90 protein-coding genes, 3 tRNA genes and 1 pseudogene are annotated in these 100,325 nt (G+C 73.6%); 37 read left to right on the top strand and 57 right to left on the bottom strand.

Annotated features, from left to right (window positions below):
• The 4 genes from ACGFX4_RS28585 to ACGFX4_RS28600 all read right to left on the bottom strand — a co-directional run.
• Positions 1-8,375, bottom strand: an 8,375-nt coding sequence (locus tag ACGFX4_RS28585) for an amino acid adenylation domain-containing protein (RefSeq protein ID WP_393080174.1), incomplete at its 3' end; no start/stop codon positions are given.
• Positions 8,372-13,369 (bottom strand): amino acid adenylation domain-containing protein, encoded by a 4,998-nt coding sequence (locus ACGFX4_RS28590; RefSeq protein ID WP_393080177.1) that lies wholly within the window; start codon positions 13,367-13,369, stop codon positions 8,372-8,374. The genes ACGFX4_RS28590 and ACGFX4_RS28585, both read right to left, overlap by 4 nt.
• A 97-nt stretch (positions 13,370-13,466) precedes the next feature.
• Entirely contained in the window at positions 13,467-13,682 is a 216-nt protein-coding gene (locus ACGFX4_RS28595; protein WP_393080180.1) for an MbtH family protein, read from the bottom strand.
• Positions 13,683-13,786: 104 nt separating this feature from the next.
• Complete coding sequence (locus ACGFX4_RS28600; RefSeq protein ID WP_393080183.1) at positions 13,787-14,548, bottom strand: 4'-phosphopantetheinyl transferase family protein; 762 nt, start codon at positions 14,546-14,548, stop codon at positions 13,787-13,789.
• Between the two features lie 263 nt (positions 14,549-14,811).
• Between ACGFX4_RS28600 and ACGFX4_RS28605 the strand changes: the two genes are divergently transcribed.
• The 5 genes from ACGFX4_RS28605 (at position 14,812) to ACGFX4_RS28625 (ending at position 19,033) form a co-directional block, all read left to right on the top strand.
• Positions 14,812-15,597: an ABC transporter ATP-binding protein gene (locus tag ACGFX4_RS28605; protein ID WP_393080186.1), complete on the top strand. Its 786-nt coding sequence runs from the start codon at positions 14,812-14,814 to the stop codon at positions 15,595-15,597.
• On the top strand, positions 15,591-18,032 hold the full coding sequence (locus ACGFX4_RS28610) for an FtsX-like permease family protein (RefSeq protein WP_393080189.1): 2,442 nt from the start codon (positions 15,591-15,593) through the stop codon (positions 18,030-18,032). The genes ACGFX4_RS28605 and ACGFX4_RS28610 overlap by 7 nt, the downstream gene beginning before the upstream one ends.
• A gap of 117 nt (positions 18,033-18,149) precedes the next feature.
• Positions 18,150-18,223: transfer RNA gene (locus ACGFX4_RS28615), tRNA-Lys, on the top strand.
• Between the two features lie 64 nt (positions 18,224-18,287).
• Entirely contained in the window at positions 18,288-18,860 is a 573-nt protein-coding gene (locus ACGFX4_RS28620) for a hypothetical protein (RefSeq protein WP_393080192.1), read from the top strand.
• 99 nt (positions 18,861-18,959) lie between these two features.
• Positions 18,960-19,033, top strand: a tRNA-Lys gene (locus tag ACGFX4_RS28625).
• Positions 19,034-19,082: 49 nt separating this feature from the next.
• Here ACGFX4_RS28625 and ACGFX4_RS28630 read toward each other — a convergent pair.
• Positions 19,083-19,907 carry a hypothetical protein gene (locus ACGFX4_RS28630; RefSeq protein ID WP_393080195.1) on the bottom strand — a complete coding sequence of 275 codons (825 nt, stop codon included), beginning with the start codon at positions 19,905-19,907 and terminating at the stop codon, positions 19,083-19,085.
• A gap of 103 nt (positions 19,908-20,010) precedes the next feature.
• Between ACGFX4_RS28630 and ACGFX4_RS28635 the strand changes: the two genes are divergently transcribed.
• Both ACGFX4_RS28635 and ACGFX4_RS28640 read left to right on the top strand, forming a co-directional pair.
• Positions 20,011-22,269 carry a transglycosylase domain-containing protein gene (locus ACGFX4_RS28635; protein WP_393080198.1) on the top strand — a complete coding sequence of 753 codons (2,259 nt, stop codon included), beginning with the start codon at positions 20,011-20,013 and terminating at the stop codon, positions 22,267-22,269.
• 40 nt (positions 22,270-22,309) lie between these two features.
• A complete protein-coding gene (locus ACGFX4_RS28640) occupies positions 22,310-23,263 on the top strand; it encodes a DMT family transporter (protein WP_393080200.1) in 954 nt (317 codons plus the stop codon).
• A 31-nt stretch (positions 23,264-23,294) separates the two neighbouring features.
• On the opposite strand, the gene lepB is transcribed toward ACGFX4_RS28640, so the two are convergent.
• The gene (gene lepB / locus ACGFX4_RS28645) at positions 23,295-23,897 is read right to left on the bottom strand and encodes a signal peptidase I (RefSeq protein WP_393080202.1); all 603 of its coding nucleotides are present in this window, start codon (positions 23,895-23,897) and stop codon (positions 23,295-23,297) included.
• Positions 23,898-23,980: 83 nt separating this feature from the next.
• On the bottom strand, positions 23,981-24,346 hold the full coding sequence (locus ACGFX4_RS28650; RefSeq protein WP_393080204.1) for a chorismate mutase: 366 nt from the start codon (positions 24,344-24,346) through the stop codon (positions 23,981-23,983).
• A gap of 201 nt (positions 24,347-24,547) precedes the next feature.
• On the opposite strand from ACGFX4_RS28650, the gene ACGFX4_RS28655 reads away from it, so the two are divergent.
• Both ACGFX4_RS28655 and ACGFX4_RS28660 read left to right on the top strand, forming a co-directional pair.
• Positions 24,548-24,973, top strand: coding sequence for an OsmC family protein (locus ACGFX4_RS28655; protein ID WP_393080207.1), 426 nt, complete (start codon positions 24,548-24,550; stop codon positions 24,971-24,973).
• Positions 24,974-25,303: 330 nt separating this feature from the next.
• Positions 25,304-27,154 carry a putative bifunctional diguanylate cyclase/phosphodiesterase gene (locus ACGFX4_RS28660; RefSeq protein ID WP_393080209.1) on the top strand — a complete coding sequence of 617 codons (1,851 nt, stop codon included), beginning with the start codon at positions 25,304-25,306 and terminating at the stop codon, positions 27,152-27,154.
• Between the two features lie 33 nt (positions 27,155-27,187).
• Here the strand turns inward: ACGFX4_RS28660 and ACGFX4_RS28665 are convergent, their stop codons facing one another.
• Positions 27,188-28,249, bottom strand: a complete 1,062-nt coding sequence (locus tag ACGFX4_RS28665; protein WP_393080211.1) for an LLM class flavin-dependent oxidoreductase — start codon at positions 28,247-28,249, stop codon at positions 27,188-27,190.
• A gap of 420 nt (positions 28,250-28,669) precedes the next feature.
• Here ACGFX4_RS28665 and ACGFX4_RS28670 point away from each other — a divergent pair, with 420 nt between their 5' ends.
• From ACGFX4_RS28670 to ACGFX4_RS28680, 3 genes are all read left to right on the top strand, one after another.
• Entirely contained in the window at positions 28,670-29,266 is a 597-nt protein-coding gene (locus ACGFX4_RS28670; RefSeq protein ID WP_393080213.1) for a DedA family protein, read from the top strand.
• Between the two features lie 168 nt (positions 29,267-29,434).
• Positions 29,435-30,694, top strand: coding sequence for a hypothetical protein (locus ACGFX4_RS28675; RefSeq protein WP_393080215.1), 1,260 nt, complete (start codon positions 29,435-29,437; stop codon positions 30,692-30,694).
• A 13-nt stretch (positions 30,695-30,707) separates the two neighbouring features.
• Positions 30,708-31,871, top strand: a complete 1,164-nt coding sequence (locus ACGFX4_RS28680; RefSeq protein WP_393080218.1) for a glycosyltransferase — start codon at positions 30,708-30,710, stop codon at positions 31,869-31,871.
• Here the strand turns inward: ACGFX4_RS28680 and ACGFX4_RS28685 are convergent.
• The 6 genes from ACGFX4_RS28685 to ACGFX4_RS28710 are packed head-to-tail and all read right to left on the bottom strand — an operon-like array spanning position 31,853 to position 37,364.
• Positions 31,853-32,713, bottom strand: a complete 861-nt coding sequence (locus ACGFX4_RS28685; protein WP_393080220.1) for an alpha/beta fold hydrolase — start codon at positions 32,711-32,713, stop codon at positions 31,853-31,855. The genes ACGFX4_RS28680 and ACGFX4_RS28685 overlap by 19 nt on opposite strands.
• Positions 32,710-33,783 (bottom strand): branched-chain amino acid ABC transporter permease, encoded by a 1,074-nt coding sequence (locus ACGFX4_RS28690; RefSeq protein ID WP_393080222.1) that lies wholly within the window; start codon positions 33,781-33,783, stop codon positions 32,710-32,712. Before ACGFX4_RS28690 ends, ACGFX4_RS28685 begins: the two co-directional genes overlap by 4 nt.
• Complete coding sequence (locus ACGFX4_RS28695; protein ID WP_393080224.1) at positions 33,780-34,646, bottom strand: branched-chain amino acid ABC transporter permease; 867 nt, start codon at positions 34,644-34,646, stop codon at positions 33,780-33,782. Before ACGFX4_RS28695 ends, ACGFX4_RS28690 begins: the two co-directional genes overlap by 4 nt.
• Entirely contained in the window at positions 34,646-35,368 is a 723-nt protein-coding gene (locus ACGFX4_RS28700; RefSeq protein WP_393080226.1) for an ABC transporter ATP-binding protein, read from the bottom strand. The genes ACGFX4_RS28695 and ACGFX4_RS28700 overlap by 1 nt, the downstream gene beginning before the upstream one ends.
• Complete coding sequence (locus ACGFX4_RS28705; protein WP_393080228.1) at positions 35,365-36,123, bottom strand: ABC transporter ATP-binding protein; 759 nt, start codon at positions 36,121-36,123, stop codon at positions 35,365-35,367. The genes ACGFX4_RS28700 and ACGFX4_RS28705 overlap by 4 nt, the downstream gene beginning before the upstream one ends.
• A 5-nt stretch (positions 36,124-36,128) precedes the next feature.
• The gene (locus ACGFX4_RS28710) at positions 36,129-37,364 is read right to left on the bottom strand and encodes a substrate-binding domain-containing protein (protein ID WP_393080230.1); all 1,236 of its coding nucleotides are present in this window, start codon (positions 37,362-37,364) and stop codon (positions 36,129-36,131) included.
• Positions 37,365-37,626: 262 nt separating this feature from the next.
• On the opposite strand from ACGFX4_RS28710, the gene ACGFX4_RS28715 reads away from it, so the two are divergent.
• The 3 genes from ACGFX4_RS28715 to ACGFX4_RS28725 are packed head-to-tail and all read left to right on the top strand — an operon-like array spanning position 37,627 to position 39,712.
• Entirely contained in the window at positions 37,627-38,391 is a 765-nt protein-coding gene (locus ACGFX4_RS28715) for a CoA transferase subunit A (protein ID WP_393080233.1), read from the top strand.
• Complete coding sequence (locus tag ACGFX4_RS28720) at positions 38,391-39,032, top strand: 3-oxoacid CoA-transferase subunit B (protein WP_393080235.1); 642 nt, start codon at positions 38,391-38,393, stop codon at positions 39,030-39,032. Before ACGFX4_RS28715 ends, ACGFX4_RS28720 begins: the two co-directional genes overlap by 1 nt.
• 26 nt (positions 39,033-39,058) lie before the next feature.
• Positions 39,059-39,712: a hypothetical protein gene (locus tag ACGFX4_RS28725; RefSeq protein WP_393080238.1), complete on the top strand. Its 654-nt coding sequence runs from the start codon at positions 39,059-39,061 to the stop codon at positions 39,710-39,712.
• A gap of 10 nt (positions 39,713-39,722) precedes the next feature.
• On the opposite strand, the gene ung is transcribed toward ACGFX4_RS28725, so the two are convergent.
• The 3 genes from ung to ACGFX4_RS28740 all read right to left on the bottom strand — a co-directional run bounded on the left by ung (position 39,723) and on the right by ACGFX4_RS28740 (position 42,455).
• Positions 39,723-40,433, bottom strand: coding sequence for a uracil-DNA glycosylase (ung, locus tag ACGFX4_RS28730; RefSeq protein WP_393080241.1), 711 nt, complete (start codon positions 40,431-40,433; stop codon positions 39,723-39,725).
• Between the two features lie 71 nt (positions 40,434-40,504).
• Complete coding sequence (locus tag ACGFX4_RS28735; protein ID WP_393080245.1) at positions 40,505-41,602, bottom strand: low temperature requirement protein A; 1,098 nt, start codon at positions 41,600-41,602, stop codon at positions 40,505-40,507.
• 73 nt (positions 41,603-41,675) lie between these two features.
• Complete coding sequence (locus tag ACGFX4_RS28740; protein WP_345697260.1) at positions 41,676-42,455, bottom strand: HAD-IIA family hydrolase; 780 nt, start codon at positions 42,453-42,455, stop codon at positions 41,676-41,678.
• 233 nt (positions 42,456-42,688) lie between these two features.
• Here ACGFX4_RS28740 and ACGFX4_RS28745 point away from each other — a divergent pair, with 233 nt between their 5' ends.
• The 5 genes from ACGFX4_RS28745 to ACGFX4_RS28765 all read left to right on the top strand — a co-directional run bounded on the left by ACGFX4_RS28745 (position 42,689) and on the right by ACGFX4_RS28765 (position 46,684).
• Complete coding sequence (locus tag ACGFX4_RS28745; RefSeq protein ID WP_393080249.1) at positions 42,689-43,633, top strand: lytic polysaccharide monooxygenase; 945 nt, start codon at positions 42,689-42,691, stop codon at positions 43,631-43,633.
• Between the two features lie 88 nt (positions 43,634-43,721).
• The gene (locus ACGFX4_RS28750) at positions 43,722-44,789 is read left to right on the top strand and encodes a Gfo/Idh/MocA family oxidoreductase (RefSeq protein ID WP_393080252.1); all 1,068 of its coding nucleotides are present in this window, start codon (positions 43,722-43,724) and stop codon (positions 44,787-44,789) included.
• A gap of 77 nt (positions 44,790-44,866) precedes the next feature.
• Positions 44,867-45,160, top strand: a complete 294-nt coding sequence (locus tag ACGFX4_RS28755; protein ID WP_393080254.1) for a DUF6412 domain-containing protein — start codon at positions 44,867-44,869, stop codon at positions 45,158-45,160.
• 81 nt (positions 45,161-45,241) lie between these two features.
• Positions 45,242-45,931 (top strand): YidC/Oxa1 family membrane protein insertase, encoded by a 690-nt coding sequence (locus tag ACGFX4_RS28760; RefSeq protein WP_393080256.1) that lies wholly within the window; start codon positions 45,242-45,244, stop codon positions 45,929-45,931.
• A gap of 81 nt (positions 45,932-46,012) precedes the next feature.
• Complete coding sequence (locus tag ACGFX4_RS28765) at positions 46,013-46,684, top strand: DUF5701 family protein (protein WP_393080258.1); 672 nt, start codon at positions 46,013-46,015, stop codon at positions 46,682-46,684.
• Positions 46,685-46,755: 71 nt separating this feature from the next.
• Here the strand turns inward: ACGFX4_RS28765 and ACGFX4_RS28770 are convergent, their stop codons facing one another.
• The 9 genes from ACGFX4_RS28770 to ACGFX4_RS28810 form a co-directional block, all read right to left on the bottom strand.
• Positions 46,756-47,442, bottom strand: a complete 687-nt coding sequence (locus ACGFX4_RS28770) for an aspartate/glutamate racemase family protein (RefSeq protein WP_393080261.1) — start codon at positions 47,440-47,442, stop codon at positions 46,756-46,758.
• A 51-nt stretch (positions 47,443-47,493) separates the two neighbouring features.
• Positions 47,494-48,381: a hypothetical protein gene (locus ACGFX4_RS28775; protein WP_393080264.1), complete on the bottom strand. Its 888-nt coding sequence runs from the start codon at positions 48,379-48,381 to the stop codon at positions 47,494-47,496.
• A gap of 84 nt (positions 48,382-48,465) precedes the next feature.
• A complete protein-coding gene (locus tag ACGFX4_RS28780; protein ID WP_393080267.1) occupies positions 48,466-49,503 on the bottom strand; it encodes an adenosine deaminase in 1,038 nt (345 codons plus the stop codon).
• Positions 49,504-49,552: 49 nt separating this feature from the next.
• Positions 49,553-50,842, bottom strand: a complete 1,290-nt coding sequence (locus tag ACGFX4_RS28785; protein ID WP_393080270.1) for a DUF445 domain-containing protein — start codon at positions 50,840-50,842, stop codon at positions 49,553-49,555.
• 118 nt (positions 50,843-50,960) lie between these two features.
• On the bottom strand, positions 50,961-52,256 hold the full coding sequence (locus tag ACGFX4_RS28790) for a nucleotide sugar dehydrogenase (protein WP_393080380.1): 1,296 nt from the start codon (positions 52,254-52,256) through the stop codon (positions 50,961-50,963).
• Positions 52,257-52,271: 15 nt separating this feature from the next.
• Positions 52,272-53,438, bottom strand: coding sequence for a glycosyltransferase family 2 protein (locus ACGFX4_RS28795; RefSeq protein WP_393080273.1), 1,167 nt, complete (start codon positions 53,436-53,438; stop codon positions 52,272-52,274).
• 104 nt (positions 53,439-53,542) lie between these two features.
• On the bottom strand, positions 53,543-54,502 hold the full coding sequence (locus ACGFX4_RS28800) for an ATP-binding cassette domain-containing protein (RefSeq protein WP_393080276.1): 960 nt from the start codon (positions 54,500-54,502) through the stop codon (positions 53,543-53,545).
• A gap of 26 nt (positions 54,503-54,528) precedes the next feature.
• Positions 54,529-55,356, bottom strand: coding sequence for an ABC transporter permease (locus ACGFX4_RS28805; RefSeq protein WP_393080279.1), 828 nt, complete (start codon positions 55,354-55,356; stop codon positions 54,529-54,531).
• Entirely contained in the window at positions 55,349-56,191 is an 843-nt protein-coding gene (locus ACGFX4_RS28810; RefSeq protein ID WP_393080282.1) for an ABC transporter permease, read from the bottom strand. Before ACGFX4_RS28810 ends, ACGFX4_RS28805 begins: the two co-directional genes overlap by 8 nt.
• A gap of 211 nt (positions 56,192-56,402) precedes the next feature.
• Here ACGFX4_RS28810 and ACGFX4_RS28815 point away from each other — a divergent pair, with 211 nt between their 5' ends.
• Positions 56,403-58,658: a transglycosylase domain-containing protein gene (locus ACGFX4_RS28815; RefSeq protein WP_393080284.1), complete on the top strand. Its 2,256-nt coding sequence runs from the start codon at positions 56,403-56,405 to the stop codon at positions 58,656-58,658.
• A 48-nt stretch (positions 58,659-58,706) separates the two neighbouring features.
• On the opposite strand, the gene ACGFX4_RS28820 is transcribed toward ACGFX4_RS28815, so the two are convergent.
• Both ACGFX4_RS28820 and ACGFX4_RS28825 read right to left on the bottom strand, forming a co-directional pair.
• Positions 58,707-59,009: a co-chaperone GroES gene (locus tag ACGFX4_RS28820; RefSeq protein ID WP_345701843.1), complete on the bottom strand. Its 303-nt coding sequence runs from the start codon at positions 59,007-59,009 to the stop codon at positions 58,707-58,709.
• A 313-nt stretch (positions 59,010-59,322) separates the two neighbouring features.
• A complete protein-coding gene (locus ACGFX4_RS28825) occupies positions 59,323-59,658 on the bottom strand; it encodes a DUF3618 domain-containing protein (RefSeq protein ID WP_393080287.1) in 336 nt (111 codons plus the stop codon).
• Positions 59,659-59,796: 138 nt separating this feature from the next.
• Here ACGFX4_RS28825 and bcp point away from each other — a divergent pair, with 138 nt between their 5' ends.
• Positions 59,797-60,270: a thioredoxin-dependent thiol peroxidase gene (gene bcp / locus ACGFX4_RS28830; RefSeq protein ID WP_345697275.1), complete on the top strand. Its 474-nt coding sequence runs from the start codon at positions 59,797-59,799 to the stop codon at positions 60,268-60,270.
• Between the two features lie 53 nt (positions 60,271-60,323).
• On the opposite strand, the gene ACGFX4_RS28835 is transcribed toward bcp, so the two are convergent.
• A complete protein-coding gene (locus ACGFX4_RS28835; RefSeq protein ID WP_393080290.1) occupies positions 60,324-60,953 on the bottom strand; it encodes a DUF4291 domain-containing protein in 630 nt (209 codons plus the stop codon).
• Between the two features lie 240 nt (positions 60,954-61,193).
• Here ACGFX4_RS28835 and ACGFX4_RS28840 point away from each other — a divergent pair, with 240 nt between their 5' ends.
• The gene (locus ACGFX4_RS28840) at positions 61,194-61,859 is read left to right on the top strand and encodes a hypothetical protein (RefSeq protein WP_393080293.1); all 666 of its coding nucleotides are present in this window, start codon (positions 61,194-61,196) and stop codon (positions 61,857-61,859) included.
• Positions 61,860-61,932: 73 nt separating this feature from the next.
• On the opposite strand, the gene ACGFX4_RS28845 is transcribed toward ACGFX4_RS28840, so the two are convergent.
• Positions 61,933-64,338, bottom strand: coding sequence for a chitinase C-terminal domain-containing protein (locus ACGFX4_RS28845; RefSeq protein ID WP_393080383.1), 2,406 nt, complete (start codon positions 64,336-64,338; stop codon positions 61,933-61,935).
• A gap of 612 nt (positions 64,339-64,950) precedes the next feature.
• Between ACGFX4_RS28845 and ACGFX4_RS28850 the strand changes: the two genes are divergently transcribed.
• Positions 64,951-65,025: transfer RNA gene (locus ACGFX4_RS28850), tRNA-Leu, on the top strand.
• Between the two features lie 54 nt (positions 65,026-65,079).
• Here ACGFX4_RS28850 and rdgB read toward each other — a convergent pair.
• The 4 genes from rdgB to ACGFX4_RS28870 form a co-directional block, all read right to left on the bottom strand.
• The gene (gene rdgB, locus ACGFX4_RS28855) at positions 65,080-65,688 is read right to left on the bottom strand and encodes an RdgB/HAM1 family non-canonical purine NTP pyrophosphatase (RefSeq protein WP_393080295.1); all 609 of its coding nucleotides are present in this window, start codon (positions 65,686-65,688) and stop codon (positions 65,080-65,082) included.
• 28 nt (positions 65,689-65,716) lie between these two features.
• Positions 65,717-66,112, bottom strand: a complete 396-nt coding sequence (locus ACGFX4_RS28860) for a hypothetical protein (RefSeq protein ID WP_345697280.1) — start codon at positions 66,110-66,112, stop codon at positions 65,717-65,719.
• Positions 66,113-66,279: 167 nt separating this feature from the next.
• Complete coding sequence (gene rph / locus ACGFX4_RS28865; RefSeq protein ID WP_345697281.1) at positions 66,280-67,005, bottom strand: ribonuclease PH; 726 nt, start codon at positions 67,003-67,005, stop codon at positions 66,280-66,282.
• Between the two features lie 114 nt (positions 67,006-67,119).
• The gene (locus ACGFX4_RS28870) at positions 67,120-67,353 is read right to left on the bottom strand and encodes a glucose PTS transporter subunit EIIB (protein ID WP_014135942.1); all 234 of its coding nucleotides are present in this window, start codon (positions 67,351-67,353) and stop codon (positions 67,120-67,122) included.
• 269 nt (positions 67,354-67,622) lie between these two features.
• Between ACGFX4_RS28870 and ACGFX4_RS28875 the strand changes: the two genes are divergently transcribed.
• The 3 genes and pseudogenes from ACGFX4_RS28875 (at position 67,623) to ACGFX4_RS28885 (ending at position 71,706) form a co-directional block, all read left to right on the top strand.
• Entirely contained in the window at positions 67,623-68,912 is a 1,290-nt protein-coding gene (locus tag ACGFX4_RS28875) for a PTS transporter subunit EIIC (protein ID WP_345701845.1), read from the top strand.
• Between the two features lie 241 nt (positions 68,913-69,153).
• Positions 69,154-70,146 (top strand): annotated as a pseudogene (locus ACGFX4_RS28880) (PTS transporter subunit EIIC).
• A 285-nt stretch (positions 70,147-70,431) separates the two neighbouring features.
• The gene (locus ACGFX4_RS28885) at positions 70,432-71,706 is read left to right on the top strand and encodes a PTS transporter subunit EIIC (RefSeq protein WP_393080300.1); all 1,275 of its coding nucleotides are present in this window, start codon (positions 70,432-70,434) and stop codon (positions 71,704-71,706) included.
• A gap of 72 nt (positions 71,707-71,778) precedes the next feature.
• On the opposite strand, the gene ACGFX4_RS28890 is transcribed toward ACGFX4_RS28885, so the two are convergent.
• Positions 71,779-72,711, bottom strand: coding sequence for a LuxR C-terminal-related transcriptional regulator (locus tag ACGFX4_RS28890; RefSeq protein WP_393080303.1), 933 nt, complete (start codon positions 72,709-72,711; stop codon positions 71,779-71,781).
• 139 nt (positions 72,712-72,850) lie between these two features.
• Between ACGFX4_RS28890 and ACGFX4_RS28895 the strand changes: the two genes are divergently transcribed.
• Positions 72,851-73,765 (top strand): branched-chain amino acid transaminase, encoded by a 915-nt coding sequence (locus ACGFX4_RS28895; RefSeq protein ID WP_393080306.1) that lies wholly within the window; start codon positions 72,851-72,853, stop codon positions 73,763-73,765.
• On the opposite strand, the gene ACGFX4_RS28900 is transcribed toward ACGFX4_RS28895, so the two are convergent.
• From ACGFX4_RS28900 to clpS, 9 genes are all read right to left on the bottom strand, one after another.
• Positions 73,753-74,505 (bottom strand): MBL fold metallo-hydrolase, encoded by a 753-nt coding sequence (locus tag ACGFX4_RS28900; protein ID WP_393080309.1) that lies wholly within the window; start codon positions 74,503-74,505, stop codon positions 73,753-73,755. The two genes, ACGFX4_RS28895 and ACGFX4_RS28900, sit on opposite strands and share 13 nt — an antisense overlap.
• Positions 74,506-74,668: 163 nt before the next feature.
• Complete coding sequence (locus ACGFX4_RS28905) at positions 74,669-74,857, bottom strand: MarR family transcriptional regulator (protein ID WP_393080312.1); 189 nt, start codon at positions 74,855-74,857, stop codon at positions 74,669-74,671.
• 196 nt (positions 74,858-75,053) lie between these two features.
• Positions 75,054-76,022 (bottom strand): PLP-dependent cysteine synthase family protein, encoded by a 969-nt coding sequence (locus ACGFX4_RS28910; protein ID WP_393080315.1) that lies wholly within the window; start codon positions 76,020-76,022, stop codon positions 75,054-75,056.
• The gene (locus tag ACGFX4_RS28915; protein WP_345697288.1) at positions 76,022-76,300 is read right to left on the bottom strand and encodes a MoaD/ThiS family protein; all 279 of its coding nucleotides are present in this window, start codon (positions 76,298-76,300) and stop codon (positions 76,022-76,024) included. Before ACGFX4_RS28915 ends, ACGFX4_RS28910 begins: the two co-directional genes overlap by 1 nt.
• A 97-nt stretch (positions 76,301-76,397) precedes the next feature.
• Positions 76,398-76,514, bottom strand: coding sequence for a putative leader peptide (locus ACGFX4_RS28920; RefSeq protein ID WP_345697289.1), 117 nt, complete (start codon positions 76,512-76,514; stop codon positions 76,398-76,400).
• Positions 76,515-76,653: 139 nt separating this feature from the next.
• Complete coding sequence (locus tag ACGFX4_RS28925) at positions 76,654-77,085, bottom strand: Mov34/MPN/PAD-1 family protein (protein ID WP_393080318.1); 432 nt, start codon at positions 77,083-77,085, stop codon at positions 76,654-76,656.
• A 33-nt stretch (positions 77,086-77,118) separates the two neighbouring features.
• Positions 77,119-78,561 carry an amino acid permease gene (locus ACGFX4_RS28930; RefSeq protein ID WP_393080321.1) on the bottom strand — a complete coding sequence of 481 codons (1,443 nt, stop codon included), beginning with the start codon at positions 78,559-78,561 and terminating at the stop codon, positions 77,119-77,121.
• An 83-nt stretch (positions 78,562-78,644) separates the two neighbouring features.
• The gene (locus ACGFX4_RS28935) at positions 78,645-79,220 is read right to left on the bottom strand and encodes a DUF2017 domain-containing protein (protein ID WP_393080323.1); all 576 of its coding nucleotides are present in this window, start codon (positions 79,218-79,220) and stop codon (positions 78,645-78,647) included.
• 31 nt (positions 79,221-79,251) lie between these two features.
• Positions 79,252-79,545 (bottom strand): ATP-dependent Clp protease adapter ClpS, encoded by a 294-nt coding sequence (gene clpS / locus ACGFX4_RS28940; RefSeq protein ID WP_393080325.1) that lies wholly within the window; start codon positions 79,543-79,545, stop codon positions 79,252-79,254.
• A 130-nt stretch (positions 79,546-79,675) separates the two neighbouring features.
• Between clpS and ACGFX4_RS28945 the strand changes: the two genes are divergently transcribed.
• Positions 79,676-80,989 carry a nicotinate phosphoribosyltransferase gene (locus ACGFX4_RS28945; protein ID WP_393080328.1) on the top strand — a complete coding sequence of 438 codons (1,314 nt, stop codon included), beginning with the start codon at positions 79,676-79,678 and terminating at the stop codon, positions 80,987-80,989.
• Positions 80,990-81,093: 104 nt separating this feature from the next.
• Complete coding sequence (locus ACGFX4_RS28950; RefSeq protein ID WP_393080331.1) at positions 81,094-81,684, top strand: isochorismatase family protein; 591 nt, start codon at positions 81,094-81,096, stop codon at positions 81,682-81,684.
• A 16-nt stretch (positions 81,685-81,700) separates the two neighbouring features.
• Here the strand turns inward: ACGFX4_RS28950 and ACGFX4_RS28955 are convergent, their stop codons facing one another.
• The gene (locus tag ACGFX4_RS28955) at positions 81,701-82,729 is read right to left on the bottom strand and encodes a hypothetical protein (protein ID WP_393080334.1); all 1,029 of its coding nucleotides are present in this window, start codon (positions 82,727-82,729) and stop codon (positions 81,701-81,703) included.
• A 317-nt stretch (positions 82,730-83,046) separates the two neighbouring features.
• Here ACGFX4_RS28955 and ACGFX4_RS28960 point away from each other — a divergent pair, with 317 nt between their 5' ends.
• Together ACGFX4_RS28960 and ACGFX4_RS28965 are read left to right on the top strand one after the other, a co-directional pair.
• Entirely contained in the window at positions 83,047-83,628 is a 582-nt protein-coding gene (locus ACGFX4_RS28960; RefSeq protein ID WP_393080336.1) for a hypothetical protein, read from the top strand.
• Positions 83,629-83,763: 135 nt separating this feature from the next.
• Positions 83,764-84,204 (top strand): hypothetical protein, encoded by a 441-nt coding sequence (locus ACGFX4_RS28965; protein ID WP_393080339.1) that lies wholly within the window; start codon positions 83,764-83,766, stop codon positions 84,202-84,204.
• A 44-nt stretch (positions 84,205-84,248) separates the two neighbouring features.
• Here ACGFX4_RS28965 and ACGFX4_RS28970 read toward each other — a convergent pair whose 3' ends face one another.
• Positions 84,249-84,932, bottom strand: a complete 684-nt coding sequence (locus tag ACGFX4_RS28970; RefSeq protein ID WP_393080341.1) for a hypothetical protein — start codon at positions 84,930-84,932, stop codon at positions 84,249-84,251.
• A gap of 173 nt (positions 84,933-85,105) precedes the next feature.
• On the opposite strand from ACGFX4_RS28970, the gene ACGFX4_RS28975 reads away from it, so the two are divergent.
• Positions 85,106-86,185, top strand: a complete 1,080-nt coding sequence (locus ACGFX4_RS28975; RefSeq protein WP_393080344.1) for a DUF2332 domain-containing protein — start codon at positions 85,106-85,108, stop codon at positions 86,183-86,185.
• 29 nt (positions 86,186-86,214) lie between these two features.
• On the opposite strand, the gene ACGFX4_RS28980 is transcribed toward ACGFX4_RS28975, so the two are convergent.
• Positions 86,215-86,745, bottom strand: coding sequence for a DinB family protein (locus ACGFX4_RS28980; protein WP_393080347.1), 531 nt, complete (start codon positions 86,743-86,745; stop codon positions 86,215-86,217).
• A 194-nt stretch (positions 86,746-86,939) separates the two neighbouring features.
• Here ACGFX4_RS28980 and ACGFX4_RS28985 point away from each other — a divergent pair, with 194 nt between their 5' ends.
• Complete coding sequence (locus ACGFX4_RS28985; protein ID WP_393080349.1) at positions 86,940-87,893, top strand: lytic transglycosylase domain-containing protein; 954 nt, start codon at positions 86,940-86,942, stop codon at positions 87,891-87,893.
• A 7-nt stretch (positions 87,894-87,900) separates the two neighbouring features.
• On the opposite strand, the gene ACGFX4_RS28990 is transcribed toward ACGFX4_RS28985, so the two are convergent.
• Positions 87,901-88,413, bottom strand: coding sequence for an HIT family protein (locus ACGFX4_RS28990; RefSeq protein ID WP_393080352.1), 513 nt, complete (start codon positions 88,411-88,413; stop codon positions 87,901-87,903).
• A 64-nt stretch (positions 88,414-88,477) separates the two neighbouring features.
• Between ACGFX4_RS28990 and ACGFX4_RS28995 the strand changes: the two genes are divergently transcribed.
• A complete protein-coding gene (locus ACGFX4_RS28995) occupies positions 88,478-89,044 on the top strand; it encodes a GNAT family N-acetyltransferase (RefSeq protein WP_393080353.1) in 567 nt (188 codons plus the stop codon).
• A gap of 51 nt (positions 89,045-89,095) precedes the next feature.
• On the opposite strand, the gene ACGFX4_RS29000 is transcribed toward ACGFX4_RS28995, so the two are convergent.
• The 5 genes from ACGFX4_RS29000 to nfi form a co-directional block, all read right to left on the bottom strand.
• Entirely contained in the window at positions 89,096-89,341 is a 246-nt protein-coding gene (locus tag ACGFX4_RS29000) for a hypothetical protein (RefSeq protein WP_393080356.1), read from the bottom strand.
• A gap of 95 nt (positions 89,342-89,436) precedes the next feature.
• On the bottom strand, positions 89,437-90,801 hold the full coding sequence (gene mycP / locus ACGFX4_RS29005; protein ID WP_393080358.1) for a type VII secretion-associated serine protease mycosin: 1,365 nt from the start codon (positions 90,799-90,801) through the stop codon (positions 89,437-89,439).
• Between the two features lie 116 nt (positions 90,802-90,917).
• Entirely contained in the window at positions 90,918-92,306 is a 1,389-nt protein-coding gene (locus ACGFX4_RS29010; RefSeq protein WP_393080360.1) for a hypothetical protein, read from the bottom strand.
• Positions 92,307-92,358: 52 nt separating this feature from the next.
• The gene (locus ACGFX4_RS29015; protein WP_393080362.1) at positions 92,359-92,823 is read right to left on the bottom strand and encodes a hypothetical protein; all 465 of its coding nucleotides are present in this window, start codon (positions 92,821-92,823) and stop codon (positions 92,359-92,361) included.
• Positions 92,824-92,982: 159 nt separating this feature from the next.
• The gene (gene nfi, locus ACGFX4_RS29020; RefSeq protein ID WP_393080364.1) at positions 92,983-93,717 is read right to left on the bottom strand and encodes a deoxyribonuclease V; all 735 of its coding nucleotides are present in this window, start codon (positions 93,715-93,717) and stop codon (positions 92,983-92,985) included.
• Positions 93,718-93,951: 234 nt separating this feature from the next.
• Between nfi and ACGFX4_RS29025 the strand changes: the two genes are divergently transcribed.
• Positions 93,952-94,212 (top strand): hypothetical protein, encoded by a 261-nt coding sequence (locus ACGFX4_RS29025; protein WP_393080366.1) that lies wholly within the window; start codon positions 93,952-93,954, stop codon positions 94,210-94,212.
• A 62-nt stretch (positions 94,213-94,274) separates the two neighbouring features.
• Here the strand turns inward: ACGFX4_RS29025 and ACGFX4_RS29030 are convergent, their stop codons facing one another.
• The 3 genes from ACGFX4_RS29030 to ACGFX4_RS29040 form a co-directional block, all read right to left on the bottom strand.
• Positions 94,275-94,967 carry an RDD family protein gene (locus ACGFX4_RS29030; RefSeq protein ID WP_393080369.1) on the bottom strand — a complete coding sequence of 231 codons (693 nt, stop codon included), beginning with the start codon at positions 94,965-94,967 and terminating at the stop codon, positions 94,275-94,277.
• Between the two features lie 69 nt (positions 94,968-95,036).
• Positions 95,037-95,996, bottom strand: coding sequence for a D-2-hydroxyacid dehydrogenase family protein (locus ACGFX4_RS29035; RefSeq protein ID WP_393080371.1), 960 nt, complete (start codon positions 95,994-95,996; stop codon positions 95,037-95,039).
• Between the two features lie 27 nt (positions 95,997-96,023).
• Positions 96,024-98,024 carry an RDD family protein gene (locus ACGFX4_RS29040; protein WP_393080374.1) on the bottom strand — a complete coding sequence of 667 codons (2,001 nt, stop codon included), beginning with the start codon at positions 98,022-98,024 and terminating at the stop codon, positions 96,024-96,026.
• 251 nt (positions 98,025-98,275) lie between these two features.
• Between ACGFX4_RS29040 and ACGFX4_RS29045 the strand changes: the two genes are divergently transcribed.
• Positions 98,276-98,692, top strand: coding sequence for an SsgA family sporulation/cell division regulator (locus tag ACGFX4_RS29045; protein ID WP_393080376.1), 417 nt, complete (start codon positions 98,276-98,278; stop codon positions 98,690-98,692).
• Positions 98,693-98,708: 16 nt separating this feature from the next.
• On the opposite strand, the gene ACGFX4_RS29050 is transcribed toward ACGFX4_RS29045, so the two are convergent.
• Positions 98,709-100,103: a glycosyltransferase 87 family protein gene (locus tag ACGFX4_RS29050; RefSeq protein ID WP_393080378.1), complete on the bottom strand. Its 1,395-nt coding sequence runs from the start codon at positions 100,101-100,103 to the stop codon at positions 98,709-98,711.
• Positions 100,104-100,325: the final 222 nt, after the last annotated feature.

Raw genomic sequence — 100,325 nt, forward strand, 5'->3', positions numbered from 1 at the left:
ACCAGGTCGAACGCCACCGACGAGAACACCGCCGAACCGCCCGGCGCGACGCACAACTCCTCCGCCGCCCACCCCAGGTGGTTCACCAGACCCGCGTGCGTCACCTCCACACCCTTCGGCCGACCCGTCGACCCCGAGGTGTAGATCACATAGGCGAGAGCGTCCGGGTCGACGGGCGCCGGAGCGGCGGCCGGCGGCGTGTCCAGAGCAGCAGCGTCCGCCGCCGCAGATACGACAGGACCATCGAAGAGGCCTCCCAGCTTGCCGTCGTAGGGGTGCTCGGTGAGCAGGGCCGCCGCCGAGGCGTCCGCCAGGGTAGTGGCCAGACGCTTGACCGGGTAGGTCGGGTCGAGCGGCAGGTACGCCGCGCCCGCGCGCCAGACGCCGAGGAAGCCGGCCAGCAGGTCCACGCCCCGGTCGAGCACCACGCCGACCACGGAGCCCGTACCGACGCCGACCGCGCGCAGCCGCTCGGCGACCACGTCGGCCCGGCCGATCAGCTGGGCGTACGTCACCTCGACACCGCCGGCGACCACGGCCACCGCGTCCGGGGTGGCCGCCGCCTGCGCGGCGATCCGCTCCGGCGTGGTCAGGCCGCCGAAGTCGGCCTCGCGGCCCGGCGCCTGCTCCCACAGCCACTGGGCCTCGCCCTCGGGCAGGTAGGTCGCCCGGGCGTCGCCGTCCACGTCGGCGGCGATCGCCGCGAGCACGGCCCGGTACATGCCGGCCAGCCGGTCGGCGTGCTCCTGGGTCATGGTGTGGGTGCTGGTGCGGATGGTGAGGATGTCGTCGAGCGTGGTGACGCCCAGGCCGAACTCGGTGGAGCTGGTGTTGAGTCCGGTGGTGCCGGAGGCGATGTCCTCGGCCTCCAGGTCGCCGAAGTCGAGGTACGAGAAGAAGGCGTCGACCAGGCGGTTGCCGCCGGCCAGGTCGGCCTGGATGGCGGGCATCGGGAAGTGCCGGTGCGCCCACATCGCGGCCTCGGCCTCGTACACCTCGCGGACCAGCTCGCGCCAGGTCGGGGCGCCGGGACGGAAGGCGAACGGGACGGTGTTCAGCAGCATGCCGAGCAGCCGGTCCGCGCCCGGGGCCTCCGGGCGGGTGTGGCAGACCACGCCGGTGTGGAACGGGGTCTCGTGGGTGAGCTGGCCGAGCACCTTGAGGTGCGCGGTCAGCAGCACGCTCTTCATCGAGACGCCGGCCGCCGCGGCGGCGGCCTTCAGGCCGGGCGTCAGGTCGGCGAAGCGCAGGCCCGAGCGGACCCGGCCGGCCGGGGCGGCGAGGTCGCCGCGCCAGACGGTCGGCAGCTCCAGCCGGGCGTTGCCGTCCACCACCGTCTGCCAGTAGTCGCGGGTGCCGGCCGAGCCGAGGGCGGCCAGCTCGGCGCCGATCGAGTCGGCGAACCGGGCGCCGCCCGCCTCGCCGCCGGTGACCGGCAGGCCGTCGCGCAGCTCGCGGTAGACCGCGATCAGCTCGCGCAGGAACAGGTGGTAGCTCCAACCGTCCAGCGTGGCGTGGCTCTTGGTGAAGGTGCAGCGCCAGGCGTCGGCGCCGTGGACGTGCACGAAGATCCTCAGCATCGGCCGCGGGGCGTGGACGTCGAAGACCCGGTTCTGCTCGTCGGCGACGAAGCACTCCAGCTCGATCTGCTGCAGCTCGGCGGTCAGGTCGCTGATGTCGGACAGCCCGGTCTCGATCTCCACCTCGCGGTGGACCAGCTGCATCGGCACCGAGAGGCCGGTGAGCCTGAACGAGGTGCGCAGGATGTCGTGCCGCTCCCCCACCAGCCGGACCGCCTCGCGGAAGGCCGGGAAGGCGAACGGCTTGTCGTCGCCGATCAGGAAGGAGGCGACGTCCAGGTAGGTGTTGCCGCTGTCCGAGGCGAGCGTCTCGACCAGCATGCCGAGCTGGTTCTGGGAGAGCGGGTAGGCGTCCGCCAGGCCCTCCGGGAGCAGCGCCCGGTCGGCCGCGGTGACCAGCTGGAAGGGCTCGACCAGGCGGGTCGCCACGGCCTCGCCGCGGGAGGCCAGGACCGCGGCCAGGCCGGCCGGGGTGCGGTGCGCGAAGACGTCGCGCACACCGGCGTCCAGGCCGTCGGCGCGCAGCGCGCCGACCAGCGAGACGGCGCGGATGGAGTCGCCGCCGAGGTCGAAGAAGGAGTCCTCGACGCCGACCCGCTCCAGGCCCAGGACGGACTGCCAGACGGCGGTGATCCGCTCCTCCAGCGCGTCGCGCGGGGCGACGTACCCGGTGCGGGCGACGGCGGCGCCGTCGACGGCGGGCAGCGCGGCCCGGTCGAGCTTGCCGTTGGCGGTCAGCGGCATCCGCTGCAGTGCCACGAACGCGCCCGGCACCATGTACTCGGGCAGGAACCCGGCGACGTGCTCGGCCAGTCCGGCGGTCTCGCCGACCACGTACGCGACCAGCGCGCCGCCCGACACCAGCACCCGGGCCTCGACCACGGCCGGGTGGCCGGTCAGCACCGACTCGATCTCGGCGAGCTCGATCCGGTAGCCGCGGACCTTCACCTGGTCGTCGCGGCGGCCGAGGAAGTCGGCGGCGCCGTCGGCCAGGATCCGCACCAGGTCGCCGGTGCGGTACAGCCGGGCGCCGGGGGCGCCGTACGGGTCCGGGACGAAGCGCTCGGCGGTCATGCCGGGGCGGCCGAGGTAGCCGCGGGCCAGGTGGGCGCCGCCGATGTACAGCTCGCCTGCCACGCCGGCCGGGACCGGGCGCAGCTGCTCGTCGAGCACGTACATCGAGGTGCCGGGGATCGGCCGGCCGATCGGGACGACCTCCTGCTCGATCGGGCCGGTCACGGCGTGCACCGCGTTGCCGACGGTCGCCTCGGTCGGGCCGTACTCGTTCACCACCCGGGCGCCGCCGAGCAGTTCGCACCAGCGGACGGCGGTGCGCGCGGTCAGTGCCTCGCCGCCGACCACCAGGGTGGGCGCCAGGCCGGGGGCGCCGTCGCCGAACTGGCGCTCCAGCATCTCCAGGTGGCCGGGCGTCAGCTTGAGGAAGTCGAACGGGCCGGCCTCGGTGAGGGCCCGGCCCAGGTCGGCCGGGTCCAGGGTGTCCGGGAAGACGTGCACCGGGCGACCGTGGGCCAGCGGCACCCACAGGGTGGGGACGACCAGGTCGAAGGCGACCGAGGAGAACAGCGCCGCGCCGCCCCGGTTGTCGGCCAGGTAGTCGGCGGCCGCGAACTCCAGGTAGCCGGCCAGCGCGCGGTGCGAGATCTGCACGCCCTTGGGCTGCCCGGTGGAGCCGGAGGTGTAGATGACGTACGCCAGCCGGTCCAGGTCCTCGGTGAGCGCGATCGGTGCGGCGCTCTCGCCGTCCGCGTCGGCGACCCGCACCGTCGGGACGGCGTGCGTGCCCTCACCGACCAGGGCGACCGCGTCGGCGTCGGACAGCAGGTAGGCGACGCGCGCCGCGGGCGCGGCCGGGTCGATCGGCAGGTACGCCGCGCCCGTCTTCCAGGCGGCCAGCAGGGCGACCAGCAGCTCCGGGCCGCGGGCCAGCTGGACGGCGACGACCCGCTCGGGGCCGGCGCCGAGCGCCTTCAGCCGGTGCGCCAGGCGGTTGGCCCGGGCGTCCAGCTCGGCGTTGGTCAGCACCTCCGGCTCGCAGCCGTGGGCGCGGATCGCGATGCCCGCCGGGTCGGCGGCCAGCGCGGCCTCGACGGCGGCCGGCACGGAGCGGGTCGGCGCGGTGCCGGGGGTGACGGCCAGCTCCTCGGTCAGCCGGCGGCGCTCGTCCGCGGGGAGCAGGTCGGCGGTGGAGTCGCCGTCCGGGTCGCCGGCCATCGCGGCCAGCACCTCGCGGAACATCGCGGCGATCCGGGCGCAGGCCTGCGCGGAGAGCACCCGCGGGTCGGCGGTGAGGATGACGTGGCCGGCCCGCGAGGAGATGGTCAGCGGGAACTCGGTCGGGCTGTCGTCGCTGCCCTCCAGGCCGATCAGGCCGGAGTCCAGCTGGTGGAAGTCCTGGTAGTTGAAGAAGACGTCCACCAGGCGGCGGCCGCCGCCCGCCGCGCGGGTGATGGCCGGCATCGGGTGGCGGCGGTGCGGCCACATCGCGACCTCGCGGTCGAAGGTGCGGCGCACCAGCTCCAGCCAGCTGCCGGGGGTGCGGTCGACGGTGAACGGCACGGTGTTGAGGTACATGCCGTACACCCGGTCGGCGCCGAGCGCCTCGGGCCGGGCGTCGCAGACCAGGCCGACGTACGTCGAGTCGGCGTCGGTGAGCCGGCTCATCACCTTGGCGTACGCGGCGACCATCACGCTCTTCAGCGAGGCGTCGGCCCGGGCGGCGAGCTCGCGCAGGCCGTCCTCCAGGTCGGCCCAGGACACCTCGGTCTGGATCTTGGCGGAGTCCTCCCCGGCCTGCGGGTCGCCCCAGCCGGCCGGCAGCTCGAAGCGGGCGGAGTCCTCCACCACGCCGCGCCAGTACGCCTGGTCCTCGGCGGACTCCAGCGAGGCGCGCTCGGCGGCGATGAAGTCGGCGAAGCGGATCGGCGCCGGGTGGAAGGGCTCCACCGGCCCGCCCTCGCGCAGCGAGCGGTAGACGCCGAGCAGCTCCATCAGCAGCGAGTGGTGGGACCAGCCCTCCAGGATCGGGTGGCACTCGGTCACCGAGATCCAGTAGCCGCCGTCGGCGGTGTCGTGGATGTGGAAGCGCATCAGCGAGGGGGTCGCCAGGTCGAACAGCTCGCCGCGCTGGGCGGCGGTGAACCGCTGGAGCTCGGCGGCCAGGTCGTCCTTCGACAGCCCGGTCAGCGTGCGGTGGCCGAAGGGCAGCACCGCGCCGGCGTGCACCAGCTGCAGCGGCTCGGAGTAGCCGGTCAGGTGGATCGCGGTGCGCAGGATCTCGTGGCGCTCCACCACCACCGCGCCGGCCGCCTCGAAGGCGGCGGCGTCGAACGGCGCCGGGTCGTTGATCCGGAAGGTGGTGACGTTGTGGTAGAGGTTGCGGCCGTCGTCGGCCAGCATCTCGACCAGCATGCCGATCTGGTTCTGCGACAGCGGGTACGCGTCGGTGACGCCGGCCGGCAGCTCGGCCCGGTCGGCCGAGGTGATCAGCGCGAACGGCTCGATGCCGTGCTCCTCGCCGAGCACCGCCCGGCCCGCGGCGAAGGAGGCCAGCGCGGCCACCGTGCGGTGCAGGAAGACGTCGCGCACGGCCACGTCGAAGCCCTCGGCGCGCAGCGCGCCGACCAGGGCGACGGCGCGGATCGAGTCGCCGCCGAGGTCGAAGAAGGAGTCCTCGACGCCGACCCGCTCCAGGCCCAGGACGGACTGCCAGACGGCGGCCATCCGCTGCTCGGAGAGGGTGCGCGGGGCCTGGTAGCCGCGCCGGCCGCGCAGCGCGGAGCGGCCGGGGGCGGGCAGGGCGCGCTTGTCGAGCTTGCCGTTGACGGTCAGCGGCAGCGCCTCCAGCAGCACGTAGGCGGCCGGGACCATGTAGCCGGGCAGGGCGACGGCGGCGTGCGCGGCCAGCTCCTCGGGCGCCGGGACGGTGCCGTCCTCGGCGACCAGGTAGGCGACCAGCTGCTTGTCGCCGGGCTGGTCCTCGCGGACCAGGACGGCGGCCTGCCGGACGGCCGGGTGGGCGGCCAGCACCGCCTGGATCTCGCCCAGCTCGATCCGGTAGCCGCGGATCTTCACCTGGTCGTCGATCCGGCCGAGGAACTCCAGCGAGCCGTCGGGCAGCCGGCGGGCCAGGTCGCCGGAGCGGTACATCCGGGAGCCGGCCGGGCCCCACGGGTCCGGCACGAAGCGCTCGGCGGTCAGGCCGGGCTGGTTGACGTAGCCGCGGGCCACGCCCGGTCCGGCCACGTGGATCTCGCCCGCGACGCCGACCGGGACGAGGTTGCCGTCCCGGTCGAGCAGCCGGACGGCGAGGTCGGCGAGCGGACGGCCGATCGCGTTGCCCGCGGTGCCGGCCAGGTCGGCGGCGCCGATCCGGTGGTAGGTGGTGTGCACCGTGGTCTCGGTGATGCCGTACATGTTGACCAGCGCGGTGCGCTCCAGGCCGATCCGCTCGACCCAGGGGGCGAGCTCCGGGATCTCCAGCTTCTCGCCGGCGAACACCACGGCCCGGACCGCCAGCCGCTCGATCCGCGGGTCGCCGTCGGCGGCGGCCGAGACCAGCGCGCGGAACGCGGTCGGGGTCTGCGAGAGGACGGTGACGCGCTGCTCGGCGAGCAGGTCGAGCAGTTCCTCGGGCGAGCGGGTGGTCTCGGTGGGGACGACCAGCAGGGTGCCGCCGAAGGCCAGCGCGGCCCACATCTCGAAGACCGACACGTCGAAGGCGTACGAGTGGGTCATCGAGGAGGTGTCGCCGGGGCCGAAGCCGTAGTGCCCGGCGGCGGTGGTCATCAGCCGGACCACGTTGCGGTGGGAGAGCGCGACGCCCTTGGGGCGGCCGGTGGAGCCGGAGGTGTAGATGGTGTAGATCAGGTTGTCCGCGACGGCGGTCGCCGCCGGGTCGTCGGCCGGGAAGTCTGCGAAGGTCTCGGCGTCGTCCACCGCGACCACCTGGCCGGTGAAGGCGCCGCCCAGCCGCTCCGCCAGGTCGGCGGTGGTCAGCAGCACCTCGGCGCGGGCGTCGGTGAGCACGTACGTCAGGCGCTCGTCGGGGGCGGCCGGGTCCAGCGGCAGGTAGCCGGCGCCGGACTTGAGGACGCCGAGCAGGGCGGGCATCAGGTCCGCGCCGCGCTCCAGGCAGATGCCGACCAGGCGGTCCGGTCCGGCGCCGCGGGCGCGCAGGAAGTGCGCGATGCGGTTGGCCTTCTCGTTGAGCTCGCGGTAGCTCAGGGTGGTGCCGCCGGCGGTGACCGCCGGGGCGTCGGGGGTGCGCGCGGCCCACTGCTCGAACAGCGCGTGGGCGGTGCCGGTGTCCTCGGCGCCCGGGGCGGGCCGCTCGGTGACGGTGGCCAGCTCGGCCTCGTCCAGCAGCGCCAGCTCGGAGAGCCGGCGGCCCGGCTCGGCCAGCGCGGAGGCCAGCAGCCGGTTGAAGTGGCCGGCGAACCGCTCGACCGTCTCCGGGTCGAACAGCGCGGTGGCGTACAGGAACTGGCCGCTGAGCGTGCCGTCGGGGTTGGTGAGGACCTGCAGGGTGAGGTCGACCTTGGCGACGCCGTCGCCCTCGCCGAAGCGCCCGGCGGTCAGGCCGCTGAACGCGAAGGCGCCGAGGCGCTCCTCGTGCATGGTGAAGGCGACCTGGTACAGCGGGGTGCGGGAGAGGTCGCGCTCGGGGGCGAGGTCGGCGACCAGCTGGGCGAACGGCACCTGCTGGTGGTCGAAGGCGGCGAGCAGCGCGTCCCGGCCGGCCTCGACCAGCTCGGAGAAGAGCGGGTCGCCCTCCCAGCGGCCGCGCACCACGACGCTGTTGATGCAGTAGCCGATCAGGTGCTGCAGCTCGGCGCGGCCGCGGCCGGAGACCACGGTGCCGACCGGGACGTCCCGGCCGCCGGTCCAGCGGGAGACCAGCGCCTGGAAGGCGGTGAGCAGCACGGTGTACGGGGTGGTGTTCAGCGAGGCGGCCAACTCGCGCAGCGGAGCGGCGAGTTCGGCGTCCAGCGGGAAGGTGTGCTCGCCGCCGGCGTGGCTGCGGATCGCCGGGCGGGGCCGGTCGGCGGGCAGCTCGGTGGCGGTGACGCCGGCCAGCTGCTCGCGCCAGTAGGCGAGTTGGCGCTCCAGCTCGGCGCCGGTGAGCTTCTCGCGCTGCCACACGGCGTAGTCGGCGTACTGCAGCTCGACCGGCCGCGGGGCGGCGGTGCGGCCCTCGACCGCGGCGGAGTAGAACTCGCCGAGGTCGGCGCCGAACACGCCGGTGGACCAGGCGTCGCAGGCGATGTGGTGGAAGACCACGGCCAGCACGTGCTCCTGCTCGGCGAGCCGGAGCAGGCGGCCGCGCACCGGCCACTGGGCGGCCAGGTCGAACGGCGCGGAGAGCACCGCGCCGGCCTGCTCCAGCGCCTCGGCCTCGCGGCGCCCGGCGGGGATCCGGGACAGGTCGACCAGCTCCAGCTCCACCGGGGCCGGCGGGTCGATCAGCTGGACGGGCTCGCGGCCGGTCCCGGCGTAGCGGGTGCGCAGGATCTCGTGCCGGTCCAGGGTGCGCTGCCAGGCGTCCTGGAGGGCGGCGCGGTCCAGCGGGCCGGTCAGCCGCAGGGCGAACGGCACCAGGTACTCGTTGCTCTCCGGCTCCAGGCGGTTCAGGAACCACATCTGCTGCTGGCCGTGGCCGAGCGGCAGCGGGGCGGTGCGGTCGGCGCGGCCGATGCCCTCGGCCGCCGGCCGGGCGGTACGGCGTCCGGCCAGGCGCTGGCGCAGCAGCTGCTCGCGCAGGGCGTCGGCGGTCATGCGTGGGGCTCCTTCGGGAGAGAGTCGGTGGCGGCGGCCAGCTCGGCGTCGGAGAGCTGGTCGATCTCGGCGCGGATCCGGTCCTCGATGTCGCGGGCCAGGCCGGCCACGGTCGGGGACTCGAAGACCACCCGCACCGGGAGGTCGAGCTGGAACAGCTCCTGCAGCTGGGCGATCAGACGGATCGCCAGGATGGAGTTGCCGCCGATGTAGAAGAAGTTGTCGTGGACGCCGATCCGGTCGGTGTCCAGCAGGTAGGCCCACAGGTCGGCGATGGCCTGCTCGACCTCGTCGCGCGGGGCGACCGGGCCCTCGGGGGCGGTCTCCGCCGGGTCGGGCAGCCGGCCCTTGTCGACCTTGCCGTTGGCGTTCAGCGGCAGCGCGGCCATCGTGGTGAAGCTGGTCGGCACCATGTAGTCGGGCAGCCGGCCGGCGCAGTGCGCGGCCAGCTCCTCGGCCCCGCCGACCACGTAGGCGGCCAGCGCGGTGTCGCCGGACGGGCGGCGCAGCGGCACCACCACGGCGTCGGTCACCTGCGGATGGTCCAGCAGGACGGCGCGGATCTCGCCGAGCTCCACCCGGTAGCCGCGGATCTTCACCTGGTCGTCGCCGCGGCCGAGGAAGTCGACCACGCCGCCGTCCAGCACCCGGGCGATGTCGCCGGTGCGGTAGAGCCGGTCACCGGGGGCGCCGTACGGGTCGGGCAGGAAGCGCTCGGCGGTCAGGCCGGGACGGTTGAGGTAGCCGCGGGCCACGCCGGTGCCGCCGACGTACAGTTCGCCGCGGACCCCGGCCGGGACCGGGCGCAGCCGCTCGTCCAGGACGCGCATCACCATGCCGGGCAGCGGGCGGCCGATCGGCACCGTGGCGGCGGTGACCGGCGCGGTGAGCGGCAGGATGCAGGTGCCGACCGAGGCCTCGGTCGGGCCGTACTCGTTGACCAGGCGGTCCGGGCCGAGCAGGCCGGCCCAGCGGTCGGCGAGGGCGCCGGAGAGCGCCTCGCCCGCGACCACCACCACGCCGGCCAGCTCGGCGGCCTCGGCCTCGGTGACCTGGTGGCCGAGGATCTCCAGGTGGCCGGGGGTCAGCTTGAGGAAGCTGAACGGGCCGGCCGCGACCAGCTCGGCGCCCAGCTTGGCGCCGTCCTGGTCCTGCGGCAGCACCCAGACCCGCTGGCCGACGGTGAGCGGCGCCCACAGGTTGGGGACGACCAGGTCGAAGGCGTGCGAGGAGAACAGCGCCCCGCCGCCGGTACCCGCGCCGACCAGTTCGGCGGCGGCCCAGGCGACGTGGTTGGCCAGGCCGCGGTGGGTGACGGCGACGCCCTTGGGGCGGCCGGTGGAGCCGGAGGTGAAGATGGCGTACGCCAGGGTGTCGAGGTCGCGCTCGACGGCCGGGGTGGTGGCCGGGTGGGCCGCGATCGCCTCGGCGTCGCGGTCCAGGTCGACCAGGTGCGCTCCGGCGGTGATCCGCCCGGCGTGGCCGTGGCCGGTGACCACGGCGGCCGCGCGGCCCTCGGTGAGCATCCGCTCGATCCGCTCGGCCGGGAAGGACGGGTCCAGCGGCAGGTAGGCGCCGCCGGCCTTCCAGATGCCCAGCAGGGCGGTGAACAGGTCCGGGCCGCGGTCCAGCAGCACGCCGACCAGGGACTCCGGGCCGACGCCGAGGCCGGCCAGGTGCCGGGCGAGGCGGTCGGAGCGCTCGGCCAGCTCCCGGTAGCTCACCGCGAAGCCGGGACCGGCCACCGCGACGGCCTCGGGCCGCTCGGCGGCGGCGAGCTCGAAGGACTCCAGGACCGAGCGGGCCGGCTGCTCGCCGGGCGCGGTGCTCCAGCGCTCCAGCTCGGCGGCCTCGCCGTCGGCGAGCAGCTCCAGCTCCTCCAGCGCGCCGTCCGGGTCGGCGGCGGCCGCCGCGAGCACCGTGCGGAAGTGGCCGGCCATCCGGGCCACGGTCGCCTCGGTGAACAGGGCGGTGTCGTACTCCAGGCCGCCGACCAGCGAGCCGTCCGGCTGGACGCGCAGCACCAGGGTCAGGTCGGTGTGGGTGGCCTGCCACATCCGGCGCAGCAGTTCGAGGTCGTCGTCGTCGCCGATCAGGCCGTTGAACTCGCCGTCGTGCAGGTCGAAGGCGACCTGGAAGAGCGGGGTGCGGGCCAGGTCGCGCTCGGGGGCGAGCTCCTCGACCAGCCGGTCGAAGGGCATCTGCTGGTGGGCGAAGGCGGTGGTGGCGGTACGGCGGACCGAGGCCAGCGCCTGCTCGAAGGAGGCGGCACGGTCCAGGTCGCAGCGCAGCACCAGGCTGTTGAGGAAGAAGCCGACCACGTGCTCCACCTCGGGCACGTCGCGGCCCGCGACCGGGGTGCCGATCGCCAGGTCCCACTGGCCGGTCCAGCGGCCGAGCACGGTGGCGTACGCGGTGAGCAGGGTCATGAACGGGGTGGCGCCGCGGCTGCGGCCGAGGGCCAGCAGCGGGCCGGCGACCTCGGCGGGCACCGCGAACGGGACCACCGAGCCGCGGCCGTCGCGGACCGCCGGGCGGGGCAGGTCGGTGTGCAGCTGCAGCGGCTCCAGGCCGGCCAGCTCGCCGGTCCAGTGGGCGAGTTCGCGGCCCAGGGCCTCCTCGCCGAGCTGCTCCAGCTGCCAGACCGCGTAGTCGGCGTACTGCACCGGCAGCTGCGGCAGCTCGGGCAGCCGGCCCTCGCGGTGGGCGGCCAGCAGCTCGTGGAACTCGCGCTCCAGGACGGCGGTGGACCAGCCGTCGGTGGCGATGTGGTGCAGCGCGATGCCGAGCAGCGACTCGCCGTCGGGCCGGCGGACCAGGACGGCGCGCAACAGCGGGCCGCTCGCCAGGTCGAAGCCGATCGCCTGGTCCTCTCCGAGCATCCGGTGGAACACCTCGGTGGCCTGCTCGCGGTCGGCGGCGACCGCGCGGCGCAGGATCACCGGCGCCGGCGGGTCGATCAGCTGGACGGGCTCGCCGTCGACCAGCGGGAAGCGGGTGCGCAGCGCCTCGTGCCGCTCGACCAGGGCGTCCAGGGCGTGCGAGACCTCGGCGTCGGTGGCGCCGGCGGCCGGGCGGAGCACCACGGCGGCGACCCACTCGGGCCCGCCGGGGTTCATCCGCTCGGAGAACCAGAGCCGGCGCTGCCCGTAGGAGACCGGCAGGTGGCCGGCCCGGCCGACCGGGCGCGGGCCGGTGGGCAGGTCCGCGGAGAGCAGCTCGGCCTGCGCGGCGAGCGTGGTGGCGGTGAAGAAGCCGCGCAGCTGCACGGTGGAGCCGGTCGCGGCGCGGAGCCGGGAGACCAGCCGGGTCAGCTGCAGCGAGGTGCCGCCGAGCTGGAAGAAGTCGTCGTCCAGGCCGACCCGGTCGAGCTTGAGAACCTCGCGCCAGACGGCGGCGACAGCCTGCTCGGCGGTGCTGACCGGGGCGCGGTGCACCGGGCGGCCGGCCGCGTCCAGCGAGCCGGGCGCGGGCAGGGCGCGGCGGTCGACCTTGCCGGTCGGGCCGAGCGGCAGCTTCTCCAGCAGCACGAAGGTGCCGGGGATCTGCGGGGTGGTCAGGCGCTGGGCGAGGTGGCCGCGCAGCTCGGCGAGGTCCAGCCCGTCGCGGGCGACCAGGTAGGCGGCGAGCCGCTTGGCGCCGTCGGCGGCCTCGTACGCGGCGACCGCGGCAGCGGCGACCTGCGGGTGGCCGAGCAGCACGTGCTCGATCTCGGCGGGCTCGATCCGGACGCCGTTGATCTTGACCTGGTCGTCGATCCGGCCGAGGTACTCCAGCTGCCCGTCGCGGCGCCAGCGGACCCGGTCGCCGGTGCGGTAGAGCCGGGAGCCGTCGGTGGCGAACGGGTCGGGGACGAAGGCCGCCGCGGTCTGGCCGGGCCGGCCGAGGTAGCCGCGGGCCACGCCCACGCCGCCGGCCAGCAGCTCGCCGGGGGTGCCCGGGCCGACCGGGTTGCCGCCGCGGTCGACGACCAGCACGCGCATCCCGGAGATCGGACGGCCGATCGGGACGGGGCCGGCCGCGAGCGCGGTGTCCACCTTGTGCGCGGTGATGTCGATCGAGCACTCGGTGGGGCCGTAGGTGTTCCACACCTCGACCGGGCGGCCGAGGCGCTCCAGCAGGCGCTGCACCAGCTCGTGGTGGAGCGGCTCGCCGGCCGAGAAGACCAGCCGCAGCGCCTCGCACCCGGCCAGCTCCTCCTCGACCACCAGGCGCAGCACCGAGGGCACCAGCTGGAGGACCGTCACCTGCTGCTCGCGGACCGCGCGGACCATCGCGGCAGGGTCGCTCTCCGCGCCGAGCGGCGCCAGCACCAGCACGCCGCCGCAGGTCAGCGGGGCGAAGACCTCCCAGCAGTGGGCGTCGAAGGTGACCGTGGTCTTCTGCAGCACCCGGTCGGCGGCGCCCAGGCCGCAGGCGCGCACCGCCCAGGCGACCCGGTTGGCGATACCGGCGTGGCTGACCACCACGCCCTTGGGCTCGCCGGTGGAGCCGGAGGTGTAGAGCACGTACGCGGCGTTGTCGGCGTGCGCGCGGGCCGCCGGCGCCTCGGCGGGCAGCGCGTCCAGTTCGGCGCGGACCGCGTCCACGATCACCGGGCGGGCCCCGGCAGTGCGCACGGTGCCGGCCGTCTCGGTCTCGGTGAGCACCAGCCCGGCGCCGCTCGCGGTGAGCAGCTGGGCGAGCCGGCGCGGCGGCAGGTCGGGGGTGAACGGCACGTACGCCGCGCCGGCCCGCCAGACCCCGAGCAGCGCCGCCACCAGGTCCGCGCCGCGGTACAGGCAGACGCCGACCGGGGACTCGGGGCCGGCGCCGAGCCGGATCAGGTGGTGGGCGAGCTGGTTGGCCCGCGCGTCGAGCTGGGCGTACGTCACCGCACGGTCGCCGTCCACGACGGCCACCGCATCCGGAGTCAGCGACGCCTGGCGCGCGACGAGCGAACTGATCAGGGTGGGCTCGTCTTTCGGCGCACCCGGCTGCGACTCGGAATTCATCTCAGGGAGCTCCTGGTCCGTGAAGGGGTCTCGGTGGAGAAGGCCGACCCCCGGGGTCTGCCTTGCCTCGGGGGTCGGTCGGGAGGGGAGGTGGGGGTCAGCTCGCAGCGGCGGCCATCCGCTCGCGCAGGCTGCGCGGGCGCATGTCGGTCCAGACCTGGTCGATGTGGGCCAGGCACTCCTCGCGGCTGCCCTGGGTGCCCTCGGCGCGCCAGCCCGCCGGGATCTCGCGGCCGGCCGCCCAGATCGAGTACTGCTCCTCGTCGTTCAGCACGACGAGGAAGGTGCGGTTGTCGGTGGTCTGCTCGCTCATCGCGATGTCTCCTGAAATCGCTCGTACGGAAAAGGGGTTCGGCTGTTCCCGCCGTTCTCGAACAGCCTCTCGGGCTGGCCCATATTCGGCCTGCACCCGCACTGTCAGGCGGCTTCGGCCAGCAGCGGGGCCTCGGCCCGCGGCAGCGGGTCGGCGCCGTAGCGGAAGGTGCGCACCGGGCCGGTGGAGCCGTCCACCCGGGCCAGCGCCGCGTGCAGGTCCGGACCGAAGTCCGGCTCCTCGAGGGTCCAGGCGGTCGGCCCGGGGGCGACGCCATAGCGGACCAGGACCGGCCCGGGGAAGTCCGGGTGGACCTCGATCCGGGTCAGGTCGGCGGCCAGCCCGACGCCGACCGCCTTCACCACCGCCTCCTTCCGGGTCCAGCAGCGCAGGAAGGCCTCGCGCTGCCGCTCGGCGGGCAGGCCTCGCAGATGGGCCAGCTCGCGCTCGGTGAACGCCAGCGGGGCGGTCAGCTCGGGGTCGATCCGCGGCTCCGCCTCCAGGTCCACGCCGATCGGGGAGCCCTCGCTCACGCCGAGCAGCCAGTGGCCGTCCGCCCGGGAGAGGTTGAAGGTCAGCCGGGTCCGCGGCCAGACCACCGCCGGCGGGCCGTGCGCCGGGTCGGCGCACTCCGGGCAGAGCGTGCGGCCCAGCTTCAGCTGGTCGGGCTCGGTACCGAGGTACCCGCCCAGGATCCGGCGCAGCCCGAGGTGCGCCGCCGCGTACGAGGCGGCGGCCGGACCGCGCAGCAGGCGGACCCTGTTCCGCTCGGCCGCCGAGAGGACGGCCAGCGCACGCTCGTCGACCTCCTCGGGCAAGCCCAGCCAGACGTCCGCGGCCCCGTCGGGGAAACGCTGTTGGGTCACTTCCTCACCTGTCGTCCAGCGGGCCCGCCACGCCTGCGCGGCCGTCCGCTCTCGTATCCGATTCGAACGGCGCCCAGCCTGGTCAGCGGCGCTATACGCCCGCTATCAACCGCCCATGCGGGGGAGGGAATCGAACTGGCGGAAACTATCGGCGCGATATAGATCCGTGCCGTAGAAGTGGTGATCGCGTGCTGTCGGGCAGGACCGGGTACGCCGGCCCGGCTCCCCCGGCGGGCTGACGCGCTTCTACCTAAGGCGGGAATGTGTTCGACAATCAGCTGAACGGACCCGGCACACCAGTGGTCAGTCTCTCCGCGGCACGCAAGGCCTACGGCAGCGGCGACAGCCGGGTGACCGCGCTCGACGGCGTCAGCCTGGACTTCCCGGCCGGCACCTTCACCGCGATCATGGGCCCCTCGGGCTCCGGCAAGTCCACCCTGCTGCAGTGCGCGGCGGGCCTGGACCGGGTCGACGCGGGCGAGATCCGCCTGGCCGGCGCCGACCCGTCGAAGATGTCCGAGACCGCGCTGACCAAGCTGCGCCGCGAGCGGATCGGCTTCATCTTCCAGTCCTTCAACCTGCTGCCCTCGCTGACCGCGCGTCAGAACGTCGAGCTGCCGCTGAAGCTGGCCGGCCAGCGGCCCGACCCGACCGAGGTCGAGCGGGTGCTGGCGAGCGTCAACCTGTCCGGCCGGGCCGACCACCTGCCCACCGAGCTCTCCGGCGGCCAGCAGCAGCGCGTGGCGATCGCCCGCGCGCTGGTGACCAAGCCGCAGGTGCTGTTCGCCGACGAGCCGACCGGCGCCCTGGACACCAAGACCTCCCGCGACGTGCTCGCGCTGCTGCGCCGGATCGTCGCCGAGAACGGCCAGACCATCATCATGGTCACCCACGACCCGGTCGCCGCCTCGTACGCGGGCCGGGTGGTCTTCCTCGCCGACGGCCGGATCGTCGACCAGATCGTCCACCCGACCGTCGAGGTCGTCGCCAACCGGATGGCCCACCTGGAGCCCGACGAGGCGCCCGCCCCGGAGGTCGCGCCGTGCTGAGCATCGCCCTCGCCACCGTCCGCACCCGCTGGGTCAGCTTCGTCGGCGCGTTCATCGCCCTCGCGCTGGGCACCGGCATGATCGCGATGATGGCGCTCACCCTGACCGCCACCATCGGCACCCCGCACGAGGGTCCGCAGCGCTTCGGCGGGGCGCAGACCGTCGTGGTCCCCGCCGATCCGCGCGGCGACCCGATGGAGCTGCCCGCGGCGCTCCCCGCCGAGCTGGCCGCGAAGGCGGCGGCCGCCGGCGCGACCGTGGAGGACCGCACCTTCGACGCCGCCTGGAAGGGCGGCCCGTCCGACGCGGTCGGCCACGGCTGGTCCGCGGCCGCGCTGACCCCGTACGCCCTGACGGCCGGTCAGGCGCCGGCCGACGACCACCAGGTGGTGCTGGCCGGCGCCGGAGCCGACCAGATCGGCAAGCAGGTACTGATCGCCACCCCGGCCGGCCCCGCCCCGTACACGGTCAGCGGCGTCACCGCGCGCACCTGGTTCGAGAGCCCGGTGTTCTTCACCGACGCCGAGGCGGCCCGGCTCTCCCCCGGCATCAACGCGCTCGCGGTGCACGCCTCCGCCGACGCGGTGCGCCGCGCGCTGGGCGACGGCCCGCTGGTGCTCTCCGGCGGCGACCGCCGGCTGGCCGACCCGGACCCGTCCGGCGGCGCCGACGCGCTGATCAACGCCCAGTCGATGGCGGCCACCACCGGCGGCATCGCGGTCTCCGTCGCGGTCTTCATCGTCATCGCCACCTTCGCCTTCGTGGTCGAGCAGCGCAGCCGCGAGCTGGCCCTGCTCCGCCTGGTCGGCGCCACCCCGCAGCAGGTCCGCCGGATGGTGATCGCCGAGGCGGCCCTGATCGGCCTGGCGGCCGCCGTGGTCGGCTGCGTGCTCGGCCCGATCGGCGCGGGCCGGCTGAACAGCTGGATGATCGACAACAACGTCGCGCCCGACTGGTTCCACATCGGCCTCAACCCGATCCCGCTGGTGATCGCCTTCCTGATGGGCGTCGGCTCCGCGCTGCTCGGCGCGGTCGCGGTGGCGCTGCGCGCCTCCCGGGTCCGCCCGGTGACCGCGCTGCGCGAGTCGGCGGCCAGCACCAAGGTGATGACGCCGGTCCGCTGGGTGCTCGGTGTCGGCCTGCTGGTCGCCGCCGTCGCCACCGGCTGGTCGATCGCCGGCGACAGCCCGACCTACGCGGTCAACCCGCGCAAGTACGGCATGGTCCCGCTGCTGTACGTCGGCGGCCTCGCCCTGCTGGCGCCGGTGCTGCTGCGCCCGGTCGCCCGGATCGCCACCTGGCCGCTCTCCCGGTTCGGCGCCGGTCCGCTGATCGTCCGCCAGAACACCCTGAACGGCCGCCGCCGGACCGCCGCCACCGTCACCCCGATCGTGGTGGCCGTGGGCCTGACCGCCGCCATGGTCTGCATGCAGGCCGCCGGCGACCACACCAAGATCGACCAGGTCCGGCAGCAGACCCGGGCCGACTACGTGGTCCTCCCGCAGGGCGGCAAGACCCTGGACCGGTCCGCCGTCAGCGCGCTGGAGAACCTGCCCGGCGCCAAGGCCACCGTGATCGGCTCGGCCCACATCTACATCGGCACCGAGGACGGCAGGGTCGTCGACTCGCTCAACGGCCAGGCGGTCGCCCCGACCGCGCTCGGCTCCGGCGGCGTGCTCGACCCGCGGGTCGTCGAGGGCTCGACCGACAACCTCGGCGAGGACTTCATCGTCGTCGACCAGAAGACCGCCAAGGGCAACGACCTGACGGTCGGCCAGACCCTCACCGTCTGGCTGCCCGACAACACCAGCACCAAGCTGCGGATCGCCGCGGTCATCCAGACCGGGCTGGCCGGCGACGACACCTACCTCTCCGCGAGCCGCGCCTCCGGCGCCCTGCCCACCCGCGCCTGGCTGACCCTCCAGCCCGGCACCACCGCCGACTCGGTCGCCGCCGCGCTGAAGAAGCAGGCGGTCCGGGCCGCGCCGGTGCAGGTCTACTACGACACCCTGAAGGCCAAGCAGAAGGAGCAGACCAAGACCGCCGCCACCGTCATCCTCGGCATCTCGGTCGGCTACTCGCTGATCTCGGTCGCCAACACCCTGGTGATGGCCGCCGCCGGCCGCCGCCGGGAGCTGGCCGCGCTCAACCTGGCCGGCGCCACCCGGGCGCAGACCCTGCGGGTGATCGCCGCCGAGGCGCTGCTCGCCACGGTGATCGGCACCATCCTCGCCGCGGTCGCCGGCGCGGCCGTGATCGCCACCCAGCGGCTGTCGCTGACCAAGCTGATCAGCGACGTCCCGACCGTCGTCCCGTGGGGCTCGACCTGGCAGGCGGTCGCGCTGTGCGCCGTCACCGCCGTGGTGGCCGCCGTGCTCTCCGCCTGGAACACCACCCGCGGCCGAGCCATCGAGATCGCCGGTACCCGCGAGTAGCCGCCGCGCCACCCGCCGAGCGGGGCCCACCGTCCCGGGCCCCGCTCACCGGTCGTGTCCGCCCGCTCACGATTCGGCCGATCGGCCCGGCCCGTGTAATGTTCTCCGGGTCAGCAGGCGCCGCTAGCTCAGTTGGTTAGAGCAGCTGACTCTTAATCAGCGGGTCCGGGGTTCGAGTCCCTGGCGGCGCACAGACACGGAAGGCCCCTCGCACCATGCGGGGGGCCTTCTGCATACGCGCGGGGGGCGCAGCAGATGGACCTGAACACGTACGCACAGCACTTCGACGGGCGGCCCGAGGTCTCGTTCCGCACCGACGAGCAGCTCACCACCGCCGCGGTCTGGCTCGCCCACCTGCACGGGTACGCCTTCAGGACCGTCTCCGCCGACCACGTCGGACACAAGCTGACCTTCGTCCGGGACACCCGCCCGGAGGCCGGCCGCCGGCTCGCCTGGCTCCGCGACCCGGTCTCCGACCCGGACTGCCCGGCCCCGGTCGCCCGCGTCCAGGCCCCGTACGGCTGGACCCCGCCCGGCTGGCCGCCGCACTCGGCCATCACCGTGCCGCCCGAGCTGCTGCCCGGCCTGGCCTCGCTCGTCCGCCACGAGCAGATCCGCAACAACCCGGTGGCCACCTGGATCGCCCTGCTGCTGCCGCTCCTGGCCGTCCCGCTGTGCTGGCCGTACGACACCACCCGGGCGGTGGCCATCCAGCTCGGCGCGGTCGCGTCCGTCGGCGTGATCTTCGGCCTGCGCTCGCTCAGCGCCGCGGCGAGCCGGAAGAAGGCCCTCGCGGCCCGCAGGATCTGGGCCGCGGACCCCGCCTGACTGCCCGGTGGCGGTGGCCCTGCTGCGCGGCATCGGCTTCCCTGATGAAGTCGATTTCAAACCTCGGGCCCGAGCGTGTATGGTCTTGCCTGTCAGCACGCGCCGCTAGCTCAGTTGGTTAGAGCAGCTGACTCTTAATCAGCGGGTCCGGGGTTCGAGTCCCTGGCGGCGCACAGACAGTCGAAGGCCCTCTCGCTCACGCGGGAGGGCCTTCGTCGTGTCTCAGCCGGCCAGCATCCGGCGGATCGAGGCCGCCATCGCCGCGGCGAAGCGCTCCCGGGTGGCGGGGTCGACCAGGTCGAGCGACAGGTACGGGTTGAGGTCCTCCAGCTCGACCAGGAGCAGCCCGCCCTCCGGGGTGCGGCAGGCGTCGACGCGCTGGATGCCGTACGGGAGGCCGTTCCAGTCGACGAATCGGTCGGCGAAGGCGAGGTCCTCGGCGGTGGCCGGGTAGGGCCGCAGCTCCCAGCGGCGGTCGGGGTCGGGCGCGTACAGGGCGTACTGGAAGTCGCGGTCGACGTAGTAGAAGGAGACCTCGTACCGGAAGTCGATCCGCGGCTGGACCAGGCTGCCGGGGACGACCGCCGCGGGCAGTTCCTCGCGGGTGGCGAAGACCAGGCCGATGGAGTCGGCGCCGTCCTTGGGCTTGACCACGTACTCCGCGGCGTCGGGCAGCGGGGCGTCGGCCCGGTCGACGGTCGGGATGACCGGCAGGCCCTCGGCGGTGAGGTCGAGCAGGTACTGCTTGCCGGCCATGTCGCCGCGCCCGGTGAGCGGGTTGTAGACCCGGGTGCCGCGGCGCCGGGCCTCGGCCCGGAACTCTTCGTATGCGGTGAGATAGTTCACAACCGGGCCGCTGTTGCGAACCACGACCGCGTCGAAGCCGTCCATCAGGGAGAGCGCGTCCAGCGGGTGGCAGAGCGCGAGGTCGAACTCCTCGCGCAGCCGCGCGGTCAGCGCGACGTCCTCGTCGCCGTAGCGGCGCCCCCTGGCGGGATAGGCGAGGTCGGTCACGTACAGGATGCTCGGACGCTTCATGCGCGGCACCCTACCCCGGCACTCTCACCGGACTTTAAAGATCAACTTAGGAGAAATAGGACATAGTTCCCTAACATCAGACAAGTCGATCAATCGAGGAGAGCAGCCCAAGGTGCCCCGAAGTACGAAGAAACGGCCGAAGCGCACCGGCTGGCGCCGCCTGGTGCCGACCTGGAGGATGACGCTGGCCGGCCTGGTCGCGTCGATGGTCCTCGGCGTGGGCCTGTTCGCGCTGGGGGTGTCCCTGGTGCAGGTCCCGGACGCGCACGCCGCCGCGACCGCGCAGTCCAACACCTGGCTCTACCAGGACGGTTCGGTGCTCGCCCGGACCGGCCAGACCAACCGCACCATCGTCGGCCTGGACAAGGTCTCCGCGGACGCCCAGCACGCCGCGCTCGCCGCCGAGGACCGCGACTTCTACAGCGAGGGCGCGGTCAACCTCAAGGGCATGGCCCGGGCCGCGCTCAAGACCGCGAAGGGCGAGGGCACCCAGGGCGGGTCGACCATCACCCAGCAGTACGTGAAGAACGCCTACCTCAACCAGAAGCAGACCCTGGGCCGCAAGGTCAAGGAGGTCTTCATCGCGATGAAGGTGGACGCGACCGAGTCCAAGGACGAGATCCTGGCCGGCTACCTCAACACCTCGTACTACGGCCGCGGCGCGTACGGCATCCAGGCCGCCGCGCAGGCCTACTTCGGCGTGGACGCCGACAAGCTGGACCCGGCGCAGGGCGCCTACCTCGCCACCCTGCTGAACGCCCCCAGTGCGTACGACGTCTCCACCGCCTCCGCCGCCGGCAAGGAGCGCGCGGTGGCCCGCTGGAACTACGTGCTGGACGGCATGGTGCAGAAGGGCTGGATGTCCGCCGCCGACCGCGCGGACACCGCCTTCCCGGACGTGCGGGCGCCGAAGAGCGCGCTGGGCCTGTCCGGCCAGGCCGGCTACCTGGTGCAGGCCGCCACCGACTACCTCACCTCGAACGACATCATCAGCGAGGCGCAGCTCGCCCAGGGCGGCTACACCGTCACCCTCACCGTGGACGCCAAGCGCCAGCAGGCGCTGCAGGACTCCGTGCAGGCGCAGCTCACCGACAGCCTCGACCCCGCCAAGCGCAAGGCGGACGCCGCCGCCCAGGCCGGCGCCGTCTCGGTCGACCCGAAGACCGGCCAGGTGGTCGCGCTGTACGGCGGCGCCGACGCCACCAAGCACTGGATCGACAACGCCACCCGCACCGACTACCCGGCCGGCTCCACCTTCAAGGCGCTCACCCTGGCCGCCGCCCTCGACAGCGGCGCCCGCACCCAGTCCGGCGAGCGGATCACCGCCGACACCGTCTACGACGGCACCAACCGCCGCCCGGTGAAGGGCGCCAAGGGCGTGCCGTACGCGCCGCCGAACGAGGGCGAGCGCAGCTACGGGCAGATCAGCCTGCAGCAGGCCACCGACTGGTCGGTCAACTCGGCGTTCGTGCAGCTCGCCCAGGACACCGGGCTGGAGAAGGTCCGGCAGACCGCGGTGGCGCTCGGCCTGCCCGAGTCCACCCCGAACCTGAAGGCGCTGCCCTCGATCCCGCTCGGCACCTCCACGCCGAGCGCGCTGCAGCTGGCCGGGGCGTACGCCGCCATCGACAACGACGGCAAGCAGATCACCCCGTGGCTGGTGAAGGGCCTGCAGCAGGGCGGCGAGCAGGTCGCGCTGCCCGAGCACAAGGCCACCCAGGCGATCTCCCAGGACGCCGCCCGGGCCACCACCTCGATCCTGCGCGGCGTGATCGACGACCAGGGCGGCACCGGCTGGCGCGCCGCCGCGCTGAACCGCCCGGCGGCCGGCAAGACCGGCACCACCGACGACTCCAAGTCGGTCTGGTTCGCCGGCTACACCCCGGACCTGGTCACCGTGGTCGGCCTGTTCGGCCAGGACCCGACCACCGGCAACCAGGTCTCGCTGGACGGCGTCGGCGGCCAGGGCAGCGCGGCCGGCGGCCGCTTCCCGGCGCAGATCTGGACGGCGTACATGAAGTCCGCGCTCGCCGGGCAGCCGGTCCGCGACTTCGCCGAGGCCGCCCACCGCACGGTCGCCCCCACCCCGTCGGCGACGCCGAGCGACTCGCCGTCCGCGACCCCGGAGTCCACGCCAGCCGCCCCGTCCACCCCGTCCGCGCAGGACCCGGGCGACACGCCGACCGACGCGGCGACCACCCCGGGCCGCCGGCCCAGCCGCACCCCCAGCAGCCCGGGCACCCCGAGCGCCACCGCCACGCCGAGCAGCGGTGCCTCGCCGACCAGGAAGCCCACCCAGACCCCGTCGCCCGACGGGGAGGGCGCCGTGGACGGCACCACCCGGATCGAGCAGGACCAAACTGCGAGATAGCACCTTACGAAGGGGCGGGTCCGGCTGACACAATGCCCCGGTGCCCAGCCAGACCCGCCCCTCCACCGACGCCCCGCCCGCCGCCCCGGCGGCCGCGGCGCGGCCCGCCCTCACCGCCGGACTCACCCTCGCCCTGGTCTCCGCCTTCGCCTTCGGCGGATCGGGCACCGCCGCGAAACCCCTGATCGAAGCCGGGCTCTCCCCGCTCCACACCGTCTGGCTGCGGGTCGCCGGCGCCGCCGCCGTCCTGCTGCCGCTCGCCTGGAAGCACCGCGCCGCCGTACGGCAGCGGCCCGGCGTCCTGATCGGCTTCGGCCTGCTCGCCGTGGCCGGCGTCCAGGCCTGCTACTTCGCCTCCATCTCCCGCATCCCCGTCGGCGTCGCCCTGCTGATCGAGTACCTCGGGCCGCCGCTCCTGCTCGGCTACGTGAAGTTCGTGCAGCGCAAGCCCGTCGGACGCGGCGCCGCCATCGGCGCGGCCGTCGCCGTCGCCGGACTCGCCTGCGTGGTCGAGGTCTGGAACGGGCTGCGGTTCGACGCCCTCGGCGTCCTCTTCGGACTCGGCGCCGCCTGCTGCCAGGTCGGCTACTTCGTCCTCGCCGATGCCGGCCGACGCGGCGACAAGCCCGTCGACCCGATGGCCGTCAGCGCGTACGGCCTGCTGATCGGCGCACTCGTCCTCACCGCCACCACCCGGCCGTGGGAGGCCGACTGGTCGGTGCTCACCGGCACGGTGACCATGAACGGGCACGCGCTGCCCGCCGCGCTCCCCGCCGCCTGGATGGTGCTGATCGCCACCGTCCTCGCCTACCTGACCGGCGTCATCGCCGTCCAGCACCTCTCCCCGCCGGTCGCCGGCGTGGTCGCCAACCTCGAAGCGGTGGTCGCCACCGTCCTCGCCTGGGTCCTCCTCGGCGAGCACCTCGGCACCCCCCAGATCCTCGGCGGCACCCTCGTCCTCGCCGGAGCCTTCGCCGCCCAGCGGGGGAAATAGAGCGCGGCCTCAGGGGCATCGCACCCCGGTTTCAGAACAGCGGCCAGACCACGGCCCGGACCGGGCCGACCACGTCCGCGACGGGGACCGCGCCGCCGGCCGGGCCGTCGCGGTGGTAGCGCGAGTCCGCGGAGTCGCTGCGGTGGTCCCCCTCGACCCAGACGTACCCCGCCGGGACGGTGACCGGGCCGAAGTCGAGGCCGGCGCAGGAGTCGTCGCCGGGGTGCAGGTAGGGCTCGGCCACCGGGTGGCCGTCCACGGTGAGGGTGGTGCCGGCGCAGGCGATCGTCTGTCCGCCGGTCGCTATCACGCGCTTGACCAGGTACTCGTCACCGGCGGGCGGCAGCAGTCCGACGAAGCTGAGCCCCTTCGCGAACGCGCCGCGCTCGGGCTCGGGCGGCAGCCAGCCGCCCGGGTCACGGAAGACGATCTTGTCCCCGGCCGCGGGCTCCCAGCCGAACAGCGGGGAGAGCTTGTCGACGGCGACCCGGTCGCCGACCTTCAGGGTGTTCTCCATCGAGCCGGACGGGATGGAGAACACCTGGAACAGGCAGGTCTTGATCAGCAGGGCGATCGCGAGACCGACGGCCGCCATCACCGGGAGCTCGATCCACCAGGGCTTCCGTTTGGCCATCGGGCCGTACCGCCTTTTCCGGGCCGGGAGCGTCGAAGGACAGCACGCTAGCCGCGCCCGCCCGCCCCGGCGAAATCCGGGTTTTAACCGGCGTTGACGTCCCCGGCCGAGTCCCCGGCCGCGTCCTCGGCGATCGCCTCGTGGTGCCTGATCACCTCGGCGATGATGAAATTGAGGAATTTCTCCGCGAAGACCGGGTCGAGGTGCGCGCCCGCGGCCAGCTCCCGCAGCCGCTTGATCTGCTCGCGCTCGCGGGCCGGGTCGGCGGGCGGCAGCCGGTGCTCGGCCTTGAGCTCCCCGACCTTCTGGGTGGCCTTGAAGCGCTCGGCGAGCATGTGGACGACGGCGGCGTCGATGTTGTCGATCGACTGCCGCAGGGCGGTCAGCTCGGCCCGTACGGACTGGCCGATCCCCTCGGTGGTGGCGGGGGTCGTGGGCTGGTCCGTCATCGGGGCTCCGGGGCTTCGCGGGGCAGGGGTGGCACGCCCGGCGCGGGCCCAGGGGGCGGCGTGCGTCGGGCCAGCGCCAATCTAACAGGGGACGACCTGCCGACTCCCCCGCATATCGGCCCAAGTCCACGATGTGGAACGCCGAACGGACTAGGGTGGGCGGCACGGCACGTACAGCCCCCAGCACAGGAGGTATCCCCCGTGGCAACCACCCGCACCGCGCACACGGAGTGGCAGGGCAACCTGCTCGAAGGCAAGGGCGAGGTGACCCTCGACTCCTCCGGCCTCGGCACGTACCAGGTGTCCTGGCCGGCCCGTTCCGAGGAGCCGAACGGGAAGACCAGCCCCGAGGAGCTCATCGCCGCCGCGCACTCCGCCTGCTACTCGATGGCGCTCTCGCACGCCCTGGCCGGCGCCGGCAACCCGCCCACCGCGCTGCACACCAAGGCGGACGTGACGTTCCAGCCGGGCACCGGCATCACCGGCGTCCACCTGACGGTGGTCGGCGAGGTCCCCGGCCTGGACGAGGCGGGCTTCGTGAAGCTGGCCGAGGACGCCAAGGCCAACTGCCCGGTCAGCAAGGCGCTGACCGGCACCACGATCACGCTCACCGCCAGCCTGGGCTGATCTCCGTACGATCCGTCACATCCCGGACGGACCACGCGCCCCCGGACCGCCCGCACGGCGGCCCCGGGGGCGTCGCCGTTCCCGTCGCCGCTTCCACCGCCGCTTCCGCCGCATGCGCACACGCTCTGCGCGAAACCTGCCGAATCACCCTGCCGGCGGTCGCGACCGGTTCGGCGCGCGATCTATGATCAGCGGCAGTGGCCCGAGGCGGCCCGAGCGCCGCTCGCCGCCCGCCACCGCGGTTCGGGCAGCCGACCGTGGATCAGTGTCAGCGGACGGGAGCGTGCCGTGCCGGGCCGGAACGAGGGGGCCGACGCACACCGACTGGGCGTGCGGCACGATCCCCTGCGCCACGTCCACGGCACGCACCGTGCCGGCCCGCTCACCGTGGAGACCGTGCAGGCCCCGTGCGCGACCTGCGGCACGCTGATCGGCGGCGACACCGAGCACCTGCTGGCCGCGCTGCGGGCGAGCGAATCCCGGTTCCGGGCGGCGTTCCTGGACGCCGGGATCGGCATGGCGCTGATCGACACCGACGACCTGTTCCTGGAGATCAACCCGGCGTTCGCGGCGATGCTCGGCCGCGAGGTGCCGGACCTGGTGGCCCAGCACATCCACACCGTCATCGACCCGGAGGAGACGCCCCGCCGGCTCTACCGGGAGCTGGTCCGCGGCGAGCGGGACCGGGTGGTGGTGGAGAAGCGGCTCAAGCACCGGGCGGGCCACGAGGTGTGGTCCCGCGTCACCATCTCGCTGATCCGCGACGACGCCGGGCAGCCGCAGTACACCCTGGCGATGTTCGAGGACGTCAGCGAGCAGCGCAAGCTCGGTGACCGGCTGGCCTACCAGGCGCTGCACGACCCGCTGACCCGGCTGCCGAACCGGACGCTCTTCTTCGAGCGGCTGGAGGCGGTCTTCGACGCGCCGGAGACCGGCGGCCCCCGCCGGGTCGGCCTGTGCTACGTGGACCTGGACGGCTTCGCGGCGATCAACGAGACGCTCGGCCACCAGATCGGCGACCAGCTGCTGGTCGCCGTCGCGGCCCGGCTGGAGCACGGATTCGCCCGCACCGAGGGCCAGTCGGTGGCCCGGCTCGGCGGCGACGAGTTCGCGCTGCTGGTGACGGACAGCCGGGACGGCGATCAACTCACCGCTCTCGCCGGGGCGTTGATCGAGGCGCTGGAGCGGCCCTTCGAGGTGGCCGGGCACCGGCTGGTGGTCACCGCGTCGATCGGCGTGGTGGAGCGGCCGGTGCACGGCTCCAACCCCACCGACCTGCTGCGGGACGCCGACTCCACGCTGTACTGGTCCAAGGCGGACGGCCGGGCCCGCTGGACGCTCTACGACCAGGACCGCGGCGCCGACCAGCTGACCCGCCACCTGCTCGCCACCGCGCTGCGCCCGGCGCTGGAGCGCGGCGAGTTCACCGTCGAGTACCAGCCGCTGGTCGGCCTCTCGGACGGCGCGGTGCGCGGCGCCGAGGCCCTGGTCCGGTGGGTCCACCCCCGGTACGGGACGCTCTCGCCGGACCGCTTCATCCCGCTCGCCGAGGAGTCCGGGGCGATCGTGCCGCTGGGCCGGTGGGTGCTGGAGGAGTCCTGCCGTCAGGCCCGGCGCTGGCTGGCCGAGTTCCCCGACACCGAGACCTTCGTCAGCGTCAACCTGGCGGCCCGCCAGATCTGGGACTCCGACATCGTCGGCGACGTCGCCCGGGTGCTGGAGCTCACCGGGCTGCCCGCCCGGCTGCTCCAGCTGGAGATCACCGAGAGCGCCGTGCTCGGCCCCGGCGGCCGCCCCTCGCAGGCGCTGCAGGAGCTCGCCGACATGGGCGTGCGGATCGCCATCGACGACTTCGGCACCGGCTACTCCAACCTCGCCTACCTCTCCCGGCTGCCGGTCCACGTGCTCAAGCTGGACGGCACCTTCATCGAGGCGTTCCGCGACGGCGCCAAGCCGCCGCCGGGCCACCGCGCCGACGCCGACGAGCAGATCGTCGGCGCGATGGTCCAGCTGGCGCACGCCCTCGGACTGACCGTCACCGCCGAGGGCATCGAGAACGCCGCCCAGGCCGAACGGCTCCGGCTGACCGGCTGCGACACCGCACAGGGCTGGTACTTCGCCCGCCCCGGCGAGGCCGAGCTGGTCGCCGCCATACTGCGCGAGAACCGCCCGCGGCCCTGAGCCCGACCGCCACCCACCCCGCCGACCGGCCCGTCAGCCGGTCAGCCCGTACGCCTCGGCGATCAGCCGGTAGGACCGCAGCCGCGCCTCGTGCCCGTGGATGTGCGAGGTGACCATCAGCTCGTCCGCGCCCGTCCGCCGGCGCAGCGCCTCCAGCCCCTCGGCGACCCGGGCGGGCTCGCCGAGCACCACGTTGCCCAGCCAGCTCTCCAGGAACTCCGCCTCCACCTCGGTGTACGGGTACGCCTCGGCCTCCGCCGGGGTGGGGATCAGGCCCGGCCGGCCCTGGCGCAGCCGCAGCATCGCGAGCCCCGCCGAGCGGGCCAGGCGCACCGCGGCCGCCTCGCCGTCCGCCGCCACCGCGCTCACCCCGATCAGCGCGTACGGCTTCTCCAGCACCGCGGAGGGCCGGAACTCCTCCCGGTACAGGTCGAGCGCGGGCACCGTGTTCTGCGCGCTGAAGTGGTGCGCGAAGGCGAACGGCAGCCCGAGCCGGGCCGCCAGCCGGGCGCTGAACCCGGACGACCCGAGCAGCCACACCGGCGGCCGGGACGGCCCCTGCGGCACGGCGCTCAGCCGGGCGTACGGGTGGCCGTCCGGGAAGTCGCCGTCCAGGAAGTGGGTCAGCTCGGCGAGCTGGGTCGGGAAGTCCTCCGGGCCGTCGGTGCGGCCCTGGCGCAGTGCCCGGGCGGTCGCCTGGTCGGTGCCGGGGGCGCGGCCCAGGCCCAGGTCGATCCGGCCCGGGTACAGGGCCTCCAGCAGGCCGAACTGCTCGGCGACGGCGAGCGGCGCGTGGTTGGGCAGCATCACGCCGCCGGAGCCCAGCCGCAGGGTCGAGGTGTGCGCGCCGAGGTGGGCGAGCAGCACCGCCGGGGTGGAGCTGGCGACGCCGGGCATGCCGTGGTGCTCGGCCACCCAGAAGCGGTGGTACCCCCACTGCTCGGCGCCGCGGGCCAGCTCGGTGGTGGCCGCCAGGGCCTCCCCGGGGCTGTACCCGGCGCCGACCGTGGCCAGGTCCAGGATCGACAGCGGGGCGGGTGCCGTTCCGGCCGCCCGGCCCCTGATCTCCTCCGCGCGGTCCTCTGGGCTGCTCATCCGGTCCGTCCTCTCGTATCCGTGCCGTCGGTGCACAACCGGCGCGGCCCGCCGGGTGTTCCCGGTGTACCCGGGTGGCGACGGAGCGTGGCGGACTCACGCCAGCGCGGGAAGTCGCCAGGCCCGACGGCTCCTTGCACCGCCCGGGGCAGGGCATGCTTGGTGATCAGTGCGGGCTGCATACCCGCACCCCGCACACCTGCGTTTGATCGGCGGGCTCGACCAGCGTCGTTCGATCCCATGAGCCCCCGGAGCGGCACCCCGCCCGGGGGCTTTCGCACGCCCCGGCCCCGGCGAGCGGCGTCACCCGTAGCGGTGAGCCGTGCCACAGGGGGGTGCTTCAGGGCATGAAAGGTTCAGGGGCTAGCGTTGACACCCGCAGTACCGACCTCCCCGGGGCGGTACGGAGGGAGTACGACCTTGGACGCCATCGCGGTCATCGGCCCGGCGTGGATCTGCGCGCTGGCGCTCGTCGCCGTCCTCGGCGACGCCCTGCTCCCCTTCATCCCCAGTGGCACCCTGGTGATCCTGGCCGTCCTGCGCACCTCGCAGACCGAGGGCTCCCCGCTGCTGCTGGCCGCCGGGGTGGCCACCGCGTCCTTCCTGGGCGACCTGCTGCTGCTCCAGCTGGCCCGGCGCAGCGCCCCCGCCGTCCAGCGGCGCCTCGCCCACCGGCCGAAGCTGGCGGCGAGCGTGGAACGCGTCCAGCGCAGCTTCGCCGGGCGGACCACCCGGCGGGCCGCCGCGCTGGTGATCGTCGCCCGCTTCGTCCCCGCCGGGCGGACCGTGCTCGACCTGGCCGTCGGCCACTCCCCCGACCTCTCCCGGACGTTCCTGCGCTGGTCGGCGGTGGCCGCCGTGTTGTGGGCCGGCTACATCGTCAGCCTCGGCTGGCTGAACAGCCACTGGTTCGACACCGCGTGGCTGAGCTTCGCGATCTCCTGCGCGGCCGCCACCGCGATCAGCAGCGGCATCGCCCAGCTGGTCCGGCGCCGCCGCCGCGAGCTCGCGGTCTGACCCCTTCTGCCCGTTTCTGTCTCAGGACGGCAACAGACCGGCCGGTCCGGGATCCGGCACGTCCCCGTTCGCGTGATGGAGGACGGAAGCCGCCGGCGCCGTCCGCGGCCCGTACCATCCTTGGGTGGCATTAACGGCCGAATGTCCGATTTCGCGGCAGGGGAGACCATGAGCACCATCTCGCGCAGGACCGTCCTGAGCAGCGCGGCGGCCACCGCGGCCCTGGGCGCCGTCACCGCCTGTTCCACCGGCGGCAGCGGCGGTCGGAGCGGCAGCGGCGGCCCGGCCGGGGACGCCGCGGTCACCGCGGCCCCCGCCAAGTCCACCGCCAAGGGCACGCCGATCGGCGACGGCTCCACCGCGGACACTGGCCCCCAGCCCAACCAGCCCAAGCCCGAGAAGCTCAAGCCCGGCGAGACGCCGCCGCAGTTCGTGGTCTTCTCCTGGGACGGCGCCGGCGGCACCGACGACGGCCAGTTCAGCCGCTTCCTCAAGGTCGCCCAGGAGCACAAGGCGGCGATGACCTTCTTCCTGTCCGGCATCTACACGCTGCCGAAGGACAAGTCGAACCTCTACCACCCGCCGAAGCACAGCGTCGGCGCCTCCGACATCCCGTTCCTGTCCGAGGGCGCGGTCAAGAACACCCTCAAGCTGATCAGCCAGGCCTGGCTGGCCGGCCACGAGATCGGCACCCACTTCAACGGCCACTTCTGCTCCACCCGCTCCGACGGCAACGGCGTCAACAAGTGGACGCCGGAGGACTGGGAGAACGAGATCCAGCAGGCCGTCGGCTTCGTCACCCAGTGGAAGACCAACACCGGCATCACCGACGTCGACCCGCTCCCCTTCGACTACAAGAAGGAGCTGATCGGCGGCCGCACCCCCTGCCTCGAAGGCCAGAAGGCCCTGCTGCCGACCGCCGCCAAGCTCGGCTGGAAGTACGACGCCAGCTCCCCCGGCGGCCTGCAGATCTGGCCGCAGAAGGTGCAGGACGGCAAGATCTGGGACTTCCCGCTGCAGGGCATGCCCTTCCCCGGCCACGGCTTCCAGGTCCTCTCGATGGACTACAACATCCTCGCCAACCAGTCGGGCGGCTCCACCAAGGGCGACCCGGCCAAGTACGACGCCTGGCGCACCCAGGCCCGCGACGCCTACCTGGCCGGCTTCAACCGCGCGTACACCACCAACCGGGCGCCGGTCTTCATCGGCAACCACTTCGAGCAGTGGAACGGCGGCATCTACATGGACGCCGTGGAGATGACCATCAAGGAGATCGCCGGCAAGCCCGACGTCCGCCTGGTGTCCTTCCGGCAGCTGGTCGAGTGGCTGGAGGTCCAGGACCAGTCCACCCTGCGCAAGCTCCGCACCCTGGGCGTGGGCCAGGCCCCCGCCGGCGGCTGGCAGTCCTTCCTCGGCACCGCGGGCTGAGATCATCTCCGACATGACTTCGTTTCGACTGATCGTCACGGGCGGCGGCACCGGCGGCCACACCTACCCGGCACTCACCGCGGTCCGCACCCTCCAGGCGCGGCTCGCGGCCGCCGGCCGGACGCTGGAGGTGCTGTGGGTCGGCACCCCGGACGGCCTGGAGGCCCGGGTCACCACCGCCGAGCGGATCCCGTTCACCACGGTCGCCACCGGCAAGATCCGGCGCAGCAGCAACCCGCTGAAGCTGCTCTCCCCGGCCAACCTGCGGGACATGGCGCGGGTGCCGCTGGGGGTCGTGCAGGCGCGCTCGGTCGTCTCCGGCTTCCGGCCGGACGTGGTGCTGGCCACCGGCGGGTACGTCGCCGTGCCGGTCGGCCTGGCCGCGAAGATGTGCCGCCGGCCGCTGGTGGTGCACGAGCAGACCGTCCGCCTCGGGCTGGCCAACCGCGGGCTCGCCCGGGCCGCGACCGCGTTCGCCGTCTCCTCCGAGTCGACGCTGCAGTACCTGCCGGGCGGCGCCCGGGAGCGGGCCGTGGTGACCGGCAACCCGGTCCGGCCCGAGGTGCTCGCCGGGCACCCGGACAAGGCCGTCCAGACGCTCGGCCTGTGGGCCTTCGACCGCGCCCGCCCCACCGTCTACGTCACCGGCGGCGCCCAGGGCTCGGCCCAGATCAACGGCCTGGTCGCCGAGCTCCTGCCGTGGCTGCTGCCGCAGGCCAACGTCGTCCACCAGTGCGGCCCGGCCCACGAGGCCGAGCTGCGCCGGCGCGCCGCCGAGCTGCCCCCGGAGCTGGCCGGCCGCTACCTGGTCACCGGCTTCGTCGGCGCCGAACTCCCGGACGTGCTGGCCCTGGCGGACGTGGTGGTCTCGCGCAGCGGCGCCGGCACGGTCGCCGAGCTGACCGCCCTGGGCAAGGCCTCCGTGCTCGTCCCGCTGGCCTCCTCGGCCGGCAACGAGCAGGCCCACAACGCCCAGCACCTGCAGAGCGCCGGCGCGGCCGCCGCGCTGCTCGGCGAGGTGACCGCCGGTCACCTCGCCGAGGCCGTGGCCCCGCTGCTCGCCGACCCGGCCCGCCGTGCGGACATGGCGTACCGCGCCCGGACGCTGGGGCGTCCGGACGCGGCGGAGCGGCTGGTGGACCTGCTGCTGACGGCGGCTCAGCCGAGCAGCCGCTGAGCCACCGCCTCGGTGGCGATGATCGAGTAGTGGTTGGTGTCCGGGACGGGCGCGGCCGGGATCGGCAGGTCCGCGAGGGCGATCCGGCCGGCGTCGTAGAGGCCCTGCGGCTCGTCCAGCAGGCCGCGCTCCGCCCACAGCAGTTCGGCGGGGCAGGGCAGCTTGCGGACGGCCGCGGCGGCCTCCGGGTCGACCAGCACCTGGCCGCCGTCCAGCCGGACCGCCTCCGGGACGCAGGAGGAGGTCAGCTCCGGCTCCTCGCCGACCAGGTCGCGCTGGGTGTAGGCGTCCAGCTCGGCGGTCCAGTCGGCCATCGCGGGGTGCTGCCGCCAGAACGCGCGGTACGCCTCGCGGTCGGGGAAGGTCATCGACAGCCGGGCCAGCGCCGGGCCGAGGACGGCGGCCAGCAGGTCGTCCTCGGCCACCCCCTCGGGCAGCGGGAAGGTGACCGCGCCGTCCACCAGCAGCAGGCGCTCGACCGCCTCCGGGTGCCGGACGGCGGTCAGCGCGGAGACCCAGGCGCCCATCGAGTGGCCGACCAGGCGCACCGGGCCCGCGCCCAGGTGGGCGATCAGCAGCGCGACGTCGTCCGCGTGCCGGGCCAGGCCGTACGGCCCGCCGACCGTCCGACTGGCGGCACGTCCCCGCAGGTCGGGGGCGTAGAGGTGGACCCGCCCGGCGAGCAGGCGGGCGGCCGCGGCCCAGGCCAGGGCGTTGGCGGTGATGCCGTGGACGGCGACCACCACCGGCGCGCCCGGGTCGGCGGCGGGCCAGTGCAGCACGGCGAGCTCCCCGCCGGGCACGGGGACGGTCAGTTCCTGGTACGGCGTCGACTCGGTCATGCGGCACCTTCGGTGACGGGAGCGGCGGGGACGTCCAGGGTACGGACGGCGCGTCCGGCGCGGAGCCGGGCGGGCAGCTTGGCCAGGCCGCCGGGCAGCAGGTAGACCACGGCCACGAACAGCGCGCCGAGCAGGAACAGCGGCTGGGAGAGCGGCACCCGCAGCACGCCCGGCAGGTCGCCGACGGCGTCCGAGGTGGCGAGGTCGCCGAGCCGGTGCGCGGCCCAGGTGTAGAGCACGCCGCCGAGCAGCGGGCCCCAGCGGGTGCCGGAGCCGCCGAGGACGACCATCACCAGCAGCGCGAGGGTCGCGTCCGAGCTCGCCGCCTGCGGCGTGGCCCCGCCCGTGAGGAGCAGGTAGACCACGCCGCCGGCGCCGGCCAGGCCGCCCGCGACCACGAAGGCGACCAGCTTGAAACCGTACGGGCGCAGGCCCAGCACCTCGATCCGGCGCTCGTTCTCGCGGATGCCGGCCCAGATGCGGCCGGTGGGCGAGGAGACCGTCCAGTGGACGACGGCCAGGGTGAGGACCAGGTAGGCCAGCGCGATCCAGTACAGGTTGGCGGTGTTGCCGATGCCGACCAGGGCGTCGGGCAGGTGCTCGGCGGGCGCCGAGCGGCCCTCCTCACCACCCGTCAGCCCGCCGGGGTTGCGCTGCACCAGGATCGCGCCGGCCTGGGCGAAGGCCAGGGTGACCATGGAGAAGCCGATGCCGGTGACCCGCAGGCTGACCGAGCCGAGCAGCAGCGCCAGCGCGACGGAGCAGGCGACGCCGAACAGCGCGGCGGGCACGAAGCCCAGGCCGAGTTCGAGCATGGCCAGGTCGGTGGCGTACAGGCCGGTGGCGAAGTACAGCGCGTGGCCGAAGGAGAGCAGGCCGGTGCGGCCCAGCAGCAGGTCGTAGCCGCTGGCGAGGGCGCCGTAGACCAGGCACAGGGCGATGAGTTGGAGGCTGCCGGGGCTGCCCAGCGGCCCGTCCAGCAGCCCGGGCAGCGGCAGCGCGCTGTACGGCGCGACCAGCAGCAGGACCAGCAGGCCCACCGGCCACCAGCGCTTGAGGTGAACGGTCATGCGAGCCTCCCGGTGAGTCCGCGCGGCCGCACCAGCAGCAGCACGGCGAGCAGGACGACGACCGACAGGTCGCCCAGCCCCGCCGCGGTGTAGTAGTTGGCGAACTGCTGGACCAGGCCGACCGCGACGGACGCGACCGCGGCACCGGTCACCGACCCCATCCCGCCCATCACCACCACCACGAACGCGAAGATCAGCAGCCCGGTGCCCTGCGAGGGGTTGACCGAGCCGAAGTACAGGCCGGCCAGCGCCCCGCCGAGCGCCGCGGCGGCGCCGCCGATCGCGAAGACCAGCGTGAACGCCTTGCGGACGTCGATGCCCAGCGCGGTGACCATCGCCCGGTCCTCGACCCCGGCCCGCACGATCAGGCCGTAGCGGGTCCGGGCGAGGAACAGCCGCAGCGCGACCAGCACCAGCACCGCCGCGCCCATCAGCACGAAGCGGTTGACCGGGACGACGGCGCCCAGCAGCCGCACCGTGCCGGAGAGCGCCTCCGGCTGCGGGAAGGGCCGCGCGTCGGCGCCCCAGACGCCCATCAGCAGCGCGGGCAGCGCCAGCCCGACGCCGACGGTGGCGAGGATCTGGTCCCGCGGCCGGGAGTACAGCGGGCGGATCAGCACCAGCTCCAGCAGCACCGCCGCGGCGGTGCCGACCACGGTGCCGAACAGCACCGCGAGCCAGAAGCCCATGCCGCCCTCGGTGGCGGCCCACCAGGTGGCGTACGCGCCGATCGACAGCAGCGCGCCGTGGGCGAAGTTCAGCACGTCCATCAGGCCGAAGATCAGCGACAGGCCGCTGGCGACCAGGAAGTAGAGCGCGCCCAGGCCGAGGCCGGTGCAGGCGAGCAGGACGATGGTGTTCATCAGGGGGTCACCTCGGGGGCGGGGCGGTGGCTGCCGACGCCGAGCAGCCGGCGGGCGGCGTCCTCGTCGGCGAGCAGTTCGGCGGCGTCGCCCTGGTGGGCGGTGCGGCCGTCGGCGAGGACGGCGCAGGTCCCGGCGACCCGGCGGACCAGGGCCAGGTTCTGCTCGACCAGCAGCACCGGTACGGTCTCGGCGACCCGGGCCAGTACGTCGGCGACCTCGGCGACGATCTTCGGGGCGAGGCCCTTGGTGGGCTCGTCGGCGACGATCAGCCGGTTGCCGTTCAGCAGGGTGCGGCCGATGGCCACCATCTGCTGCTGCCCGCCGGACAGGCTCCCCGCCAACTGGCCCGCGCGCTGCTTCAGTTCCGGGAACAGCTCGTGGACCAGGTCGTACGCCGGCGCGGTGTCCCGCTCGGCCAGGCGCAGGTTCTCGGCGACGGTGAGGCCGGCGAAGATCCCGCGGTCCTCCGGCGCGTAGCCGATCCCCCGGCGCACGATCAGGTGCGTGGGCAGCGCGCCGATCTCCGCGCCGTCGAAGGCCACCGCGCCGGTGCGCGGCACCAGGCCGAGCAGCGCCTTGACGGTGGTGGTCTTGCCGGCGCCGTTGCGCCCCAGCAGGGCCGTGACACCGCTCGGGGCGACGTCCAGGTCCACGCCGTGCAGGATGTGCAGGCCGTCGATCACCACCCGCAGGTCGCGGGCGGACAGCAGCGGGCTCACAACGCCTCCCCGAGATAGGCCTGCTGGACGGTCTCGTCGGCCATCACGGCGGCGGGGGTGTCCAGGGCGAGCAGCGTGCCGTGGTGCATCACCGCCAGCCGGTCGGCCAGACCCAGCAGCACGTCCATGTGGTGCTCGACCATCAGCACCGTGCGGCCCTGCTCCTTGTGCACCGAGCGGATCAGCTCGACCAGGGCGGGCACCTCCTCGGCGCTGACACCGGCCATCGGCTCGTCCAGCAGGATCAGCCGCGGGTCGGAGACCAGCAGCACCGCGAGTTCCAGCTTGCGCTTCTCGCCGTGCGACAGCGAACCGGCCAACGCCTCTGCGCGGTCCGCGAGTTCGGTGCGCTCCAGGGTCTCGGCGACCTGCTGCGCGTACCGCTCGGCGCGGCGCCAGATCCGGTACGAGGCACGCGGCCCGGCCGCCGCCTGGGCGGCCAGGCGGACGTGGTCGGCGACGGTCAGCCCGGCCCACAGCGAGGAGGTCTGGAAGGTCCGGCCGAGGCCCCGCCGGGCCCGCGCGTGCACGGGCTCGGCGGTGACGTCGGCGCCGTCCAGCTCCAGCGAGCCGTGGCTCGCCGGGTAGATGCCGCTGATCAGGTTGAACAGGGAGGTCTTTCCCGCCCCGTTCGGGCCGATGAAGGCGACGAACTCGCCCTCACCGACCTCGAAGGAGACGTCCTCCACGATCGGCACGCCCCGGACGGACCAGCCGAGGCCGTTCAGCCGCAGCACGGGGACGGGAGTCGACACCTGGATCAACCCGCCATCGGGGCGACCGGGGGCGCCACCTGGTCGGCGGGGACGGTGTTCACCACGGTCGGCTTGGCGGCCGCGCCGGAACCGGTCAGCTTGACCTGGAACATCGGCTGCAGCAGGGCGTGGTCCTCGGCCCGGACGGTCAGCTTGCCCTTGACGCCGTCGAAGCTCCAGCCCTCCAGGGACTTCACCAGCGCGTCGGTGTCGGCGGTGGCACCCTTGGTGGACTGCAGGGCGTGCACCACCATCTGGGCGGCGGTGAAGCCGTCGGGGGTGAAGATGTCCGGCTTGGAGCCGGCCTTGGTGACGGCGTCGGTCATTGCCACCTCGACCTCGTTGGAGCCGGCGGCGCCCGCGAAGTAGTGGTTCAGGAAGGAGATCTTCTCGCCGGCCTGGCCGAACAGCGGGTAGGAGGCCGCCAGGTCGAGGCCGGTGACCACCTGGGTGGCGGAGAAGACGTCCTGCTGGGAGAGCGAGGTCCACAGCGCGGAGGCGGTGTCGCCGGCCCAGGCGACGAACAGCAGGTCCGGCTTGGACCCCTTGGCCTGGGTGGCGAACGGGGTGAGGTCGGTCGCGGACGGCGGGGCGAGCACCGCGTCCACCGTCGCGCCCTCGGCGCCGAGCACCGCCTTCACGGCGGCCACGTTGGCCTGGCCGAAGGCGCTGTCCTGGGCCAGCACGGTGACCTTCTTGCCCTTGGCGTCCTTGCCGATGAACGAGGCCGCGGTGCGGATGTCCTGGTACGACTGGCGGCCGGAGCGGAAGGTGTACTTGTTCAGGCCGGTGACCTTGTCGGCGGCGGCCGGGCCGGAGATGAACAGCACCTTGTTCTGCGCGGCGATCGGGCCGACCTGCAGGGCCACGCCCGAGGCGGTCGAACCGGCCAGGATCTTCGCGCCCTTGCCGATCAGGTCCTTGGCGCCGGAGACCGCCTTGGCCGGGTCGCCGGCGTCGTCCTGCTCGGCGATCTCGACCGGGTGGCCGTCGACCGCGTTGGTGCCCTTGGTGGCGTAGGCCAGGCCGGCCTTGAAGCCCTCCAGGTACTGCTTGCCGTACGCGGCCAGCGGGCCGGTCTTGCTGTACACCAGGCCGACCTGGACCGGGGCCTTGGAGCCGCTGTCGGCACTGCCGGTGCCGGCGGTGCCGGCCTTGGCGCAGCCCACCGCGAGCAGGCCGCAGGCCGCCATCACGGCGAGGCGCCGGGCGGATCCGGGGGTGGCGTCCGTACGAGACATGGGGGCGGCTCCTGAGGGTGCAAGTGCTGGTGGATGCCGGAACCGTAGGGTCACCGCCCGCGCGGCGACATGTGACGGGGCCACGTACCGCGGCGACCCGTTGTGTGCCCGTGCGCCATGTCGCCGCACCTCCGCCCCGGGAGTGTGGGCGGCGCACACCGGACCGGGACGCCCCATGGCCCGTACCGCCATGGAAAGGGGCCGGGGCTGCGGCGAGGGTGGTGCCGGAAAACTCCCCGTCTCTCCCTCCAGAGGTGACCCCTTGGACAAGGTCCTGGACTCCGCCGCGCGCGCCGTGGCGGACATTCCCGACGGCGCGGTGCTGGCGGTCGGCGGCTTCGGGCTGTGCGGCATCCCCTCCACCCTGATCGGCGCCCTGGTCGAGGCCGGGACGGCCGGGCTACGGGTGGTCTCCAACAACTGCGGGGTGGACGACTGGGGCCTCGGCCTGCTGCTGCGGGCCGGCCGGATCGCCCGGATGACCTCCAGCTACGTCGGCGAGAACAAGGAGTTCGCCCGGCAGTACCTGTCCGGCGAGCTGGAGGTGGAACTGACCCCGCAGGGCACCCTGGCCGAGCGGCTGCGGGCGGGCGGCGCGGGCATCCCGGCGTTCTTCACCCCGGCCGGCGTCGGCACCCAGGTCGAGGAGGGCGGGCTGCCCTGGCGGTACGCCGCCGACGGCTCGGTGGCCCTCGCCTCCCCGCCGAAGGAGGTCCGCGAGTTCGGCGGCCGCCGCTACCTGCTGGAGGAGGGCATCACCGCCGACTTCGCGCTGGTCCGCGCCGAGGTCGCCGACCGGCACGGCAACTGCGCCTTCCACGCCGCCGCCCGCAACTTCAACCCGCTGTGCGCCACCGCCGGGCGGATCACCGTGGTCGAGGCCGACCGGATCGTCGAGCCCGGCGAGCTGCCGCCGGACGCCGTCCACCTGCCCGGCGTGTACGTGGACCGGGTGGTCGCCGCCGACCCCGCGGACCGCCGGATCGAGCGCCGCACCGTCCGCACCGCCGCCCCCGAGGAGAACTGATGCTCGCCGCCTCCGACCCGCGCGACCTGCTCGCCGCCCGCGCCGCCCGCGAACTGCGCGACGGCCAGTACGTCAACCTGGGCATCGGCCTGCCCACCCTGATCCCCAACCACCTGCCCGCCGGCGTGCACGTGGTGCTGCACTCCGAGAACGGCATCCTCGGCGTCGGCCCCTACCCCGCGGAGGCCGGCGTCCACCCCGACCTGATCAACGCCGGCAAGGAGACCGTGACGGTCGACGCCGGCGCCTCCTACTTCGACTCGGCGTTCTCCTTCGGCATGATCCGGGCCGGCCGGATCGACGTCTCGGTGCTCGGCGCGATGCAGGTCTCCGCCAGCGGCGACCTGGCCAACTGGATGATCCCCGGCAAGATGGTCAAGGGCATGGGCGGCGCGATGGACCTGGTCCACGGCGCCCGCCGGCTGATCGTGGTGATGGAGCACACCGCCAAGGACGGCACCCCGAAGATCGTCGACGAGCTGAACCTGCCCGCCACCGGCCGCCGCGTCGTGCACCGCATCGTCACCGACCTCGCGGTGATCGACGTCCTCCCCGAGGGCCTGCGCCTGGTCGAGGTCGCCCCCGGCCACACCCTCGACGAGGTCCGCGCCGCCACCGAACCCGAACTCCTCACCGACTGACGGGCTCGGGGCCGTACGCTGCCCGCATGCTGCCCGATCTCCCCGACCGCCTCGCCCGCTACGCCGAACGGCGCGGGCTCCCGCTCCCGCAGCCGCCGTACGACGCCGTCGCGCTCGGCCTGCGGGAGCAGGACCTGCTGGTCCTGGCCGGCCTCCCGGTCCCCGAGGAACTCGCCCCGCTGGACTCCCGGATCGGGCACGTCCTCTCGTCCCTGGTCCAGGACTTCCTCGAACTGCCCGCTGCGGAACGGTCCGAACTCCTCGACCGGCTGCGCTCGTTGCCGCAGCACGAGCGGACCACCCCGCCCCGGCGACCGTATCCGGACCGGTTCGGCCCCGGTGGACTCCTGCTCGGCCTGCTGGACAACCGCAACCTGCGCAGCGCCGCCGCACCGATCCTCCACCTCCTGGACGGCCCCGGCCTGTCCGGGGTGACCGTCCACGGATTCGGGAACGGCCGCACCGGGATGACGACCGAGGCCCTGAACGGCCTGGCCGTCATGGTGGGACTGCCCCGCGACGACCTGGCGGTCCTGGTCGGCCTGCCGACCCCCGCCGAGCCCGCACCGCCGGTCCCCCCGGCACACGCCGACACCGCCGAACTTCTCTGGGTGTGCCGAGGGTTGACCTATGAACAGATCGACGCCGAGTACCAGCGGATCAGGAGGCCCGGCGCGTAGGCGTCCGCGCTCAGGCCTCGACGGCGGGGATGCGCCAGTCGATCGGCTCGGTGCCGAAGCCGTCGAGCGCGGCGTCGATCTGCGAGAACGGCTTGCTGCCGAAGAACAGCTTCGCCGACAGCGGCGACGGGTGGGCGCCCTGGACCACCACGTGGCGCTCGGTGTCGATCAGCGGCAGCTTCTTCTTCGCGTAGTTGCCCCACAGCACGAAGACGCAGGGCTCCTCGCGGTCGCTGACCGCCTTGATCACCGCGTCGGTGAACTTCTCCCAGCCCTTGGCCTTGTGCGAGTTGGGCTCGTGCGCCCGCACCGTGAGCACCGCGTTGAGCAGCAGCACGCCCTGCTCGGCCCAGTGCATCAGGTAGCCGTGGTCGGGGGCGGGGACGCCGAGGTCGGCGTCCAGCTCCTTGTAGATGTTGCGCAGCGACGGCGGGATCTTCGTCCCCGGCAGGACCGAGAAGCTCATGCCGTGGGCCTGGCCGTTGTCGTGGTACGGGTCCTGCCCGAGGACGAGCACCCGGACCTTGTCGTACGGCGTCGCGGCGAGCGCCGAGAACTCCTGCCCGGCCGGCGGGAAGACCTCGTGCTCGGCGCGCTGCCCGGCCACGAAGGCGGCCAGCTGGGCGAAGTACGGCTTGGCGGTCTCGTCGGCGAGCACTGCCCGCCAGGACTCGGGCAGTTCCAGGTCGGTGCCCACAGCCGTCTCGGCCAGATCCGTCACGTCTACCTACCTCCGGTGCGACATTCGCTGCGTCGTGCGTCGTGCTCTGTGCGTCGTGCGTTGGTTGAACGCTACACACCCGCGCTGACAGCCCGCGCCACCCGGACGTTCTCCCAGACGTTCAGCCCGACCATCAGCACCGCCAGCGCGCCCAGCGCCACCAGCGCGGGCAGCCGGACCGTCAGCGGCAGCAGCACCAGCAGGGCGCCCGCCGCGACCAGCCGGGTCGGGGAGAGCTTCCCGAACATCATCCACCGGGTGTAGCTGAAGCTCAGCAGGTACAGCGCGCTGCCGCCGTACAGCAGTCCGAGCGTGCCGGCGCCGAGCGCGGCGTGCGGCTCGGCCACCGTCTCGCCGAAGCCGACGGCGACCGCGATCACCGAGCCGATCAGCGCCAGGTGGCCGTACTGGAACACCCGGCGGATCATGTCCCGCCGCGAACCGGCGGTCTCCACCGCGTAGCGCATCGCGTCGGCGGCGAAGCCGTAGTACAGCCACCACAGCGCGCACGAGATGACGAACGCCAGCGCCACGGACACCAGTTGGGCACCGTGCAGGTCCGACCCGGCGACCGGCCCGCCGATCCCGACGATCGACTCGCCGAGCGCCACCAGCAGGAACAGGCCGAACCGCTCCGGCAGATGGCCCGGGTGGTAGTCGACCGCGGCCAGCCGGCGCCGGAACAGCAGCGGCGCGGACAGGTCCAGCAGTGCGGCCGTCGCCCACAGCGCCTCCCGCCACGGCGACTCCAGCAGCCCGCCGGCCAGCAGCAGCGGACCGCTGACCAGCGCCCCGACCCCGTACGGGCCGTTCCACACGCCGCGCAGGCGGATCAGCATCCCGAGCAGCACCAGCCGGGCCGCCCAGTACGCGGCGCCGAACAGCACCCCGCGCCCGCCGTACGCGCCGGGCAGGGCGAGCGCCATGAACAGCCCGCCGAGGCCCACCGCGAAGATCCCGATCCGGTCGCGGGCGTTGTCCACGTCCCGGATGTTGGCCTGCACCGTGGTGCCGACCCAGCACCAGTACACCGGGACGAACGCGATCAGCGCCCGCCCGGCCCCCGCCCAGTCGTGGTGGTGGTGCAGCAGCTGCGACACCTGTGTCACCGCGAACACGAACACCAGGTCGAAGTAGAGCTCCGCCCAGGTGACCCGCTTCTCCTCCATGCCTTCCGTCCCCCCGTCGGCAGCGACGAAGCCCCGCCGGTGGCGTTCCGGCGGGGCTTCTCGCTGGTCGTGACTAGATTTCGTCGATCAGGTCGGCGATCGACTTGACCACCCGGGTCGGGCGGTACGGGAACCGCTCGACGTCCTCCGGCGCGGTCAGACCGGTGAGCACCAGCACCGTCTGCATGCCGGCCTCCAGGCCGGAGACCACGTCGGTGTCCATCCGGTCGCCGATCATCGCGGCCGTCTCCGAGTGCGCGCCGGCCGTGTTCAGCGCCTCGCGCATCATCAGCGGGTTCGGCTTGCCGACGAAGTACGGCTCCACCCCGGTCGCCTTGGTGATCAGCGCCGCGACCGACCCGGTGGCCGGCAGCACGCCCTCGGTGGAGGGGCCGGTCTCGTCCGGGTTGGTGCAGATGAACCGGGCACCGTCGTTGATCAGGCGGATCGCCTTGGTGAGCGCCTCGAAGCTGTAGGTGCGGGTCTCGCCCAGCACCACGTAGTCCGGGTCCTTGTCGGTCAGCACGTACCCGGCCTGGTAGAGGGCGGTGGTCAGGCCGGCCTCGCCGATCACGTACGCGGTGCCGCCCGGGCGCTGGCTCTTCAGGAAGTTGGCGGTGGCCAGGGCGGACGTCCAGATCCGGTCCTCCGGCACGTCCAGGCCCATCCCGGCCAGGCGCGCGGACAGGTCGCGCGGGGTGTAGATCGAGTTGTTGGTCAGCACCAGGAAGGGCTTGCCGGACTCCTGCAGCTTGCGCAGGAACTCCTTCGCACCGGGAATCGGCGTCCCCTCGTGAATGAGGACGCCGTCCATGTCGGTCAGCCACGACTCGATGGGCTTGCGGTCTGCCACGGGCATGTCTCCTGAGGTCTTGCGATGTCGAACAACTGGCTGCCCCAACGGCCCCAGCCTAGTCCGGGCGCCCCCCGGACGGCAGTCCCGACCGCCAGGCGGACGGACCCCGCCCCGCCTCAACGCAGCCTTAAACCTCTCCTAACCGCACTGAGCCACCCTCAACTCCCGCTCCCCGTACGGCTAGCGTCCTCATTCCGAGCCACCCGCACCGCCCTCGGAGGAACACCCTCATGCCGCTCCGCCGCACCGCCACCGTCCTCGCGCTCACCGCCGCCACCACCGTCCTCGGCTCCGGCACCGCCGCCGCCCACGGATCCATGGAGAACCCGCTCAGCCGGGTCGAGGGCTGCTACCTGGAGGGCCCCGAACACCCGAAGTCGGCCGCCTGCGCCGCCGCGATCCGCACCGGCGGCACCCAGGCGATGTACGACTGGAACGGCGTCCGGATCGGCGACGCGGCCGGACGCCACCGCGAACTCGTCCCCGACGGCAAGCTGTGCAGCGCCGGCGCCCCCGAGTTCGCCGGCCTCGACCTCCCCCGCGCCGACTGGAACGCCACCCACCTCACCCCCGGCAGCGACGTCACCCTCCGCTACCGCGCCACCGCCCCGCACCGCGGCACCTTCCGGCTGTACCTCACCAACGCCGGATACGACCCCACCAAGCCGCTGCGCTGGGCCGACCTGGAGACCACCCCCTTCCTCACCGTCACCGACCCCCGGCTCACCGACGGCTCCTACCTCCTCCCCGGCCGCATCCCCACCGGCCGCACCAGCCGCCAGCTGATCTACGCGATCTGGCAGCGCTCGGACAGCCCCGAGGCCTTCTACTCCTGCTCCGACGTCGTCCTCGACGGCGCCACCACCGGCACCGGCCCGGCCCCCGCCACCCCGACCCCCCGGCCCACCACGCCCACCCCGACCCCCACCGCGTCGCCCGGCACCTCCTCCCCCACCCCGGCGCCCGTCCCCGCCGCCGCCGTGACCACCACCCCGCCCTCCTCCCCCACCGCCCCGGCCGTCCCGACCGCCCCCGCACCCCACCAGCTCGCCCAGACCGGCAGCTCCCGCACCAGCGGCACCCTCCTCACCCTGGGCGCCACCCTGCTCCTCGTCGGCGGCACCATCGCCGTCATCACCCGCGGCCGCGGCGCCCACCGCCGCCGCCCCCACTGACACCCCCGCTGACACCCCCGCGGAGCGCCCGGCGCGCCCCCGCTTCCCGTGCCCTCCCCGCCACCCCTCCCGTGGTTGAGTGAGACGCATGACCTTCCCCTCCGAGAGCCCGTTCCGCGTCGGCCTGATCGGCTACGGCCTGGCAGGCGCCGCCTTCCACGCCCCGCTGATCGCCACCACCCCCGGACTGCGGCTGGACGCGGTGGTCACCGCCAACCCCGACCGCCGCGCCCAGCTGCGGCGCGAGCACCCCGAGGCCCGCGCCCTGGACACCCCGGAGCAGCTGTTCGCCTCCGCCGAGCAGTTCGACCTGGTCGTGATCGCGTCCCCGAACCGCACCCACGTCCCGCTCGCCCGCGCCGCCCTGCTCGCGGGCCTCGCCACCGTCGTCGACAAGCCGCTCGCGGCGACCGCCGCCGAGGCCCGCGACCTGTGCGAGTTCGCGGAGAAGTCCGGCATCCTGCTGTCCGTCTTCCAGAACCGCCGGTGGGACGGCGACTTCCTGACCGCCAAGCGGCTGGTCGACGAGGGGGCGCTGGGCCGGGTGCACCGCTTCGAGTCCCGGTTCGAGCGCTTCCGGCCGAAGCCGAAGCCGGGCTGGCGGGAGCTGGCCGACCCGGCGGAGGTCGGCGGCACCCTGTACGACCTGGGCAGCCACCTGGTCGACCAGGCACTGACCCTGTTCGGCCCGGTCGAGTCGGTGTACGCGGAGATCGATGTCCGCCGGGACGGCGCGGTGGTCGACGACGACGCGTTCCTCGCGCTCAGCCACGGCTCGGGCGTCCGTTCGCACCTGTGGACCAGCGCCCTCGCCCCGCTCGGCGGCCCGCGCCTGCGCGTCCTCGGCGACTCCGCCGGGTACGTGAAGTTCGGCATGGACCCGCAGGAGGACGCCCTCCGGGCGGGCCTGCGCCCCGACGCCCGGGTGCCGTGGGGTGCCGACGACCCCGCGCACTACGGCACCCTCGGCACCGACGAGGAGTCCGCCCCCGTCCCCACCGACCCGGGCGACTACCCGGCGTACTACGCCGGCATCGCCCGCTCCCTCGCCGAGCGCAGCCCGGCCCCGGTGAACCCCCGCGACGCGGTCGCCACCCTCGCCGTCCTCGAAGCGGCCCGCGCCTCCGCCGCCACCGCGACGGTCGTCCGGCTCTGACGGAACCCTCCGGGTACGTCCCGGCGGGTGCGTAGGATGAGGAGCAGTCAGCCCCGGACCCGGAGGAGGTCGAGCCCGTGCCACTGGTCGCGTTGCTGCTCGCCGTCCTCCGGGTGCTGACCGGCGACCTGCTGCAGGGCCCGAGCGCCCTGACCGCCGTCGCCGCCGCGGCAGCCCTCGTGCTGCTCGCGGGGGCCGTCGCCGGCACCCTCGCCGCGGCCCGCCTGCTCGGCGCCCGCGCGCCGGCCGCCGTCCGCGCCGCGACCCTGCGCCGCCGGGCCTTCCGCACCGCCTTCCTCCCCCAGCGCGACCCGGACGCCCGGGGCCGCCGCCGGCCGAGGGCCCCCGGCGCGGCCCCGGCGGCCGCGTAACCCTCGCCACGTCCGTACGGCCCGCGCGGCCGCCCTCCGCCGACCTCTCACCTTCACGAGACCCCGGAGGGCTCTCCCGTCATGTCCGTCCTCGCCCTGCTCGACCCTGCCGTCCGCGTCGCCCACGACGTCGTCGCGGCGCTCGCCACTGTCGTCCCGACCGCGCTCGCGATCGTCCTGTTCACCGCCGCCGTCCGGCTCGCCCTGCATCCGCTGGCCCGCGCCGCCGCCCGCGGCGAGAAGGCCCGGCTGCGCCTCGCCCCGCGGGTCGCCGAACTCCGCGAGCGCCACCGCAAGAACCCGGAGAAGCTGCAGGCCGCCCTCGCCGAGCTGTACCGCACCGAACAGGCCTCGCCCTTCGCCGGCTGCCTGCCGATGCTCCTCCAGCTCCCGTTCTTCTCCGTGATGTACCGGCTCTTCACCACCCCGAACGACCTGCTCGGCCACACCCTGGGCGGCGTCCCGCTGGGCCTGCACGTCACCGGCGTCCACTCGCTGCCCCAGCTGCTGGTCTTCGCCGCCCTGTACGCCGCGCTGGCCGCCGTCGGCTGGACCGGCTTCCGCCGCGCCCGCCGCACCCCCACCGACGCCCCGGGCGCCGCCCTGCTCCCCTACCTCTCCTTCGGCACGGTCCTGTTCGCCGCGCTGGTCCCGCTCGCCGCCGGCCTCTACCTGCTCACCACCACCGCCTGGACCGCGGCCGAACGCGCCCTCCTCCACCGCGGGACGCCCGTACCGGCGGCCGGCCCGGCGGTGGCCCCGGCCCGCTGAATCCGGGCGGGACGGCCGGAATTCCCGGGCGGGCCGCCTCGTTCCCCTGGAACCGCCCACCACGCCGTCCCTGGGAGCATCGTGCCCGAAGCCACGTCCGACGCCACGACCGCCACCGCCCCCGCCCTCCCCGCCCCGGGTGTGCAGGCCGAGCGCCTGATCGAGCTGGGGGTCGCCGAGCTCGCCGGGCTGTCCGCCGCCGAACTGCGCGCCTTCGCCGAGGCCGCCGGGCCCGCCGCCGAGGGCGCGCTGCTAGCCGTCCACCCGGACCGGGCCCCCGCCTCCGCCCTCGCGCCGCTGCTGCGCCGCGAGGGCAGGCCGGGCTTCGTCGTCACCGACATGACCGACGTCGACCGGTTCGCGCCGACGGTCACGGTGCCGGACGCCCCGCTGTACCTGGTCACCGGCCTCGACCGCGGCGACCACCTGGCCAACCGGACACCGGAGGAGGCACTGCCCGAACTCACCGCGCAGGACCGCACCCCGCTGCTGCTCACCGAGGGCATCCACTGGGTGCTGCAGCAGCCGGCGGTCCTGGAGCGCAACCACTGCTTCATGACCATCGGCTCCCGGCTGCGCAAGGCGAACGGCGCCCTGGACACCCGCACCCCGGCGATCTGGATCAGCAACGGCACCGGTCGGGACGGCCGCGAGCGGCGCGACGCCCCCAAGGTCGGATGGTGCTGGTGGGGCAACCGCCACACCTGGCTCGGCTTCGCCTCGGCCACCGGCCGCCGGCTCCAGGACGGCTGAGCGCCGACCGCCCGCGCACCCGGCTCCCGGGCGCGCGGGCGGTCACCGCGCGGGCGGTCGCACCGAGGCCGTCACAGCGCGGCGGTGACGGCGGCCTCGGCGTGGATCCGGGTGGTCGGGAAGACCGGCACCGGGCTGTCCCCGGCGCCGACCAGCAGCTCGATCTCCGTGCAGCCCAGGACCACCCCCTCGGCGCCGGCCGCGACCAGTTCGGCGATCACCTTCCGGTAGGCCTCCCGCGACTCCTCGCGGACCACCCCGACGCACAGCTCCTCGTAGATCACCCGGTGCACCAGCGCCCGCCCGGCCGCGTCCGGCACGAGGACCTCCAGCCCGTGGCCGGCGAGCCGCTCCCGGTAGAAGTCCTGCTCCATGGTGAACGCCGTGCCGAGCAGCCCGACCCGCCGCACCCCGGCGGCCAGCACCGCCCCCGCCGTGGCGTCCGCGAGGTGCAGCAGCGGGACCGACACCGCCTCCGCCACCCGGTCGGCCACCTTGTGCATGGTGTTGGTGCAGATCAGCAGCAGGTCCGCCCCGGCCGCCTGCACCGACCGCGCGGCCTCCGCCAGCAGCTCGCCGGCCGCCTCCCAGTCCCCCGCCACCTGCAGCCGTTCCACCTCGGCGAAGTCCACCGAGTACAGCACGCACTTCGCGGAGTGCAGCCCGCCGAGCCGCTCCCTGGTCAGCTCGTTGAGCAGCCGGTAGTACTCCGCCGTCGATTCCCAGCTCATCCCGCCGAGCAGCCCGATCGTCTTCATCGCGCCACTCTGCCACGCCCGGACGGCCGGGCGCCTCCGCCTTCGTCGGCCTCAGCCCTCGTCGGCCTTGGCCTGGAGGATCTGGGTCCGGGCGTCGTCCAAGGACATCCGACCGGCGCAGACCTCGGTGTGGAGGTGGTCGGCGAGGCCGTCGTCCTGGTGGGCGCGCTGGATCGGGACCGGACGGAGGTTGGCCACGGTCGGGTCGCCGCCGAGCTCCAGGGGGACGATGAAGTCCTCCTGGTAGTGGGTGAGGTCCTGGTCGGCCCGTCCGGAGGCGGCGAGTTGGGACTTCTTCGCCTCGTCGGTGTACTCGCGCGAGGGCCGGACGGTCGCCGTCCAGCCCTTGACGCAGATGGTGGTGGAGATGGTCGCCTGGGTGACCGCCGGGTTGAGCGCGCCGGTGCCGGCGGGCAGCGCCGGTGCGGTCGGCGCGCTGCTCGCCACCTGCCGGACGGCGGCCCGGACGATCACGCCGCCCGTGACGGTGTAGCTGCCGGCGAAGTCGGCCCAGCTGCTGTCGGTGTGCACCGCGTGCAGGCGGACATCGACGGTGTCGCCGTGCACGGCGTCGACGGTCAACAGGTCGTCGGCGGTGTCGGCGAAGCCCGCGGCGAAGTGCGCGTAGTCGTGGTCGAGGTTGCGACCGCCGAGGGCCCACGCGGTCCGGTAGTCACGGGCGTTGATGGCGGCGTAGTACGCCTGGACGGTCGCGGCCGGGTCGGCGGCGGGCGCCGTGGTGGTGACCGTGGCGCGCGCGGTGGGGGTGGCCGGCGGGGTGGTAGCGGTGACGGTGGCGGTCGCGGTGGCCGTCACGGTCGCGGCGGCGGGGGCCGACGGTGGTGCGGTGGCGGGCGACGGGTCGTTCCCGCTCCCGCAGGCGGTGACGAGGAGTAACGCCGCGGCCCCTGCCGCGCCGCAGGCTGTCCGGATCCGCATGGCCGACCACCTCCCGCAGGCCGCCCCTCCCCCAGTCTGCGCCCGCCCGTGCGGGGTGTCGTACGGGCGGGCGCAGGGCGAGGGTCAGCGGGGCCAGGCGGCGAGGTAGGTGTCGATCTCGCCGGTGAGGCGGCGCTTGCCGGCCGGGTCGAGGAAGGAGGCCTCGACGGCGTTCTTGGCGAGGGCGGCGACGCCGGTCTCGTCGAGGCCGAGGAGGCGGGCGGCGACGGCGTACTCGGTGTTGAGGTCGGTGCCGAACATCGGCGGGTCGTCGCTGTTGACGGTGACCAGCAGGCCGGCGTCGACCATCTGACGGATGGGGTGGTTCTCCATCCGGTCGACGGCGCGGGTGGCGATGTTGGAGGTGGGGCAGACCTCGAGCGCGATGCGGTGCTCGCCGAGGTGGTCGATCAGGGCCGGGTCGTGGACGGCCTGGGTGCCGTGGCCGATGCGTTCGGCGCCGAGGACGCGCAGCGCGTCCCAGACGGTCTCGGGCCCGGTGGTCTCGCCGGCGTGCGGGACGGAGTGCAGGCCGGCCGCCCGCGCCCGGTCGAAGTAGGGCTTGAACTGCGGCCGGGGCACGCCGATCTCGGGGCCGCCGAGGCCGAAGGAGACCAGGCCCTCGGGGGCGAGCTCGGTGGCGAGGCGGGCGGTCACCTCGGCGGATTCGAGGCCGGCCTCGCCGGGGATGTCGAAGCACCAGCGCAGGACGACGCCGAGTTCCTTCTCGGCGCGCAACCGGGCGTCCTCGATGGCCTCCATGAAGGCGACGTCGGGGATGCCGCGCTTGACCGAGGAGTACGGGGTGATGGTGAGTTCGGCGTAGCGGATGTTCTGCCGGGCCATGTCCTCGGCGACGCCGTAGGTGAGGGCGCGGACGTCCTCGGCGTCGCGGATCAGGTCGACGACGCTGAGGTAGACCTCGATGAAGTGGGCGAAGTCGGTGAAGGTGAAGTACTCGGCGAGCGCGGCCGGGTCGGTGGGCACCTTGGTGCCGGACGCGTGCCGGGCGGCGAGTTCGGCGACCACCCGGGGGGAGGCCGAGCCGACGTGGTGGACGTGCAGTTCCGCCTTGGGCATGCCGGCGATGAACGCCTCGATCCCGCTACTGGTCTCGGCCACGGTGCCGCTCCTCTGTTCTATACGCGTAGACAACGATGCTATCCGGCGGTCAGCCGCCGGCCGCGACGGTGACGGTGTGGATCAGCAGGCCCGCGAGCGCGCCGACCACGGTGCCGTTGATCCGGATGAACTGCAGGTCGCGGCCGACGTTGATCTCGATCTTGCGGGACGCCTCGTCGGCGTCCCAGCCGGCCACCGTCTCGGAGATCAGCGCGGTGATCTCGTCCCGGTAGGTCTCGACGACGTACGCGGCGGCGTCCTGCAGCCAGCCGTCCGTCTTGGCCTGCAGGCGCGCGTCGGTGGCGAGCCGGCGGCCGAAGGAGCGCAGGGCGTCGCGCAGCCGGCGGCGCAGTTCGCTGTTCTCGTCGTCGGCGGCGTCCACGACCAGGGTGCGGACGGCGGCCCAGGAGGAGGCGATCAGGTCCTGCACCTCGGTACGGGCGAGCAGGTCGGCCTTGGCGCGTTCGACCCGGGCGATGGTCTCGGGGTCGGTCTGCAGCTCGACCGCGAACTCGGCGAGGAAGTTGTCGACGGCGCCGCGCGCCGGGTGGGCGGGGTCGTCGCGGATGTCGGTGACGAAGCGCAGCAGCTCGCGGTAGACCCGCTCACCGACCTGCTGGTCGAGGAAGCGCGGGGTCCAGCCGGGGGTCTTGGCGGTGACCTTGTCGACCACGTCCCCGTGGTGCACCGTCAGCCAGTGGTGGGCGCGGACCACGATCAGGTCGACCACGCCGTGGTGCCCGCCGTCCGCGACCACCTTGCCCAGCAGCCGGCCGGCCGGTTCGGCGACGGGGGTGGCGGCGGCGCGGCGGGTGACCGCCTCGGCGACCACGGCCTGCACGTCCTCGTCGCGCAGCACGGCGAGGACGCCGCGCAGGGCGGCGGCCGCCTCCCGGGTGACGCGTTCGGCGCTGCCGGGGGCGGCGAGCCACTCGCCGAACCGGCGGGCGATGCCGATCTTCCCGAGTCGGGCGCGGACCACGGTCGGGGAGAGGAAGTTGTCGCCGACGAAGTCGCCGAGGGTGCGGCCGAAGGCGTCCTTCTTCGTCGGGATGATCGCGGTGTGCGGGATCGGCAGGCCGAACGGGCGCCGGAACAGCGCGGTGACGGCGAACCAGTCGGCCAGCGCACCCACCATGCCGGCCTCGGCGGCCGCCGCGACGTACCCGGCCCACGCGCCGGCGCCGGACGCCTTCGCCCAGCTCGCGAGGGCGAAGACCAGGGTGGCGAAGCCGAGCAGCCCGGTCGCGATGGTCTTCATCCGGCGTACGCCCTGACGCTTCGCCTCGTCGGCAGGGGTCAGGCCGACGCCCGGGGCAACGGTGTCTTCGACGGTCACGAGGAACACGCTAACTCGGTCGTAGCCGCTCGCGGGGTTGACCGCCCGCGTTGCTCCAACACTCCTGCGGTCGGCCTCGCCCCGCGGCGGAGCCGCCGTCGGACGGAGCCCCGCGTGCCTAGTTGCCGCCGCCTCCGCCGAGGACGATCCTGCGGACGCCTTCCCAGTTCGCCGGGTCGGTGACGCGGCGTCCGTCGAGCAGGACGCGGGCGGCGGGGTGGTCGGCGGCGCCGAGGTCGCGGTACTCGGGGTGGTCGGCCTGGACGACGAGGGCGGTGGCGGGCTTGCCGTCGTCGGGGGGCAGGCCGAGGGCGGCGAGCTCCTCGGGGCTGTGCAGCGGGTCGCTGACGGTGGGGTCGGCGCCGGCCCGGCGGAGTGCGTCGACCAGCGGGAAGACGCCGGAGTTCGCGGTGTCCTTGACCCCGCCCCGGTAGGACGCGCCGAGGACGTGCACGCGGACCCCGTCGAGCGGGCCGAGCGCGCCCTGGAGCAGACCGACGGCGTACGCGGGGACGGTCTCGTTGGCCTCCCGGGCGGCCCGGACGACGGTGGCGTGCGGGTCGTTCCACAGGTACAGCCGGGGGTGGACGGGGAGGCAGGGGCCGCCGACGGCGATGCCGGGCCGGTGGAGGTGGTCGTGGGGCTGGGAGTTGCAGGCCTCGATGACCTCGGCGAGGTCGACGCCGACCCGGTCGGCGTACCGGGCGAACTGGTTGACCAGGGCGATGTTGACGTCCCGGTGGGTGGTCCCGGCGAGCTCGGCGAACTCGGCGGCCTCGGCGGAGGCGAGCGGCCAGACGCCGTTGCCGCGGGGCAGGTCGGGCCGCGGATCGAAGTCGAGGACGGCCCGGTAGAAGGCGGCACCCTGCTCGGTGGAGGCGTCGTCGATGCCGCCGACGAGCTTGGGGTGGTGGCGCAGGTCGGCGAAGACCCGGCCGGCGCGGACCCGTTCGGGGCTGAACACCAGTCCGAAGTCGCGGCCGGCGACCAGGCCGGAGCCGGTCTCCAGCCGGCTGGCGAAGCGGCCGCGGACGGTCCCGACCGGCAGGGTGGCCCCGTAGCTGACCAGGGTGGAGCGGCGCAGGCCGGCGGCGACGGCGTCGGTCGCGGCGTCGAGCAGCGCGAAGTCGGGTTCGCCGTCCGGGCCGACGGCGGCCGGGACGACGATCACCACGGCCTCGGCGCCGGCGGCCGCGGCGGCGGTGTCGGTGGTGGCGCGCAGCCGGCCGTCGGCGGCGACCTCGGCGAGGAGTTCGGCGAGGCCGGCCTCGTGCGGGTGGGGCGGGCGGCCGGCGGCGACGGCGGCGACCGTCTCGGGGTCGGTGTCGGCGCCGGTGACGAGGTGGCCCTTGGCGGCGAACCGGACGGCGAGCGGCAGGCCGATCGTGCCGAGGCCGACCACGCAGATGTCCATCATCTTCTTCTCTCCTCAGCCGCGGACCGCGCCCGCGAAGCGGCGCAGCCGGGCGGCCCGCCGCCAGCCGGCCCGGCCCGGCCCGGGGCGCTCGGGCGCGGGCCGGTCGGTCAGTTCGAACAGGGCGTCGGGCAGGCCGAGGGCCCGGTCGCGGAAGCCGGGGTACGCGGCGTAGGCGCGACCGCCGCGGCGGACCGCCGGCGGGGCGCCGTTGGCGGCCTCGTGGGCGATCAGGGCGCGCAGCGCGCCGAGCTCGCCGCGCGCGGCGAGGGCGAGTCGCAGCCGGTCGGGGACGGGGAGGCGGGCGAAGACGCCGGGCGGGCAGTGCCGGTCGAGCAGGGTGGCGATCTCCTCGGCGATCCGGCGCTGCTGGGCGGGCGGTTCGGCGAGCCAGCCGGTCTGCAGGAGCTGCGGGACCTCCCGGCCGAAGGAGCGGGCGCGGACCGCGTCGCGGACCGGTCCGGGCGGGGCGAGAGCGTCGAGGCATTCCTGGACGGCCCGGATGCCGCGCAGCCGTTCCGGCAGCCGGGGGCCCGCGGCGGCGGACCGGTCGGCGCGTGGGGCGGGGTGGTGGTGGTCGTAGTCGGCGAGGACGGAGACCTTCCGCGCGTGCAGCAGCGCGGCGAGGGTGTAGGGCTGCTCGGAGAGGACCGACAGGTCCTCGCGGCGGCGCAGTCCGTACCGCACGACCGGCTCCCGCCGGAAGAGCTTGGTGTCGGTGAGCGACCAGGCGAGCGCGGAGTCGGTGAAGGTGACGGATTCGCGGCTGCGGTCGAAGAGGCCCCGCGCGGACTGCCGGTCGTCCCCGCCGACCTGGCGGGGGATCAGGACGTCGCTCTGCCAGCGGTCGGCGGCGGCGACCAGGCGTTCCAGGGACTCGGTGCCGAGCCGGTCGCCGGCGCCGAGGTGGAAGAGGTAGCGGCCGCGGGCGAGCGCGGTCCCGCGGTTGACGGCGGCGGGCCCGCCGGAGTGCTCCTGCCGGACGGTGCGGAACAGGCCGGGGTGCCGGGTGGCGAACCGGGCCAGTTCCGCACCGCTGCCGTCGGTCGAGCCGTCGTCGACGACGACCGCTTCCATCCGCGCGGGGCCGATGGTCTGCCCGGCCAGGGAGGTCAGGCAGGCGGTCAGGTCGGGCATGGCGTTGTGGAGGGCGATCACCACGCTGACGTCGGGAACGGTCACGGAGGTGTCAACTCCGCCCGGCCGTCCCGGGTCACCGGGTCCACCCGTCCGGGTGAGCGGGGCCCCCGGCCGGCGCACCCCCGACGCCCCGGCCGACGGCGGCCTCAGCCGATGGCGACCTCGGCGTACATCCGGGCGATGACATCCTCGATCGCCGGTTCGCGGACCGAGAGGTCGACCAGCGGGTAGTGGGCGGCGACGGCCGCGAGGAGCGGGGCGGCGCTGTCCTGGGCGGGGAAGGCGAGCCACTGCCGGGGGCCCTCGACCCGGACCACCCGGGCGCCGGGGACGTCGATCGGCGGCCGGGCCTCGGCGAGGTCGACCACCAGGGTGCGTTCGCTGTCCCCGGCGGCGTGCAGGCCGTCCAGGCCGCCGTCGTACACCACCCGGCCGTGGTCGATCACCATCACCCGGCCGCACAGCTGCTCGATGTCGGTGAGGTCGTGGGTGGTGAGCAGCACGGTGGTGCGCTGCAGGGTGTTGACCTCGCGGAGGAACTCGCGGACCTTGGCCTTGGAGACCACGTCCAGGCCGATGGTGGGCTCGTCCAGGTAGAGCACCTGCGGGTCGTGGAGCAGGGCGGCGGCGAGGTCGCCGCGCATCCGCTGGCCGAGCGAGAGCTGGCGGACGGGGGTGTCCAGCAGGTCCCCGAGGTCGAGGAGTTCGACGCAGCGGTCCAGGTTGGCGCGGTAGCGGCCGTCGGGGATGCGGTAGATCCGGCGGGCCAGTTCGTAGGAGTCGCGCAGCGGCAGGTCCCACCACAGGGTGGTGCGCTGGCCGAAGACGACGCCGATCCGGCGGGCCAGCGAGACGCGTTCCCGGGACGGGTCGACGCCGGCCACCCGCAGCCGGCCGGCGGTGGGGACGAGGATGCCTGTGAGCATCTTGATGGTGGTGGACTTGCCGGCGCCGTTGGGGCCGATGTAGCCGACGCACTCGCCGGCGTCGACGGTGAAGCTGAGCCCGTCGACGGCGCGGACCTCGCGTTTGACGCGCTTGAGCCGGCCGGCCCGGGCGCGCACCGTGAAGGTCCGCCGGACGTCCTCGACCTCGATCAGTGCCATGGGGTTGAACTCCTCTCGACGGAAGGTCAGTTGCCGGCGCCGCGGTAGGCGCGCAGGCCGGCCCGCCAGGCGAGCCCGGCGGCGGTGACGGTGAGGGCGGCGGCCAGCGGGGAGGCGTACCGGAAGGCCTCGGGCAGACCGAGCGGGTCGGGCTTGTCCAGGATCGCCAGCGCGGGCAGCCAGTTGACGAAGGCCAGCGGGATGCCGAAGACGGTGGCGGCGACCAGCTCCTTGGCGAAGACGGTCGGCGGGTACTGGAGGAGGGTGGCGCCGCCGTAGGTGACGGAGTTCTGCAGCTCCTTGGCCTCGCCCCACCAGAACTGCAGGGTGGCGCCGCCGATGTAGATCGACCCGAAGATCACCGAGCCGCAGACCAGCAGTCCGGCGACCATCAGGGCCCGGCCGGCACTCCAGTGCACCGGCAGCGCGTGCAGCGACCAGCCGAGCACGGCGGCGGCCTGGACCAGCCGGCCGAGCCGGCGCAGCGAGAAGCGTTCGGCGCAGAGCTGGGCGAGCGCGGGGGCGGGCCGGATCAGCACGGTGTCGAGCGTCCCGGCCCGGATCCGGACGCCGAGGCCGTCGATCGAGCCGACCAGCAGGTTGGCGACGGCCAGGGCGAAGGCGGAGGTGCCGTACAGGAAGCCGAGTTCGGGCAGGGTCCAGCCGCCGAGGTTGTCGGTGTGCCGGAACATCAGCAGCAGGACGCCGAAGTCGAGGAAGGTGACCACGGCGTTGGCGAGCAGCATCAGGTAGAACGAGGTCCGGTAGGACATCAGCGAGCGGGACCACATCCCGGCCACCAGCCACCAGGAGCGCAGCGCCCAGCCGGTCCGCGCGACCAGGGTGTCAGCCACCCTGCACCACCACCTTCCGGGTGGCGAACAGCTGCACGGCCCGCCCGGCGGCCAGCAGGGCGACGGCCCAGCCGAGTTGGAAGGCGAGGGCACCCGCCGCGGCGGCGCCGGTGCGGTGCTGGAGGAAGAGGTCGGCGGGGATCTGCACCATGGCGGAGAAGGGCAGCACGGCCGCCAGCGCGCCGAGCAGGCCCGGGAAGAGGGTGATCGGCAGCAGCATCCCGGAGAAGAACATCGAGACCACCAGCATCACCGACCGCACCCCTTCGGAGTCGTGCAGCCAGAAGCCGGTGAGCGAGACCAGGAAGCGCAGTCCGAAGCTGACCACCACGGCGAGCAGCACCGAGACCAGGAAGACCGCCCAGACCAGCGGGTCGGCGGGCAGCCGGATGTCGAAGATCAGCGTCCCGACGAGCATCGGCAGCGCGCCGCGGCTGACCAGGTGGAAGCCGGCCCGGCCGAGGTCGGACGCCAGCCACCAGCCCTGGAAGTCGACCGGGCGGTAGAGGTCGACGGCGATGTCCCCGCTGCGGAAGCGGTCCTGGACGTCGTCCTGGAAGCCGCCGCCCCAGACCGCGACGGTGACCAGCAGGGCCTGGCTGACCCAGATGTAGGTGACGGCCTGGTCGGCGTCGTAGCCGCCGAGGCCGGGCCGGGCCCGCCAGAGCGCGAGGAAGGTGGAGGCCAGGATGAAGCCGAAGACGGTGTTGGTGACCGTCCCGGCCAGGGTGGCGGCCCGGTAGGTGGAGTAGCGGCGGAAGGCGCCGCGGGCGACCGCCAGGTAGAGCCCGGCGGTGCCGCGTTCGGGGGGCTTGAGCTGCAGGGTTCCGAGCATATTGTCTCCTTGTCGACATTTGTGCGGACAGCCCTCATCAGCTCCGGCCGATCAACCCCCGGGGGTGGCCGGGGCGGCGGACGGAGCTGCGGCGCGCGGTGCGAGTGGACCCGCTATGACGTTGTCACCTTTCACCGTACCGCCGCGCCACCGGCGCCGCACCCGGTTTCCAAGCCGCTGATTCACCGTCAGCCTCGCCCATAATCACCCCATGAGCGAGGATCGTGACCATTCGCGCCGCACGCCCGACGAGCGCCGGGCCCGCCGCCGCGCCCTGCCGCGCTGGCGCCGGATCCTCCCGACCTGGCGCCTCACCGTGGGCGGACTGCTCTCCCTCCTGCTGCTGGGCATCGCCGGTTTCGTCACCCTGTACCTGCTGGTCCCGGTGCCCGACGCCAACGCCCACGCGGTCGCCCAGAGCAACGTCTACTACTGGAACGACGGCACCACCGAGCTGGCCCGGACCGGCACGGTCAACCGGGAGCCGCTCCCGATCGGGCGGATTCCGGCCGTCACCCAGCACGCCGCCGTCTCCGCCGAGGACCGCACCTTCTACCGCAACAAGGGCGTCGACCTGAAGGGCATGGTCCGCGCCGCCTGGCTCAACCTCACCCACGGCTCGACGGCCGGCGGCAGCCTGCAGGGCGGCTCCACCATCACCCAGCAGTACGTCAAGAACTACTACCTGACCCAGGACCAGACGCTCTCCCGCAAGGCCAAGGAGCTCTTCATCTCGCTCAAGGTCGACCAGCAGCGCTCCAAGGACGACATCCTGGCCGGCTACCTCAACACCAGCTACTTCGGCCGCAACGCCTACGGCATCCAGACCGCCGCCCGCGCCTACTACGGCGTGGACGCCGAGCGGCTCACCACCGCGCAGAGCGCCTACCTCGCCGCCCTGCTCCAGGCGCCCAGCGCCTACGACGTACGCACCGCCACCCCCGCCAACCGGGAGAAGGCGATCTCCCGCTGGGGCTACGTCCTGGACGGCATGGTCCAGCTCGGCTTCCTCGACCAGCCCGCCCGCGCCGCCCTCACCTTCCCCGAACCGATCGACCCGCAGCCCGCCCAGGGCCTGCGCGGCCAGGCCGGCTACCTGGTGGACCTCGCCGACGACTACCTCGCCAAGTCCGGCACCCTGGACGCCGCCAGCCTCAAGGCCGGCGGCTGGAAGATCACCACCACCTTCGACCGCAGCCACCAGGACGCCCTGGTGCGCGCCGTGCGCCAGGAGCTCACCGACCGGCTCGACCCCGCCGGACGGCCCGCCACCGACACCGACGTCCGGGTCTGCGCCGCCTCCCTCGACCCCGCCACCGGCCGGCTGGTCGCCGCGTACGGCGGCGCCGACTACGCGGTCCAGCCGTACAACGACGCGCTGCGCCAGGACAACCAGATCGGCTCCACCTTCAAGCCCGTCGACCTGGCCGCCGCCCTGGAGGGCGCCCGGACCACCCAGGACGGCCGCCGGATCACCACCCAGACCGTCTACGACGGCACCAGCGGCCGCCCGGTCGCCGGCGGCCCGGGCGAGTACGCGCCGCCCAACGAGGACGACACCGACTACGGCAGCATCAGCCTGCGGCACGCCATGGCGAGGTCGGTCAACTCGGTGTACGCCCAACTCGGCGTCGACGCCGGACTGCCCGCCGTCCGCGACACCGCCGTCCGGCTCGGCCTGCCCGCCACCGTCCGCGGCCTCGACCCGGCCAACCCCTCGATGACGCTCGGCACCGCCACCCCCAGCGCGATCGACCTGACCGCCGTGTACGCCGCCCTCGCCAACCACGGCCAGGCCATCGCCCCCTGGGCCGTCCAGCGGCTGGAGCGCCCCGGCTACAACGGCGTCCCGCCGCTGCCCGGCCACCCGGTGCGCACCGCGCTCTCCCGGGGCACCGCCGACGCCGTCACCGACGTGCTGCGCGACGTGGTCTCCACCCGCGGCACCGGCGCCGCCGCGGTCGAGCTCGGCCGGCCCGCCGCGGGCAAGACCGGCACCACGGACAGCAACCTGTCCGCCTGGTTCGCCGGCTACACGCCCGAACTCGCCACCGCCGTCGGCATGTTCCGCGAACACCCGAAGACCCACGCCAAGGAGTCGCTGGCCGGCACCGCGGGGCTGTCCCGGATCAACGGCGGCGCCTTCCCCACCCGGATCTGGACCGCCTACACCGCCGAGGCGCTGCGCGGCAGCCGGGTCCGCCGCTTCGAACTCGAACCCACCCGCGGCAACAGCCAGCCCCCGGAACCGCCGAGCCCGTCGCCCGCCCCCACGCCCACCGCGTCCCCGTCCGGCCCGCCGGCCGCCGGCAGCCCCGCCGGGACCACCGGCACCACAGGCACCGCCGGCACCGCCCCGGCCTCCCCCAGCGCCAGGGCCACCGTCGCCTCCCCCGCGCCGACCCCGTCCGCCGCGCCCGCGCTCGCCCCGGCCGCGACAGCGCCGACCCCGTCCCCCAGCCCCTGAGCAGGGCGGCGGACGGGGTCGGCGCGGGTGTCCCGGGCGGCGCGGCCGTCAGAGGTACAGGCCGGTCGAGCCCTCGGTGTCGCCGAACCGGCCGGCCGCGACCGCGTGCAGGTCCCGCTCGCGCAGCAGCACGTACGTCGCGCCGCGCACCTCGACCTCCAGCTTGTCCTCCGGGTCGTACAGCACCCGGTCGCCCGGCTCCACCGAGCGGACGCTCTGGCCGACCGCCACCGCCTCCGCCCACGTGCAGCGGCGCGACAGCTCCGCCGTCGCCGGGATCAGGATGCCGCCGGTCGAGCGCCGCTCGCCCTCACCGGTGTCGGTCTTCACCAGCACCCGGTCGTGCAGCATCCGGATCGGCAGCTTCTCCCCCAGCCGGTCGTGCCGGGTCTCGACGTGCAGGGTCGCACTGCTCTTCGTGTCGTTCTCGCTCACGCCCCGACCGTACCCGCACCGCGCCCCGCGCGCGCCGTCGGGCCTGCGCCGGGGGCGCGCGCGGTGCCCGGCCCGCGTACGGCGTACGGCGTCCGGCGTCCGGCGTCCGGCGTCCGGGCACGCGAAAGCGGGGCCCGAACCCTCGGACCCCGCTCCCCGGAGCCGCGCTCCGGCACCGCGCTCCGGCGCCGCGCTCCGGCACCGGCCGCGCGTCAGCCCCTGCGGCGCCTCAGCCCTTGCGGCGCTTGCGCGCAGCCGCCAGCAGCAGCACCGCGCCGACGCCCACCAGGGCGACCGGCACGATCCGCTCCGGCATCGGCTGCCCCTTCTCGTCCACGAACCGGCTCTTCGCCCGCTCCACCGCGCCGCTCGCCGCGACGTACACCTGCCCGGCCTTCTGCTCGACCGAGGCCAGCACCCGGGCCCTGGTCTGCGCCGCGACCGTCGCCGGGTGCACGCGCATCGCCAGCTCGTCCAGGGTCGTGGCGAGCCGATCACGGGCCTGGGCGATGTCCGCCTCGATCTGGGCCGTCGACCGCACCGCCGTGTCCTTGCTCGCTGCCACTCGGGCCACCCCTTCTCTCCCACCGTCCTACTGATGCGTCACCAGTCTGTCAGCTCGCTCCCGCGCCCGCGCAGTGCCACCCACCATCGGGGGTAGGTTTGACGGTGGTACGACCACCGAGCCCAGGAGTCTTCGAACGTGAGCGAGCGCCTCCAGGCGGGCGACACCGCCCCCGCCTTCACCCTGTCCGACGCCGACGGCAACCAGGTGTCCCTCGCCGACCACCTGGGCCGCAAGGTGATCGTCTACTTCTACCCCGCCGCTCTGACCCCCGGCTGCACCAAGCAGGCCTGCGACTTCACCGACAACCTGGAGGTCTTCGCCGGCGCCGGGTACGACGTGATCGGCATCTCCCCGGACAAGCCGGAGAAGCTCGGCAAGTTCCGCGAGACCGAGGACCTCAAGGTCACCCTGCTCTCCGACCCCGACCACGCCGTCCTGGAGGCCTACGCCGCCTACGGCGAGAAGCAGAACTACGGCCGCACCTACCAGGGCGTGATCCGCTCCACCGTGATCGTCGACGAGCACGGCAAGGTCGAGCGCGCCCTCTACAACGTCAAGGCCACCGGCCACGTCGCCAAGCTCCTGCGCGACCTCAAGATCGACGCCTGACCCGCGGCCGCGCACGCCGTAGGCCCCCGGGGTCTACGGCACCCGCCGGGCGGTCACCGCGCCGCAGCGCCGGCACGCGGCGTCGCGCCGATCCGCGCGGCGAGGGCCTCGGGCAGCGGGTACGCCGGCTCCGCCGGGATCAGCGCGTCCGCCTCCGCGGTGCGGCCCGCCCGGACCAGCCCGTGCACCTCGTGCGCCAGGCCTGTCACGTCGGTCAGCCCGACGATCCACTCGTCCACGTACCGGTGGACCGCCTCGCGCTCCAGCCCGAGCTGCAGCGCCCGGTGCGGCAGCGCCCCCAGCCGGGTCGACCGCTCCGGGTCCCACTGCAGCCGCACCGGGGCGGCCTTCAGCTCGGCCCTCCACTCCGCCGCCGACCCGTGCCGCTCCCGGTCCCAGTGGCTGAGGCAGGCCCGCGCCAGTGCCCACTCGAACCCCGCCCGGCTGATCCGCACGGCCAGCACCCGCTCCTGCCCGTCCTTGGTCCCCCACCCGGAGCGGTACATCATCCAGCGGAACGACGGCTTGATCCAGGTCATCCGCTCCCGCTTGAACGGTGCCACGAACGTCCCCGCCGCCAGCGCCGCCTCCGCGATCCCCACCGGGTACGCCTGGTACACCGTCAGGCTCTCCGCGTCGTGCGCCGCCCTGATCTGCCGCACCGGCACCTCGTGCTTCTCCACCGCGCCATCCTCACCGCACGGCCGCCCCACCGTCCACGCGATTACCCGGCCCCCGTACCGGCCCGAGCCTGCACGCTACGTCAATTGACGGGTGGCGGGCGGCTCCGTGTCACCGCCCGGTACCGGTGCGGTCCGGTTACGGGCACGTGCCGTCCACGGGCTGCCGTAAGGCCGTAGCCTCCGGGGTGCCGGGTCGAGCAGCCCGGGAGACACCCACCGCACCGGGGAGTTCACCGCACCATGACCAGCCGCATCGTCCTCGCCGCCGCCGTCGCGGTCGCCGCCCTGACGCTCACCGCCTGCGACCCCGACGAGATCCCCGCCACCGACGCCGCGCCGACGGCGAGCACCGCGGCCCCGGCCCCGGCCACCGCCTCGGCCTCCGCGGCCGCCTCCGCGAAGCCGTCCGGCACCGCCAAGCCCTCCCCGGCCGGTCACCGCACGGTCGCCGAGGCCCGCACCGCGGGCGGGCTGACCCTGGCCACCGGCCAGGGCACGCTCACCGACGTCCCGGTCGACCCGGGCGAGATGCGCGAGGGCATGCACTTCGTGCAGTCCGAGTACAACCGGCCGGGGCAGCCGGCCACCGCCCGCAAGATCCTCGTTCTGGCCGTGGACAACGTGCCCGAGGACCCGAACAAGCGCCGCGAGCACCTGTGGCGCGGCCTGATCGACTACGCGCTGGGCAACGGCTCCAGCGGCACCCCGACCACCGCCGAGCCGTACCAGGCGGGCCCGCTGGGCGGCTCGCTGGAGTGCCTCAGCCTGCCCGCCAAGTCCGGTCCCACCGACGTGATCTGCGGCTGGGCCGACGCCTCCACGGCCGGCGTGGCGCTGCTGCCGGGCACCACCCCGGCCGAGGCGGGCCGGCTGTTCGCCGCGATCCGCGCCGACGTCGAGCACTGACCCGCACAAGGAGCGGTGGCGGCCGACCCCCCGACCGGGTCGACCGCCACCGCCGTCTGTCACCTCAGGTCAGTCAGCACGGACCGAGGTCGTTCCACACACCCCACTGACCGGTGGTCGAGGGGTCCTCGCCGGTGGTCCACCACTTGTTGGTGTACTGGTGGCCCTTCCAGGACACCTTGGTACCGGTGGTGGCGTACACGGTGGCGGAGCTCCAGCTCGGCGCGGTGCAGGTGCCGGTGGAGGCGGAGGCCGACGGGCTGGCCGACTGCGACGCGGAGGCCGAGGCGGACGGGCTCGCCGACTGCGAGGCCGAGGCGGACGCGGACGGGCTGGCCGACTGCGAGGCGGACTGCGACGGGCTCGGCGAGGCGGTCGAGCCGACCGCGCCGCGGGTGAAGTCGCCGGTGATGCCGTACAGCGTGCCGCCGACGTTGACCGTCCAGTTCGCCGGGGTCGAGACCGGCAGGTAGTAGACGAAGTCCATGTCGACCGAGGCGCCGGGGGCGAGCGACTGCCAGGTCGGCAGCTTCACCGAGACGCGGTTGTAGACGCCCTTGAGGCCGCCGACGTTGTTGGCCGCGGTGTGGTCCTGGCGGATCACCGACAGCCCGAAGCCCGACTGGTCCTTGGCGTTGCCCGGGGCCGAGTTGGAGTAGTCGAACTGGAACTCGGTGCCGCCCGGCAGGGTGACCGTCGAGTTGTTGACGATGTGGATCTTCGGGTTGATCGGGTAGTTCGAGTCACCCAGCGCGAAGTTGGTGAACGAGACGTCGATCGGCAGGGTCTGGGTGGGCAGCGCGACGGTGGAGCGCAGCGCGCCGTACGACGAGGAGGCCTTGAACTTGTCGTACATCAGCGAGGTGAGGGTCGAGCCCTGCACGTACTCGCCCTTGCCGCCGTTGGCGGTGGCGTCCCACTTGTAGTCGCCCGCGAGCTCCCAGATCATCGCGCCACCGGCGCCCTGGTTGACCACGTAGTCGGCCTTGGCGGCCACCGACTCCTCGTCCTCGGTGGAGAGGAAGACCTTCTTGCTGTCGTTCCACAGCCACGGGGCGACCAGCGCGGCGCTGTAGTTGCGGCTGTAGCTGCCCTGCAGGGCGGTGTCGGTCAGGCCGTACTTGGAGAGGTAGTCCGGGACGATGCCCTTCTCCAGGTTCTTGGCGTGCCACATCGGGTTGGAGCCCGCCGGGGACTCCTTGCCGTTGGTGTCCAGGTCGTGCCAGAGGTTGTCGATGCCCACGGCACCGTCACCGCAGCTGGTCAGACCGGCGCCGGCCGGGCAGGTCGACGTCGAGGACGTGCCCCACAGGCCGTTGGTGCCGCCGGTCACGTTCTTGAAGCCGCGGGTGTAGTACGGCAGGCCGATGTTGATCCGGCCGGCCGGCATCGCGCCGCGGAAGTAGTGGTACGCCCAGTCGGTGTTCAGGTAGCCGATGCCGCCGTACTGCGAGGTGCCGTACACGTTGGCGGCCGCCAGCTCGGCGTCCTTGCCGTCGTCGTACAGCGAGGCGTTCGGGCCGACGTACTTGTTCCAGGCGCCGTGCAGGTCGTACGACATGATGTTGACGTAGTCCAGGTACTGGGTGACCTGGAACGTCTCCATGCCGCGCAGCAGGTAGCCCGAGGACGGCGCGGCGACCGACAGCATGTAGTGCTTGCCGTCGGCGGCACCGGCCCGGTCGAGCTTCTCGCGCAGCGTCTTCATCAGCGCCGCGTAGCCCTTGACCAGGGACGCCCGCTTGGCGTTGGAGATCGTGGCGTCGAGCGGGTTGCCCGCGTCCTTCATCGAGGTCGGGTACTCGTAGTCGATGTCGACGCCGTTGAACCCGTACTTCTTGATGAAGTCGACGGAGGAGTCCGCGAAGGTGTTGATGCCGGCCTGGTTGACCGAACCGTCCGCGTTCACCGTCATGTTGTAGAAGCCACCCGAGTTCACCCGGGCGCCGCTGTCGTCGAAGTAGCCGCCGGTCTCGGCCCAACCACCCACCGAGATCAGGGTCTTGACGTTCGGGAACTGCTTCTTGTACTTGGTCAGCAGGTTGAAGTGACCCTTGTACGGCAGGCTCGGGTCCATCTCCGCGCCCGCGACGCCCGGGAACTCCATGCCGGTCGCGGCGTTGTTCGGGCCGTCGGTGCCGACCGACAGCTTGTTGTCGCCGCCGATGTGGCCGAACGCGTAGTTGAGGTGGGTGACCTTGTCCCACGGGATGTTGTTCACCAGGTAGGCGGGCGTGCCGTCCTTGCCGGTGCGCCAACCCGTGAAGTAGCCGATGATGCGGCGCTGGTGGTCCGCGCCCATCTTCTCGCGACCGGACGTGTCGTAGACGCTGCAGTACGGCGCGTCCACACCCGGCGTGGTGTACATGCCGTCAGGACGACACGACTGGTTGTCGACGGCGGCCACCGACGGCGAAGCGCCCAGCGTGGCCACCAGCAGACCGGCCAACCCGGCCGCGGCCGCGGAGGCGAACGCCACCCGCCGACCGGAGGTCTTCTGACGGCGCGAAGCGGTGGGACGCTGCGCCGTCTCGTTACGGATCAACACTCGTCCTCCAGGAGAGAGTGTCGCGCGTACGCCTGTGGGAGGGCGCACACATGTGGGGGAAGTTGCGCCGAACTTAGAAGGTCTGGACCACTGGCGTCAACAGGTCTGTACCAACTGCGACCCAACCGCAAACCCCCGAACCCCCCGCCACCTCGCTCTCTCCCCCTCGTCGACCCGAACAAGGGGACGAGACTTCATCACCTGGAGGGGACCATGTCCGTCAAGTGCACCCGCGAACTGCCGTCCGCCACGGCTGCCCGATCGAGCAGTGCGAACGAGACGAGTTGCGCCCGGCCGCCGCCCCGCACCACAGCGTCGTCGAAGCGCATCGCGGGCGCCTTCGATCCGCGCTGCCGCGAATCGGCCGGCCCTGCCGTTGCGAGATGTGCGGCATGCTGCCGATCCGGCAGGGTTTGCCCCCGACTGCCACGCCGTCACCCCGACGTACTGCGGCCGCAACAGGAGGCGCCCGTCGACGTCTTGACCGGCCCGCCGTAAGTCGCTACCCAGCCCCGATTTGCACGGGGTACGCTGGCAGGGCGTGCGTCCGTACCCCAGCTGGCTAGAGGGATGCGGTTTAGGTCCGCAGTGTCGTGGGTTCGAGTCCCACCGGGCGTACTGATGACGGTGCCCCCGCCGAGATCGGCGGGGGCACCGTCGCGTCCGGGGGCCTCAGGCGAGGAGGTCGGCGACGACCGGGGCGAGGGCGCGGAAGGCCTGGCCGCGGTGGCTGATGGCGTTCTTCTCGGCGGGGGTGAGCTCCGCGCAGGTACGGGTCTCGCCGAGCGGCTGGAGGACGGGGTCGTAGCCGAAGCCGCCGTCGCCCGCCGGGGCGGTGCGCAGGGTGCCGAGCAGCCGGCCCTCGACGACGCGCTCGGTGCCGTCGGGCAGGGCGAGGGCGGCGGCGCAGGCGAAGTGCGCGGCGCGGTGCTCGGGGCCGATGTCGGAGAGCTGGGCGAGCAGCAGCTCGAGGTTGGCGCGGTCGTCGCCGTGCTTGCCGGCCCAGCGGGCGGAGAAGATGCCGGGGGCGCCGCCCAGGACGTCGACGCAGAGGCCGGAGTCGTCGGCGACGGCGGGCAGTCCGGTGGCCCGGGCCAGGGCGTGCGCCTTGAGCAGGGCGTTCTCGGCGAAGGTGACCCCGGTCTCGGGCACGTCGGGGATCTCGGGGTAGGCGTCGGCGCCGACGAGTTCGACGTCGAGCCCGGCCGCGCCGAGGATGTCGCGCAGTTCGGCGACCTTGTGCTTGTTCCGGGTGGCGAGGACGAGGCGTCGGGTTGTCATGCCCGAAAGCCTAGGGCCTGTGGCGGTGTCAGCCGGTGCAGGCCTTGGAGAGGTTGGCGGCGGCGGCGCCGAGCGGCTGGAGATCGGGGACCTGGTTGGTGTCGGCGGCCTTCTGCAGGGCGCCGACCTGGTTCTGCAGGTCGGTGAGGGCCTTGGAGACGTCGGTGTCGCTGGAGTTGCGGCCGAGCTGGTCGAGGTCGTTCTTGAGCTGCTGGAGCGCCTGGCCGGCGGCCGCGGGGTCGTTGTTCGCGTTGTTGAAGGCGCTGCCGACCTGCGAGATGTCGCTGCTGATCTTGATGGCGGTGTTGCCGCAGTCGATGGCCTTCTGCGCGGCGGAGCAGCTGACCATGGAGAGCGGGAGGATCAGCACGAGTCCGGCCACGGCGAGGGCGGTGGTGCGGTTGATGCTGAGCGCCTGCGGCATCGGGGGTCCTCCGTGGTTGCTCCGGTCTCTGCTTCGAACCGTACGGGGTGGGCACGCGGCGTGTACAGCACGCGCGTGTCACCACCCCGTAATGGTTGACCCCCGTTCAGGCGGCCGCCCGGGCCCCGCCGCGGCTCGGCCCCGCGGCGACTCGGCCCCTCAGGAGGTCAGGCGCCGAGGGCCTTGCGCTGGATCTCGTCGAGCTCGGCGCAGCCGAGGGCGCCGAGGTCGATCAGCCGGTTGAGCAGGTCGCGGTCGAAGGGGGCGCCTTCGGCGGTGCCCTGGACCTCGACGAAGCGACCGTCGGAGGTGCAGACGATGTTCATGTCGGTCTCGGCGCGGACGTCCTCCTCGTAGCGGAGGTCGAGCATCGGGACGCCGTCGATGATGCCGACGCTGACGGCGGAGACGCCGCCGGTGATGGGCTGCCCCTTGGCGCGCAGCAGCTTCTTGTCGCGGGCCCAGGCGACGGCGTCGACGAGGGCGACGTAGGCGCCGGTGATGGCGGCGGTGCGGGTGCCGCCGTCGGCCTGGAGGACGTCGCAGTCGAGGACGATGGTGTTCTCGGCGAGGGCGCGGTGGTCGACGACGGCGCGCAGGGAGCGGCCGATGAGCCGGCTGATCTCGTGGGTGCGGCCGCCGATCTTGCCGCGCACGGACTCGCGGTCGCCGCGGGTGTTGGTGGCGCGCGGGAGCATGGAGTACTCGGCGGTGACCCAGCCTTCGCCGCTGCCCTTGCGCCAGCGCGGGACGCCTTCGGTGACGCTGGCGGTGCAGAGCACCTTGGTGTCGCCGTAGGAGACGAGGACGGAGCCTTCGGCGTGCTTGCTCCAGCCCCTTTCGATGGTGATCGGGCGGAGCTGGTCGGGGGTGCGGCCGTCGATGCGTGACATGCCGTCGAGCCTAAGGCCTGTCCGGCGGGCGCCGGTCGCACCGGGGCGCGCGAAGGCCCGCCGTCCGGGTGGGGCGGCGGGCCTTCGCGCGGGGCGGAGCCGTGGCGGCTCAGCTCACATCATGTCTTCGATCTCGGCGGCGATCGGGTCGGCGTCGGTGCCGATGACGACCTGGATCGCGGTACCCATCTTGACCACACCGTGGGCGCCCGCGGCCTTGAGGGCGGCCTCGTCGACCTTGGAGGCGTCGTGAACCTCGGTGCGCAGGCGGGTGATGCAGCCTTCGACCTCGTCGATGTTCTCGATGCCGCCGAGACCGGCGACGATCTTCTCAGCCTTGCTGGCCATGGTCTTTCTCCCTCTGTCTCGGCGCTTCGGCGGTCGGTCGCCGGGTGCCGTACTGCGGTGTGCGTGGTCACTGCCGAAGATGGCATGGTTTCTGCCGGTGTGCCACGTTAGTCCACTTTTGGGCTATTTCGCCGCGCGCCCCCCTTTATCGGGACCGGAGGATGACGATCACCGGTATCCCGACCGGGCGAGCACGGCGGCGTCCCGACGAGTGGTCTACACCAATCCTACGGCGCCGCCGCCCTGGACACGGCACTCGGAGGGCCATGATGAGTTCGGCAGGCGCCACAGCCCCGCACACGCCCTGGTGGCACACCTTCTACGGCGGCCTGCAGAAGATGGGCCGCAGCCTGCAGCTCCCGGTCGCCGTCCTACCCGCCGCGGGCATCCTGAACCGGCTCGGCCAGCCCGACGTGTTCGGCGCCGACGGCCTCGGCTGGAACAACGTGGCCGCCGCGGTCGCCGCGGCGGGCGGGGCCCTGCTGAGCTCCTCCCTCGGTCTGCCGCTCCTCTTCTGCATCGGCGTGGCGATCGGCATGGCGAAGAAGGCCGACGGCTCGACGGCGCTGGCCGCGGTCGCCGGCTTCCTCGTCTACTGGTCCGTCCTGCAGGCCTTCCCGGTGGACTGCACCGGCGGCGCGGTGCTCAAGGGCAACCAGTGCGTGGACTTCGCCACCCAGAAGTCGAGCAACGCCGTCTACCAGAACCCGGGCGTGCTGGGCGGCATCCTGATGGGCCTGATGTCGGCCTGGCTGTGGGTGCGCTACCACCGGGTCAAGCTGGTGGACTGGCTGGGCTTCTTCAACGGCCGGCGCCTGGTGCCGATGATCACCGCGATGGTCGGCCTGCTGTTCGGCTCGCTGATGGTGTGGATCTGGCAGCCGATCGGCGACGGCCTGAACGACTTCTCGCAGTGGCTGGCCGACCTGGGCTCGTGGGGCGCCGGCATCTTCGGCGTGGCCAACCGCTCGCTGCTGCTGATCGGCATGCACCAGCTGCTGAACACCTTCGTCTGGTTCCAGTTCGGCTCGTACACCAAGCCGGACGGCACGGTGGTCAACGGTGACATCAACCGCTTCCTGGCGGGCGACCCGACGGCCGGCCAGTTCACCTCCGGCTTCTTCCCGATCATGATGTTCGCCCTGCCGGCCGCGGCCCTGGCCATCGCGCACTGCGCCAAGCCGCACCGCCGCAAGGAGATCTACGGCCTGATGACCTCGGTGGCGCTGACCTCCTTCTTCACCGGCGTCACCGAGCCGATCGAGTACTCCTTCGCCTATATCGCGCCCCTCCTGTACGCGGTGCACGCGGTGCTGACCGGTGTGTCGATGGCGGTCACCTGGGGGCTCGGCGTCCACGACGGCTTCAGCTTCTCCGCCGGCCTGATCGACTACGTGATCAACTGGGGGCTGGCCACCAAGCCCTGGCTGATCATTCCGATCGGACTCTGCTTCGCGGTCGTCTACTACGTGCTGTTCCGCTTCATCATCACCAAGTTCGACCTCAAGACACCGGGCCGGGAGGACGACGACGAGGTGGAGGACGTCACCAAGGCCTGATCCCGCAAAAGACCGCCGAAGGCCCCCGGACCCATCCGCCCGGGGGCCTTCGGCATATCCGGAAAAGGACTCAATACCCTGCCGGAATTCACCGGGGAATATCCGGGCAGGACGACCGTCCGGCGATTTTCTTATGGCGGACATATCCGCGCCAGAACGGTTTCGCACCCAACTGATGCAGACCGATGCGCGCACCCCTGGCCACCGGTGCGCAAGGACGCCCACCGTCGGAGGACAGCCCATGAGCACGTTGACCGCACCCGCGGCCCCACCGGCGAAGAAGCCGGGCGCCGGCCTGATGCAGGGCCTCCAGAAGATCGACAAGGTGGCCACGGTCTTCGCCACGGCCGGCGACGCGGTCTTCGCCAACCTCCCGCTGCCGTTCTGCGTCGGCGTGGCGATCGACTTCGCCAGGAAGGCCGACGGCTCCACCGCGCTCGCCGCGATGGCCGGCTACCCGGTCTTCAAGAACGTGCCGACCGCCTTCCCGACGGCCGGCTCGGTCACCGCCGACACCCCGGCCGGCACCCCGCGGAACCCCGGCGTGCTCGGCGGCATCGTGATGGGCCTGCCGGCCGCGGTGCTGTAACAGCGGTACCACCGCACCAAGCCGGTCGACTGGCCGGGCTTCTTCAACGGCCGCCGGCCGATCCCGGTCGGCATGGACCAGTTCCTGAACACCTTCTTCCAGCAGCAGGTCGGCTCCTTCACCGACGCCTCCGGCGCGGTCCGGCACGGCGAGATCCCGCGCTTCTTCCACGGCGACCCGACCGCGGGCCAGTTCATGACCGGCTTCTTCCCGATCATGATGTTCGGCCTGCCGGCCGCCGCCCTCGCCATCGCCCACTGCGCCCGGCCCGAGCGCCGCAAGGCCGTCCTCGGCATGATGCTCTCGGTCGCGCCGACCGGCTTCGCCACCGGCGTCACCGAGCCGATCGAGTTCTCCTTCATGTTCGTCGCCCCGGTGCTGTACGTGATCCACGCGCTGCTCACCGGCCTGTCGATGGCGCTCACCCGGGGGCTCGGGGCGCACGACGGATTCAGCTTCTCGGCCGGCCCGATCGACTACCTGCTCAACTGGAACCTGGCCACCTCGCCCTGGATGGTCATTCCGATCGGCCCGGTCCTCGCCGTCCCCTCCTACGCGCTCTTCCGTTTCGCGATCACCAGGTTCGACCTCGGGACCCCGGGCCGCGAGCCCGAGGAGGAGATCGAGGACATCACCAAGGCCTGACGGTTCGTCAACGGAACACCCTCTCTCACTGCCGGTCAGGGGTGGGGGAGGGCATTTTGTTGAGCAACTCGCCAAAATATCGACTACAGCGGGTAGCGAAGATCGACAATCCGCAGGAAGGTTTCGATTTCATAGCGCTTCCCACCTGCGAGGCTTCCCGGGGTTCCGCGCCCCCTCGGCCCGTGCTAGAAAACTGGTCTACACCACTTGTGGTGTAGACCAGTCCGCGTGTCGGCCCCCGATGCAGCACCCGACCGACCCGCCATGCCGTAAGGAACCACCCCCATGAGTACGACTGCGCAGGCACCGGCGCCCGCCTCGGCGCCGGCCCCCAAGCCCGGCAAGAAGTACGGCCAGAGCCTCCTGCAGGGCCTGCAGAAGATCGGCCGCAGCCTCCAGCTGCCGATCGCTGTCCTGCCCGCGGCCGGTCTGCTGCTGCGCCTGGGCCAGGACGACGTGTTCGGCAAGGACGGCCTGGGCTGGAACAAGGTCGCCGCCGTCTTCGCCACCGCCGGTGACGCCGTCTTCGCCAACCTGCCGCTGCTGTTCGCGGTCGGCATCGCCATCGGCTTCGCCAAGAAGGCGGACGGCTCCACGGCGCTGGCGGCCCTGGTCGGCTTCCTGGTCTACAAGAACGTGCTGACCGCGTTCCCGATCACCGAGTACAAGATCATGCCGGGCAAGGACATCCCGGCCACCTACCAGGACCCGGGCGTCCTCGGCGGCATCGTGATCGGCCTGCTCAGCGCCGTGCTGTGGCAGAAGTACCACCGCACCAAGCTGGTCGACTGGCTCGGCTTCTTCAACGGCCGCCGCCTGGTCCCGATCATCATGGCCTTCGTCGGCACCGCCGTCGGCGTGATCTTCGCCCTGACCTGGGGCCCGATCGGCGACGCGATCAAGAGCCTGAACGACAGCCTGATCGGTGCCGGCGCGCTCGGTGCGGGCGCGTTCGGCCTGGTCAACCGCGGTCTGCTGCCGGTCGGCATGCACCAGTTCGTCAACTCCTACGCCTGGTTCCAGACCGGTGACTACGCCAAGGCCGACGGCACCGTGGTCCACGGCGACCTGCACCGCTTCTTCGCCGGCGACCCGACGGCCGGACAGTTCATGTCGGGCTTCTACCCGATCATGATGTTCGCGCTGCCCGCCGCCGCGCTGGCCATCGCCCACGCCGCCAAGCCGCACCGCCGCAAGGCCGTCCTCGGCATGATGATGTCGCTGGCCCTGACCTCCTTCGTCACCGGTGTCACCGAGCCGATCGAGTTCGCCTTCGTCTTCATCGCCCCGGTGCTGTACGTCATCCACGCCTTGCTCACCGCCGTCTCGATGGCCGTCACCTGGGCGCTCGGCGTGCACGACGGCTTCACCTTCTCGGCCGGCCTGATCGACTACGGCCTGGCCTGGAGCAAGGCCACCAACCCGTGGATGATCATCCCGATCGGCCTGGTCTTCGCGGCGCTGTACTACACGATCTTCCGCTTCGCGATCACCAAGTTCGACCTCAAGACCCCCGGTCGCGAGGACGACGACGAGGTCGAGGACGTCACCAAGGCCTGACGCCCCGCACCCGACCGCCGAAGGACCCCGCCCAGCTGCTCAGGGCGGGGTCCTTCGGCGTCCGCGCACCGCTCAGATCCAGCCGAGCCGGGCGGCGTGGACGCCGGCCTGGAAGCGGGAGTCGGCGCCGAGGTCGGCGGTGAGGTCGGCGACCAGGCGGCGGACGGTGCGGTCGGAGATCTCCAGCTTGCGGCCGATCGCCCGGTCGGTGAGGCCGGCCGCGAGCAGCCGCAGGACCTCGCGGTGGCGGTCGTCCGGGGCGGCCGGGCCGAGCAGCTCGGGCGGGATCCAGGCGGCGGCCCAGAAGTGCTCGAAGAGCTCGCGGACCACCCCGACCACGGCCGGGTCGCGGACCACCACCGCGGCGGCGCCCGCCTCGCCGGGGGCGGGCAGCACGGCCAGGTGGGCGTCGACCACGATCAGCCAGAGCGGCAGGGTGTGGGCGACCCGGATCCTGGCGCCGGCTGCGGTCAGCTCCTGGACGTGGGCGAGCACGGCGGGCCGGTGCAGGGCGGCGACCGGGTAGATGGTGCGCAGTTCGACCCGGTGGGCGAGGGCGATCCGCTCGCGGGCGAGCTTGTCGGCGAGGGCGCCCGGCGACCGGTCCTGGCCGGGGCGCAGCGACAGGGCCTCGGTGCGGGCGCCGCGGGCGGCGTCCTCGAGCAGGGCGGCGATCCGGTCGGGGCCGCGGACCAGTTCGTGCGCGGGGGCGGTCCGCAGCGGCAGGAAGTCGGTGTGCAGCCGGTCGACGGCGGCCCGGGTGGCGCGGGCCCGGTCGGCGAGTTCGGCGAAGCGGTGGTCGGCGTCGGCGAGCAGGGCGCGGACGGCGGTGTCCACCGGGACGGCGGTCAGCCGGCCGCCCGCCGGGGCCAGTCCGAGCGCCCGAAGTTCGCCGACGGCGGATTCGAACTCGTCTTCACCGCAGCCGAGTTCGGCGCGCAGATCGGCGGCCTCGCGGCCCGGGTCGGCGAGCAGCAGGGCGTACAGGGCGGCGCTGGTCTCCACGTCCGGACCCTAGGGCCGGGGCCGCGATCCGGACGCCTCATTCCAGTATCCGAGACGGCCGGTCCGGTCCCGGCCATGGCCGGATCCGGCGCCGCCGCGCCCCTCCCGGGGCCCGGGAGGGGCGCCCAGGATGGGCGGCATGGCGATGAATGAGGCTTCCACGATCTGGCTCGACGGCGCGCTGGTGCCCTGGCACGGGGCGAAGGTGCACGTGCTGTCGCACGGGCTGCACTACGGCACGGGGGTGCTGGAGGGCACCCGGGTGTTCGACACCGCCGACGGGCCGGCGGTCTTCCGGCTGCCGGAGCACCTGGCCCGGCTGGAGCGCAGCGCCCGGATGCTGCGGATCGGACTCCCGTTCTCCGCGGCCGAGTTGGCGGAGGCGACGGTGGAGCTGGTCCGGGCGAACGGCCACCGTTCGTGCTACCTGCGGCACTTCGCTTTCCTCGGCTACGGCTCGATGGGCCTGGACATGCGCAACTCCCCGACCACCACGGTGATCGCCGGCTGGGAGTGGCCCGACCACCCGGGCGGGCGGCCGCTGCGGCTGAAGACCAGCAGCTGGCGGCGCAACGACCCGAACTCGGTGCCGCCGGCCGCCAAGGGCACCGGGCCGTACCTGAATTCGGCGCTGGCCCGGCGGGAGGCGACCGACGCGGGGTACGACGAGGCGCTGCTGCTGGCGAGCGACGGCTCGGTGAGCGAGTGCAGTGCGGAGAACGTGTTCACGGTGCGCGGCGGGGTGCTGCGCACGCCGCCGGCCAGCGCGGGCGCGCTGGAGGGCATCACCCAGGACACCGTGCTGACGCTGGCCCGCGATCTGGGCGTGGAGGTGCGGGTGGAGAGCCTGCTGCGCTCGGACCTGTACGCGGCGGACGAGGTGTTCGTCTGCGGGACGGCGGCCGGGGTGGTGCCGGTCGCCTCCCTCGACGACCGTGAACTACCTTCCGCCGAAGGTGATCTGACGAAGCGTCTGGCCGAGCTGTACCGGGCGGCGGTGACCGGGGCGGAGCCGCGCTACGCGCACTGGCTCACCCCGGTTCACAGCTCGTAGACGGCTCCGGGGCGGGCCAGTTCGACCGGGCCGGGGTAGCCGGCGGAGGCGTCGCGGAGGTTGCGTTCGGCGTCGGTCCACGGCGGGATGTGGGTGAGCACCAGGCGGCCGACCCCGGCGGCGGCGGCGTGCTCGCCCGCCTGGGTGCCGTTGAGGTGGATCGACTCGAAGGTCTCCTTGCCGTCGGTGTACGCGGCCTCGCAGAGGAAGAGGTCGGCGCCGCGGGCCAGCTCGACGAGTTCGGGGCAGGTGCCGGTGTCGCCGGAGTACACCAGGCTGCGGCCGCCGTGGTCGATCCGGAAGCCGTACGCCTCGGCGTCCAGGTGGTTGACCCGGACGGCGGTGACGGTGAGCGGGCCGAGTCGCAGCTCGGCGCCGTCGGAGAGCGTGCGGAAGTCGAAGACCTCGGTCATGCCGGGCTTCTCCGGCATGTCGTAGGCGCGGGCGAGCCGCTCGGCGGTGCCGGCCGGGCCGTACACCGGGACCGGGTCGGGGCAGCCCTCGACCCGGTAGTTGCGGGCCACCCAGTACGCGCACAGGTCGACGCAGTGGTCGGCGTGCAGGTGGCTGAGCAGGATCGCGTCCACGTCGTACAGGCCGCAGTACTTCTGCAGCGCGCCGAGGGCGCCGTTGCCGAGGTCGAGGACCAGGCGGTAGCCGTCCGCCTCCACCAGGTAGCTGGAGCACGGCGAGTCGGCGGACGGGAAGCTCCCCGAGCATCCCACCACGGTCAGTTTCATGCCGAGCCCTTCCCGCCCCGTTGGGTCATGGTCCGCAGCGGCCCGCACTACCTGCTGGTAGCGGGGTGTTCGCCTGTCGAGAGTAAGGGCCGCGCGGCACTTTGCCCCCGTCCCCGTGCCGGGCTGTGGGCGGAATCACCAGAACGGGCCGGGGGCGGTGAGGTCAGCGCCGGCGGGGCCGGTTGCGGGCCCAGGCCCGGACGGTCTCGGCGTACCAGCGGGGGTGACCTGCGGCGTCGACGGTGTCCGGGTCGGGCAGCAGGCCGTGCCGGCGGTAGTTGCGGACGGTCTCGACCTGCACGTTGATGTGGCGGGCGATCTCGACGTACGACCAGAGTTCGGGTCCTGGCATGGAGGGCCACCTCCGGGGGTGTGGGCGATCCGGGTGCGCGATCAGCTTTTCCGGACCAACGAGGGCCTTGAGTGCCCGACCGACCCGGTCGACGTTCCGTGACGAAGCGGTCACACGGAACGGATAAATCCCGGAGTGTCACAGACCGAAGGCGCGGCACCCGCGAGGGGGTGCCGCGCCTTCGGGAGGTGCCGGGTCAGGCCCAGAGCTGGCCCTGCAGGGCCTCCACCGCGGCCTCGGTGGACTCGGCGGTGTAGATGCCGGTGGACAGGTACTTCCAGCCGGCGTCCGGGACGACGAAGACCACGTCGGCCCGCTGACCCGCCTTGGCGGCCTTGCGGGCGACGCCGATCGCGGCGTGCAGGATCGCGCCGGTGGAGACGCCGGCGAAGATGCCCTCCTGCTGGAGCAGGTCGCGGGTGCGCTGCACCGCGTCGGCGGAGCCGACCGAGAAGCGGGTGGTGAGCACCTCGGCGTCGTACAGCTCGGGGACGAAGCCCTCGTCGAGGTTGCGCAGGCCGTAGACCAGGTCGTCGTAGCGCGGCTCGGCGGCGACGATCTGTACGCCGGGGACCTTCTCCCGCAGGTAGCGGCCGACGCCCATCAGGGTGCCGGTGGTGCCGAGGCCCGCGACGAAGTGGGTGACGGTGGGCAGGTCGGCGAGGATCTCCGGGCCGGTGGTGGCGTAGTGCGCACCGGCGTTGTCGGGGTTGCCGTACTGGTAGAGCATCACCCAGTCGGGGTGCTCGGCGGCGATCTCCTTGGCGATCCGCACGGCGGTGTTGGAGCCGCCGGCGGCCGGCGAGGAGATGATCTCGGCGCCCCACATGCGGAGCAGCTCGCGCCGCTCCTCGCTGGTGTTCTCCGGCATCACGCAGACCATGCGGTAGCCCTTGAGCTTGGCCGCCATGGCGAGCGAGATGCCGGTGTTGCCGCTGGTGGGTTCGAGGATGGTGCAGCCCGGGGTGAGCCGGCCGTCGGCCTCCGCCCGCTCGATCATGTGCAGGGCCGGGCGGTCCTTGATCGAGCCGGTGGGGTTGCGGTCCTCCAGCTTGGCCCAGAGGGTGACCAGCCCGTCCTCGTTCCCGGGGACGGCCCCGGACAGCCGGGGCAGCCGGACCAGGGGGGTGTTGCCGACGGCTTCGATCGGGCTGTCGTAGCGCATTACTTCATGCCACCGGCGACGGCGGGGAGGATGGTGACGCTGTCGCCGTCGGCCAGGGCGGTGGAGATGCCCTCCAGGAAGCGGACGTCCTCGTCGTTCAGGTAGACGTTGACGAAGCGGCGCAGCTCACCGCCGTCCAGCAGGCGGCCGGCGATGCCCGGGTGGCGGGCGTCGAGGTCGGCGAAGAGCTCCCCGAGGTTGGTGCCGGTGCCCTCGACGGCCTTGGCGCCGTCGGTGTAGGTGCGGAGGATGGTCGGGATGCGGACCTCGATGGCCATGGCTGTGCGCTCCTGGTGGGGTGAGTTCGGGGTGCCGGGCTCGGGCGCGGCAGGAGGAAGGGCCCCGGGGGCGCCGGGGCGGCTGGGTGTGCCGAAGTCAGCGGGCGTCGGAGGTGCCGGGACAGATCGCGCTGGCGAGCCGGCACAGGTCGACGTGCAGGCGCGCCACGAGGCGGGTGCCTGGGGCCTGATTGCTCACATCGACGGAACGCATGGACTCATCGTATAGATTCCCGGCCCCCTCCCGACATGCCTGTCTCGCGATCCGGTCGCATCCGTTCCGGGGAATGAGAAAGGGGCCCGTCGGCCGCGCTCGGGGCGGGGCCGGCGGACCCCCTCGGGGTGCGCCGTGATCAGGCCCGGTAGGCCTCGACCACCTCGACGTCTTCCTCCGTGATCACACCGTCCACGATGCGGAACGAGCGGAACTGGAAGGGGTCGGACTCCTCGGTGCCCTCGGCGGTGGAGACCAGCACGTAGTGGGCGAAGGGCTCGGAGGCGTAGCTGACGTCGGTCCGGGACGGGTAGGCCTCGGTCGCGGTGTGCGAGTGGTAGATCACCACCGGCTCCTCGTCCCGGTCGTCCATCTCGCGGTACAGCTTCAGCAGGTCGCCGGAGTCGAACTCGTAGAAGGTGGGCGAGCGGGCCGCGTTGAGCATCGGGACGAACCGCTCGGGCCGGCCGCTGCCGGCCGGACCGGCGATGACGCCGCAGGCCTCGTCCGGGTGGTCCGCGCGGGCGTGGGCGACGATCCGGTCGCGCAGTTCTCGGGTGATGGTCAGCATGCGGTCAGGATAGCGAGACGCTCCGGCGGGCCCTCACCGGCCGTTTCGGGCGTGCAGGTGCTCGTGCGGGGCGCCGTGCACGGCCGCCGGATTGCGCCGGCCGAGCACCCGGTAGCCGACCACCAGGGCGAGCGCCCAGGCCGGGAAGACGTAGAGCGCGATCCGGGCGTCCTGGTCCAGCGCGATCAGCACCACGACCATGGCCAGGAAGGCGAGCGCGATCCAGCTCGGCCCGGCCCCGCCGGGGGCCCGGAAGCTCGGCGGCGGCAGGTGCCCGCGCCGCCAGGCCGTCCGGTAGCGGATCTGGCTGAGCAGGATGACCGACCAGGTCCACAGCCCGCAGACCGTGGCGACCGAGGTGATGTACTCGAACGCCCGTGCCGGCACGAGGTAGTTGAGCACCACGCCGGCGCCCATCAGCAGGCAGGACAGGGTGATCGCGACGGCCGGGGTGCGGCTGCGGTTGAGCGCGGTGAGCCGCCCGGGGGCCTGGCCGCGCAGCGCGAGGTCGCGCAGCATCCGGCCGGTGGAGTACATCCCGGAGTTGCACGAGGAGAGCGCGGCGGTGAGCACCACGAAGTTGATGATCCCGGCCGCCGCGGGGATGCCGACCTTGCCGAAGGCGGCCACGAACGGGCTGACGCCGGGCTGGAACTCGGTCCACGGGACGAGCGACAGAATGACGGTCAGCGCGCCGACGTAGAACAGCACGATCCGCCAGGGCAGGGTGTTGATCGCGCGCGGCAGGGTCTTCTGGGGGTTCTCGCTCTCGCCGGCCGTGACACCGACCAGCTCCACGCCCAGGTAGGCGAACATGACGATCTGCAGGGTCATCACGGTCGCGCCGACACCCTTGGGGAAGAAGCCGCCGTCCTTCCACAGGTTGGTGATCGAGGCGGTGTCCCCGGCGTCGCTGAAGCCGATGGTGAGTACGCCGATGCCGATCAGGATCATCCCGATGATCGCGGTGACCTTGACCATCGAGAACCAGAACTCGATCTCGCCGAACAGCTTCACCGAGATCAGGTTGGCCGCGTAGAGCAGCAGCAGGAAGACCAGCGCGCTGAGCCACTGCGGGCAGCCGGGCGCCCAGAAGCGCACGTACACCGCCGCCGCGGTGGTCTCGGCCATGCCGGTGACCACCCAGAACAGCCAGTACGTCCAGCCCGTGACGAAGCCCGCGAACGGGCCGAGGAACTCCCGCGCGTACTCGGCGAAGCTGCCCGCCACCGGGCGGTAGGTGAGCAGCTCGCCGAGCGCGCGCATGATCACGAAGATCACCACGCCGGCCACCGCGTAGCTGAGGATCAGCGACGGGCCGGCCTTGGAGATCGCGGTGCCGGCACCGAGGAAGAGCCCGGTGCCGATCGCCCCGCCGATCGCGATCATCTGGATCTGACGGCTGTTCAGACCCCGTTCGTAGCCCTCTTCGTCCGGTACGGGGTCGGTCACCTCGTCGTATGCCTGCTGCGCCATGCCTCGCAGTCAAACACGGACACACCGGATACCGGTGCACATCTGAGCGTTATTTGAGCACCGGCTCGGCCGACTCGGCCGGCTCAGCCGGCCATGGCCTCCAGCAGGCTCTCCTGCATCGCGCCGAGCCAGAGGTAGGCCATCACCAGGGGCTTGCGCGGGTCGTCGTCCGGCAGCCGGTAGAGGCCCTCGTCGTCCTCCTCGGTGACCTCCAGCCGGGTGCCGAGGGTGAGCCGCAGGTCGTTCAGCGCGCCAAGCCAGCGCACGCACTCCTCGGTGGAGAGCTTGAGCACGCCGCCCTCGCCGAGCAGCGGGTCCAGCGCCCGGACCACGGTCAGCGCGTCCTCGCGCTTGCGCGCCCGCAGGTCGAGCTCGGTGTAGCGGCGGAACTCGGCGGCCATCTCGACGGTCTCGGCGTCGGCCCGCTCGCCGGGCGCGCCGTAGGCGTCGGGGAACAGCCGCAGCAGCGCCGGGTCCTCCGGGGCCTCGGTCGGCCCCTCGGCGAACAGCGCGGCCAGCGGGTCCGCGCTCTCCCCGCCGGGCCCGGGGCCGATCAGCTCCAGCATCTGCACTTCCAGCGACCGCAGGATGGAGGCCTCGACCTCGTCCAGTGTGATCGCGGCGGCGCCGCCTCCGGCGGTCTCGAACAAGCCAGCCATGGGTTCCGTATCTGTCCTCGGTCGTGATCGGTCAGTCGTGCTGGAGAGTGGCCCACAGGCCGTAGCCGTGCATGGCCTGGACGTCCCGCTCCATCTCCTCGCGGGTGCCGCTGGAGACCACCGTCCGGCCCTTGGTGTGCACTTCCATCATCAGCTTCCGGGCCTTGTCCTTCGGGTAGCCGAAGTAGGCCTGGAAGACGTACTGGACGTAGCTCATCAGGTTGACCGGGTCGTTGTGGACGATGGTCACCCACGGGGTGTCGGGCTCCGCCACCGGAGCGCTCTCTACCTCCGGGCGCTCGATCTCCACCGGCGCGACACTCACAGGCTGACTCTCCTCGTTGACCTTCGTTTGCCCCCGTCCATGCTTCCATCCGGGGGACTCCTGGGCGAATCAGGGTTGCCTCCCGCGAGATATCGTCAAACTGACGTTAAGTGGTGGTAGCATCATCACCATGGACGCCATCACCGCGCACCCCTCCACCGCGCTGCTCACCGACCGCTACGAGCTGACCATGCTGCAGGCCGCCCTGCGCAGCGGCGCCGCCGAGCGCCGCTCGGTCTTCGAGGTGTTCACCCGCCGCCTGCCCGCGGGCCGCCGCTACGGCGTGCTGGCCGGCACCGGCCGGGTGCTCGACGCGGTGGAGAACTTCCGCTTCACCACCCCGCAGCTGGACTGGCTGGCCGACCAGCAGGTGGTCGACCAGGACACCCTGCGCTTCCTCGCGGACTACCGCTTCACCGGCGACATCCACGGCTACCCCGAGGGCGAGGTCTACTTCCCCGGCTCGCCGCTGCTCACCGTCGAGGGCACCTTCGCCGAGGCGGTGATCCTGGAGACGGTGATCCTGTCGATCCTCAACCACGACTCGGCGATCGCCGCCGCGGCCTCCCGGATGACCGCGGCCGCGGGCGACCGCCCGGTGATCGAGATGGGCGCCCGCCGGGCCCACGAGCGGGCCGCGGTCTCCGCCGCCCGGGCCGCGTACGTCGCGGGCTTCAGCGCCACCTCCGACCTGGAGGCCGGCTTCACCCACGGCATCCCGACCACCGGCACCGCCGCGCACGCCTTCACCCTGCTGCACGACAGCGAGCGGGACGCGTTCACCGCCCAGATCGCCTCGATGGGCCGGGAGACCACCCTGCTGGTGGACACCTACGACCTGAACGAGGCGGTGCGCACCGCGGTCGAGGTGGCCGGCCCGGGCCTCGGCGCGGTCCGGATCGACTCCGGCGACCTGACCCTGCTCGCCCACCGGGTCCGCCGCCAGCTCGACGAGCTCGGCGCCACCGGCACCCGGATCATCGTCACCTCGGACCTGGACGAGTACGCCATCGCCGCGCTGGCCGCCGCACCCGTGGACGGCTACGGCGTCGGCACCCAGCTGGTCACCGGCAGCGGCCACCCGACCTGCGCCATGGTCTACAAGCTGGTCGCCCGGGCGAGCACCCCCGGCGGGCCGCTGGAGCCGGTCGCCAAGCGCTCGGCGGGCGGCAAGACCAGCGTCGGCGGCCGCAAGTGGGCCGCGCGCCGGCCGGACGCGGACGGCATCGCCGAGTCCGAGGTGGTCGGCACCGGGCCGGTCCCGGCCGAGCTGGAGCCGCACCTGCTGCACGTGCCGCTGATCCGCAAGGGCGAGGTGGTCGGCCGGGAGCCGCTGGCCGCCGCCCGCGAGCGCCACCTGCGGGCCCGCGCCGGGCTGCCGCTGTCGGCCACCCAGCTCTCCAAGGGCGAACCGGTGATCGTCACCGAGCAGCTCCTGGGCTGATCGCGCGGGGAGGCCTCCGCGCGCACCCTTCCGCCTACGCGCGTCACTCCCTAGAGTTTTCAACGCCGCACCCGAACACCCGAGCAAGAGAAGAGAAGCCAGCCATGCACCGGGCCCTGATCGTCGTCGACGTGCAGAACGACTTCTGCGAGGGCGGCAGTCTGGCCGTCGCCGGCGGTGCCGAGGTCGCCGCCGCGATCACCGACCTGATCGCCGAGTCCCAGCCCGGCTACACCCACATCGTGGCCACCAGGGACCACCACATCGACCCGGGCGCGCACTTCGCGGCCGAGCCGGACTACGTCCGCTCCTGGCCCGCGCACTGCGTGGCCGGTACCGAGGGCGTCGGCTTCCACCCGAACTTCGCCCCGTCGGTCACCTCCGGCGCGATCGAGGCGGTCTTCTCCAAGGGCGCGTACGCCGCGGCCTACAGCGGCTTCGAGGGGGAGGACGAGCACGGCGGCGGGCTCGCCGACTGGCTGCGCGAGCGCGAGGTCACCGAGGTCGACGTGGTCGGCATCGCCACCGACCACTGCGTGCGGGCGACCGCGCTGGACGCCGTCCGCGAGGGCTTCGCCACCCGCGTGCTGCTCGACCTCACAGCCGGCGTGGCAGCCGCCACCACCGAGACCGCACTGACCGAACTCCGGTCGGCCGGGGTCGAGTTGACCGGCACCCCGGTGGTCCGGGGCTGACCCTGCTCCGCCCGGGTCACCGCTCGGTGACCACCAGCTCGACCACGTCCTCCCCGCCCAGGGCGAAGGCCTCGCGCAGCTCGCCGCCGACCGCGTCCGGCTCGGCGGCCAGCCGCTGCCCGCACACGTGCACCACCCGCACGCCCAGGTACTCCATCCGGTGCTGGCCGCCGCGCACCCAGGCCGCCTCGCCCTCGCTGACGCAGCGCAGCTCGGAGTCCACCTCGACCGCCACCGCCGCCTCGGGCCAGTACAGGTCCGGCACCGCGACGTAGGTGCCGCCGCGCATCCGCAGCTCCGGGCCGGTCAGCGGGACGGGCAGCAGCCACTCGTCGATCAGCTCGCCGATCCGGCCGAACACCGACTCCCGCTCGGCGGCCAGCAGCTCGTCCAGCGCGGCGCGCACCCGGGGCGTCTCCAGCAGCTCGGCGTCGCGCAGCTCGCCCAGCAACTCCCGCACCGTGCAGGCACCTTCGGGGCGGCTCACGGCCTCCCTGAGCACCGAGCGGAGCAGGCCCGGGCCGATCGCACCGGTCTCGAAGGCGCCGGCGTCGGTCCACTCGCGGACCGCGTCGGCCACCGCGCGGGCCACCGGGGCGCAGGCCAGGCCGTGCACCGAGCGGGCCACCAGGGCACGCGCGGTACGCCGGATCCGCACCTCCCCCGCGTCCTTCAGCCGCCGCTGGCGGGGCACCAGCACCTCCACGCCGACGACGGCGGGCAGCCGCGGCATCGAGACGAAGCCGTACAGCGCCAGCGCCGCCGCACCGGTGATCACCGCACCCTCCCGGCCGCCCTCCACCCGCCCGTCCTGCGCCGCGTACAGCAGGGCCGCCCACATCCGCTGCTCGGGGGTCGGCTCACTCTCCTGGAGCAGGTACACCCGGGGAAGCAGCCGCTGCCAGGGCCCGCCGCGCCGGCACTGCTCGCTGACCAGGCGGGTGGGCACGCCGCGGGCGCGCAACTGGCTGGCGGTGATCACGTTCTGCTGCCGGCGCGCCAGCTCTTCGAGGGACAACGGCTGGGACGGGATCTGGTAGCTCATGTCGTCAACCCTCCCCCGGACCTCTGACACGGCACTCCTGACCTGACGACCTGTTACCCAACCGTCGCGAAAACGGGACTGCTCCGCACTAAAGTCCCCATACCCTCACCCATTTGGCGGATAGGGCGTTCCTTCGGTTGCCGGATTAGATCGGACTTTGGCCTGTACCATCCGATTTTCATCGAATCGACACCTGCCGGGCCGCCGACACCCCCGCCGACACCACCTGCGGATACTGACCCAGAGTGATCAAGGCCATACGGTGGAGTACCACCCCGCAGTCCCCCGACCCCGGCCCATTGCCTACCATCACCCTCATGCCTCGTGACGAGTCCTCCGCCCAGCGCACCGCCCAGCTGCGCCTCGGCCGCCTGCCCGGCTACGTCCGCCGCCCCGACCCCGCCCGACGCGGCGGCGAGGACGGACGGGCGTACAAGAAGGGCTGGGAGGTCCGCTTCACCGCACGCTCGGAGGCGGAGATAACGGAGATCCGCGACCTGGTGGTCGCCGCCGGATTCGCCCCGGCCCGGCCCTTCTTCAAGGGCCAGCAGCTGATCCAGCCGGTCTACGGCATCGCCGCGGTGGAGGCCTACCTGGCCGCCCGCGAGGCCGCCGAGCGCGCCGACCGCTCCGGCGCGCAGGGCGCCGCGCGCGCCGCCGGCCGCCCCGACGCGCGGACCGGCGGCGAGCCGGATCCCGCGGGCCGCGCCACCCCTGCGGTCCCGGCCGTTCCCGGGGCCCAGGGCAGAGCCGCCATCCCCGAGCAGAGCCGCCGCGAGGCCGCCCCTGCGGCTGCCGCAGCGGCGGCGGTAGCAGCCGCGGCAGCGGCCGACGCCGCCCTGCGCGCCCGGCGGTCCCGGGCCGCCGCCGTCGAGGGTGCCGACCGGACCGGTTGTTGACGGGACGTCACACACCGGCCGGATCCGCACCCGAGGGCGGGCATCTCAACAGACTTGTCACCCACAGCAGCCGCCCGAGGGCCTAGAGTGAGCGCAGCACGCTCCCGCCGTCCCGATCCGATCGAGAGGGCAGATGTGACTGATCGTCATATCTCGGCCACCGGCCCGGCGCCCGCCGACGGCCAGGTCGAACTCGCGGACATGCCGGTGGAGTTCACCGCCTTCTGCGAGATGAACAGGCCCCGGTACCTGAGCTACGCCCGGGTCTGGTTCCGCGAGCCCGGCGAGGCCGCCGAGGTGGTCCGCTGTGCTCTGCACGCCCTCGCGCGGGTCTGGCCGCAGGTCCTCGGCAGCCCCAACGCCCCGGCGGCCGCCTGGGAGGTCCTGCGCGAGACGGTCGCCGAACGGCACTCCCTCACCGACCCCGCCGGCCGCCGCCCCGGCCAGGCGGACGAGGACCTGGCCATCCTGCACTACGTCGTCGGCCTCGCCACCCCCGAGATCGCCGACGTCGTCGGCGGCGACACCGCCGGCATCGCCACCCGGCTCCGCCACGGCCTGCGCCCGACCGACTGACCCGGCGGCGCCCCGAGCCGCTGCGCCCCCGGGCCTGCTCGGTGTCAGTCGACCGGCACCGGGTCGCCACCGCCCTCCCGGTGGTAGGCGCGGGTCAGGAAGATCCGCACGACCGCGCGCCCCTCCGCCAGCGCCTGCGCGGCGGCCTCCCGCCCGGCGAAGGCGTGCTGCTCCCGGAGGTACTCCTGCACGCCCTCGTGGCCCTCCAGGTCCGGGACGGCGTCCAGCTCGGCCCGGCTCCGGATCACCGTGACCACCAGCCGCTCGTGCGACCGCGGACCGTCGAAGTCCTGCCGCCCCTCGGGTCCGCGCACCCCGGGCGGCGCGTCCGCCATCAGGTCCTTCCACCGCACGCCGGTCAGCGCACCCGACCAGTTCTCACCGATCGTCCCGGCGGCGGCGCCGTCCACCACGAGGTACCGCGAGAGCTCCCACTGGCACTGCAGCAGCCCCGGACCGGCCCCCTCGAACGGGGCGTCCCGCAGGCAGCGGTCCGCGGCCGCGTCACCGAGCGTCCGGGCCCCGCCCGGCAGCGCCGCCACCGTCTCGTCCAGCCGCTGCTGCGCCGCCGCGCGGGCCGGCCGGCTGGCGGAGTCCACCCCGGAGGCCGTGGCGGGGCCCGCCAGACCCGGGAAGTACCAGGCGTAGCACCACCACAGCGCGCCCCCGAGCAGGGACGCCGCAGCGCCCGCGATCAGGACACGGCGCAGGGTTCGGGGGATTCTCATGCGCCGATCCTGTCCGATCCCGCGTCACGGATGTGCGACGGACCGGTGCGGAACCTGACACACCGCCAGGGTGACACTCCCGCGTGGTGATCTCCGTCACCCGGGAGCAGGCTGGTCGCGGACGAACCGGAGGGCGAATGATGATCTCCAGTCGACCAGGACGGAGACCCCGCGTGTCACTCGACCACACCGTCAAGATGTTCCGGCTCCAGGCCGAAGCGTGCGAACAGCTCGGCTCGCCGCTGTCCGCCGCGCTGCTCCACCGGGCCGCCGAGGACATCGCCTCCGGCGGACCCTGCGCCACCGCCGTCACCGGCCACGAGGACGCCCCCGGCCCGGCCGCCGTCGCGCTGCGCCTGCTCGGCGCCGTCCACGCCCTCGTCCTGACCGGCCGCGCCCCCGCGCTCGCCGCCCACTACCCCAGCGCCGGCGGCGCCTTCGACCCCGCCGACCCCGAGCCCGCCCGGCAGGCCTTCCTCGCCACCGTCGCCGCCGAACTCCCGTTCGTCCGGACGTGGATGACCCGCCCGCCGCAGACCAACGAGGTCGGCCGGGCCAACCTGCTGGCCACCGGCGTGCGCTGGGTCCTCGGCGGCCGCGACCTTCCGGTGCGCCTGTTCGAACTCGGGGCGAGCGCCGGCCTCAACCTGCTCGCCGACCGCTTCCGCTACGAATCGCCCGACTTCGCCTACGGCCCGGCCGACTCCCCCGTGGTGCTCCGCGGCGCCTGGCGCGACCGGCCGCCGGCCTGGCTGCGCGGAACGCCGCCCCCGCTGCGGTTCACCGAGCGCCGCGGCTGCGACCCGACCCCGATCGACCCCTGTTCCCCCGAGGGGGCGCTCGCCCTGCGCGCCTACGTCTGGGCCGACCAGCTGGAGCGCTTCGCCCGCCTGGACGGCGCGCTGCGGCTGGCCGCAGCGACCCCGCCCCGGGTGGACCCGGTCGGCGCGGCCGCGTTCCTGCGCGCCGTCGAACCCGCCGAGGGCACGCTCACCGTGGTCTGGCACTCGGTGATGCGCCAGTACGTTCCGGCCGCCGAATGGGCCGAGGTGGAGACCGAGTTGGAGCGCCTCGCCGCGGCCTCCACGCCGACCGCGCCGTTCGCCCGGGTCGCCCTGGAGCCGGGACGCCGCGAACAGGGCCACCGCTTCCTACTGACCGTCCGCTCCGGCGGCGAGCCCGAGCAGGTCCTCGCCGAGGCGGTGCCGCACGGCCTCCCGGCCTGGCAGCCGGCCGACCTCACCACCGTCTGAGCGCTCCCGACGCCGGGAAGGCCAGAAGGTCAGAGCCGCTCGCCGGTCACGTCGTACAGGTGGTGCACCGGGTCGTGGATCAGGTACCGGGAGAACGACTCCACGGTGAACCGGGCGCCGTCGCTGCGGTCCCCGGTGCGCTGCCACTGCCCGTCCGCCACCTGCTCGAAGGCGGTGGCCAGCGCCTCGGCGCCGTCCGCGAGCTCGACCGCGACCCGGGCCGGGTCCTGCTCCCGGTAGCGCTCGGCGACGGCGGTGGTGTCCTGGTCCCAGTTGGGGAAGAGCGGGCCGTCCTGGGTGAGCATCAGGTCGAGCCGGACCGCGAAGATCCGGAACACGTCCCGGACGTGGCAGGCGTACTCGAGGTCCGACCAGGTCTGCGGCTCGGGACGGCGGCGCAGCTCCTCCGGGTCGGCCGCCAGCAGCCCCAGCCAGGCCGCGGCATTGGCGCGGATCATGCCGGGAACGGCCTCGCGGGCCACCGCCGGGGTGTCCAGGCCGCAGTCGGCGCAGGGGCGCTCGAGCACCCAGGTCCAGTCCTTGGTGTCAGGAATGATCATGCATCCAGGATCGCCGGGGCGGGCCGTCCGCAACCAGTGGCCGAACCGACAGGTGTCGTCAAGATACCGCCAGCGTGCAACGGAACTCCGCGAACTGCCGTGTACCGCTCAGTAGTACGATGAGCGCTTTGCGGAGGCGGGGGCGTCCGGAGCGCGTCCACAGCACCGCGACGACACACGGGGGAACCGCACACATGCCAGTCGACCGCAGAACGCGCACCGCCCTGGCCCTGGCCGCTGCCGTGGCCCTGACCGCGCCGCTGGCCGGCTGCGCCAAGAAGGCCGACCGGCACCCCGGCGCCGACGCGGCCCCGGCCGCCGTCACGGCGACCGCCACCGCCGGCGCCTCGCCCGAGCCGAGCCCGAGCGCCAGCCCCAGCGCGAGCACCGCCCCGAGCCCGTCCGCCAGCGCCTCGGGCAGCGCGTCGCCGAGCGCCTCCGCGACCCGCCGCAGCGCCTCGCCGACCGCCACCCGGGCGGCCAGCGCGCCGCCCCCGCCGGTCGCCAAGGCCGGCCCGGTCGCGCCCCCGCCGCCGCCCGTCACCACCCCGCACGTCCCGCCGCTGCAGAGCAGCTGCAAGCCGTCCTACTCGGGCGCCAACGCGCCGACCGCCACCGTGGACGCGGCCCTGGTCGCCGCGGCCGGCAAGACCCGCACCTTCACCCTCTCCAGCGGCGGCAAGGACACCATGCCCCCGCTGCCCTCCGCGCTGGTCAAGGCGGTCGCCTGGCAGGAGAGCGGCTGGCAGTCCGCCATCCTGGCCTGCGACGGCGGCATCGGCCTGATGCAGATCATGCCCGGCACGGTGACCATGATGAACAACAAGTTCGGCACCACCAGCGACCCCAAGACCGTCGAGGGCAACGTCCAGCTCGGCACCCAGCTGCTCGACTGGCTGGTCGCCTACTACGGCGACTCCTGCTTCGGCGGCAACTACGACCTCTCCCCCGACCCGGTCAGCGGCAAGACCCCGCTGCTCGACCTGGTGATCGCCGCCTACAACGCCGGTGCGGGCAACGTGCACTACAACACCGTCACCGACCCGGCGACCGGCGCGGTCAGCGGCGTCTCGCAGATCCCCAACCCGAGCTACGTCGCCAACGTCAAGGCCCTGATGACCCGGGCGCCGTGGACTGCCGCGCACTGACGGTCCGTCACACGTTCTTCTTCTCACCGCCGTCGAGGACGGACCGGATCCGCAGCGCGATCCGGTCCAACTCCCCGGCCGGCAGACCGGTGCCGCCCATCAACCCGAACACCCGCGGCCCGCGCACCGATTCGGGCAGGTCCGCCGCCCGCGGCACCAGGTGGAAGTGCACGTGCGCGAAGCCCTCGCGCTCGGCGAACTGCGCCACGTACGTCTTCGCGCACCCGGTCACCACCGCCAGCGCCCGGGACAGCCGGACCTGCCAGCCTCCCAGCAACTCCGCCTCGGCGTCCGTCAGTTCGGCGATCGACGTGACGTGGCGACGCGGCAGCAGCACCAGCCAGCCCGGCAGCGACACCCCGAACGCGTGCACCACCCGCCAGTGGTCGTCCACCGCGATCGACTCCCACGCGGGAAGCGAGTCGGACTCCGCCTCCCGACCGCAGCTGTAGCACTCGGGTTCGGACTCGGATTCGGCCTGCTGTCCGGCCACCCGCCCAGTGATCGATTCATCCGGCATGCCGCCGAGCGTACGCGGCCAATCAGGTGGCCGCAGCCCTCCGCGGCCAGGTACAACGGAGTACGTGATCAACCGCGCAGCCCTCTCCGTCAAGCCCACGCTCACCGGCGAACGCGTCCGTCTGGTCCCGCTCGCCCTCCGGCACGCCGAGGACTTCTGGCGCTCCGTCCAGGACCCCGAGCTGCGGAGACTCACCGGGACCGTACGGGAGTTCACCCTCGCCGACACCGAGCAGTGGTGCGCGGACCGGGCCGACCAGCCGGACCGCCTCGACCTCGCCATCGAGGACCCGCACACCGGCGAGTTCCTCGGCGAACTCGCCCTCAACGAGCTCGACCCCGACAACCACTCCGCCTCCTTCCGGATCGCCCTCGCCCCCGGCCGGCCCGGCCGGGGACTCGGCCCCGAAGCGACCCGTCTGCTGCTGCGCCACGTCTTCGAGGAGATCCGGCTGAACCGCGTGCACCTGGAGGTCTTCGAGTACAACCCCCGCGCCGTCCGCTCCTACGAGAAGGCCGGCTTCGTCCACGAAGGCCGCAGCCGGCAGGCGCTCAAGTGGGACGGCCAGTACCACGACGTGCTGCACATGGCCGTCCTGCGGGAGGAGTGGCTGGCGGGCGACGCGCGCTGACGGCAGCCACGCACCGACGGCCATGCGCCGCCGCCCGCCCACGGCGGGCGGTCAGCCGCCGAACAGGCCCGAGCCGTCCCAGCCCTGGACGTGGCCGGGCGAGTCCTGGTTCTCGGTGTTCACCGTGCACACCGCCTGCGTGGGCACCAGCCCGGGCATGACCGACCCGAGCAGCTGCGAACACACCGCCGCCTCCTGGTCGTTCTTCGGCCCGTCGGCGAACGCCGGAGCGGCCGACGAGGGGACGGCGGTCGCCGCCACGAGCAGGACGAGGACGGCGAACTTCTTGCGCAACATGACGGACGGCCCTTCGGGTCAGTCGGAGATGGTCGAGCCATCTCCTACCCGAAGGGCCGTCACCACGCGAGGACCATCAGCCGTCCGTGGGCGTGTCAGCGCTGGTACGGATTGCCACCCGGCGCCGGAGGCTGCTGCGGCGCACCGTACGGCGGCTGCTGCTGCGGATACCCGCCCTGCGGCGGAGCACCGTACGGCTGCTGCTGCGGGTACCCGCCACCACCCGTACCGCCACCGCCCGGCATGCCGGGACCCCCGGAGCCGCCCGGGCCGCCGCCACCGTTGTTGTTGCGCGAACGGCGCACCACCAGCAGCACCACCACCAGGACCACCAGCACGGCGACCACACCGCCGACGACCAGCAGCATCGAGCCGCTGCCGCTGTCCTTCTGCTCGGCCGCACTGCCGCCGGTGCTGGGCACCGGCTGCTTCGACGCCGGCGCGGACGCCTGCGCCGAGGCCGACGCGCCGTCCTGCCGCTGCGGCTCCGGCCGGTTCAGCAGCGGGTTCTCCCGCGGCCCGTTGTCGACGGTCGGGTTCGCCTCCAGCGCGCGCTGCGGGGAGGCGATGCCGTAGCCGTAGTTGTTGTTCGGGACCGCCGACTTGTCCGGCGGCGCGACCGCGGAGTTGATCATCCGAGCGATCACCTGACCGGCCGACAGCTCGGGGTACTTCGCCCGCACCAGCGCGGCGATGGCGGAGACGTAGGCGGTGGCGTCGGACGTACCGTTGGCGGTGACGTAGCCGGTGGCAGCACCAGCCGCGTGCTCGATGTTCACACTCGGGGCGACCAGCGTCAGCTCAGGTCCCTTGTTGCCCTTGTCCCAGGGCTTCCCGCTCTCGTCGACTCCGCCGACGGCCACGACTCCGGGAATCGCCGCGGGATAGCCGACGGGCTCGTTGTGGTTCCCCAGGTTGCCCGAGCCGGCGACCAGCACGATGTCCCGACTGATCGCGTAGCTCACAGCCGACCGCACGTCGTCCTCGGAACCACCGAGGATGGACAGGTTGATGACCTTCGCGCCGTGGTCCGCCGCATAGCGAATCGCGGCAGCAAGCTGGCCGGGCTCGCCCTTGAGATCCGCCGTGCTGCCGGCCGCGATCCGGATCGGAAGGATCTTCGCCTTCGGAGCGAGGCCGATGATGCCCGCGTTGTCGCCGTGGCCGCGGCCGGCGATCAGCGAGGCCATACCGGTGCCGTGGCCGGACTTGTCGGTCCGCTCGTCCCCTGGTTCACCGGAGAGGTTGGCTCCCGGGAGGACCTGGCCTTCGAGGTCCTGGTGCTTGGCCACGCCGGTGTCGATCACCGCGACGACGACGCCGTCGCCCTGGGTGATCGGCCAGACCTTGGTGGCGGCGTCGTACTTCCTGATGGGCCACTGCGCGTCCCGCGTGCTGTCCGCAGCGGCGGGGCCCGCGCCGAGGCCCCACACGAGGGCTCCGGTTGCGAGCACGGCCATACCGCGCATGGTCCGGCTGGTCGTCAAGCCTCGTCACCCCACTCGTTGAACGGCCGCCCCGCAAGCTGACGCTCCCGGGACGGCCGTGTCGTTCGATTCGTCCTAACGGTCCGAGGTCATTCCACCACGTTCGGATTGACCTGGTCGCCGGACGCCCACGTCTCCTCGTCCTCGACGAGGTAGTCGGGGCGGTCCTTGCCCTGCTTCTTGTCCTTCTTGCCGGCCTGGCCCTGACCCATCGCGCCGTGGCCCTGGCCGCCCGCGCCCTGACCGGCGGCCTGGCCGCCGCGGCCGCGGCCGATGCCCGACCCGCCCTCGGTGAACGTCCGCCCACCGGCCCGGCCGGCCGACGCCTCGCCGACGACACCGCCGCCCTTGCTGACGAGACCGGAACGGCCGCCTGCACCGCCCTTGGCGCCCGCGCCGGCACCGCGGCCGCCCTCGCCCATGCCGCCGGCGCCGAACGTGCCGGCCCGCGCGGCGTTGGAACCCGGACCGCCGCGGCCCGAGTTCGAGCCGGCGCCACCGCGAGCGCCACTGCCGCCGACGGGGCCGTTCGCACCGCCGCCCTTGACGCCGGTCGCACCGCCGCCGCTGGTGGCGGGGCCGAGACCGCCGCCGCCATGGCCCTGCCCGCCGCCGGAGCCGCCCTGGAGCCCGCCGGGACCGGTCGGGTGGTTGCCAGTGTTCGAACCGGGAAGCGTGCCGGTACCGCCCAGGTGCGTGCCGTCGATACCGGTCGAGGGGCCCTTGGGGCGCGGCGCCGGGTTGGCGGTGCCGCCCTTGATCCCGGAGTCGGTCGGACCGCCCGCGCCGATCACCCTCGGCGCCTGCGGCGCGAGCCGACCCGACGGACCGCTCGCCCGACCGGTCGACGAGGTACCGGTGGTGGGCCGGCTTCCCCCGACGAAGCCCATGCCGCCACCCATGATCATGGCCCCGATCGCCTCGGCGCCCGAGGGGTCGTGCGGCGTCAGCTTCGGCGGGTCGTCGATGGTGATCTGCGGCGGCTTCATGGAGTTCTTGGCCGCCGTGAACCGGACAGCCAGCGTCTGCATGACCGCGGCCGCCTCGGCCTTCCGCGCATCCGTGATGGTCGTACGGGTGTCCTCGTCCTCGACACCGACCGCGCCCTTGGCGGTGTCGCTGAGCGCGTCACCGGCCTTGTCCCAGAAGCTCGGCTCCTCGGGCATCTGGCTCTTGGCGTCCTCGATCGCCTGCGACGCGAGGTCCATGGCGTTGGCCGCATCGTTCGCATAGGCCGCCGCGTCGTTGACCAGGGCCGCGAGGTACGTCATCCGGCCGTGGAACGCGGTGCTGGTCGTACCGTCCCAGCTGGACACGGCATCGGCCGAAGCCGTGTTGAGCGCACCGTGGATGTCCTTCAGCGTCGCGCTGGCATTGCGCCACGGGTCGCTCGCCGACATGATCGCGCCCGACTGCATGGAATCCAGCATGCCGCGCATCTGACCGTGGCTGTAGTCGTGGAAGTTGGTACCGGTCATCGTTCGACCCCCTCCGAACCGAATCGCGCGTTCGTCCTGGTGCTGGAGGCGGTCACCACGTCGTCTCCGCCTCGCTCTTCGTACCGGACACGGGCTGCTGCGGCGTCCCGGACCCCGATCGGACAGCCTGACCCGGGACACTGCGGTGCTGCACCGCCGACTGGCTGGGGACAGACCACCCGTCGTCGCTCAACTTCATGGCGCGGGAGGTCTCGTACTCCTGATCCTCGTAGTTGGCAGCGGTCCGGTCGGCCTTCTGCTGGGCCTCGTCGATCGCGTCATAGATCACGTCCAGCACATGCCGGAGTGAGTCACGCATCTCGGCGTACCGGAGATAGAGCTCCTGCGCCTCTGCAAAGGTCCCGAACGCATCGCGCCCGACACCGCTCTGACCGTGTACCTTGCTGCCGTCCGCCCGGGCCTGGAACTCGCCCAGGAGGCCTCGCACCTGTGTGGCGAACGCCCGCAGGTTGTCGACTTCGACCCGGTAGCCGGACCCGCCGGTCCCCGTGCTCATGTTCTGGTACCTCCCCCGTACTGCTTAGCCGCCATGCGCCGCCGTAGCTCGGCCTCAACCCATATGTCTAACACATGCCACCCACCGTCAAGTCGGCACCTCACAGGCGGACTCCCGATCGGCGGCCTGGCCTGCGGCGGCCCGGTTGCAACAATCGGGTCACTGCGTGCCGGCGGCGGTCTCGGCGGCGAGTGCCCGCCGGCACAGGGAGTCGGCGCGGCGGGTGGTCTCGGGCAGCCGGTAGTGCGGGGCGAGGGCGAGGGTGACCTCGGTGGCCTCGGTGAGGCCGATGCGGTGGCCGACGGAGACGAAGACCGGTTTGACGCCTTCTCGGGTGCGGACGGCGCGGCCGACGGTCTCGCCGCGGTCGAGGAGCGGGCTCCAGTCGCCGCGCCGGGGGCCGGGCTCCCGGTGCTCGAAGACGAACGGGGTCTTGGCGACGCCGATGGTCCGCAGGCCGGTGAGGACGCCGAGGTGGCTGGCGAGGCCGAAGCGGCGCGGGTGGGCGAGCCCGTACCCGTCGCACACCACCACCTCCGGCCGGACGGTCAGTCTGCGCAGCGCCTCGGTCACGGCGGGGAGTTCGCGGAAGGCCAGCAGGCCGGGCAGGTACGGGAAGGCGACCGGTCCGACGGCGGTGGTCTCCTCGACGACCTCCAGCGTGGCGTAGTCGAGCAGGACGGCCGCCGCGGCGACGACGTCCTTCTCGTCGTCGTACGCGACGTCGACGCCGGCGACGAGGACGCCGGGGGTCCGGTCGGGGGCAGGGCCCTCGGTGAGGACCTGGGGCCGCAGGCGTTCCTGCTCGGCGAGGGCCTCGGTCTCGCCGGTCGGCCAGTCGGGCGGTACGGACACGGCTGGATTCCCCCGATCCGGGAACTGACGGTTCGCCATCCACCGTACCGACTGCCGGAGCACCCCCCACCGGTGCCCCGACGCCCGTGAGCCGGCCCGTCCTACACACCCGCACACCCCACGCGCCCACACGCCCGTGCGCCTCGTGAGCCCGTGCGCCCCCCGTGCCCCTGCATATGCCGGTTCCGCGGGATTAGGGTGGACTTACCGACCCGTTGTCATGGGTAGACCTTCAGTACGGATCCCCCGGCCCCGCGCGAAGGAGTGAACCTCATGCCGCGCCCCAGCTCGGCCCAGTTGTTCACGGGCACTCTGATCGTCGTCGCCACCACGGTGGCGCTGCTCGCCGTCTCCGGTTCGACCGGGGTGTACGAGATCGCGGTGCTGGTGGCGTTCGCCATCGCACTGGGGACGCTCGCCACGGCGCTGTTGATGTCGGCCGCCGCCCAGCGCCGGTCGGCCGGCACCGCTCCACCGCTCGCCCCGGCGGCGCCCGAACCTAGCCCGGCCCCGGAGTTCGCCCGCCAGCCGTGACACGGCACGGGCCGGCCCCGACACCTGCCGGGACCGGCCCGTGACGCCGCGTCGAGCGACTGTCAGGCCGTGGTGACCACCACCGTCTTCGCCGCCTTGTCGTGGATGCACTGCCGGTACGGCTTGTCGAAGACGCCGAACAGGCCGTCGATCGGCCACCACAGGGCGCCGCAGCAGATCAGCGCGGGCACGATGAACGTCGCGGCCCGGGTCCACGCGGCACCGGGGGTCGGGGAGCTGCCGTCGATCAGCATGGCGACCCGGACCTTCATCACCTTCTTGCCGACGGTCTGGCCGTCGCGGCTGAGCATGATGCCCTCGTACACCAGGTAGAGGCCGTAGCCGAGCCAGGTGGCGCCGACCCAGCCGTCCTGCCTGCCGTAGTTGACGAACGGCAGCAGCACCAGCACGGCGACGACTTCCACCATGACGAAGTCGATCACGCGGGCGAGGATGCGGTTGGGCCAGCTGCCGAGCGGCGGCATGCCGGGGACCGGCCCGGCGCCGGGGGCGCCGTACGGCGCACCGTAGGGCTGGCCGGGCGGGGGCGGGGGCGGAGAACCCTGGGGAGCACCGGCGCCGTACGGGCTGCCGGCGCCGCCGGGCGGTGCACCGTACGGGGCGCTGTAGCCGGGAGGGGTGTCGTACGGGCTGCCCGCGGACGGCGCCTGCGGCGCCTGAGGCGGGGGCTGCTTGTCGAAGGGGGGCTTGCCGCCCTCCTCCGGCTCGGTGCCTGAGGGGTCGTAGGTGCTCATGCCCAGAGTAGAACATCAGCATTACTACGATGTTGGGATATTTGGTCTGTTTTAGACCGTTTCGCCGCCTCAGCCCAGGACTCGCACGGGCTTCCCGGCCAGGTACGCCTCGATGTCCTCGACCGCCTGCCCGTAGTAGGTGCGGTAGTTGGCGTCCGTGACGTACCCGAGGTGCGGGGTGGCCAGCAGCCGGGGCGCCGTCCGCAGCGGGTGGTCGGCGGGCAGCGGCTCCTGCTCGAACACGTCGACGGCCGCGCCGGCGATCCGGCCCTCGCGCAGGGCTGCGAGCAGGGCGTCCTGGTCGACAATGGCCGCCCGGGAGGTGTTCACCAGGTGGGCAGTCGGCTTCATCCGGGCCAGTTCCGGGGCGCCGATCAGGCCGCGGGTCCGGTCGCCGAGCACCAGGTGGACGGAGACGAAGTCGCTCGCCTCCAGCAGCTCCTCCTTGGAGGCGGCGAGCACCGCGCTGGCCTCCGCCGCCCGCTGCGCGGTGAGGTTCTGACTCCACGCCAGCACCTCCATGTCGAAGGCGAGTCCGATCCGCGCCACCCGGGCGCCGATCTTCCCGAGACCCAGCAGTCCGAGCCGACGCCCCGCCAGATCGGCGCCCAGCGTGCTCTGCCACGGCCCGCCGGCGCGCAGCGCCGCGCTCTCCGGGACGATGCCGCGGGCCAGCCCGAGCAGCAGCGCCCAGGTCAGCTCCACCGGCGGGGTCGAGGAACTCTCCGTCCCGCACACCGTCACCCCGCCCTCGCGGGCCGCCGCCAGGTCGATCACCGAGTTCCGCATCCCGGACGCCACCAGCAGCCGCAGCCGGGGCAGCCGCCGCAACACCTCCGCCGGGAAGGCCACCCGCTCCCGCAGGGTCACCACGACCTCGCAGTCCCCGACGGCGGCGACCAGTTCGTCCTCGGACCCGAAGTGCTCCCGGAAGCGCACCACCTCCACCCGGTCGGCCAGCGCCGACCAGTCGGCCGCACCGGCGGCCGCGTCCTGGTAGTCGTCGAGCACCGCACAGCGAAGTCTCATGCCCGGCACTCTCCCAGACCGGAGGGCCTACTTCCGGACGACCACCCGGGTCCGGGCCGCACGGTCGTGCCAGCCCCGGCGGGCGGTGCGGTCGAAGAGCGGCACCACCGCGCCGACCAGCAGCAGCGTGCCGAGCAGGCCCACCAGCCAGCGCGCCACCGAGCGGCCGACCGTCGGCGGCCTGCCGCCGGACGCGTCCACCACCCGGATCCGGGCCAGCCGCTTGCCGAAGGTCTGGCCGGTCCGCGCCGTGGGCATCACCTCGTACACCGCACCGAAGAGCAGCAGCAGGGCGAGCAGCGCGCCGAGCTTCCCGAGCGTCACCGGGTCGACCAGCCACACCTGGACGCGCTGCCCGGTGCGGGCGGATGCGGTCTGCGCGTCCGCGATCTTCTGGTTCAGGTGCTCCAGCGCCGAGCCGACCAGCGGCACCCCGACCGCGACGCCCACCACGGCGACCACCACCGTGTCCACCAGCCGCGCCAGCAGCCGCCGCCCCGGGCCGGCCACCGGCGCCTCGCGCCGGCCCGTGCTCCGCGAGCGGCCGGCGGCGGCCCGGGCGGCGCCTCTCCGCGCGCCCTCGCCACCCACCGCGCCACGGGCGGCCGCGCCGTTCCGGGCGGACCCGGTCCGCGTGCCGCCGGACGCCGTGCCGGCCGGCGTCTCCGCTGCCTTCGCCGCACCGCTGCGGGCCGCCCGGTCCCGGGTGGCGGAGGTGGACGCGGCCCCGACCCGCACGGCCTCCGCGCCCTGACCCGCACCCGCACCCGGCTGCGCCGCCGGGCCCGGCACCCCGACTCCCCGATCCGCTCCCGCTCCCGCGACCACGCCCACCTCCGGACCCGGAGCCCCACCCTCCCGATCCGCCGGCTCGCGCGTACCCCCAACAGCGCCGTCGACCGGATCGACCACCGTCGCCCCGGCGTCCGCAGCCGCACCCGGGCCCGCCGGGGCACCGATGCCGGGAGCCTCGGGTGCCTCGGCCACCTCCGGTGCCTCCACGGCCGGTTCCACGGCCGGTTCCACCGCCGGTTCCGCGGCGCCGATGCCCCACGACACCAGCCGCGGCGCCCCGCCGGTCTCCAGCAGCCCGCGCTGCTCCCGCGGGTCGGCCCGCCAGCCGGACGCCACCTCGGCCCCTGGCTGGGGCTGCACAGCCTCCTCCACCACGCTCGCCGCCCCCACCTCGCCCGGCCCGGCCCCCACCAGGTACCCCGGCACCGCATCCGCCCCCGACGGCTGCTCGACCCCCGGCAGCGCCGCCGGTGCCGGCAGTGCCTGCTCCGACGGCCCCTCCGGCAGCCCGGTCAGGTACGGCAGTTCGAGTACCGGCTGGGCCTCCAGCTCGGCGGCCGGCCGGCGTCCCGCGTCGACCGCCGGCCATCCGCCGGCGACCTGGGCGGGGACGGCGGTCAGGCCGTCCACCCCGCCCAGCGCCTCCGCGCGGGCCCAGGACTGCGGGACCACCGGCCGCAGCCCGCCGTCCACCGTTGCCCACGGCGCGGCGGAGGCCGCCCCGGCGCCGTGGACGGACTCCATGTCCGAGCGCGGACGCAGCTCCAGCTCCGCGGCGTCCTCCGCCCCGCTCGGCGCCATCGCGAACGAGGTCCCGGCCGAGGTCTGGTCGAAGTACACCGGCCCGGTGTCCCCGAGCAGCCCGACAGCGGGCTCGACCGGTACGACCGGGGAGGCCGGGGCGACCGGGGCGACCGGGGCGACGGGTGCGGCCGGCACGACCGGCGGCGGCACGTACTGCGCGGTGGCGACCTGCGGCCCCGGCGACCCCTGCGGCGCGTACGCCCCGTGCGGCATCTGCGACGACTGCCCGGCGTGTCCGGCATGCCCGGCGTGCCCGGTCTGCGGCGCCTGGTCGACGTACCGGGACACGAAGCGGGGCGGCTCCAGCACCTCGCCGGGCGCGGGCGCGGGCCGGCTGGTGCCGGGCACCCACGCGCTGCCGCCCCAGTAGCGGACGAACCCCGGGATGGACGGATCCGGGTAGTAGCCGGGGTAGGGCCGGTCCGTCATGTCGTACTTCTTTCCGTGCCAACGCCAGGAACGCCAGAAGGGGGCATAAGGGGGCACGCGACCTGCGCAGAGTCGCGGAACAGTCACAAAGGGTAGTACCTGGAACGCCCGGGCCCGCCGTGTTCAACGGAAAAAGACTTCTTCCGAAACGTGTGTAAGAGCCTGCACCCGTCGCGCTCTCTCCCGGTGCGGGGCCGAGAAGCGGCCCCGCACCGGGCGGACCGGGGAGTACGGAGAGAGGGAGTACGGCCATGGGGCACTCGACGGGCGTGGTGGAGCAGGAGCTGGAGCTGAACCTGGTGCTGTCGCCGGAGCGCAGCGTGCCGGTGGCGGCGCGGCTGTCGTACGGGAGTCACGACCCGTTCGCGGTGCACGTGACCTTCCACCTGGACAGCGGGGCGCCGGTGACCTGGGTGTTCGCCCGGGAGCTGCTGGTCGAGGGGACGTTCCGGCCGTGCGGGCAGGGGGACGTGCGGATCTGGCCGACCCGGTCGGGGCGGCGCAGCGTGCTGTGCATGGCGCTGAGCTCGCCGGCCGGCGACGCGCTGCTGGAGGCGCCGCTGGCGACGGTCGCGGCGTGGCTGGAGAAGGCGCACCGGCTGGTGCCGCCGGGGGCGGAGCTGGCGGCGATGGACCTGGAGGGTTCGCTCGCCGAGCTCCTCGCGTGACCCGCGGACGCGCCGCTCAGCGGGCCGCGGGGGCCTGCTGAGTCCCGTCCGCGGTGCGCTGCCGCGGCAGCCGGACCAGGGGTGCCCCGGCGGCAATCCGCCGGGAGCGGACGCGCAGCGCGGCGACGGTGAGGAAGCACAGCCCGATCAGCGGATAGACCGAGGCGGGCAGCTGGTGGGTGGCGGGCAGGTGCAGGTCGAGGTCGCCCTTGTGCGGCACGACCCACATGCCGAAGCAGAGGAAGCCGAGCAGGGTCGCGCCGAGGATGATCCGCCAGCGGGCCTTGCGCACGGCCGCCGGGCGGGAGTGCTCGTGGGCGGCCTCGGCGGCGAGCAGGACGAGCACGGGCACGCACCAGACCCAGTGGTGGGTCCAGCTGATCGGGGAGATCAGCACGGCGGTGATCGCCGCGCAGCAGACGCCCCAGGCCTCGGCGCGCGGGGCCCAGCGGGCGCTGCGGTACGCCCACGCGGCGACGGCGAGTCCGGCGATCGCGACGGCGGCTCCGGCGGCGGTGGCGAGCAGTCCGGGGTTCTCGGTGTGCAGCAGGCGGGCGACGGCGCCGCGCACCGACTGGTTGTCGACGATGACGGTCTTGCCGACCCGGGTGGAGTCGAAGAGGTACTTGGTCCAGAAGCCGTACGTGGCGTCGGGCAGGACCAGGGCGCCCAGCAGGAAGGTGCCGAGGAAGGTGAGGCCGGCCGTGAACGCGGCCCGGACCCGTCCGGTGATCAGCAGGTAGACGGCGAACAGGCCGGGGGTGAGCTTGATGCCGGCGGCGATGCCGATGGCGACGCCCTTGCTGCGGTGGCCGTCCGGCCGGGTGAGGTCCCAGAGGATCAGGCAGGCCAGGGCCAGGTTGATCTGGCCGTAGCGCAGGGTGGTGAAGACGGGTTCCAGCCAGACGCCGAGGCCGGCGACCAGGACGACGCCGACCGGGCGCAGCTCGCGCCGGGGGAAGCCGACCAGCTTGAAGGAGAGTGCGGCCAGCACGCCGAGCAGGGCGACGTTGCCGGCGGTGATGGCGACCCGCAGGAAGCCGATCCCGAACCAGGTGGTGGGGACGAAGAGCATCGCGGCGAACGGCGGGTAGGTGGCGGGCAGGTTCCACTCGGTGACGCGCAGCGCGTAGAGGTCCTGGCCGTGGGCGACGGCGGCGCCCTCCGCCCGGTAGACGATCATGTCGACCATCGAGGTGCCGACGAAGTGCCGGACGGTGGCGTAGGCGAGCAGGGAGACCAGGGCCGCGGCCGAGGCGATCGCCATCGGGCGGCGCGGGGCCTCGCGGACGGCCCGGGCCGCCTCGACGTACGCCCGAACGGGTGAATTCAGGGCGCGGCGCCAGGCGGGCGCAGGGGGCTGCTGGGGGCGCTGTCGGGGCGTCCCGCGTTCCTCTTGCACCGTGGTCACTGCCTTGCTCCGTCCGCCGATGCCCCCGGGGTCGGGTCCGGTGGGCCGACCGCGACCCTACCCGACGGTGCGGCGCCCGCCACCGGTCGAGATTCCCTGGTGACGGCGGCCGGCCCAGGGAGCGGAAGCGGGGGGGGGGGGGGGGGGGGGGGGGGGGGGGGGGGGGGGGGGGGGGGGGGGGGGGGGGGGGGGGGGGGGGGGGGGGGGGGGGGGGGGGGGGGG

Origin of the sequence: Kitasatospora sp. NPDC048365, from assembly GCF_043200835.1 — a bacterium.
GTDB classification, from domain to species: Bacteria; Actinomycetota; Actinomycetes; order Streptomycetales; family Streptomycetaceae; genus Kitasatospora; species Kitasatospora terrestris.

Bases quoted from the DNA above. Each gene is read 5' to 3' on its own strand.
- ACGFX4_RS28590 (WP_393080177.1), bottom strand. From the start codon at position 13,369: ATGAATTCCGAGTCGCAGCCGGGTGCGCCGAAAGACGAGCCCACCCTG.
- ACGFX4_RS28595 (WP_393080180.1), bottom strand. From the start codon at position 13,682: ATGAGCGAGCAGACCACCGACAACCGCACCTTCCTCGTCGTGCTGAAC.
- ACGFX4_RS28620 (WP_393080192.1), top strand. From the start codon at position 18,288: ATGGACCTGAACACGTACGCACAGCACTTCGACGGGCGGCCCGAGGTC.
- lepB (WP_393080202.1), bottom strand. From the start codon at position 23,897: ATGGCCAAACGGAAGCCCTGGTGGATCGAGCTCCCGGTGATGGCGGCC.
- ACGFX4_RS28650 (WP_393080204.1), bottom strand. From the start codon at position 24,346: ATGACGGACCAGCCCACGACCCCCGCCACCACCGAGGGGATCGGCCAG.
- ACGFX4_RS28665 (WP_393080211.1), bottom strand. From the start codon at position 28,249: ATGAGCAGCCCAGAGGACCGCGCGGAGGAGATCAGGGGCCGGGCGGCC.
- ACGFX4_RS28675 (WP_393080215.1), top strand. From the start codon at position 29,435: ATGAGCACCATCTCGCGCAGGACCGTCCTGAGCAGCGCGGCGGCCACC.
- ACGFX4_RS28680 (WP_393080218.1), top strand. From the start codon at position 30,708: ATGACTTCGTTTCGACTGATCGTCACGGGCGGCGGCACCGGCGGCCAC.
- ACGFX4_RS28685 (WP_393080220.1), bottom strand. From the start codon at position 32,713: ATGACCGAGTCGACGCCGTACCAGGAACTGACCGTCCCCGTGCCCGGC.
- ACGFX4_RS28690 (WP_393080222.1), bottom strand. From the start codon at position 33,783: ATGACCGTTCACCTCAAGCGCTGGTGGCCGGTGGGCCTGCTGGTCCTG.
- ACGFX4_RS28695 (WP_393080224.1), bottom strand. From the start codon at position 34,646: ATGAACACCATCGTCCTGCTCGCCTGCACCGGCCTCGGCCTGGGCGCG.
- ACGFX4_RS28710 (WP_393080230.1), bottom strand. From the start codon at position 37,364: ATGTCTCGTACGGACGCCACCCCCGGATCCGCCCGGCGCCTCGCCGTG.
- ACGFX4_RS28720 (WP_393080235.1), top strand. From the start codon at position 38,391: ATGCTCGCCGCCTCCGACCCGCGCGACCTGCTCGCCGCCCGCGCCGCC.
- ACGFX4_RS28725 (WP_393080238.1), top strand. From the start codon at position 39,059: ATGCTGCCCGATCTCCCCGACCGCCTCGCCCGCTACGCCGAACGGCGC.
- ACGFX4_RS28735 (WP_393080245.1), bottom strand. From the start codon at position 41,602: ATGGAGGAGAAGCGGGTCACCTGGGCGGAGCTCTACTTCGACCTGGTG.
- ACGFX4_RS28745 (WP_393080249.1), top strand. From the start codon at position 42,689: ATGCCGCTCCGCCGCACCGCCACCGTCCTCGCGCTCACCGCCGCCACC.
- ACGFX4_RS28750 (WP_393080252.1), top strand. From the start codon at position 43,722: ATGACCTTCCCCTCCGAGAGCCCGTTCCGCGTCGGCCTGATCGGCTAC.
- ACGFX4_RS28760 (WP_393080256.1), top strand. From the start codon at position 45,242: ATGTCCGTCCTCGCCCTGCTCGACCCTGCCGTCCGCGTCGCCCACGAC.
- ACGFX4_RS28770 (WP_393080261.1), bottom strand. From the start codon at position 47,442: ATGAAGACGATCGGGCTGCTCGGCGGGATGAGCTGGGAATCGACGGCG.
- ACGFX4_RS28775 (WP_393080264.1), bottom strand. From the start codon at position 48,381: ATGCGGATCCGGACAGCCTGCGGCGCGGCAGGGGCCGCGGCGTTACTC.
- ACGFX4_RS28790 (WP_393080380.1), bottom strand. From the start codon at position 52,256: ATGGACATCTGCGTGGTCGGCCTCGGCACGATCGGCCTGCCGCTCGCC.
- ACGFX4_RS28800 (WP_393080276.1), bottom strand. From the start codon at position 54,502: ATGGCACTGATCGAGGTCGAGGACGTCCGGCGGACCTTCACGGTGCGC.
- ACGFX4_RS28810 (WP_393080282.1), bottom strand. From the start codon at position 56,191: ATGCTCGGAACCCTGCAGCTCAAGCCCCCCGAACGCGGCACCGCCGGG.
- ACGFX4_RS28815 (WP_393080284.1), top strand. From the start codon at position 56,403: ATGAGCGAGGATCGTGACCATTCGCGCCGCACGCCCGACGAGCGCCGG.
- ACGFX4_RS28820 (WP_345701843.1), bottom strand. From the start codon at position 59,009: ATGCTGCACGACCGGGTGCTGGTGAAGACCGACACCGGTGAGGGCGAG.
- ACGFX4_RS28840 (WP_393080293.1), top strand. From the start codon at position 61,194: ATGACCAGCCGCATCGTCCTCGCCGCCGCCGTCGCGGTCGCCGCCCTG.
- rdgB (WP_393080295.1), bottom strand. From the start codon at position 65,688: ATGACAACCCGACGCCTCGTCCTCGCCACCCGGAACAAGCACAAGGTC.
- ACGFX4_RS28860 (WP_345697280.1), bottom strand. From the start codon at position 66,112: ATGCCGCAGGCGCTCAGCATCAACCGCACCACCGCCCTCGCCGTGGCC.
- rph (WP_345697281.1), bottom strand. From the start codon at position 67,005: ATGTCACGCATCGACGGCCGCACCCCCGACCAGCTCCGCCCGATCACC.
- ACGFX4_RS28870 (WP_014135942.1), bottom strand. From the start codon at position 67,353: ATGGCCAGCAAGGCTGAGAAGATCGTCGCCGGTCTCGGCGGCATCGAG.
- ACGFX4_RS28875 (WP_345701845.1), top strand. From the start codon at position 67,623: ATGAGTTCGGCAGGCGCCACAGCCCCGCACACGCCCTGGTGGCACACC.
- ACGFX4_RS28885 (WP_393080300.1), top strand. From the start codon at position 70,432: ATGAGTACGACTGCGCAGGCACCGGCGCCCGCCTCGGCGCCGGCCCCC.
- ACGFX4_RS28895 (WP_393080306.1), top strand. From the start codon at position 72,851: ATGGCGATGAATGAGGCTTCCACGATCTGGCTCGACGGCGCGCTGGTG.
- ACGFX4_RS28900 (WP_393080309.1), bottom strand. From the start codon at position 74,505: ATGAAACTGACCGTGGTGGGATGCTCGGGGAGCTTCCCGTCCGCCGAC.
- ACGFX4_RS28905 (WP_393080312.1), bottom strand. From the start codon at position 74,857: ATGCCAGGACCCGAACTCTGGTCGTACGTCGAGATCGCCCGCCACATC.
- ACGFX4_RS28910 (WP_393080315.1), bottom strand. From the start codon at position 76,022: ATGCGCTACGACAGCCCGATCGAAGCCGTCGGCAACACCCCCCTGGTC.
- ACGFX4_RS28915 (WP_345697288.1), bottom strand. From the start codon at position 76,300: ATGGCCATCGAGGTCCGCATCCCGACCATCCTCCGCACCTACACCGAC.
- ACGFX4_RS28920 (WP_345697289.1), bottom strand. From the start codon at position 76,514: ATGCGTTCCGTCGATGTGAGCAATCAGGCCCCAGGCACCCGCCTCGTG.
- ACGFX4_RS28925 (WP_393080318.1), bottom strand. From the start codon at position 77,085: ATGCTGACCATCACCCGAGAACTGCGCGACCGGATCGTCGCCCACGCC.
- ACGFX4_RS28930 (WP_393080321.1), bottom strand. From the start codon at position 78,561: ATGGCGCAGCAGGCATACGACGAGGTGACCGACCCCGTACCGGACGAA.
- ACGFX4_RS28935 (WP_393080323.1), bottom strand. From the start codon at position 79,220: ATGGCTGGCTTGTTCGAGACCGCCGGAGGCGGCGCCGCCGCGATCACA.
- ACGFX4_RS28945 (WP_393080328.1), top strand. From the start codon at position 79,676: ATGGACGCCATCACCGCGCACCCCTCCACCGCGCTGCTCACCGACCGC.
- ACGFX4_RS28950 (WP_393080331.1), top strand. From the start codon at position 81,094: ATGCACCGGGCCCTGATCGTCGTCGACGTGCAGAACGACTTCTGCGAG.
- ACGFX4_RS28955 (WP_393080334.1), bottom strand. From the start codon at position 82,729: ATGAGCTACCAGATCCCGTCCCAGCCGTTGTCCCTCGAAGAGCTGGCG.
- ACGFX4_RS28960 (WP_393080336.1), top strand. From the start codon at position 83,047: ATGCCTCGTGACGAGTCCTCCGCCCAGCGCACCGCCCAGCTGCGCCTC.
- ACGFX4_RS28970 (WP_393080341.1), bottom strand. From the start codon at position 84,932: ATGAGAATCCCCCGAACCCTGCGCCGTGTCCTGATCGCGGGCGCTGCG.
- ACGFX4_RS28980 (WP_393080347.1), bottom strand. From the start codon at position 86,745: ATGATCATTCCTGACACCAAGGACTGGACCTGGGTGCTCGAGCGCCCC.
- ACGFX4_RS28985 (WP_393080349.1), top strand. From the start codon at position 86,940: ATGCCAGTCGACCGCAGAACGCGCACCGCCCTGGCCCTGGCCGCTGCC.
- ACGFX4_RS28990 (WP_393080352.1), bottom strand. From the start codon at position 88,413: ATGCCGGATGAATCGATCACTGGGCGGGTGGCCGGACAGCAGGCCGAA.
- ACGFX4_RS29000 (WP_393080356.1), bottom strand. From the start codon at position 89,341: ATGTTGCGCAAGAAGTTCGCCGTCCTCGTCCTGCTCGTGGCGGCGACC.
- mycP (WP_393080358.1), bottom strand. From the start codon at position 90,801: ATGGCCGTGCTCGCAACCGGAGCCCTCGTGTGGGGCCTCGGCGCGGGC.
- ACGFX4_RS29010 (WP_393080360.1), bottom strand. From the start codon at position 92,306: ATGACCGGTACCAACTTCCACGACTACAGCCACGGTCAGATGCGCGGC.
- ACGFX4_RS29015 (WP_393080362.1), bottom strand. From the start codon at position 92,823: ATGAGCACGGGGACCGGCGGGTCCGGCTACCGGGTCGAAGTCGACAAC.
- nfi (WP_393080364.1), bottom strand. From the start codon at position 93,717: ATGGCGAACCGTCAGTTCCCGGATCGGGGGAATCCAGCCGTGTCCGTA.
- ACGFX4_RS29025 (WP_393080366.1), top strand. From the start codon at position 93,952: ATGCCGCGCCCCAGCTCGGCCCAGTTGTTCACGGGCACTCTGATCGTC.
- ACGFX4_RS29030 (WP_393080369.1), bottom strand. From the start codon at position 94,967: ATGAGCACCTACGACCCCTCAGGCACCGAGCCGGAGGAGGGCGGCAAG.
- ACGFX4_RS29035 (WP_393080371.1), bottom strand. From the start codon at position 95,996: ATGAGACTTCGCTGTGCGGTGCTCGACGACTACCAGGACGCGGCCGCC.
- ACGFX4_RS29040 (WP_393080374.1), bottom strand. From the start codon at position 98,024: ATGACGGACCGGCCCTACCCCGGCTACTACCCGGATCCGTCCATCCCG.
- ACGFX4_RS29045 (WP_393080376.1), top strand. From the start codon at position 98,276: ATGGGGCACTCGACGGGCGTGGTGGAGCAGGAGCTGGAGCTGAACCTG.